This is a genomic window from Flagellimonas aurea (assembly GCF_017313785.1).
Taxonomy (GTDB): Bacteria; Bacteroidota; Bacteroidia; order Flavobacteriales; family Flavobacteriaceae; genus Flagellimonas; species Flagellimonas aurea.
Genome location: NZ_JAFLNL010000001.1, coordinates 57672 through 173014 on the forward strand (window position 1 = coordinate 57672; position 115343 = coordinate 173014).

Genomic DNA, 115343 nt, shown 5'->3' on the forward strand with positions numbered 1-115343 from the left:
ACGACCTCACCACGGTTGACCTTCCTTTTGGGGTGGATTGGAAAAAAGACTACAAAAACTTACGGGTTGCCTATTTGAAAAAAGATATTGAAAAAGACACTACGGAATCTGGGGACAATCTTAGAAATGCCCTTAAATCCCTAAAAGAAATGGGTATTGAACCCACAGCAGTAGAGATGCCCGAAGCAGTTCCCTATCGTGGGTTTGATATTATTTTGAGGGCAGAAGCGGGTGCTTTTTTTGATGAGCTGGTACGTTCGGGAGGTGTGGATATCATGGTAGAACAGGATCAGCGTTCGCGTGCCAACTCCCTAAGGCAAAGTAGATTTATTCCAGCGGTAGAGTATATCCAGGCCAATAGACAACGGCAGGTACTCATCCAAAAAATGCAGGATCTGATGAAGGATTACGATGTTTTGATTTCGCCTACGTTCGGAAACGACCAACTTTTGGCCACCAACCTTACGGGGCATCCCGTGATCGCAATTCCTACGGGATTGGATGACAAAAACCATCCTACGAGTATGACATTTGTTGGCAATTTGTACGATGAGGAAAGTATTCTACTGTTGGCCAAGGCGTTTCAGGACAATACCTCTTTTGATGAATTGCATCCTCCAGGATATTGATTCAAAGTTCTTGCGCAGGATCCCAAAAATATTTTCGAAAATCGACGATTTGATTGTCTTTTACCGGGATGCCTTCATTTTCAAGAAGCTGTTGCATAATGTTGCTTCCATCAAAATGATGCTTGCCGGTTAATACACCTACTCGGTTCACCACGCGATGTGCAGGAACGTCCTTTGCCAAAGAGTTGTTCATGGCCCAACCCACCATTCGGGCACTTCTTGCCGCCCCCAAATATTTGGCAATGGCACCATATGAGGTAACCCTGCCATAAGGAATCTCCTTGGCCACTTCGTAGACTTTATCAAAGAAGTTTTTCTCTTCCATGTTAGCGGTACATTATTCGAATCAGGGTAATGATCAGGAGTAAAAGCATCAAAGCACTCAGTATATAATTTGAATTTTTGGAAAAGCGATTGGTCTTGGTCTCCATTTTATCAAAATAAAAAGTGTAGAGGTATAAAACAGAAAATGTCCCTACTCCGGCAGCCACAACAAAGGTGGTGATGTCCTTGGCCTCGAATTTAATCCACCCAGCCTCGTTCCACATGGCATTTAATCCACTATAGTATGGAATGGTCAATAAATTGAGAGCTGCCAACAAAACCCCTTTAAAAAAACTGTTCTTTTTGCTCAGATTGACCTCTTTGATGGCCTGCGACTGAGTTTTGTTGCGCTTGGCCATAATAAAAAAATAGACGGCAAAAAAGGCAAAAACAGCGACCGCAATCTTAAATAGAACATCGATTACCTCTGGATTACGGTACAAAAACTTGGAAATGTAAACCGCAATGTATGCCTGTACCATTATGGTACTGGAAACACCCAAGCTAAAAATAATTCCGTTCAGCTTCCCTTTTTCCACACTAACCTTGGCCGCATTCATATTGAGCAAGCCCGGTGGTACGGTGGCCATAAAGGCCGCCGAAAATGTGGCAAAAAAGAGTATGAGTACGTGGGTCATTGGTTAGTTGATCCTAAATTGGATATAGGTAATTGATTTTCCTTTTTCAAGATACTGATTTTCGTAGAAAGTCTGAATTCCAAGAACTTCTTGAGGGGCTCCCTCATTCTTATAAACATCATGATTCGAATACACAATTTCGTGTCCCAAACCTTGTAAAAGTCCCAATGTATAGCCGTGCATATACTCGCTATCGGTCTTTAAGTTGATCAATCCCCCGGGAACAAGAATCTTTTTATAGCGCTCCAGAAACTCAGGGTTCGTCATTCTATGTTTGGTTCTTTTGTATTTGATCTGAGGATCAGGAAAAGTAATCCAGATTTCGCTGACCTCCCCCTCTGCAAATAGATGATCTACCAATTCTATTTGGGAGCGCAAAAAGGCAACATTGTCCATATTTTCTTCCAAAGCGGTTTTTGCCCCTCTCCAAAAACGTGCCCCTTTTATATCTATTCCGATATGGTTCTTGTCCGGATTTATTTGTGCAAGCCCAACGGTATATTCTCCCTTACCACAGCCCAACTCCAATACAATCGGGTTATTGTTGCCAAAGAAAGAAGCCCATTTGCCTTTGTACTCGAATCCGGCCATAACATCTTCCCGTGAAGGCTGGATTACATTGGTAAATGTTTCGTTCTCCTTGAACCTTTTTAATTTGTTTTTACTTCCCACTTTGGTATTTGATTGAGCAAAAAATTAATGATTTGGCAAAACTAAGGAAATCTAAAAGCAATTCGCATTTTGTTTTTTTGTGGATATGAATTCTTCCAAACGTATTCTGGTAGCTCCATTGAATTGGGGACTGGGACATGCTACTAGGTGTATCCCTATTATTCATGAATTATTGCGGCACGGTCATCAACCCTATATCGCATCGGACGGCGTTGCACTATCACTGTTGAAGAAAGAGTTCCCCCATATCCCGGCATTTGAACTCCCCTCTTACAAGATTTCTTACGCAGAAAAGGGGAAGAACTTCAAAATAAAAATGATCTGGGACTCACCAAAGGTACTGAAGGCCATGGCAAAGGAGAAAAAAGCGGTGAAAAGATTGGTGAAGGAACATGGTTTGGACGGAATTATCTCCGATAACCGATTGGGTGCCTACTATAAAAAAGTGACTTGTGTATTTATTACGCATCAACTCAATGTACTTTCCGGTAACACGACTTGGATGAGTTCTAAAGCACATCAAAAAATCATTAAAAAATTTGATGCTTGCTGGGTACCCGATGTAAAGGACAAACCTAACTTGACCGGAAAATTGGGTCACTTAAAAAAATCCAAATTGAAGATTGTGTATTTGGGTCCTTTGAGCCGGTTTGAAAAAAAACAACTTGCCATCACCAATGACTTGATGGTTTTACTGTCCGGTCCGGAACCACAACGAACAATGCTGGAGGAGAAACTACTGAGTGAATTACAGCAATTTGAAGGCAATATTCTCTTTGTAAAAGGTAAAATAGAGGACGAACAGGTTGTGGAAGAGATTCAAACCCCAAGAGGAAAAATACGGCACTACAATTTTATGAAATCCGCCGAACTGGAAAATGCCATAAACCAGAGTGATAGAGTGCTATGTAGATCGGGATACACCACGGTTATGGATCTAGCTAAATTGGAAAAAAGGGCATTTTTTATTCCTACTCCAGGGCAATATGAACAAGAATATTTGGCGAAACGAATGCAAAAACAAGGACTTGTCCCTTTTTCCAGTCAAGAGGATTTTACTGTGAAAGATTTATCCAGAATCGAAGAATTCTCGGGTTTGGCTCAGTTTGAATCGACCACTGACTATTCTTCCTTGTTTGAAGTTTTCTCTGCTACGGATACCGGAGCCTTAGCTTTTTCCAATGTAAATGAGAATTCGGAACCTACATCGACCTCGCTCTCCACATAAATTTTTTCGCCGTGGCCTTCCACAATGTGCTTCACAATGGAAAGTCCAAGACCGGATCCTCCCTCGGCCCGACTGCCACTTTGGTCCACTCGATAAAAACGCTCGAACAATCTTGGTATATGCTGTTTGGGGATACCCCCTCCATTATCTGTTACCCGAACGATCACCTTATTTTTAATTAAGTTTTCTACACTTACCTCTGTGGTTCCTTTGGGCAGCCCATATTTAATAGAGTTCACCAAAAGGTTGCTTATTACCTGTTGTATTTTTTCCTTGTCCCCGTTCACGTAGACAGGGCTTGGGTATTCCATATCAAAGGTGAGTGAGATTTCCTTTCTGGCCGCTTTCATTTCCAATAGGTCAAAGGTGTTCTGTATAAGCTCGATGATATCAAAATCCTCTCTCTCCAATTTCAGTTCACCCGCCTCCAGTTTGGTGATAAGATCAAGATCCTTTACAATATATATGAGCCTTTCTACACCCTTGTTAGCACGTTGCAGATATTTTTTTCGCAGCTTTTTATCCTTCATGGCACCATCGAGTAAGGTCAAAATATAACCTTGGACCGTAAATAGCGGTGTTTTTAGCTCGTGGGAAACGTTGCCCAGAAAATCCTTTCGGTATTCTTCACGGATTTTAAGAGTATCTATCTCTATTTTCTTTCCTTCGGCAAATTTTTCAATTTCCTGTACCAAGGTGCGCATATCGGTGGTTACAGGTTTTGAGGAGAAGGAAGATGACTCCAAAAGGGAGACATCATCATAAATTCTTTTGATTCGCCTATAAATGAAGCGTTCTACACGGATTTGAATGATGGCAAAACAAATACCAAAACTTATCAAGGCAAAAAGTAGGGTGTGCGACCAATCTATGTGGTCAACATCCATATGAAATCCTATAAATACCAGAGTGATCAAAATGGTGATAACCAAAGAAGATCGAAGTGCAAATTTGTATGATTTCTTTAGTTTTATGGCCATTAGAGTACAAACTTATACCCCACACCTTTAACGGTTTTAAAGTGGTGGTCGCCGATTTTTTCGCGTAGTTTTCTAATATGGACATCTATGGTTCGGCCACCAACGACCACTTCGTTGCCCCAGACTTTATCCAAGATCACTTCTCGCTTAAAAACTTTGTTTGGCTTGGATGTTAAAAGTGAAAGGAGTTCAAATTCCTTTCTTGGAAGGACCATTTCTTCACCATCGTTCACAATTTTGTACTCTTCCCTATTGATGATAATCTCTCCGACTTTGACGATATCTTCCACTTCCTTCTTGTCATCTTTCAACCTTCGCAACAAGGCCTTCACTTTGCTAACCAATACTTTTGGTTTTATGGGCTTGGTGATATAATCGTCTGCCCCTGCATCAAAACCGGCCACTTGGGAATAATCTTCTCCTCGCGCCGTCAAGAAAGTGATTATAGTATGATCCAACCCCGGTGTGTTTCGGATTACTTCGCATGCCTCAATACCATCCATTTCCGGCATCATAACATCCATAATAATAAGATGAGGGCTTTTCTTCTTGGCCTTCGCAACTCCTTCCACTCCGTTTTTGGCAGTGAATACTTCGTACCCTTCGGCAGAAAGGTTATAGCTTATAATTTCCAGAATATCAGGTTCATCGTCTACCAATAGAATTTTAATGTCCTTGTTTTTCATGGGATGGTATTTCTGTGTTAAACGCCCAAATGTAAAGATAATACACTTACGGGATAAACGCTTAACGTTGATTTAATCTAGTAACCTTATTGTAACAAAACTGAAATAAACACTTAACATACAACTAACACGGCTTTTACAACCTGTAGCGTTCTTTGCGCCAAATATATACCTGATAATGAAATATTTTTTACTGATTTTTGCCTTGTTGGCAACATCACTGAGCAGCGCCCAGCAATCCACGGGTAGCATTGTCGGTAAACTAACCGACCAAGAGTACAACAATGAGCCACTTGCTTTTGCCAATGTGGTAATTAAGGGGACCACTATTGGAACTACTTCCGATTTTGATGGCCTTTATGAAATTTCCGGGATTGCCCCGGGCACTTACATTTTAGTATATAGTTATTTAGGTTATGAAACCGTAGAAATTCCAAATGTAACAGTAGAAGCTGGAAAAGTTACTAGCGTAGATGTTCCAATGAGTGCTGGACAGGGAATGGCACTAGATGAAGTAGTAGTTACCACTGTAGCCAGGAAAGATTCCGAGACTGCCTTACTATTAGATCAAAAAAGAGCAATTGAAATAAAGGAAAGTATCGGCGCTGTAGAATTAGGAAATTTAGGAATCTCCGATGTAAAATCTGCCGCTACTAAAATCTCCGGTGTTACTGAAAGTGAAGCTTCTGGAGATGTATTTGTTCGTGGTCTTGGAGATAGATATTTGACCACTACCTTTAATGGTCTTCCTATTCCATCCGATGACATCGAGAAAAAAAACATAGACCTTGGCTTGTTCCCAACTAGGGTAATCCAAAACGTGAGTATTAGCAAAACCTATTCTGCTACCACTTCTGCCGACCAAGCTTCCGGTAATATAAATATTGCCTCAAGGGAATTGTCCGGAACCAGTGAATTGGAAGTGGGTGTTTCCATTGGAGCCAACACCAATGCTATTGGCGATGGATCGGACGGGCAAGGTTTTAAGGTAACAGCAAACTACGAAGATACCTCTCTCGGATTTTACGATACCGATATCGATATCAGAGATCAAATCACCAACCAATCATGGGACGCCAGTACCGTTGAAACGCCAGCCAATATGGGCGTCAACATTAGTGGTGGAAAATCCTTTTTTGACAACAAGTTCAAAGTGTTCGGTACATTGTCCAACTCCAAAAATCATAAATATTACAGCCCTGGCGAATTTTTGATTTATGATCAGGTAACGGTTACAGATTCCATTACAGATTTTCAACAGTGGGAAACAGAGCATGTAAACAATGCCATGTTGGACCTTACCTACCAAGATGAAAAAAACATAATAAAATCTGTAACGCTTTTTGTAAATACATTAAATGATGTAGTGTCAGAAGGAGGTAGAAACGGTTTTGGTAACATTCAGGAAGAGACCATTGGAGATTTTTCTGATTTTTTAAGAGATCAAAACACCAAGCAGACCCGTTTGTTTGTTACCCAATTAATCGGTAACCACAAGTTTGGAGAAAAAAATGTATTGGACTGGGCCGTTAGTTATAACAAACTTAACGCCGATGAGCCGAACAGGATTCGTAACATCATCAACTTTACCTCAGACCCCGTAAATGCTTTTCTCTACGAAAACAGTGCCTTTGAATCAAGAAAACTTTCCCAGACAATTGATGATGAAGAGTACAACGGTCTCTTAAAAGATAGGCTGAAAATCATTGATGAAGAAAATAAAAAATTTTACATTGACCTTGGGGCGAACTATAGAAAAAAGACAAGAGATTTTGAATCTACTTTTTATGGAGTTTCCAACGTAGATGACAATAGACCAAGCTCCACTTCATTGGATGATCTTGATCAGATTTTTACAGATGCCAACTTCAATAACAATATTTTGGAAATCATCGCTTTCCAGTCCAACGAAGCTGGAGAAGTAAAGGATGAATATACCGGTGAGTATGAATCCATTGCAGGGTTTGCTCTTTTTAACGTTGGCTTTGGAAACTGGAACTTTAACGCCGGACTTAGGGCACAACAAGATGAAATCGTAGTAAACTATGATGTGGCCAATGCACCTGGCGGTGAAGTTGGTTCCGTTTCAAGGGATTATACCAACGTTTATCCTAGTTTGAACATAAAATATGCACTTAACGAAGAACATGCCCTTCGTTTTGCTGCCAGCCGCAGCATCACACTTCCAGAGTTTAAGGAAATTGCTCCTTTTCGATACATTTCCCCCACAGGGCAACAAGTTTTTGGTACTGTTGGAGATAATGCATTGGAAGCTTCGTTCGCCAACAACTTTGACCTTAAATGGGAGTTCTTTCCAACTAGGGGTCAGCTGGTTTCTGCTTCCTTGTTTTATAAAAGCATAGAAGACCCCATCAACAAAGTACGTGCACGTGGTTCCGATGGTGCCTTGTTCACCTTTAGAAACACAGGGGAAGAAGCCACTATCTATGGTATCGAGATAGAATCCAAAATAGATATCATCACTCCTGAAATGAACGATGAGAACGGCAACCCATTAGGACCAACACTAAGTTTGGTACTAAACGCCAGTAGAATGTGGCACGAGCAAGACCTTATCGAAAGAACCACGGAAGAAGGTGCAATTATAGAAACTTTTAGATACGGAACCAATAAAAATGCCCCCCTACAAGGTGCTTCCGATTGGATCATGAACAGTAGTTTAAACTTGGAAACCTCCAACAATTGGGTAGCCAACGTATCAGCAAGCTATGCTTCGGACAAGATTTTTGCCATGGGATTTGCAAGAGCTCAAGAAGATTGGGATACCCGTTATAATGATGCCATTTTGGAAAAAGGATTCGTGGTGTTGAACTCAAAAATCAGTAAGCAGTTTGGACAAAACTTTCAAGTATCGTTATCCGGACAAAACTTGTTAAATCCAAAAATAGAACAGTCCATAAACTACTTGACTTCTGAAAGTAGAGCGGAATTGGAAGCATTTTCAGATGACAGAGAAGTACGTTTGGGACCAGGCGCCCCACAAAGAGAGACTATTACCGATGTAGTTCGCTCTTATACTTTGGGCAGAACATTTAGCCTTGGACTTAAATATACTTTTTAACGCTAATCAATACAATAGTCTAATAATTAATCTAAATCCATTTCTTTTATGAAAACGAAAATTTTGAAACTTTCAATGTTATCGCTAGCCACAATGGCACTGGTTTTTACCAGTTGTAGTGGTGATGATAATGGCGGGGATAATCCAACCACGCCTACCTGTGATGACAATATCCAAAACGGGGATGAAACAGGTGTAGACTGTGGTGGTTCTTGCGAGCCATGTGAAAATCCAGCTACAACGCTTACAGGTTCAATATCCGAGGATATGACCCTAGACCCAGCTGAGACCTATGTTCTACAAGGTTCTTTTAGCGTGGAGTCCGGAGCTACTTTGACCATCCCTGCTGGAACAACAATTACAGCCGAGGTTGAAGATGGTACCGAAACCAAAACTTACATCGTTGTACAAAAAGGAGGTATGATTGATGTTCAAGGTACCGAGGCCAACCCTGTTATCCTTACTTCTGCAAACGAAGAGCCAGGTGATTGGGGTGGTTTAATTCTTGCTGGTAACGCAACCACTACCGAAGGCGTGGATGCCGAAGCTGAAGTAGGCGGTATCATCTATGGAGGTACTGACGATGCCGACAATTCTGGTAGTATCGATTACTTGATCATCAACTATGCCGGCGCACAGATCAGTACAGAATCTCAGTACAATGGTCTTACTCTTTACGCAGTTGGTTCAGGTACCACAATAAGCAACGTTGCTGTACTTAATGGTACCGATGATGGCGTTGAGTTTTTCGGTGGAACTGTTTCCGCCTCCAACTTCTATTTGGAAAACAACGAAGACGACGCTATTGATTGGACTGAAGGATGGAACGGTACATTGACAAACGCTTATGTAGTTCACACTTCTGGATTCTCTACTGTTGTTGAAGCAGATGGAGAGAACAAAAACCCAAGTTTGGTTAATTTGACCGCTGTTTCTTCCGTTGGAGGTACAGCCCTCCAGTTTAAAAAAGAATCTGGAGCAACCATTACAGGACTTTCTTTGAACGGATACGATACATCTGTATTGATGAGCGACGCTGGTCCATTGGCTAACGTTCAAATTGAAGGAGCAGATGCCAATCCCAACCTATCTTACGTTGGTGATGCCACAGTTGACGTAGAAATGTTTGGATGGGTAAATTCTGCACTTGTGATAGAAGAAAGCAAATTGACAGGTTCTCTAACTTCTGATTTAACTTTAGATCCAGCTGTAGACTACTTTTTGGAAGGAAGCTTTAGCGTAGAATCCGGTGCTACTTTGACTATTCCTGCTGGAACAAGAATTGTTGCCGATGTTGAGGAAGGCACTGAAACTAAAACATACATAGTAGTGCAAAAAGGCGGTATGATTGATATTCAAGGTACCGCTACCGACCCTGTTGTTATGACTTCTTCCAACGAAGAGCCAGGTGACTGGGGTGGATTGGTAATTGCTGGTGATGCAACTACTACCGAAGGTGTGGATGCCGAAGCCGAAGTAGGTGGTATCATCTACGGTGGAACAAACGATGCGGACAACTCTGGCAGCATTGAATACTTGATTATTAACTATGCCGGGGCGCAGATCAGCACTGAATCTCAGTATAACGGTCTTACCCTTTACGCTGTAGGTTCTGCTACTACAATCGATAACGTAGCTATCTTGAACGGTACCGATGATGGTGTTGAGTTCTTCGGAGGAACTGTTTCCGCTTCCAACTTCTACTTGGAAAACAACGAAGATGACGCTATCGACTGGACAGAAGGATGGAACGGTACATTAACCAATGCTTACGTATTGCACACAGCTGGTTTCTCTACTGTTGTTGAAGCAGATGGTGCCAATGGCAACCCAAGCTTGGTTAACTTGACCGCTGTTTCCACAGTTGGTGGTACAGCTCTTCAGTTCAAAAAAGAATCCGGAGCAACCATTACAGGACTTTCTCTAGATGGATATGATACATCAGTATTGATGAGCGACGCTGGTCCATTGGCCAATGTTCAAATTGAAGGCGCCGATGCCAGCCCAGCAGAAACTTATGCTGCCGTTGCCTCTGTTGACATCAATACATTTACTTGGGCTACAGGAAATGCTGAAGCACAATCTGCTACGTTGACAGGTTCTCTTAACTCTACACTTACATTGGATGCCGATGTAACTTACTACTTGAACCAATCTTTCAGTGTCGAAGATGGAGCTACTTTGAACATCCCTGCTGGAACAACTATTATTGCCGATGTTGAAAATGGTGACGAAACCAAAACATACATCGTGGTTCAAAAAGGAGGTACAATCAATGTACAGGGTACTGCTGCTAATCCTGTTGTTATGACCTCATCCAACACAACTCCTGGTGACTGGGGTGGTTTGGTAATTGCCGGTAAAGCTACTACTACCGAAGGTGTGGATGCCGAAGCTGAAGTTGGAGGTATTCTTTATGGTGGTACTGAAGATGATGACAATTCAGGTAGCATCGAATACTTGATCATTAACTATGCCGGTGCACAGATTAGCACCGAATCTCAGTATAACGGCCTTACACTTTATGCAGTAGGTTCTGGAACCACAATCGATAATGTTGCCATCAAAAATGGAACAGACGACGGTGTTGAGTTCTTTGGTGGAACCGTTTCTGCTTCCAACTTCTATTTGGAAAACAATGAGGATGATGCCATTGACTGGACAGAAGGATGGAACGGTACGTTGACCAATGCTTACGTATTGCACACTTCTGGCTTCTCCACTGTTGTTGAGGCCGATGGCGCTAACGAAAACCCAAGTTTGGTTAACTTGACCGCTGTTTCCACGGTTGGTGGTACAGCTCTTCAGTTCAAAAAAGAATCTGGAGCAACCATTACAGGACTTTCCTTAACAGGGTATGATACTTCTGTATTGATGAGCGATGCTGGTCCATTGGCCAATGTACAAATTGAAGGTGCAGATGCTGATCCTGCAGAAGTTTATGATGCAACTGCAACTGTAGATGTAACAATCTTTGATTGGGCCAACTAATCAAGATTATATATACTTATAATTTTAAAAGCCCCCGCAATTGCAGGGGCTTTTTTGTTTACTATTCATTAATAATTACTTAATCATAGAGTAGTCTTTTTCTTATATTTTTAGTTCAAAATAAAACACTAATACCATGAGAAAAATTACTTTATGTTTATGCTTAATCTTTTCTTTTTACGTTTCCTCCGCTCAGACTTATAATTATCATAGGTTCGAAACCTATGCTACAGCAGAAAAAGCATGTGTTGGGAATACTTCTGATGCCTTTGTTGTTAAAGTGAACTTAGACATTGATCATTTGTTGAACAATGGGGAATATTATGTAATTGATTTTGGCAGTAACTTTAATCTGGGGGTCAGGTATGCAAAAGTTCTTAATAGATACTCCGGAACCGGTGATGCAGATTTTTACTTGGATGGCTCAGGAATAGGGTCTTCGACAGATGTATGTAGTCTTATTTACAGATATCATAGGTTTGAAACTTTCACAACTCTTCAAAAGGCGGAAAACAGAGTATGTGGAACCTCAACAAACCATGATGGTATATGGAAAGTCAATATTCTAATCGATAGATTATTAGATCATGATGAAGTTTACCAAATAAATCTTGGTGGTAGTTTAGGAACCAGATATTGCAGGGTTTTAAACAGATATAATGGAAATGGTGACGCAGATTTTAGTCTTAATGGACAATCAATAGGCAACCCCATTAACATCAACTGTGTTGTAGATAGTGATAATGATGGAATACCAGATGGTCAAGATAATTGCCCAAATAATGCAAATGCCAATCAGGCTGATATGGACAACGATGGCATTGGCAATGTATGCGACAACCAAGATAACAGAGATTCAGATGGGGATGGCGTTCAGAATTATGAAGATAACTGCCCTAACGAATCCGGTCCAGCATCTAATGATGGATGTCCAGGAGAACCAGATCTGTCCATCAATTTAAATGGCTCCGTAATTAATAGCGATTGCTTTGGCTGTGATAATTATTTCAGCCAAATTGGAACAGATAGACACTACTTAAATAATCCCAGTGGAATTGCAAATATTGATGTACTCGTCCAAAATCTTGGCAATGCCACTTCTACTTCCACTACAGTTGGGTATTATATTTCAGCAAACAGCACTTTTGAAAGTAATTCAGATACGCGAATAAAAACATCCAACATTGGATCACTCGGTACAAACAGTGGGGATTATTCCTCTGTTACACTTTTTACATACGATTTTAATAGTGTCGGTGGTAATTTTTGGTTGCTGATTCGAGTTGACGATGATGATGACAATGATGAATCCAATGAAAATAATAATGTATTCGCTCTACGTTTTGCAATCAACTAAAAAGACTCAACAAATATAACTCTGTCACAAGAAAACAAAATCCATAACATGAAAACAAAATCCTTCATATCAAATATATTCTCAATAAGCTTAATCATATTGTTTATATCATGCTCAAACGATGACAGTTCCTTTGATGGGAACCCAGAAACACAACAAAGCCTTGTAAAGGCTGATGCAGCCCTAATCGCTCTTGGCGAAAATACCCTTAGAGATAGTTTAAGCTTGGACTTGGTTATTCCAGAAAATGACTATGGTTTATCCAATACTGAGCCATTATTACTATTCCCGTTCTATAAATCCGCTGAAGCGGAATCTAAAACTTGGCTTCCTGTTCCAAATGTGCAGATTGAAAAAAATCTAAAGACTTATTATTCCAGAAGCAATGGTTTGACCCTTGTTCTCCATGCTGAAAAATTTGATAGCTCTATGCCCTACGGAAATAATTTGAAATTCAAGGAACTCAATATCATTGCGGTAAGGCCATCCAAAATATCTGGGTTAACACGTAATGAGCTAGATGTAAGGGATTATAACCAAATGATAGACTATTTAGATTTAAAATAATAAAAATCGAGCGTTTGAATATTAAAACGGCGGGTAAGCATATCCGCCATTTTTATTTTATGGTTTCTTGTAATTGGTTGCATTTCATCGAAAAGCATCACTCTAATTCTCAAATGGTTCAATAATCACATCACTATTTTTATATATTTGTGGCATACCGTTTGCAACCATTAACGTATGAAGCACTTTTACTTCGTCTTTTTCTTTTTTATCTGTTCACTTGGGTTTTCTCAGCAAAGCGCCAGTTCAAGTGCGGATATTGACGGATTTAAGCTGTATCCCAACCCTGTTACCCAAGGCAAGGTTTATATAGAAACCAAAGAAAACGCTCCAAAGAAAATTCTGGTTTTTGATGTATTGGGCACACAAGTCCTTGAGACCACCATCTTAGGCAGAGAGCTCAACCTATCAAACCTAAGCAAAGGAGTTTATATTTTAAGGGTTTTTGAACAAAACAAAGTAGCTACTAGAAAGCTCATTGTGAAGTAGTTCACCGATTTTCACGGCTTTTCTGCCAATCGTATACCACAGCTTTCAACGCTTTACAACCCATTTTAGTACTTTCACAACATAAAATGGTGAACAATACCCTGTTTACCTACTTTTATCATGCACATAGACCCCAAATCAGCTTGCATGAAGAAAATCTACTTTGTTTTACTTATGGCTTTACCACTACTCTCATTCGGTCAAGACCTAGTTACAGTTAACAATGAGCCCGTACAGGAGCTCAAGGGTTTTAAAATGTACCCGAATCCAGCTTATGGCAATGAGGTATATATCTCTACGGAAACCAACGGCACCAAAGAAATAAGGATTTATGACGTTTTTGGTGAAGTAGTGCTAACGGAAAGAATCAGTACCAATACTTTGGACATTTCCCGACTGGTACCTGGCGTTTATGTACTCCAGGTAACTGAACAGAAAAAAACAATGACCCGAAAATTGGTCGTCAAATAAAATAAGACAGCACATCACATTTTAAGCCCTTTTCCCGAAGGGCTTTTTATTTTTGGGTACTTTTGGTCCAGAATGAAGCAGTTTGATACCCATCGGATTTTCAATATCAACAATGCGGACGATTTTGAAGAAGTCGCATTGGATATTTTCAAGTTTCAATACGAAAACAATGAGGTATACAGGGACTTTTGTATCCATTTAAGAAAGTCTCCCAAAAATGTTTCAAGCTCATTGGAAATACCATTCCTGCCTATTTCCTTCTTTAAGACACATAAGGTTACTTCAACTCAAAAAGAGCCCGAGACCATTTTTACCAGCAGCGGAACCACACAAAGCACTACAAGCAAACATTTTGTTCCTGATATAGAGCTATATGAAAAAAGCTTTCTCAAGGCATTTGAACTTTTCTACGGAATGCCCAAAGATTTCTGCATTCTAGCTCTTTTACCCTCCTATTTGGAAAGAGAAGGTTCTTCATTGATCTATATGGTAAATAGCCTGATTGAAAAATCCGGACATCCTCACAGTGGGTTTTATCTTCATAATCTCGAAGAACTCCATCAAAAATTAAAGATATTGGAAAGTAAAGGTGCCAAAACATTGCTCATCGGGGTTTCTTTTGCGCTCTTAGATCTGGTCGAACAATTTCCTTCAACCTTAACAAACACCATTGTGATGGAAACCGGCGGCATGAAGGGTAGACGCAAAGAACTGATTCGGGAGGAACTCCATCAAATCCTAGAAAAGGGATTGGGTGTTGAACATATCCACTCAGAATACGGTATGACGGAACTGTTGTCCCAAGGCTATTCGAAAGGCAACGGAATTTTTGAGACACCTCCTTGGATGAAAATCGTTACGCGCGACACCGAAGACCCGCTTTCAATCCAACCCAATGGAAAAACAGGAGGTGTAAATGTGATTGATCTGGCAAACCTATATTCCTGCTCCTTTATCGCTACACAAGATTTGGGGAAAACGCACCCAAACGGAACCTTTGAAGTTTTGGGCCGTTTTGATGATTCGGATATCAGAGGATGTAATTTGATGGTGTTGTGATCTACTCGACTACTAGCACAAAATAATTCTTCTTGCCTCGCTGCAGCAGCACAAATTTATCATTGATCAAATCTGACGACGTAATCAGATAATCCTCTTTCACCTTTTCTTTATTGACGGATATGGAATTTTGTTTTAATTCTCTTCGAGCTTCACCATTGGAACCCAAAAATCCCGTTTGGGCAGCCAGTGCGCCTATCATATCCAAACCGGGATCAAGTTCATCCTTGCTCACCGTAGCTTGAGGTACCCCTTCAAACACATCCAAAAATGTCTTCTCGTTAAGCTGTTTTAAATCATCGGAAGTTGATCTACCAAAAAGAATATCGCTTGCCTTAATGGCATTGTCCAGATCCTCTTGGGAATGCACCATTATGGTCACTTCATCGGCCAATTTACGCTGAAGTGCCCTTTGGTGGGGAGCTTCTTTATGTTCGGCCACTAAAGCTTCAATTTCCTGTTTACTTAGAAAAGTGAATATTTTAATGTACTTCTCTGCATCTTCATCCGAAGTATTCAACCAATATTGATAAAATTTATAGGGAGATGTTCTTTCTGCGTCCAACCAAACGTTTCCACCTTCGGTTTTTCCGAATTTGGTCCCATCTGCCTTGGTGATCAACGGGCAAGTAAGTGCAAAACCTTTTCCACCACCAATTCGTCGAATCAATTCCGTACCCGTGGTAATATTCCCCCATTGATCACTGCCTCCCATCTGAAGACTGCAATTATGGTTTTGGTACAGATATAGGAAATCATATCCTTGAACCAACTGATAGGTAAACTCGGTAAAGGACATACCTTCTTTCGCATCTGAAGAAAGACGCTTTTTAACGGAATCCTTGGCCATCATATAGTTTACGGTGATGTGCTTACCAACATCGCGGATAAACTCCAAGAACGAAAAATTCTTCATCCAGTCGTAGTTGTTCACCAAAACGGCCGCATTGGGCTCACCGCTCTCAAAATCCAAAAAACGGCCCATCTGGGCCTTGATGGCCTCTTGATTATGATGTAGGGTTTTCTCATCCAACAAATTGCGTTCCGCAGATTTGCCCGATGGGTCACCGATCATTCCGGTTGCACCTCCTACCAAGGCATAAGGCTTATGACCTGCCAGTTGGAAGTGCCGCAACATCATTACACTTACCAAATGCCCAATGTGCAAGGAGTCCGCTGTTGGATCTATACCCACATAAGCACCCCTCATTTCTTCCATTAGGTGTTCTTCGGCTCCTGGCATCACATCGTGCACCATTCCCCTCCATTGCAGTTCTTGAACAAAATTCTTCGTCATGATCAATTTTTTGGAATAGCTGCAAATATAAAATGAAGTTGGCATTTCCCTCAATTTTTACGTCACAAATAGGTACTTTTACTTTATGATTTTGGTTACAGGAGGCACTGGACTGATCGGTTCCCATCTACTTTTCCATTTGATCAACAGTGGGAAGACCGTCAGAAGCAACTACAGGAGCAAAGCATCCATAGAAAAGGTCCGTAAGGTTTTTGGGTATTTTACCGATGACCCATCCTCTTTAGTGGAAAAAATTGATTGGGTACAGGCCGATATCACCGAACTTGGGGATCTGGACAAGCTTTTTATTGATGTGGACTACGTGTACCATTGTGCCGCCCTGATTTCTTTCGACCCTAAAGATTATAAAATTCTGGAGCGCACCAACGTTGAAGGCACGGCGAACGTAGTCAATCTATCCTTAAAATATGGTATTAAAAAACTGTGCTACGTAAGCTCTATTGCTGCCATTGGGTCCAACCTCAAACAAACGGAAGTAACCGAGGAAAATGAATGGAACGAAGCCAAGGCCACAGTTTACGGCATTACCAAATATGAGGCAGAACTGGAAGTTTGGCGCGGCTCACAAGAGGGACTTGATATTGTTGTTGTAAACCCTGGTGTTGCAATCGGCCCAGGATTTTGGAAGTCGGGCAGTGGATCCTTTTTTACCTATGCTTCCAAAGGAAAGAAATATTACATTCCCGGTGGAACCGGATTTGTTACCGTATCGGATGTTGTAAGAGCAATGACTATGTTGATGGAATCGAACATCCGCACCGAGGGCTTTATTTTGGTCAATCAAAATATGACCTACAAAGAGCTTTTTGATAAAATTGCGCCTAACCTTGGAGTCTCCCCACCCACCAAAAAAGTTTCAAAATTTATGATCGAGTGCTTTTGGAGATGGGATTGGGCTAGAAGCAATCTTTTTGGGAAAAGAAGAAAATTGTCCAAAGCTGTAGCCAAAGGATTGTTCCATAAAGAAGAGTACAGCAGCGAAAAAATAAAATCGGAATTAGACTTTGAATTCGAAGACTTGGATAAGGCAATCGAATTTTGCTGTGATAGGTTTATCGAGAAGTAATAGTATCTGACTTTTTTACACCTTCCTTTTGCTCCCTAATGGCCTTTAAGGAATCATTTCGTTGAATACTTGCCTCACGGACACTGTCGTTCAGCCTCTTTCCAATAGCCTCCAAGGTATCCTTTTGCTGCTTCAGTCTAGCTTCTACATCTTTGTATATGGTTTGGTATTCCAAAGGAATAGACGCATAATAAAGGTCGCTCTCCGCAAATTGGGTGCTATCTATATCATATTTGGTATATAGGAACTCCATGATATCGATACCTGAATCCTCAAATTTTCTCAAGGCGCCAGATTTTGAAGCATTTAAAATCGCAAGATCATGTAAAATCTCGGTCATTTTCTCCTTGGGAATAAGGTTTTCCGGCTCATCCACTACCTTTTCGGCACAGGACACCAAAATGATGAAACCCAAAATGTATGTAACGATATATTTCATCCCTAACGATTAAACGTAAGCCTCCTTGCTTTCTTTTCTGCACTAAAATTGCCATTCTCATAGGCCAAAAGACCATTCACAAAGGTGCGCTTTACCTCCGAATCAAAAGTAACACCTTCAAAGGGAGACCAACCACATTTATAGAAAAGATTGGCTTTTTTAACCTCATTTTTGGAACTCTGGTTAACCTGAACCAAATCTGCGTAATAGCCTTCGCGTATAAACCCACGTCGGTCAATATCAAACAACTTTGCGGGGTTATGGCACATTTTTTCGACGATTTTCTCCAAACTGATGATTCCTTCCTTTTCCTTTTGGAGCATAGCCAGCAAAGCGTGCTGTACCAATGGCCCCCCAGATGGCGCACTGGTGTATGGATTATCCTTTTCTTCGAGCGTATGTGGTGCATGGTCGGTGGCAATCACATCAAAACGGTCGTCCAACAGCGCTTCCCAAAGTTTCTGCCTATCGGTTGCCGTCTTTACAGCAGGGTTCCATTTAATATGGGTGCCTTTTTTTGCATAATCCTCATCGGAAAACCAAAGATGGTGAATACATACCTCAGCGGTAATCTTCTTCTCCTCCAAGGGGATCTTGTTCGTAAACAAATCGGTTTCAATTCCTGTGGATACATGGAATACGTGCAATCTGGCACCAGTTTTTTTGGCAAGGGCAATTGCATTTGATGAGGATAGGTAACAAGCCTCCGCACTTCGTATGACAGGGTGCATTTCTATCGGGATATTGTCTCCATACATCTCCTTGTACTTGGCCAAATTGGTCCTTATGGTACCTTCGTCCTCACAGTGAGCTGAAATCACCATTTCGGTATTACTGAAAATTTTTTCCAGTACTTCCTCATTGTCCACCAGCATATTTCCGGTAGAAGAACCCAAAAACAGTTTTACCCCGGAACATGCATTTTTGTCGAGTCGTTTTAACTCTTCCAAATTATCGTTGGTACCTCCAAAAAGGAACGAATAATTGGCCGATGAATCCTTAGCGGCAATGGCAAATTTCTCTTCCAGTTTTTCAATGGTAGTGGTCTGTGGAATTGTATTGGGCTGTTCCATAAAAGTGGTAATGCCCCCAGCAATGGCCGCCCTGCTTTCAGTAGCAATGGTTCCCTTATGTGTTAGTCCCGGTTCCCTAAAATGTACTTGATCGTCTATAATGCCGGGCAACAATACATCTCCTTCCAGATCTATCACCTTGGCATTGGCATCAGAAATATCCGAATCGATTCTAACAATAAAGTCCCCATCCAATAGCACATCGGATTCAAAAATGCTGTTCTCGTTCACGATTTTGGCATTCTTCAGCAGTATTCTTGACATAACTAAAAGCTCTTTTTAAAAAATATACTCCTAAACTTCATGGCTATCACACCAAAAATTGCCTCCCGAATAATGGCGGAGTTCATTTTTGATTTTCCGTTTACCCGATCAGTAAAAATAATCGAGACTTCCTCTATCTTGAATTTTCTGAGATAGGCCCTGTACTTCATTTCTATTTGAAAAGCGTAGCCAATAAAGCGTACATTATTCAAATTAATGGTTTCCAGCACATTTCTTTTGTAACAGACAAATCCGGCAGTAGGGTCATGTACCTTCATTCCGGTAATCAATTTTACATAAAAAGATGCCCCGTAAGAAAGTAATATTCTTGCCAAAGGCCAGTTGACCACATTTACCCCCTTTTTGTATCTGGAACCTACGGCAACATCGGCGCCATTTAAGCAGGCCCTGTGCAAACGGGACAAATCTGCTGGCCGATGCGAAAAATCCGCATCCATTTCAAAAATATACTCGTACCCTCTTTCCAGAGCCCATTTAAAACCATGAATATAAGCCGTACCCAGACCCGATTTCTCTTTGCGAACCTCTAAAAAAAGACGATCAGGGTATTCGGTCTGTAAGGTTCGTACACAATCTGCCGTACCATCGGGTGAGTTATCGTCGACAACAAGAACATGAAAATCCTTTTTTAGGTCGAAGACCGTCTTTGTTATGGCCTCGATGTTCTCGATTTCGTTGAATGTGGGTATAATGACCAAGCCGTCTGCCATTCGCACTGGATTAGAATGTTCAAAAATACGGTTTTCTAAATTGTACTCGCAAGAGATATAGGATGCTTAAACAGGACTTCCCCAATATTTGTAACTTTGCCCCTTTAAAATCACATTTTGATGTCTCAAAAGTTTCCCAGACTTTTTTTTGTTCTCTTGGCCGTTCTATTTGCACTCAACCTGCTGCAATCGTCGGTAACAGAACTCATTTATGATGAAGCCTACTACTGGTACTATGCGCAAAATATGGCCTGGGGGTATTTTGACCATCCGCCCATGGTCGCGTTTTTGATAAAGCTTAGCAGTTTTCTTTTTGATGGAGAACTCGGGGTGCGATTTATGAGCTGCATACTTTCTGCTGGAACCTATATACTATTGTGGTTGATGGTGGAAAATCCAAAGAAAAAGGATTATGTAACCCATTTTTTCCTTTTGGTATTCTCATTTACTTTGATGAATGCCTATGGTTTTTTGACGCTTCCCGATACGGCATTATTATTTTTCACTGCCCTGTTCCTTTGGCTGTACAAACGTTTTTTGAAGCATGAGGGTATCATGACCACAATAGGTCTAGGGTTGATAATGGCCGCATTGATGTACAGTAAGTACCATGCGGTATTGGTAATTCTTTTTGTGTTCTTATCCAACTACAAGCTCATTTTCAACAAAAAAGCGTGGTTCGCCGTAATTTTGGCCCTTATTTGCTACGCCCCCCATTTTATATGGCTCTATCAGAACGATTTTGTTTCCATCACCTTCCATTTATCCGAACGCCCGAACCAAGCATATAAGTTTGATGAATTTACCTTGGGCTTTTTCTTGAACATTGTAGTTATCATTGGCCTGCTTTTCTATTGGGTCTATGGCGCCCTTTTTAAATTCAAGGCAACGGACAAATTCTCGAAGGCACTGGTTTATCTGGTTTATGGAGTATTGATTTTCTTTTTCATTTCCAGCTTCAACCGGAGGGTGCAGGCACAATGGACCATTGCCATCTCAATTCCTTTGGCATTAATTGCTTTCGACCATCTTTTAAACAACGCCAAAAGCAGAAAGTGGATGTACCGGATTGGTATTGTAAGTTTGCTTCTTTTGATGTACGCAAGAGCCTGGATGGTGAACTACCGATTATTCCCGATGTACTTTGAAACTCATGGAAACAAGGAGTGGGTGAACGAGCTTAAGACAAAATCCGGTGGGATCCCAGTTGTGTTTGAAAACTCTTACCGCCGTTCCTCCATGTATGAGTTTTATTCGGATGTACCTGCTATTTCGCTCAACAATTTTATGTACCGCAAAAACCAATATTCCATTGATGGCTCTGAGGAGCGAGTGCGCGGAAAAAAGGTCTTGTATGTTTCCCAGTATAGAAAAAGTGGCGACATTAGTTACATGCATCTGGACAGTACAGTTTTTCACGGAATATATATTGATGATTTTCAGTCCTACCGAAAATTGCAATGCATTGTGGAAAAGCCGGAGACCGGCATCAAACACTCGCTCAAGGTGTATAACCCATACCCTTTTGATGTGCCTTTGGAACAATTGGAATACACTATTTCTTACTCCAACGAGCACAAGCAGGTTAAGCAGATGCTTCCCCTAAAGGTTGAGAACACCTTGCCCCAACAATCTTTGTTGAAATCCAAAGACACCATCAACTACTCCTTTGAGCTACCCTTATCCACTATGGAAAGACCTGCATATTTTAGGATCGGGATCGCAGAAAACGGTCTTCTTCCCGGACTCAATGGAAAACCTGTTAAAATCGAATAATGGAACCCATTGAAAAAACAATAGTTTCATTGGATTGGATGACCATAACCTTGTTTACAAGCTTGGTTGTTTTCGCACTTGGCAAATACCTATTTCATAAAAAGTTTTTAAACTTCATCATTTTGCCTTTTAATGATAAATACATCCTGCTCCATAACAAAAAAGGACAGTTTTCGCATTGGTTCCATTTGCTGTTGACCTTGTTTCAGCTTGTCAACCTATCCTTTTTTATTTTTCTGATTCTTCATACTTTCGACTTGGTCCCCCAGGATAACACCATGACCAACTATTTGATCATTCTAGGGTTTTTGGCCCTTTTTGAACTGGTCAAGTTCTTGATACAGATGTTTACAGGATTCGTTTTCAACAACTTAAGCTTGGTTTCTAGTTTTGTATTCAGTAAAATCTCTTACCTCAATTATAGTAGCATTATAATCTGCATTGCCAATATTTTATTGATTTACATCGCAAACGACTCAAAAACAATAATATACACGGCATTGACCCTGATTTTTCTTATAAATGGCATTGGCTTGACCAAGCTATTAAAGAACCATCAAAAAACACTCCTCCCGTATTTTCTGTATTTTATTTTGTACCTTTGCGCACTCGAAATTGCGCCCTTGGTGTTAATTGGAAGCTATTTAAAAGGTTGATAACTTATGAAAGTAAAAACAATTTTGGTTTCCCAACCAGAACCCAAAGTCGAAAACTCCCCCTATTCAAGACTAATTGAAAAAGAGAAAGTTAAAGTAGATTTTAGACCTTTCATACACGTTGAAGGCGTAGAGGCCAAAAATGTGAGACAGCAAAAAATCGACTTGAACAACTTTACGGCGATTATCCTTACGAGCAGAAACTCTGTGGATCACTTTTTTAGGATTGCCGATGAAATGCGCTTCAAAGTTCCGGATTCCATGAAATATTTTTGTCAGTCGGAGGCCGTCGCCTACTACTTACAAAAATATGTGGTGTACAGAAAAAGGAAGATTTATGTTGGGAAAAGGACTTTTAACGAGTTGATTCCCTTGATCAAGAAGTACAAGGATGAAAAGTTTCTATTGCCTTCTTCCGATTCGCTAAAACCTGTTGTTCCCGAATTGTTGGACGAACTAGGTGTAAATTGGACAAGAGGAATCTTCTACAAAACGGTAATCAGCGACCTTTCTGACCTTAGAAATGTGTATTACGACATTTTGGTATTCTTCAGCCCATCAGGAATCGAATCTTTAATGAAGAACTTTCCCGATTTTGAACAAAACGATACAAGAATTGCCGTTTTTGGCAACAGTACGGTAAAAGCAGCAACAAGTGCAGGTCTTAGAATAGACATTCAGGCACCAACGCCCGAAACTCCTTCCATGACCATGGCATTACAAAAGTACATTACCAGCGTTAACAAGTAATTTTAATTCTGGCCTAAAAACTAAAACGCCCTCGGTAAACCGGGGGCGTCTTTTTTTTCTAGAATGCGTACCGTTGTGGTCCTCCCCTCCGGATTTCCTCACTGGCGTGCTCCTCGAACTTTTTAAAGTTCTCCCTAAAGGCATTGGTAAGCTTAAAGGCCGTTTTGTAGTAAGCCTCATCATTGTTCCATGTGGCCCTTGGGCTCAGCACCTTGGTCGGCACACCCGGGCATTCCCTCGGCTGGGCCACGCCAAAGACCGAATGGATATGGTACTTCTCGTAATTGTACAGTCCCAGCTCGCCGTTCAATGCGGCGCTGATCATTGCCCTGGTGTATTTTAGCTCCATGCGGGTGCCCACTCCGTAGGGTCCGCCCGTCCAGCCCGTGTTCACCAACCAAACGTCCACACCGGATTCCTTCATCTTCTTGCTCAACATCTCCGCATACCTGGCCGGGTGCAAGGGCATGAACGGGGCACCGAAGCATGCCGAGAACGATGGCTGTGGCTCCACAACGCCCGCTTCCGTTCCAGCAACCTTGGCCGTATAGCCCGATATAAAGTGGTAGGCCGCCTGTGCAGGGGTCAATTTTGAAATGGGGGGCAATACCCCAAAGGCATCCGCCGTAAGGAAAAAGATGTTCTTCACGTTCTTCCCTATCGATGGCCACTGGATGTTTTCGATGTGGTGTATCGGGTAGCTTACCCTGGTGTTCTGGGTGATCGAGGTATCGGTGAAATCGACCTCACCGTTGTCGTCCATCACCACGTTTTCCAAAATAGCGCCCTTTTTGATGGCCCCGTAGATCTCCGGTTCCTTTTCTTTTGATAGATCGATCACCTTGGCATAGCACCCGCCCTCAAAATTGAACACCGTGTTGTCCGGCGTCCATCCGTGCTCATCATCGCCGATCAGTTTTCTGTCAGGGTCCGTGGAGAGGGTCGTCTTCCCCGTTCCCGATAGACCAAAGAATATCGCCGTGTCCCCCGATTCCCCCACATTGGCGGAGCAGTGCATGGGAAGGGTCTCCTTGTATACGGGAAGTATGAAGTTGAGCGCGGAGAATATCCCTTTCTTGATCTCCCCCGTATAGCCCGTACCGCCGATAAGGGCGATCTTCCTGCCAAAGTTCAGTATCGCAAAGTTATGCTGCCTGGTGCCGTCCTCCTTTGGGTCGGCCATAAAACCGGGTGCGTTCACCACCGTCCACTCCGGGTCAAAATCCTCCAGTTCCTCCTCGGTGGGACGAAGAAACATATTGTAGGCGAACATATTGGACCACGGATATTCGTTGATCACACGGATGTTCAAACGGTAGTCGGCATCTGCACAGGCATATGAGTCCCGTACATAGAGCCCCTTGGTGTTCAGATAGGCGATGACCTTATCGTAGAGCGCATCGAACTTTTCACTGTCAAAAGGAATGTTGATGTCGCCCCACCAGATCTTGTCCTTGGTGATATCGTCCTTGACGATGAAGCGGTCCTTCGGCGACCGGCCCGTGAATTCCCCAGTGTTTACCGCCAAGGCCCCTGAAGAGGCTTCACGGCCCATGTCCTTGTCAATCGTGATGTCCTGGAGTTCTTCCGGGGACAATTGGTAGTGGATGTTGTCGTGGTTTATTCCGTAAACATTTAACGAAATCGTTTTCGTATCCGGAGCAGAATCCTTCATAGTTTAATTTTTGCGTTGGTACAAAACTAGGAAATATTCAGTTTTACTCCTTTTAAAACCTGCTTAATTGGATGATTTTGTGATTAAAATGTGCTATTCCAATTGATTCCTCCAAATGATCACAAAACATTATTGGTCTTTCTTAAAAACCTAAAATCTCTGACACAAATCGTTCTAAAAACTTAAAAATCAATATTTGAATACAAAATTACCTCATTCGTCAATTCAAAACGGCCATTCATCAATTGGGCCAAACATTTCATGATTGTTTCCAATACATTTCGAATCCAAAAATATATTTATATGCAAACCATAAAAGGTATTACCTTAATCTGCACCGTACTTTTCTTATGCTTGAGCTGTAATTCAAAATCGGAAAAGAAAGCTGGCTCATCTGAAAATTCCGATATTCTTGAAATCGGGGATACTGACATCAACAATCTTTCTAAAGCTTCAACGGCAATATGTTTATGGCCCAAAGTGGGGTTGCGGGACAAACCTGGCCGAAAAAACACTAAATATCTAACTACAATTTATTTTGGGGAAAACGTAACCTTTCTTGATGAACACAAAAAAGCCGAAGATGACAAAGAATACCTAAAAGTCCAGCTTTCGGATGGAAGTGAGGGCTGGGTATACGAACACCTTTTTGCATTAGGTGGCGAACTGGCCATTATTGAAAAGGAAACGGAACTCTATAAAAGACCGGACATCATGACCTTTGAAGGAAAAAAATTGGAACCCATGGACATGGTTGTAATCTTTAAGAGCGAGGAGCAGGAAGATTGGCACGAAGTGACCAGCATGAAAAGAGAGAAAAAAGGTTGGATTCAAGGGGATATTGATGCTATACAAAATGAGATTGACGTAAAACTGGGAATCCTCTATTGGCGGGCAATGGAAGAGTCGCCCGAAAAGAAATTTGAATTATTGGAAAATATCTTGGCCAATCCCAATTTTAAAAAATCAAGATTGATAGAAAACGTCAACGAAGCGCTGTATGATAACGATGGTAAGGGCGAAGCTTTCTATATTAAAGAACTTGATTCCTTTGAAAAACCTTTCTTCCAACAAACTGGGCATAAAAACTAATTTGGCCAATGTAAGAAGTGAGCCAAGCACCACTAGTGACATCCTGTTTCAAGTTCAAAAAGGTAACATCTGCCATATTACGGCACAAGGGGAATCCTTGGTTGAAATAAATGGGATTTCCGATCGCTGGTACAAAGTTAATTTTAACGGTAAAGAGGGTTGGGTCTTTGGGTATTATACTACTAAAAGAAGAGAATAAAACAAGAATTACCTGGATTTAATTATTCGATACCCCAATAGCATCCAACCGAGTATCATAAAAACCCCACCTATTGGGGTTAAAAAGCCGATCACTTTAAAATCGAAAGTGGTCACGTCGTTCAATGCGAGTAAATAAATCGAACATGAGAACAGGATAACCCCTAAAAGAACAGAAACAAAGACCTTTTTTTTGGTCTTTTCCGCTATCCCGTTATAAAGTGCCAAAAACAGCAGGAATAAAGCATGGTACATCTGGTACCTAACTCCTGTTTCAAAAGTATCCACAGCATCCTTATCCACCAATTTTTCCAATCCATGCGCACCAAATGCTCCCAAGACTATGGCCACCATTCCCATAATGGTTCCCGTCAATAAAATTGTTCTGTTCATAACTTTAATCTACTCTTTTTTTAAAAATATAACATTTTAATACCTTAGTGACCACGCAATTCAAAAGTAAACAAAACACATGGTCCGTACTATTTTAGTTATAGGAGCAGGTAAGTCGACCTCATACCTTTTAGATTATCTTTTAAAAAAATCAGACGGAGAAAATATTCGTCTCAAAATCGGAGACCTACATCCCGAAAATATCCCCGAAAAATTTTCCAAACACCCAAACTGTAGTGTTTTCACCCTTGATATATTCAACGAAGCTGATAGAAAAAAAGCTGTTTCGGAGGCTTCTATTGTTGTTTCCATGCTACCCGCAAGTTTACACATCAATGTGGCACGTGATTGTATTGAATTTGAAAAACATTTTATCACCGCTTCGTATGTTAGTGATGAGCTCAGGGCACTGGACGCCGAGGCAAAAGAAAAAAACCTTGTTTTCATGAACGAAATCGGTCTGGACCCCGGAATCGACCACATGAGTGCCATGGAGGTGATAGACAGGATAAGGGATGCAGGAGGCAGAATGTTGTTGTTCGAATCTTTTACAGGTGGTTTGGTTGCCCCGGAAAGTGACACCAACCTTTGGAACTATAAGTTTACGTGGAATCCAAGAAATGTGGTACTTGCCGGACAGGGAGGTACTGCAAAATTTATCCAAGAGGGTACTTACAAATACATACCTTATCAGAAACTCTTCAGGAGAACTGAGTTTTTAGAAGTTGAAGACTATGGCACTTTTGAGGTCTATGCCAACAGGGATTCGTTGAAATATAGGGAAGCCTACGGCCTACAAAACGCACTTACACTTTACAGGGGAACCATGCGTAGGGTTGGGTTTTCCAAAGCTTGGCAAATGTTTGTAATCCTTGGTATGACGGACGATAGCTATACCATAGAAAACTCTGAAGGAATGTCCTACCGGGAATTTGTAAATCTTTTTCTCCCCTATTCTCCTACGGATTCGGTCGAATTAAAATTGAGGCACTACTTAAAAATCGACCAAGACGACATTATGTGGGGAAAACTTTTGGAGCTCAACCTTTTTGATGCTACCAAAAAAATACCCTTGAAGAATGCAACGCCGGCTCAAATGCTTCAATACATATTGGAGGACAGCTGGACCCTTGAAGAGCACGAAAAAGACATGATAGTTATGTACCATAAGTTCGGATATGAGCTCAATGGTGAAAAAAAGCAAATTGATGCCAATATGGTCGTAATCGGTGAAAACCGTGCCTATACCGCAATGTCCAAAACCGTAGGATTACCTGTTGCCATGGCGACGCTGCAAATTTTGAATGGTAAAATCAACACCCCAGGGGTTCAAATTCCGATAAAAAAAGAAGTGTATAAGCCGATTTTAGAGGAACTAAAAGCCAATGGAATACAATTTAAGGAATATGAAGTCCCTTATCTTGGTTACAATCCTGATTCCGTTGCAGGTTAATCTCCTATATATTTTGAATATATTTGACTTCAAATCAAAATAGATATTGTGAAAAACAATAACAATTCGGTTAAGATTGATGGGATTGACAAGAAAATCCTAAGATATCTTATGGAGGATGCCCGTAAACCTATTCTCGAAATAGCAAGGAACATTGGAATTTCGGGCGCAGCGATTCACCAAAGACTTCGTAAACTGGAAAGTTCAGGACTCATTTCTGGCTCCAAATTCGTAATCAATCCAAAGGTTCTAGGTTACTCAACCATGGCTTATATCGGTATTTATTTGGACAAGGCCATGACCAATCCAAAAGCCGTAAAACAATTGAAAGATATACCCGAGGTTTTGGAATGCCACTACACCACGGGGAACTGGTCCATCCTAATTAAAGTATTGTGCCAAGATAACGAGCACCTTATGCAGGTACTCAACAAAAAAATACAACAAATAGAAGGTGTTTCCCGGACCGAAACCTTTATTTCATTAGATCAACAAATTGACCGACAAATTCAAATTTGATATTTGTATTGAATCTAAATAAACATTACATTTGTCCCATGAATGTAATATTTCAATCCACATATTACACCTTGTATCAAGCTGCCAATGAGCGCTGTTTTTATGTTGATTTTGGTCAAAAAACAGTTCGTATGTCGTTGTGCCAGTTACTTGCTCTACGCCATAAAGTGATGAGCATAAACATCGAGGACCATTTTGACAGTGATTTGAATGCTCATGGATTCGAAGTGCTCATGTTGTGCAACAAGGAACATCTTTTTGTTCTGAACACATTGGAAATATTGGATTTGAAGACACTCGTTTCCAACAGTTTTGTATCATTGGGGCTTTCGGTGGGTGCCTTGGAGACCATTACCTCCTAACCAACCACACGGTTTTTTCTTATTTTTATTCAATCTTAAACTGTCTTAAAACTAGACCGTTACTTTTTAAACGCCTACAAATTCCGTAAATTTGTTAGGAACACAAGATTAAAATCATAGCCTTTATGAAAGATATAGCAAGACAAAGTATGAGCATTAAAGTGGAATCCATGGATTTGCTCAACGGACAGATAAAAATGGAGGCACATGCTTCCGCCACCTATTTGGCCATGGCCTCTTGGTGTGAACAGAACGGTTTTTTTACTAGTGCCAAATTTTTCTTTAAGCAAGCAGAGGAAGAGCGCGAGCACATGATGAAGATTTTCAATTTTTTGGTGGATACGGGCGCAAATCCTATTTCTCCTGAAGTAACTGGAATCAATCATGACTACTCATCCATTGTTGATGTTTTTGAATCAACCTTGGAGCATGAGGTGAAAGTGACAAAATCCATTCATAACATTGTAAAGAAAGCCAGAGAACTTGGGGATTTTGCAACCGAACGATTTTTGGATTGGTTTGTAATGGAACAAATCGAGGAAGAAAACACGGTAAGGGATATCTTGGACATGATCGAGGTTACCGGCACCGAAGGTGTGGGACTTCAAATGATCGACAATCAAGTTGCCAATTGGATCGAGTAATCCATCAAATATGAAATAGAAAAAGGGGCCGCTTGGCCCCTTTTTTATTGTATTGCTTGATATTTCATCAATCTCTACCTCCAAAAACCTGAACTGCCCAGTACAATAGGGACGCCAATGCACCCAATGCTGCCACCAAATAGGTTCTTGCGGCCCATTTTAGGGCATCTTCCGCTCCGGCATATTCTTCTTGGCTCACCATGTTTTTTTGCTTTAACCAAACCAATGCCCTTTTACTGGCATCATATTCCACGGGAAGGGTGATAAAACTGAACAAGGTCGCGAAGCCCATCATGATCAATCCGGCCACCGCGATATAGAAGCCAATACCTCCAGCAACACCTGTGACGGCCATCAACATAATACCTCCAAAGACCACCCAAGTTGACATTCCAGAGGTAACACTTACCACAGGAACCAATTTGGAACGCATGGTCAACCACTCATAGGCCTGGGCATGCTGTACCGCGTGTCCACATTCGTGCGCGGCCACCGCGGCAGCCGAGGCATTTCGTTGGTTGTATACGCCTTCACTCAGGTTTACCGTTTTGTTTTTAGGATTGTAATGATCCGTTAACATTCCAGGAGTGGAAATCACCTTAACATCTCGAATTCCATGGTCATCGAGCATTTTTTGGGCAATCTCTGCCCCGCTCATGCCATTTCTTAGATGGACTTTGGAATATTTTTTGAACTTGCTCTTCAATTGATTGCTTACCAACCAACTGACCAGTGCAATTGCACCGATCAATATATAATATGTCATCATAACTTTATCGTTTTACGTAGATATAAATATACCATATAAAAGCAAAAACCCCGCCAAATAAATGGCAGGGTCTATTTTCTGTCAAAATGTTAGTTCATCAAGCCAATACGGGCTCCAAATGAAAGGTTTCCGCAATTTCCTTGTAAACCACTTCGCCCTCAACAACGTTGAGCCCTTTTTCCAAGGACTTATCCAACTTACAGGCACTACGCCATCCCAGATTAGCCAATTTTAGCACATAGGGCAGTGTTACATTCGTCAAGGCAACAGTAGAAGTATAAGGCACTGCCCCTGGCATATTGGCTACACAGTAATGGACCACATCATCAATAATATAGATAGGGTCCTCATGGGTCGTTGGTTTGGTGGTTTCCACGCATCCGCCTTGATCTACCGCTACATCTACAATAACGGTTCCTGGATGCATATCCTTGAGCATGTCCCTAGTTATCAAGTTAGGGGCCTTGGCTCCTTTTAAAAGGACACCACCGATAATTAAATCGTTTGTTTTTATATGTTTTCTGATATTGAACTCGTTCGAAAATCCGGTCACCACATGGCTTGGCATAATGTCGTTCACATATCTGAGACGTTTCATGTTCACATCCAAAATGGTTACTTGTGCACCCAATCCTGCTGCCATTTTAGCAGCCTGGATACCTACGGTTCCAGCTCCAAGGACCAAAACGCGTCCTGGGGACACTCCGGGCACCCCTCCCAAAAGCACCCCTTTGCCTTTCACTGGTTTTTCCAAATATTTGGCTCCCTGCTGAATGGCCATTCTACCCGCAACTTCGGACATTGGTGTTAATAATGGCAAAGTACCGTCTTCGTCTTCCACGGTTTCATAAGCAATACAAATGGACTTGCTTTTGATCATGGCCCTGGTCAATGCCTCACTGGAAGCAAAATGAAAATAGGTGAAGACAATTTGTCCCTCCTGAATCAAATTATACTCCTCGGCAATGGGCTCCTTGACCTTAACGATCATATCGCTCATGGCATATACCTGGCCAATCGTATCCAAAATAGTAGCCCCGGCCTGTTGGTAATCCTGATTAAAAAAACCACTTCCCTCACCTGCACCGGATTGCACATATACGGTGTGGTTGTTCTTTACCAATTCAAATACTCCGGCTGGCGTCATGCCAACCCGGCTCTCGTTGTTTTTGATTTCTTTAGGTATACCAACAGTCATAACTATGTGTTTTTTGGTTACTGGGGTCAAAGTTGAATAAAAAAATTAGATTAAAACATAAAAATTCGATAAAAAACAGGGTGTGAAGGTCAAAATAAACGTTTTTTAACATTTATACCCCTTATTTTATAGGGGTGAAAATATATAAAACGTATATATAATGATTTAACCCTATAATTTTATGGGTAAAACTTGTTTAAAATAAAAAAGCATGCCGGTCGGCATGCTTTTTTAGGGGTATTATATGTTTTTGTTAAAAATTTTCGGCTAATAATCCAGTTTTACGATTAACCTACAATATTCACAATCTTTCCGGGCACTACGATTACCTTTTTAGGGGAACGACCCTGTAATTGCTCTTTTGTTTTTTCGTGGGCCATTACAGCGGCCTCGATTTCATCCTTGCCCATATCCAACGGCAACTCCATCTTGAAGCGCATTTTTCCGTTAAAGGAAATAGGATATTCCTTGCTGCTTTCCACCAAATACTTTTCCTCAAACTTAGGGAACGGTGCTTCGGCAATGGATTCGGAATGTCCCAAACGACTCCATAGCTCTTCGGCAATATGGGGCGCGTAAGGCGAAACCAAAATGGCCAATGGTTCCAAAATAGCTTTGCTTGTGCATTTTTGAGCGGTCAGTTCGTTGACGCAGATCATAAAGGTGGACACCGAAGTGTTGAACGAGAAGTTCTCGATATCTTCTTCTACTTTTTTGATGGTCTTGTGCAGGGTTTTTAGGTTTTCGGCGGTGGGTTCCGCTTCAGTGACGCTTCGACTACGCTCAGCATCCGAATCGATAAAGGGAGAATAGAGCTTCCATAATTTTTTAAGGAAGGAATGTACTCCTGTGATACCTGCTGTGTTCCAAGGTTTGGACTGCTCCAAGGGACCCAAGAACATTTCGTACAAACGCAACGAATCTGCTCCATATTCCTCACAAATGGCATCGGGGTTGACGACATTGTATTTGGATTTGGACATTTTTTCGATTTCGCGACTTACAACATAAATATCATTGTCGTCCTCAATTACTTCACCATTCTCTCCTATGAAAATTGCATCTAAATATTCAGGATTTAATTTTTTAAAAGCTTGCACATCCAATTCATCAGATGCATTTACTAAAGAAACATCAGCATGTATTGTATGTATTGGCACAATAATCTGCCATTGTTTCAAGTCAAGCTTAGATTTAACATCATCATCAAGGATATCGTAAATCCAACTCTTAATCTGTTCTTCTTTGCTTCTATCCCCAGTTGCAATACCTCTTAAAACCTCAATAAAATGATTTCTACTAATTAAAAAAGGTTTTCTAATTGGTTGTTCAATTTCTACTGGATTGCCAAGCTCCGTAAAAAAGTAAGTGACTCTTTGAACAAATGCACTAGTCCCCGTAATCATCCCTTGGTTAATCAACTTTTGGGCAAACTCATCTTTGGGCACATAGCCCATATCGAACATAAACTTCTGCCAAAAACGGGAATATAACAGGTGTCCCGTAGCGTGTTCGCTACCTCCTATGTATAAATCCACATCTTGCCAGTAGTTGATGGCTTCGGGAGAGAAAATAGCATCATCATTACGCGGATCCATATACCTATTAAAGTATTGGGAACTTCCTGCCCAACCCGGCATGGTGTTCAACTCCAATGGAAAAACGGTTTTATGGTCAATCAAATCGTTGGAAACGACTTCATTTGTTTCCGCGTTCCATGCCCACTCAGTGGCGTTGCCCAATGGGGGCTCGCCCGTTTCGGTAGGGAGGTATTTTTCCACTTCGGGCAATTGCAAGGGCAAATGCTCCAAATCGATCATTTGCGGCATCCCATCCACATAATATACGGGGAATGGCTCGCCCCAATACCGCTGACGACTAAATACGGCATCGCGCAAACGGTAATTGACTTTGCCTTCGCCATGACCTATCTTTTCCAACTCGGCAATGATTTTCTTCATGGCATCCTTATAAGATAGTCCATTCAAAAAGTCAGAATTGGCAATAATTGTACTTTCCTTGTCAGCAAATGCCTCTTCGGAAATATCGACCCCTTCAAAAATGTTGGGGATATCTATATTGTAATGTTTGGCAAAATCATAATCACGTTGGTCGCCACAGGGTACGGCCATTACCGCTCCCGTTCCGTAACTGGCCAAAACGTAGTCGCCAATCCAAATAGGAATGGGCTCTTTGGTGAACGGATGCTCTGCATAAGCTCCCGTAAACACTCCAGAAATGGTTTTTACATCCGCCATACGGTCACGTTCGGAACGTTTTGCCGTAGCTTCCACGTAAGCGTCCACCTCAGCTTTTTGTTCAGGTGTAGTGATTTTGTCCACCAATTCGTGTTCTGGAGCCAAGGTCATAAAGCTTACTCCGAAAATAGTATCAGGCCGGGTAGTGAAGACTTCAATCTCGTAAGGCTTCTCGACTGCGCTCGAAGTGACATCGTCATCCGAAATCACATCTTGGTCGCTTCGACTACGCTCAGCGTCCAACACATTAAAAGTAACTGATGCGCCCACTGAACGTCCAATCCAGTTGGTCTGGGAATCTTTTAGTGGCTGTGGCCAATCAATTTTGTCCAATCCGTCCAACAAACGCTGAGCGTATGCGGTAATGCGCATACTCCATTGTGTCATTTTTTTGCGTACTACGGGATGACCTCCACGTTCGGAAACTCCGTTTACGATTTCATCATTGGCCAAAACGGTTCCCAAGGCGGGACACCAGTTCACTTCGGTATCCGCCAAATAGGTCAATCTATATTTTAAAAGAATCTCTTGCTTTTCCTTTTCTGAAAATCTATTCCAAGCGGCGGCATCAAAACTTGGGGTATCATCATCACAAGTTGCTTCGACATCGGTATTTCCTTCTTTTTCAAAAATGGAGATCAAACTGGAAATGTTTTCCGCTTTGTCCGACTTCTTGTTGTACCACGAATTGAACAATTGGATAAAAATCCATTGCGTCCATTTATAATATTGTGGGTTGGAGGTACACACTTCGCGGCTCCAATCAAAAGAAAAACCAAGCTGATCTAACTGCTCACGGTATCTGTTGATGTTGTTTTCCGTAGTGATAGCCGGATGCTGCCCTGTTTGAATCGCATATTGCTCCGCAGGCAACCCAAAGGAATCGTAGCCCATGGGATGCAACACATTGAATCCCTTATGTCTTTTGTATCGCGAATAGATGTCCGTGGCAATGTAACCTAGTGGGTGCCCTACGTGCAAGCCTGCCCCTGATGGGTAAGGGAACATCGACAATGCATAAAATTTAGGTTTTTCGGAATCGTTGGATGCCTTAAACGTTTCATTTTCTGCCCAATACTTCTGCCATTTGGCCTCAATCTCGCGGAAATCGTAATTCATTGTTAATCTTGTTCAATTTCGTGTGCAAAAATAGGTTTAATCCCCTAAATACAATTTACTTTTCTATTTTTACGTACTGATTCTACTATATGAGCCAATATATTGAACGATATCAGCGTCGAAAACTGATCTCCTCCTACTTTTCCGTGGCTTTGAGCATTGCCCTGGTCCTTTTTCTTTTAGGTGTTTTGGGTCTTTTGGTGCTCAACACCAAAAAATTAGCGGATCACTTTAAGGAGCAGATTACCATTTCGGTGTTTTTGAAGGACAGCGCAAAGCCTGTGGAAATAGATCAGTTGCAAAAAAGTTTGGCGCTTGCCGAGTACACCAAGTCGGCCGAATACATTTCCAAGGAAGATGCCGCCGAACAATACAGCGAGGATATCGGCGAAAATTTTGAAGAGTTCTTGGGCTACAATCCGTTGAAAAACTCCATAGATGTGAATTTGAAGGCTGATTTTGTCTCTCCAGAACAAATTGACGAAATCGCAAAGGAACTGGCCGACAAGGCTTACGTAGACGAAGTGAGCTACGACAAACCGTTGATTTCTCTCCTGAACAACAATGCAAGGAAAATCAGTTTGTGGATTCTGGTAGCCAGTGCCGTGTTCACACTCATTGCGGTGTTGCTGATCAACAGCTCCATCCGTTTGTCCATTTATTCCAAACGGTTCATCATCAAAACCATGCAGATGGTGGGCGCTACCAAGACCTTTATCCGAAGACCGTTTATCTGGACCAACATTAAACTAGGGATGGCGGGAGCTTTTGTCGCCTTGATCGGACTTGGTGTTTTGGTGTACTATATCGATAAAAATTTCCCTGAACTGAATCTATTGCAAGATTATATTGTTCTCATCATTTTGTTCGTTAGTGTCTTTGGTCTGGGCGTTATTATTTCGTGGGCCAGCACCCATTTTGCGACACAACGCTTTTTAAACCTGAGAACGGACGATCTTTATTATTAACTTTGCAGCATGAGCAAGAAAAACAACAACGGTCAAAAACCTGCCAAAGAGTTTGTTTTCCAAAAGAAAAACTATCTCTTTCTATTTATAGGTATTGCCTTTATTGCCCTTGGATTTATTTTGATGAGCGGTGGTGGAAGCGACGACCCCGAAGTATTCAATCCCGAGATATACAATTTTAGAAGAATCCGCCTTGCACCGACCTTGATCCTTATCGGTCTTGGCATTCAGGTTTACGCCATATTGTTGAATCCTCACAAGAAAAAGAAGGAATAATTGGAATTGATCGACGCCATTATCCTTGGAATCATTCAGGGATTGACCGAATTTTTACCTGTTTCCTCCAGCGGTCACTTAGAATTGGGAAAAGCCATTTTGGGAGCGCAGGCCGTTCCCGAAGAAAGTTTGTTGTTTACCGTAGTGCTTCATTTTGCGACCGCATTGAGCACCTTGGTAGTCTTCCGAAAAGACGTTTTTCATATTCTGAAAGGTCTTTTTCAGTTTAAATGGAACGAGGAAACCCAGTTTTCCTTAAAAATCATCATCTCCATGATTCCTGCCGCTTTGGTCGGCCTTTTTTTGAATGATTTTATCGAAGTGTTTTTTGATGGTGCCATCGTAATCGTTGGTATTATGTTGGTCATCACGGCATTTTTGCTCTATTTGGCCGATTTGGCCAAGACCACCGATAAAAATGTATCCTTCCGAAGTGCTTTTGCCATTGGAATGGCGCAGGCCGTGGCCATATTGCCTGGAATTTCCCGTAGTGGTGCGACTATTTCGGCAGCCGTACTTTTGGGGGTTGACAAAACAAAATCGGCCCGTTTTTCCTTTTTGATGGTGGTTCCATTAATCTTGGGGAAAGTGGCCAAAGATGTGATGGGCGGGGACATTACCTTTCATGGCGACCAAGCTGTAGCCATGGGAGCAGGTTTTATCGCAGCTTTTATCGCAGGTCTTGCTGCTTGTACCTGGATGATCAAATTGGTACGCCAGAGCAAGCTTACCTATTTTGCCATTTATTGTTTGATCGTAGGGTTGATTGCCCTTGCGTGGAGCATTTGGGGATAGATCAGTATATTTGCCCCAAAATCCCAAGTTTTTGAACACCAAAGAAGATTTTTTAAACGGTCAGATTCTTTTGATCGACAAACCGTTGGAATGGACTTCCTTCCAAGCCGTGAATGCGCTCAAATGGGCCATTCGTAAAAAATTCAGTCTTAAAAAGATAAAAATCGGTCATGCGGGAACGTTGGATCCATTGGCCACAGGCCTGTTGATTATCTGCACAGGGAAATTCACCAAAAAAATTCCAGAGCTTCAGGGACAGGCAAAAGAATACACAGGTACCTTCACGTTGGGAGCTACTACACCTTCTTATGATCTGGAGACCGAAGTGAACGAGACCTTTCCCATCGATCACATTACAGATGCATCCATAAAAGATGCCACAACACAATTCTTGGGTGAAATTGACCAAGTGCCTCCCATTTTTTCAGCCTTAAAAAAAGATGGAAAGCGGTTGTACGAACTTGCCCGCGAAGGGAAAGAAGTGGAAATAAAATCACGAAAAATAGAAATATCCGAGTTTGAAATTACCCGAATAGACCTGCCTGAAGTGGATTTTAGGGTAGTGTGCAGCAAAGGGACCTATATCCGTTCCCTGGCGCACGATTTTGGCAAGGCATTGGGTTCTGGAGCCTATTTATCCGAGCTCCGAAGAACCAAAATAGGTGATTTCAACGTAAATAATGCTACAAGCCCCAATGTTTTCAAGGAAAACCTTGAAGTAAACGCTTCAACCTAAAAGGTTGGGATAAAATAATTTTGCAAAAAAGCGGTTATAGATAAACGATGAACTTAAACAAGAACCAGTTATCACTTTTGATTACTTTCTTCTCTATGTCCATAGTGATTTTATTGCTTTTCAATATTCACTTGGGGGGCGTACAAGAGGATGAATATGTCATTGAAATGAGCCTGGCCGACGAGGACATCGAAAAATTGCTTGAAGAGGAAGAGCAACGATTGGAAGAAATGGCAGCCAACAGTGACCCCATTAAAAGTCACATGGCCGTGAACGAGACTGCAAAACCCAGCGTTGGCAACCCTGAGCCCTTAAAAACGTTGGAAGAACTAATGGAAGAACGGGCCATGAGCAGCGAATCGGGAGAGTATGCCGATAACTCAGGTTTTGAGGACCAACTAAAACAGTTGAAAGCACAACGGGACGAGAAAAAAGAAAAACTTGGTGAACGCGATGCTCAAAAAGAGGAGTTCACCAATTATTTAAAAGATAGACGTACCTCCATCTCCTATTCTTTGTTGGAAAGAAATGCCTACTATCTTCCTCCACCCATCTATACTTGTATTGAAGGCGGTAAGGTTGTGATCAACATTACTGTGGACGAAAATGGATATGTAAACGAGGCCACTTTCAACGACAAAAGTTCAGGAACCAGTAATGGTTGTTTAGTGGACAACGCTATCGCTTATGCGCTAAAGGCCCGTTTTAGTCCGGATTCCAAAGCATCACAAATAGGGACAATAACCTATTTATTCCAGAGCAAGTAAGCCCAGTATATCCTCCAAGATATTTTGCCCCTTATTTTTATTGTACCAAACCTGAAGTTCTTGTTTGAACTCATCTGTCAACTTTCCATGCTCTCTTTTGTAGTCTTCCACCATTTGGGTGGCAATACTAGGTCTTGGACCCCACTCGCCAACGATTTCATTATTGACTTTGTCAAACACAATCACTTTGGGAATTGAACGCGCCCCGTTTGTAAGGAAAGTATCCATTAAATCTAGACTTTCATCCCTTAACACAATCTTTAATGTTATGTTTGGGCTTGCTTCAGCAATTTTATCCATAATCGGCAAACTTGCTGCGGCGTCACCGCACCAGCTTTCGGTAAGTACAAGCAGGATTAATTCCTTATCAAGGGACTTTAATTTTTGCCGGACCTCTTCGGAAATCTTGAATGTTTTTTCCCAACGTGACATTCGTTTATCTCCCAATTTGGTATAATTGACAAATATTTCAGATTGATAGGGACCGGTGGAACCACCTGTCAAGGCCAACTTGGAAACCAATGCGCGGTAACTTGGGTAATCCATGGCCTTTTGCAGATAATCCTGTACTATTTCCAATCTATTCTTCTCCAGTAGTTCCATAAAAACATTTTTTCAAAAGTAGCGCCATACATTAAGCTGTTTGGTGACTTTTGTCATTGGTTGTTTGTTGGATTTAAACCTTACAATGTTTTTGGGTTTATGGCCAAACTCTTGAACAGCATGGCCTTGGTATAGAAAAATTTGTTCTGCATCTCGTTCTGCTTTAGGTAAGCATCGATGAGCTTGCTCTCACGTGAATTGATCAAAAACAAGGAACTCTCTCCAAAACTGAATTTTCGTTCCTCGGCTTGCAACATAGTTGTATAGTCTTTAACAATGTCGGATATCAACTGGTTTTGTTGCGTAAAGGAATCCAGTTCGTTATAAATAGCAATCACCTTGTTCTGAATTTCGACTTGTGCGTTGTCCCTTTCGTACTCTGCGTCCCTCAACTTAAACTTGGCCAATTTTAGATCTCCGCGTTCTTTTCTAAGAAAAATTGGCATCTGAAAACTCAATCCGGCCTTATAATTTTCGGTCACAAAAGAATCGATAAACTCAGGGGTCTCAGTGATAAAATTATATTCAGCCTGTAACTTTGGAAGCAATTTATTGGCCTTCAATCTTTTATCAACTGCCAGCCCTTCTATTTTATAGTCCAAGGACAATAGTTTTGGATGTGTTTCCAGATTAAAGCTGTCCAACGGTATACCATCTATCTCCAAGGTTGAATTGATATCTATTTCGGGCTCCAGATTAGGGGCTATGCCAGGTTGAAGTTCAACGGGAACATCTTCGATCCATAAAAAATTACTGAGCTCCAATGATTTTTTCATGAGGTTGACCTTTGCTTGCTGATATCCCAAATCACGGTTTCGGACGGCAATTTTGGCCTCTACGGTATCGATCATGGCAATATCGCCTGCCAGGGCACTCTCTTTTATCCCTTGAAAACGTATCTCTGCATTCTCTAAAAAATCTTTGTATACCTCAGCATCTCTGTAGGATTTCAACCAATCAAAATAAGCCAAGGATGCATTGTACAGCACTTGGTTGACCTGCAGGTCTTGGTCGGCTTTGGTCTGCTCCCTAAAAAGCTTTGCCTTTCTTAGGGTAGCCATACGCTCGTTGATCCAAAACCCCTGCAAAACGGACATGGACACCCCGGCACTGTACAGACCATCATCAGGCAAGGTTTCATCAGGATTGAGGTAGTATCCTTCATTTTGCTGAAAATTTCCTTTGAGCTCTATCCCAAACCAGGTAGGTATCTTAAAGGTGGCATTCAAGCGGTCCCAGTATTCGGTATCCTTGAACTCCTTGGTATTGTAATCCACTTCGACCTTGGGATCAAACCCTCCTCTGGCCTTCATCAAATTGGCCTGCCCTATGGCAATGTTCAATTGGGCCTGCTTGGCTACGGGATGGTATTTTTTTACATAGCCCAAATACTCTTTAAATCCCAGCACCAAAGAATCTTGCTGAGCGTAAAAAGAACCTACAGTAAAGAAAAAGAGGGTACAAGATAAAAGTAATCTTCTATTTCTTTGCGGCATCTGCACTTGTGTTTTGAGGTTGATAATAATTTGGCGGGAAGCCATTCAACTGCCTCCACAATTCAAACCAGATCGGAACATCTTCCAATAGGGCCATGGTACTTGCTCCTGAGCCTACCCGAATATCCTTGGGCCAGGGAGCTTCTTCCTCGTCCGGAGCCAACAGTATACGATATTTTCCATTGGGACTGATAAAGTTCTCGATAGCGACCACTTTCCCCCCAAAGGTACCGTAGGAAACATTGGGCCAGCCGCTGAATACTATGGCGGGCCAACCATCAAATTGGATACGTACCTTTTCGTCCACATGGATCAATGGAAGATCTATCGGGTCCACAAAAGTTTCCACGGCTATATCATAATCCGAGGGCATGATGCCTACCAATTGGGCTCCTTCCTTAAAAGTTTCCCCAATTCCAGATTGGATGGCCTTGGTGATATACCCGTTTTGCGGAGCTTTGATATAGAGCATATCATTACGTATTTCGTAATTTGTATATTGGTTTTCCAACTTGGTGACCTGTGCTTCGGAGTCGAATTGATTGGATTGTGCCGTATATAGATCACTCTGTGCCTTCGAAATTTTATCGGTGTACTCTGCCCGAACCCGATTGATTTCCACTTGGGCATTGATCACATCATTTTTACTGGCCAACAATTTATTTTCTTGGCTGATGAGCTTTGCCTGTGTCTCTTGTAATTTTAATCGCTTTTCTTCTAGATCGGTAACGGCCTTTAACCCCTCATCCTGCAGTTTTTCAACTCGGTCATACTGTCTTTGGGCAATCGAAATGTTGGTCTTGGCCGCTTCCAGGTCTATACTATCGCTCTTTACCTTTAGTTTTGACTGCATCAACTTGTTCCTGGCCTGCTCCAGTTTTAAACCGAGCTCTTGGTTCAATGCCCTTATCTGCTGGTTTAAGGCTTTCCCCTTTTCTTGATAAGAAGTCACGGACATGTTCTTTGCCATGATCTGTTTACCTGTGCGCTCCACCAGATTTGGGTCAAAATATTCGCTCTTCACCTCGGAAATATGCAAAATAGTATCTCCCTTTTCCACATATTGACCTTCTCTTACAAACCATTTTTCAATCCGTCCGGGTATTGGCGACTGGATTGTTTGTGGTCTTTGATCCGGAGTCAAAGTGGTAAGGTACCCTCGGCCAGATATGTTCTGGGTCCATGGCAAAAACATCATAAAGACAACAATAATAGAAAAGGATGCCAGGAAGCGGTTAAACTGCTTGTAGTGCCTCTTATGGAACACTTTTTTACCTGCCTCGTAGCCGGTAAGGTCCACCTTTTCGTTCAGTTTATTATTTGAAGAAATATTCAGCATGAACTTTAATTTACGTTGATCAATCTACCTTTTTCCATACGGATTACCTGATTACAGCGTTTTGCCCATTTGGGATTCTCGCTAACAACGACCAAAGCCCATCCGTTGGCAGGATCCGTTAAGAAATCCATCATTCTTTCTGTTTCTTCCTCATCATATTGTTCCAATGGATCCTTGAGCACCATTAATTTGGGGCGGGTTACTATGCTTCGGGCCAGAACAATTTTTCTGGAGATAAAATCGGGGAATTTTTTTCCTTCAGGATACAGAATGGTTTTTAACCCCTGCGGCTGCTCTTTCACAAATTCTGAAAGACTTACTTTTTCCAAGGCCCAATACACATCTTCCATGGAGATGTCCTTGTTACCAAAGGTAATATTGTCCAATAAGGTTCCCTCAAAGGGGTATTCTTCCGTCAACGAATGACCAAGATATGATCTATACTGGCTCAATTTAATTCCTTTAAGCGCTACATTGTTCACATATATCTTACCTTCATCCGGTTCTAGAATACCGGCAATCATTCTTAATAACGTTGACCTTCCCGACCCACTCTTTCCTTGTATCAATAACTTTGTTTCTGGCTTTATAGTGAGTGATAAGTGGTCTATTATTTTCTTATCCAATCCAGGCACTTTGTACACGATATCTTCCAGCTCCACCGTTAATCCCTCATTTTCCTTGAACGGGGTTTCCCCATCTTGTGGTTCCAATTCCTTATCCACGACCTGTCCCATTTTTTCCAAAGAAGTCAATAGGTCATAAAATGTTTCGAGACCCAAAATCAATTTTTCCACAGAACTGATAACCAACAGAATAATGATTTCCGCCGCCACGAACTGACCAATGTTCATCTGCTGTTCCAGTACCAAGAGGCCCCCGATCAAAAGCAACCCTGCGGTAACCAAAACCTTGAAACCAATCATCTGGATGAATTGCAATACCAACACTCTAAAGTGACTTTCCCTTGCGTCCAAATAGTCATCTACCAAAGTGTCGTTCTTTTCAAGGGCATGGGAGGTCTTCCCAGAAAGTTTAAAACTGATAATGGAACGGGCGATTTCTTGAACCCAATGGGCTACTTTGTATTTGATCTTGGATTCTTCCAAACTGGTGTCCAAGCCCCTTTGTGCAGTAAATTTGAACACAATATAAATGAGGACCAGCAATAACAACCCATAAATTATGAAGAAAGGGTGATAAAACGACAGCAACAATAACCCGAAAACTATCTGTAGCAGGGCTGCCGGGAAATCTATCAATATTTTGGATAGAGATTTTTGTACGGTAAGAGTATCAAAAAAACGATTGGCAAGCTCCGGAGGATAATAATACCTAAGCTCACTCATCTTGATTTTTGGAAAGCGGTAGGCGAACTCAAACGATGATCTGGTGAAAATCTTTTGCTGCAAGTTCTCTATGATACGTATCTGCATCAACTGCAAAACCCCAACAAAGGCCACCCCCATGGTAACAAGTACAACCAACACTATCCAAGAGGTACTCACCCTTGCCCCTTGAATCAGGTTAATAATGGCCTGTATTCCCAACGGCAGGGAAAGATTGACCAGTCCCGCAAAAATGGCGTAGTAAAAAATTTGAAGAATATCCTTTTTGTCCAAGGAAAGCAAACCGGTTAGCCGCTGCCAGGCAGAGAGTATTTTTTTATTGGCCATGTACTTTTTGATTTAGTGTGCGGAATATCAAATCCGTGAAAAATGCGGTAGGGGTTACCTCTTCACTACAGTTTGTGAGGGATGGAAAGTGCGATTTTAAAAAATTCTGGTGTAACGAACCTTCAAGCACATTACTGGCCAGACTGGTCGGAAATTCATAATCCCCGTCCACATCAGAAATCATTTTGCTAAGACGACCCACCAACCTTTTGCATATAATAAAGCTCCCTTCCGCCCCATCATTGCTCATTTCTTTCACAAGATAAGACTTTGAATACTCGTTAATGATTATCTTGTTGAGCACTACTTCGTTAATGTGCGAAAAGGAGGAGTCCTCCTCTACGGTCTGTGTCAACACTTCAATGGAAGCCGCCAATTTTTCCACTGGGTCGGAAATTGCATTGGTAGAAAAAACCATCTTGTACTCTACCCATCCCCAATACCAAGAAGCCAGATAAAGCAATAGCTTGTGCTTGTTCTCAAAATATCGGTAAATCGAACTTTCGTTTGAGTGTATTCTAACTCCCAATTTCTTAAATGTAAAGGATTCAAAACCAATTTCATCGATCAACAATATACTCTGCTCCACGATTTTCTTCCCCAAATCTGACGATTCAGGGTCTTTAACATAGAGTTTCTCATCGATTTCCAGTTTCACAGATTGTAGTAAAATGTCCATTCTATCCCATTTTTAAAACAAAGCCTCGCAAAAATAATAGCATTACTATTAACATCCACCACTTTAACTTGTACTTAACGATTTCTTATTTTGCCTTACTTTTACTTAAAATTGATTGCTATGGACAAACATAGATGTGGCTGGTGCGTGGGCGACACCCTTTATGAAGCCTATCATGACGAGGAATGGGGCGTTCCTGTCAAAGATGATGAAACCCTTTTCGAATTTTTGATCTTGGAGACCTTTCAGGCAGGTCTGAGTTGGATTACCATATTAAGAAAACGTGAAAATTTTAGGCAGGCCTTTGACCATTTTGACTACAAAAAGATTGCAAAATATAATCAAGCCAAGATTGATGCCCTCCTACAAGACCCAGGAATCGTCAGAAATAAACTAAAGGTTAATGCCACGGTCACCAACGCCATTGCCTTTATAGAAGTCCAAAAAGAATTTGGTAGTTTTAGTAAATACATTTGGGGATTTGTAGACCACAAGCCCATTAAAAACGAGTTGAAAAACTATAAAAATGCTCCGGCAACCACCGAATTATCCGATACGATCAGCAAGGATTTAAAAAAACGTGGCTTTAAGTTTGTGGGAAGTACGGTGATTTACGCCCACATGCAGGCCACGGGCATGGTCAACGACCACGAAGTAAACTGTTTTAGATACCATGAAGTTTAAATACCTCCTATTTGTAATCGTTGGTATTGTGCAAATCACATCTGCGCAAAACAAGTACGAACAGGAATCCAGAATAGACAAGGCTGACTTCCCGAACAGCGCTTACCTGTTAATTGAAGGTTACCTGAAAGATGCCAAACGAGTGCGTTTTTACCAAGAAACGGATAGCACCAAAAAAAGCTACGAAGCCAAGTTTAAAAAAGGGCGATTGCGCTATAGCGTTGAGTTCGATGAACAAGGGACATTGGAAGATGTAGAGTTTAAAATAAAGGTTAGGGACATTCCGAACGATACATGGGGCGCCATTCAATCTTACCTGGATAAAAACCACTACAAACACAGAGTAAAAAAAATTCAACAACAATACCCCTTTCGTGAAGAAAAGTCGGTTGAAAAGACATTGCACAACGCATTTCAGAACTTGATCCTGCCCGATGTAAACTACGAATTGGTCTTTTCCGCCAAAGAAAGTGGTGGTTTTCAAGAATACGAGGCACTGTTCGATTCCGAAGGACAGTTGGTCCAGATTCGCAAATCCTTCCCACCAAGTTATGACCATGTACTCTACTAAGTGGTTTTTATTTGTTTCGGTGCTATTGTTGCTGATTTCAGCATCCGTAAAAGGCCAAGAAAATCTAACGGGGTACTGGCAACCGCAAATTGCCATAAACTACCCAGTATCCGGTCCATATTCCCATAACTTTTCAATCGCGAACCGAAACTACATTTTTGATAATGAGGAATTCACCTTAAAAGGAAGACAACTGGATGTTGTCCATTTTTCAAACTTAAAAGTGAGGGACAACCAAAGTATCGCACTGGGCGTTCAGTATCGGTTCAGGAGCAATTTTGAAAACAGGGAAAACGAACTTAGACTTACCCAGCAGTACAACATTACCAACCAACCCTTTGCCATACGCTATGGGCACCGTTTTCGGGCAGAGCAACGTATCACCAATTCGTTGACAATCCATAGGTTCCGATACCGCTTTGCGCTTGATTTTCCATTGGTCGGCGAAAAATTAGATGTAGGGGAACCCTATTTTGTAGGGAGCTTGGAAAATCTGTTGAGCGTGGCCAAATACAATGCCCCTCAATATGATGCTCGTTTATCCGGGCAAGTGGGCTGGCAACTGAACGGCGGCATAAAATTCCAAGTGGGTGTGGAGTACCGAATGGAAGACTATTCAGCCGGTGTTCCACAACATATCCTTTTTCTACTGACCAGTGCGCAAATTTCCTTGTAGCAACTTAACGAACTCTTTTCTTGGAATAAGTTCGGCACCCAAACTTTCCAGATGATCGGTATGCACTTGACAATCTATAATCCGATACCCTTTCTCTCCCAATTCTTTGGCCATTTTTATAAATGCAAACTTTGAGGCATTGGCCCGCAAGCTGAACATGCTCTCCCCGCAGAACACATGTCCTAGATCAATGCCGTAGAGTCCTCCTACCAAATCCTCGTTTTCCCAGACCTCATAGGATTTTGCATGCCCTTTTTCGAACAATTTCATGTAAGCGGTTTTCATTTCGGGCGTTATCCATATACCCTCTTGGCCTTTACGACGAATTTGGGCACAGTAGTCGATTACCTGTTCAAAGCAGGTGTTTTGAGTTAGCACGAATGACCAATCCCGGATTACTTTTCGCATGCTCTTGGACACTTTTACTTTATGTGGGAACAGCACCATCCTTGGGTCGGGCGTCCACCATAAAATCAGGGAGTCATCATTGAACCATGGAAAAATACCATTTTTGTAGGCCAACAGTAATCGCTCCGGCGAAAGGTCTCCACCTACTGCAAGCAAGCCATCTTCACTGGCATTATCAACGGGAGGAAACTCCAATCTCCTGTCCAAAAAATATAAGGGAGTGTTTTCCAAGGACAATTTTTTCTAAAAATACAAATCAGCCCAAAAACTAAAAAATCCGAACGTTACGTTCGGATTTTCAAATTTTATAAATAGTAAACCTTTCTATTATTAAAATGGAAGATCGTCGTGGTCTTCATCACTATAATCATCGGCAGGCTCAAAGGCTTCCATAGGCGGAACCGGAGGCATGTTGTCACCTGCTGGCTCAGACTGAAGGTTCTCTATTCGCCATCCTTGGATGGAGTTGAAATATTTGGTTTCTCCTTGAGGGTTTACCCATTCCCTTCCTCTCAGGTTGATACTGATCTTCACCATTTGCCCTACGGAATAATTATTGAGCAAATCACATTTATCCTGCACAAACTCTACCAATATGTGCTGCGGATATTGCTCTTCAGTGGTCACGACCACCTCTCTTTTTCTGAAACCGTTGTTGCCATAGGTTTTGGTCTCATCTATCATTTTGATTCTTCCCTGAACTTCCATGCAATGTTAATTTTTGTTGAAAATTCAAAAGTACATAAAATGAATCCTAATGACATCCGTTATTTAAACTAACTATCAACATGTTTTCCAATTACCTATCTTTAAAAAGAATTTGACCACCAATGGATTTTAGTACCAAACGGAAAACCTCCAATATTATACTGCTGGTATCGGCATTCATCATTGTGAGTCTTATTCTATGGAACACCAATAGCTTTTTCCGAAAGTTTAAGGAGGAGGAACGCCTAAAAATGGAAATTTGGGCAACAGCACAGTTGGAACTCGTTCAATCATCGGTAGACCAAGAACTGGGGAACCTCACCCTCAAAGTTCTGGGCAACAACACCTCTACCCCAATGATTTTGGTTAACGAGGAAGGTTCCTATAAAACCCATAATATTCCCGAGGACAAAATTGCCGACAGCGCATATATCCATCAAAAGATAGAGCAGTTCAAAAATGAGAACCAACCCATTCAGATCATTCAGGAAGACGAACTGCTCGAAACTCTGTATTATGGCAATTCGGAGGTACTCAACAAACTAAAATATTATCCACTTGCCCTTTTGTTGATCATTTTTTTGTTCGGGGCAGTGATATTCTTTTTCTTCCGAACCAACAAAGCATCGGAACAGAACAAGCTCTGGGCTGGCATGGCCAAAGAAACGGCACATCAAATAGGAACGCCGCTCACATCTCTTTTGGGTTGGAACGAACTCCTTAAATCTGAAGATATCAATCCTGAGGTGACCCAAGAAATAGCAAAGGACATCGATAGGTTGGAAACCATTACAGAACGATTTTCCAAAATTGGTTCTATTCCAGAATTGAAGGACCATGATATTGTAAATGAGACCAAAAAGGCATTCGATTACTTGAAGCAACGTAGTTCCAAACTGGTACATTTTTCCTTCAGCTCCAATATAGACGAAGCCCATGTACTTATGAACCCCCCTTTGTACAACTGGAGTATAGAAAACCTGGTAAAGAATGGTATCGACGCCATGAAGGGCAAGGGCAATATTGCCATCCAAATAGAGAAAAAGGGACAGAACATCAATATTCTGGTATCGGATACCGGCCACGGAATCCCCAAAAGTGATTTTCAGAACATCTTCAATCCCGGTGTAACTTCCAAGCAAAGGGGCTGGGGATTAGGACTTTCGTTGGTAAAAAGAATTGTTGAAGAGTACCATAAAGGAAAAATTAAAGTATTTTCGTCTAGTAAAGAAGGAACTATCATGCAAATTACCCTACGAGCACTATAAATTTGAATTATGGCAAAAGAAAAGCAACTCGTAATACAAGAAGCTGATATCACCAACAATTGCCCCAAATGTTTTAATCAGGAACTTAAGATTACGTTTTACCAAAAACACACGTTTAATGCACTATACCATAGAACTACCGGTGTGGTGACCAATGAGATCAAGTGCAAGAAATGCAATTCCATCATATATCCCGTGGATTGGACCCCCGATATTGAAAGGGTATTTGATTACTACAACAAATTGGTAAAGCCGGACAGGCCCGCAGTGCGCTTCACCATGCTATTTTTTGTGGTCTTGGTCCTAATGCTATGTCTTGTAGCGGCCGGCGTCTATTTTATGATAGAGGGCTAAAGGTGGGACTTGATTTGTTCCGCTACCGCTTCAAACTCATCTGAGGTAAGACTCTCCTTATTTTGAAACGTAGCATTGGCCATACTTTGCAACGGAATCAAATGCACATGCACGTGGGGCACCTCAAGACCAATAACCGTCATCCCCACTCTTTTACAGGGCACTGCTTTTTGTATGGCAAGACCAACTTTTCTTGAGAAGGCCATGAGTTTCATGTAAGATTCCTCATCAAGATCCAAAATCTTGTCCACTTCCTTTTTCGGGACGCATAGCGTGTGTCCTTTGGAATTAGGGTTGATATCCAAAAAAGCGAAGTGATCTTCGTCCTCAGCTATTTTGTAAGAAGGTATATCCCCGTTGATGATCTTGGTAAAAATACTGGCCATTTTAATTCAGTTTAAAATAAAAAAATCCCGTACTACGACGGGATTAAATATACCAATTTAGTTGATGTTACTCTCGAGTGATCTCTAAAATCTCAAATTTGAGCGTTCCATTGGGAACCTTGATCTCGGCAACATCACCTACTTTTTTGCCCAATAACCCTTTACCGATCGGAGATGTCACGGAAATCTTACCTGTTTTAAGATTGGCTTCGCTCTCCGCCACCAAGGTATACTTCATTTCCATCCCATTGGCCAGGTTTTTAAGCTTCACGGTAGAAAGTACTAATATCTTGGAGGTGTCCAGTTGTGATTCATCGATTAAACGGGCATTGGCCAAGGTTTCTTCCATTTTGGAAATCTTCATTTCCAAAAGCCCTTGGGCCTCTTTGGCCGCATCATATTCCGCATTTTCTGAAAGATCTCCCTTGTCTCTTGCTTCAGCAATGGCCTGTGACGCTTTTGGACGCTCTACATCCTTAAGTTGATTCAACTCGTCCCTCAATTTCTTTAATCCTTCGGGTGTATAGTATGATACTTTGCTCATATCGTTAATTTTTAATGCAAAGAGGCATTGAAGAAAATCAAAAAATTTCCCCAATGTACTCTTCCTCTACAAATACAAAAAATCCTCAACGATGCCCATGACCTGCATGGTTTTTGCGAGGATTTTACGCAAATATAGAGAATTTTTGTTCAACTTTGCTGCCGTAACGTACTGAAACTATCGAACATGAAGCACCTCTGGGCCATAGTATTATTGGCACTGGTATTATCCTGCAGCTCCGATACCTCCAATAGAAATCCTTATTTACAAGAGGTACGATTCCGTTTTGAGTTGAACCTTAACCTGCCGTTGTACAATAATTTACAAAACATTGGAAATCCTGTTTACGTGGGCAACAATGGCGTGGGAACCCGAGGCGCCTTCGTTATCAATACAGGGTCCAGTTTTATGGCCTGGGAAGCCAGTTGTCCCAACCATGTCCCCAATGAATGTTCCACCATGACAATCGACGGGCAGAATGCTGCATGTAGCTGCGAAGGTTATACCTATAGTTTGTTTACCGGACAACTATTGGATAGGCCCGATGATGGAAACCGATACCACGACCTCTTATTTTATAGGGCTACCCAAAGTGGAAACGTGGTCATCATATCTAATTAATCCTGAAGAATGAAGTATAGAAAACTAGGAAAAACAGGAATAGAAGTCTCTGAAACCTCCTTGGGTACTTGGCAGGTAGGTGGAAAATGGGGCTCTGGATTCAATGATGCTTTAGCTGAACAAGTTATTAATGAAGCAATAGATGACGGTGTAAACTTTATAGACACCGCTGATGTCTATGAAGCCGGTGCAAGTGAGGCAGCCGTTGGCCGAGTGGTAAGATCAAGGCCCGAAGAAGTTTTTGTGGCCACAAAATGTGGAAGACAAATCAATCCGCACGTTAACGAAGGCTATACTGTGGACGTACTCCGAAAATATGTGGAGGACAGCTTAAAAAACACTGGGCTGGAATGCTTGGATCTGATTCAATTGCACTGCCCTCCGACGGAAGTGTACTACCGTCCCGAAATTTTTGAATTGTTCGACCGATTAAAGGATGAGGGCAAAATAAAAAACCTTGGTGTTAGTATAGAAAAAATAGAGGAGGGTTTAAAGGCCATTGAATATCCCAACGTCAAAACGGTCCAAATCATATTCAATATGTTCCGGCAGCGTCCTTCGGAATTGTTTTTTGAACAAGTACAGAAGAAGGATGTCGGTGTAATCGTCCGCGTCCCTTTAGCCAGTGGACTACTTACCGGGAAATTTTCTTCGGACTCCACTTTTGACGAAGAAGACCACAGGAACTTTAACAGAGATGGTGCAGCTTTTGATAAGGGCGAAACCTTTAGCGGTGTCCCTTTTGAAGTAGGATTACAAGCTGTTGAAGAACTCAAAAAAGTATTTCCCGAAAGAAAAAACCTAGCACCCATGGCTCTACGATGGATATTGGATTTCCCCGAGGTCAGTTGTGTTATTCCGGGTGCATCAAAAGAAGAACACCTGAAAAGCAATCTTGAAGCGGTGAAATTACCGTCGCTCACAAAAGAGAAAAAAGCAGCTGTAAACCAAATATACCACGAATACATAAAAAAACACGTGCACCAACTTTGGTAATAGATCAGAGTTTTCCCAAAATTTTCTCCATTACCCAACTGGTATGCAGACCGGTCGTTCCAGTTGAGGGATGCTTTCCTTGTCCTTGAAGATGATTTTTTATATTCTCTACATGGAACTCTTGAATGTGTTCTGGTTGCGGAATATTCAAAATTTGATGCCCCAAAGCATTTTGAAGCTCAACGGGGGCTTCGTCCAAAACGGCAAAACGAATGCTTCCCTTGGAGCCCATAATTTCGACCTTATCAGTTCGGTGGTTCGTTCCAAAGTTCCAGTTGCCTGTTCCCGTAATCCCTGCCTCGTGTATCCAATTTGCCGTTATGGCATCAAAAGCGGAATACAATCCAATTTGGTTCGTGCAAAAACCATTGGCCTCTTCAATATCACCCAATAAAAAGGTGAACAAGTCCAAACCATGACTGGCCAAATCATCAAAATATCCGCCACGGGCAATTGCGGCATCGGTTCTCCAGTTATATGCTTTGCTTAGATCAATATCACTGGGCGGTTTGGTCTTTTGCCAATGGATATGGCGAACTTCACCTATCAGACCATCATCCAACCATTGCTTTATTTTTAGAAATCGGGGCAGTGAACGGCGATAATAGGCTATAAAAAGGGGGACATCCCCATTCCGAAAAGCTTCATAAATGGCCAAACTGTCATTATAAGTAGGGGCCATGGGTTTTTCTATACAACAAGGTTTCCCCGCTGCAGCTACTTTTAAAGCGTAAAATTTATGGGTATCGGGAGGTGTAGCAATATAAACTGCATCAATATTTGGATTGTCGATTACCTCATCAGCATCGGTCGTCCAATGAGGAATCCGGTGTCTTTTCGCATAATCCTCTGCCTTTTCTGGATTGCGCCGCATTACCATGGAAACCTCAAAACCTGATGTAATCTTATAGGCTGGCACGCTTTTTATTTCGGTTACGGCACCACAACCGATAACGCCCCAGCGTAGGGGCTTTTCTTCTGAAAAATTAAAACGGGATTCTGTCATTATGGATAAATTTACAGAATCCCGTTCTTTTTTACACCTTAAAAGTTGATGGCCGCTCCTACAAGAAAATTGATTCCTGCTTGTGGGTAGTAACCGGCACCTTCGATGGTTGTTATGGTTCCAGGGTTGGAATAGTCATCATCAAACGTGTAGAAATATCCGTTGGAGACAATATCGGCATCAAAAATATTGTTCACCAAACCGGAAAGTTCAATGCTCTTTATAAAAGAGTTCATGTTGATGGTGTACTGAATATTGAAGTCTGTTTGGGTATAGCTATCCAAAACAGAGGTTTCGGAATCTATATTGCCCATGTATTGTTTGCCTACAAACTTTGAAAGCAATGAAACCTGAAAGTTGGTGTTGGGCTGATAGGTGATAATGTTGCCCGCAATCAATTTTGGAGAGTAGGCAATGTTTGTATTCCCCAAATCTTGAAGCTCTCCGTCTCGCTCAAAGAAATAATCAAGGTTCCTGTTATCGCTCAAAGCAATGTTCGGTCTCCATTTAAATGTACTGGACAGGTTTACATTGGCATCGATTTCCAATCCTAAACGATAACTGTCACCAACGTTCGACCTTAACGGAGCCCCTACATCGTTCAAACCTCCCGTCAATACCAACTGATCTTTGTAACGCATATAGTACACATTGGTGTTCAATTGAAAACTTGGTGAAACATATCTCCATCCCAACTCAAAATCGTTGAGTTTTTCAGGTTTTGGGCTTCCGTTTTCGTAATCGTTGCGGTTGGGTTCCCTGTTGGCTCGCGCATACGAAAAATAGAAGTTATTGTTACGGTTCAAATCGAAAGTGACACCTGCCTTTGGATTGAAAAAATTGAAGGTGTCGCCCACTAGGCCGGTATCTTCGCCATTGGCCTGATAACCAACACCACGATATTGCACATCTCCGAACAAGGACCATTGGTCCGTAAGTTGATAATTGGCCTTTGTGTAGAAGTTTACATCCGTTTTGGTTGAATTATCGTCATAATACCTATCCCGAATTTCACTATTGCGTGCATATTCTGCCCATATGATTTCGCCAAAGTGATCTCCTTTGTATTCATTGTAACCCCCACCCATAATAAGTTCAAGGTTTTCGCTGTTGTAGGTAGCAGAAAATACGGTTCCATAAAAATCATTGTCCAACCAACGGCGGCGAATCAAATCGGTAGTTTCTACCAATTCACCATTTACAGTAAAAGGTTCCAGACCATAGGTAGCAAAATCGTCTTCTTCCCTGTATTGCTCAAAAAAGCCCCGGCCTCTTGTATAGTGAACGGCCAAATGAGTGTTCCAAGCCGAGTTCCATGTCTCGTACCAGTGCAGTTGAAAATGGTCTTGTTTGTAGTTATCCACTTCATTTTCATAGTATTGGGTATCTCCATTATCATCGGTATATTCCCCGGCCGAGTTGTAGGTACGGTTATCTTCCAACTGGTCTGCCGTTATACCGTTCCATGCCTGATAGGTAATCTCGTGCCCACCAAAAAGCAACGCCTTGATCAAGGTATTGTCATCTTTATAGGTTCCCTGTAGAAAATAACTTTCCAATTCAGAGGATGCCCTGTCCACATAGCCATCCGAAGTAACACGTGACAAACGCCCAGAAAATTCAAAGTGGTCGTTCATCAATCCCGTACTGAACTTTACGTTGCTACGCAGGGTATTAAAACTTCCTACAGATGATGAGATTTTGGCATAGGCCTCCTCCGAAAAAGCGTCGGTAAGCATATTCAAACTTGCCCCAAAGGCACCTGCACCGTTCGTAGATGTTCCCACACCACGTTGCAATTGCAAACTTTGCGTAGAAGAGGCAAAATCGGGCATGTTCACCCAAAAAGTACCATGTGATTCTGCATCGTTGTACGGAATACCATTGATAGTTACATTGATTCTCGTAGCGTCGCTTCCACGGACACGCATACTGGTGTAACCGATACCCGCCCCGGCATCCGATGTGGTCACCACGGCCGGCATAAAGTTCATGAGAATAGGGATGTCCTGACCGAGGTTTCGAGGGGCCAGTTCCACCTTGTCCAAATCAGAAAAAGTAATGGGAAAATCCTTGGTAATCCTTATGGACTGAACCAAGACCTCATCTAGGACGACTTTTGTTCCCTCAAGGCTGTCAACAGGTTCTTCTTGAGCACTAATGGAAAGTGCCAGGCCAAAGCACGCCATACTTGCAAGTAATGTTTTGATGCGATGTCCTTTCCTTTTTTTTGACGGTCGCAACGAGCCAGAAAAGGCTCTTTTTTGAATAATTGAATAGAGTTTCATTCGTAAAAATGTTACGAATAAAAGGGGTCATTATTCTTTGTTAAAAATTGATTTTTGTTTCTAAAGAAACATAGAAATTCCAAGATGCGGCCAGCGCATTCCCTTGGCAGCATTACCCGCCCAGGTTCATTGGGTATAATCTCAGCCTTTTGTTAAAAGCACCCCTTTGAGATGCCGCAAATGTAAGATGCCCGTATTGATTTTCATAAAAAACATCTTAAAAATTTAACTTTTACTAACAACCATGCACCCCAAGTGCAAGCGTATATAAGAGTATGCACCCAAAATCAAAAAAAAGATTTACCCTAAAAATTGTAATGAGCTATGTTACGCTGGGTATTCTTGCATCCCTCGCTGCATTTTTCATCTATAATGAATTCAAAAGCTATGCCTCATCCAAGAACCAGGACGACAGCAATGAAAAGCTCTTGAAGACCAATAGGTTACTCACTCAACTGTACGATGCCGAAAACCTCTCCAAGTTGGCCCTCCAGACCAAAAAACCAGAGGATCTAAAATCCTATGCGCAAAAAGTGGATTCCATTACGGCCTTCATAGATTCACTAAAACCGTTGGCAAAATCAGATTACAGTAATCAAACTTCCAAATTGGACAGTGTTCAGGAATTATTGAACCAAAAGGTATTCAACAATGCTGAATTGCGAAAACTTAAGGTACGGAACGATAACAATACTTCATTGGATTCAGTTTTAAAGGCTTTTCATGATATGGAAGTGGGAATGGGAAGAATTACTCCGGAAACCTTTGCTCCTAATTTTGACAAATTGTCCCCAGAAGCAAAAGAGTCCATACGAAAATCTGTGGCCATTCTTAATAAGAATATCCCGAACTCAGATGGGGGTGCGGACGCCAACAATATCGATTCCATTTTAGAGGTTTCCAAATCCATCATAAACAAAGCCATTACAGAAACTGCCACTGCCGAGAGGACTGTACTTCAAAAGGAGCTCGAAATTTATCGCACTGACCTTGAGCTTTCCCAAAAAATGAGAGGGATTTTATCAGATTTTGAACAAGAAATGGCCCAGAACACATATCTGGATGCTCTTCAGCAGGAAGAAGCACTTAAAAAAAGTACGCGTTTAGCTGGTGGAGCGGTGATTTTGGGGTTGATCATTGTAATCGTTTTCACCTTTATGATTTCCAAAGATTATTGGAAAGTCCAAGAATATCGGGAACGCCTCGAAAGGGCTAAAAAATATTCGGAATCGCTTTTAAAAAGTAGGGAGCAGCTCATCTCGACCGTAAGCCACGACCTCCGTACCCCTTTAAATACCATTAGCGGTTATTCCGGTTTGATAGGGCAAAGCGGATTAAATTCCGAACAATCGAATTACTTAAAAAAGATTCAATCTTCTTCCGATTATGTAGAAAAACTGGTGAACGACCTTTTGGACTTTTCAAAGTTGGAGGCCGGAAAAATTCAATTGGACAAAGTTCCTTTTTTGCTGTCACAGTTAATAGAGGACACGGCAACAGATTTTGAGGAGATGCAATCCAAAAAAGGAGTGTCGTTACAATTGAAAGTCTCCGAAGATTTAAAAACACCCATCATAAACGATCCATTTAGAATACGACAAATATTATCCAACCTGATTGGCAATGCCTTTAAATTTACCGATGAAGGTCATGTAGAGGTCTCCGCCACGGTGATTGAAAAAAATAAATCCAAATGGGCAAAAATCGAGGTTGAGGATACAGGAATTGGAATACCTGCCGAAAAACAAGAAGCCATTTTCCAAGAGTTTATCCAAGCAGGGGAATCCACAGAAAAAAAACAAATTGGGTATGGCCTTGGCCTGACCATTTCCAAAAAACTTGCCGAATTATTGGATGGCACTTTAAGCTTGAACAGCGAAGTGAACAAGGGGAGTACCTTTACAGTTGAGATTCCTGTTGAGTTTTCCAATATCGAAATCAAAGAGGACAATTCCGAAACTCCAATTGTAAAGCCTGATGAATTATCCATTTTGGTAATCGATGATGACGAAAATATGTTGAGTCTCATATCGGAAGTCTGCAAACTCAACCATGTAAAAACTACAACTTTTACAAATTTTGATGATTTTCACATTTCCGAAATCCATCAGTTCGATGCGGTTATCACGGATATTCAAATGCCTTCCATCGATGGTTTTTCCGTATTGGAAAAAGTCAATAATACAGGTTATTCAAAACCTGTGATAGCCATGACCGGTCAACAGATTGGAAATAAATCCGAATATTTGGAAGCAGGTTTTGCCGATGTTCTGCAAAAACCTTTCTCTGCAACAGACCTATTAAAAGCTTTGTCGTTCGTCAATAATATGAGTTTCAAAAGTGAAATCACGGACACAGCTTCTTCCTTTTTTACTATTCGGAATATTTCCGCATTTCTGGATAGTTTTGAGTCGGTCAAAGAAGTTTTGCAGGTCTTTTTGGATAATTCCCTCAAAAATATGGAGCTCATGTTTTCCGCTATCGGCAATCAGGATTATACCGACATTAAGGCCATATCCCACAAAATGTTGCCCATGTTCAGACAATTGGAGGTACATGATGCCATCCAATTATTAGAGGTTTTGGAAAATCTTTCCGGTGATGCAACAGGAGAAAAGGTATTTGAAATTTTAACAGAACTTCAAACAGTCCTGAACAATCTTGATGTTGAAATCCAAGCGTATCTGGCTAAACATCCAATTGATATTGATTGATTTTGTTGTAAAGTGTCTTTCGGGTAACCTGCAAGAGTTTTGCTGCCTTGCTCTTGTTAAAGTTGGTTTGCTTTAATGCGCTCAAAATCCTTTCTTTTTCAAAATCGGATCTAGAGAAATTCACTTCATGCCCTTTATTGGCACCATCGACCACCTCGTCTGCCAATGCATTGGGAAACATGGTTTCCGTTGGGGAGAAAAGAACTGCCCTTTTTATCACATTTTTCATTTCTCTTAAATTCCCGGGCCAATCGTACTTGTGTAGAATATTTTTGGTCTCCTCGGAAAATTCAAGCACATTTTTGTCCAATTCGGTATTGGCCCTGGCCAAAAAATAATCGGCAAACAGGAGAATATCTTCCCGCCTATCCCTTAACGATGGTACTTCTATGGAAAATTCATTGAGTCGATGGTACAAATCTTCCCTAAAATTGCCTTCTTCGACGGCTTCAAGAAGATTTTCGTTTGTGGCAGCTATGATTCGAATATCCACTTGGATTTCTTGGGTGCTCCCCACACGTTTTATTTTACGTTCTTGAATGGCCCTGAGCAATTGTACTTGGTGTTCGTATGAAAGATTCCCTACCTCGTCCAAAAAGAGCGTTCCGCCATTGGCAGCTTCAAAATGACCTTTTTTATCGTCTATAGCTCCTGTAAAACTACCTTTAACATGACCAAAGAACTCACTTGTGGCTATTTCTTTTGGTATGGCCCCACAATCCACGGCCACAAAAGGTTTATTGCTCCTCTTACTTGCCAAGTGAATGGAGTTTGCTGTCACCTCTTTTCCTGTTCCGCTTTCTCCAGTAAGCAAAACAGACATATTTGTAGGGGCGACCAACTCTACATATTGTTGAAGTTTTTTGGATTTTTCCCCCTGTCCTTTTAAAAAGCCAACAGGCTTCTTCTCCTCTACTGGTTCCTTTTTAGAGGATTTGACAGCTATTTGTGTCTCAGTGACCTCTGTTTTCAATGCTTCCTTTATCACTCCAAGTATCGCCTCTGGAGTAAAAGGTTTGGAAATATAGTCGAAAGCACCTTCTTTGATGGCGTTTACCGCGGTTTTCACCTCTGCATAACCTGTCATCAGAATAACCTGTGTTTTTGGAGAATCGCGTTTGACCTGTGCGAGCAAAGTAACCCCGTTTCCTTTGGGCAATCTTACATCGGACAATATTAAATCGAAAGTAGATGATGCGAGATGTTGCTCTGCTTCTTTTATGGAGAAACCTATGGATACCTCAAAGCCGTTCTTGGTCAAAAACTTTTGAAGCATTTGACAGAAGGCAGTATCGTCTTCAATGATTAGGATTTTGGGCATAATTCAGTTACCTAATATACGTCCCATATCATTTTAAAGATGATTGCTTTCTTATAAAATTATCACAAAAAAAGGGCTGCATATTACTGCAGCCCTTCATCAACCAAACTAACTATTGTGGGGTGATATATCTAATTACATGTCAATCCAGTTCCCCTCAGCATCGGCATATACAGTTCCTGATGTACCGTCTTCAAGGGTAAGTTCCAATTTATATTGGTCCTTATCGTTTTTGTATGCTTTATCGATTTTAGCGGTAGGGTAGTTGGACTCTACTGCGCTAGATACAGCAGAAGGAAGGTCAGACACGCTGATTTCTTCAAAATCTCCTACTACGATCTCGATTGCACTGTTATTTTCTAGTTCTGGAGTTTCAACATTTGCAAATGCTGTGATTCCTACAAATGATAGTACTGTTGCTAAAGCTAAATTTTTCATGGTATTTAATTTTATTGTTAAACTTGCTTATCTAACTGAAAACATAGTGCCAACACCATAAAATTTTTAAAAATCAAGTTAATTTATTGATTTTTAGTTGTTTGTGATTTTGTGCCAGTTTTAATAGTTGTGTAAAACTGTGTAATACCGTAAACAAAGTGTGTAAAAATTATACAAGAAAGGCTGCCTGGGCAGCCTTTCGTATTTGCCAATAAATGGTCACAAGGAAAAAAGACCATGGTACAGATTGGCAGAAATGGATAATACATGGATAGTGTTTATATAGCATCATCCTGGTTTTTGATATGTTTATGCTTGTTTCTGTTCCTTAGGTAGGATATCAATATATATAGGGCCAAGCCCAACGATACCACGTTTAAAAACAATATTATTTTGTAAAACATATATGCCGTTGTCTATCTTTTTGAACATTATTGAAAAGAAAGCCGTACATAAAGCACGGCTATCTTACCAAATCAACCAACCTAGTTAAGACAACCCCGCAAGGATTATCAAAAAATTTAATCATGTCACCGGAAATGATTCCGGTTATGTTTTTTAGACACACTTTTTAAAGCCAAGTCACATTTGAGCACAAAAAAACCCGCTACTTTTTCAGCAACGGGCTTAATAAATTGTTTTTTACACAGTTATGCTTGGTGTGTGGGCTTTAAAAGATCACTGACCGTTTTAACGGGATTAAAGGTCACCAATGGTACCTCCACAAAAATGGTGTTCCAGAAAGCCATAGCCCCGTTCCATAATCCAGGAAGTTCCAGTGCCTTCAGTTCTTTTCCCTCTTTGGTCTTACCGGTAATAAAACCTTGTTTGGTATCCACAAAGTCCAAAAGATCAAACTTTTGTCCTTTGTAGTCCCGCACCCCGCATACCAGATCTACCGGATTAAAATGTGTGGAATTCTGTAGTATAGCCGCTTGGGCTTTATCCTCCATATCTATTTGGGCGGACTCTATTATCTGAAGGGATATGTTGCCTTGTGCATCTTTTATCCAAAACGGACCGCCACCGGGCTCACCTTCATTTTTCACCATGCCACATATACGTATGGGACGGTTGATTCTGTCCTTCAACATCGTTTTTTGCTCCTCTACGCCAAAATCATCATAATTCTTGGGCATACGTACATTGAGGTCTTTCTCCAAAAACGCTTTGATTTCATCGGCTTTTTCAATGGAAACATCATCTTTGTCCAAAAGTCTGGCATAGGCGAACGCTTTGTCCTGAACTTTTTTAAGGACACCCGCCAACATTTTTTTACTGTTTGATACGGTCTCCAAGTTTTTATCGATGACCACATTATCTATATTCTTGATGAAGATAATATCTGCATCCTGATCGTTCAGGTTCTCAATGAGGGCACCATGTCCTCCCGGACGGAACAATATAGAACCATCACTATTTTTGAAGGGCTTATTGTCCATATCCACTGCAACGGTATCCGTGGATGGTTTTTGGTTGGAGTAGGTAATATTGAAAGAAGTATCTGTTTTCTTGGAGATTTTTGGCCCCACAGTCGCTTCCTCTTTCGCAAACATCTCATCATGCTGTTCCGATACGGTAAAATGAAGATTGGCGGTGCCTTTGGTCTTGGCATAGAGAGCGGCTTCCTTTAAATGCTCCTCGAAGGGGGTTGCCGTTTCCGTACCATATTTATGGAAAGGCAAAAGGCCTTTGGGATAAAATCCATAGTTAAGACCGCTGTCCATCAACATTTCCTTTACAAAAAGATAGGCCTCCTCATCTTTGTTTGAGGCTTTGCCCTTGATTCTGGACATGATCAGATCATAAAAGGGAAAGTCGGAAAGATTCTCGGTAAATTTTTTGGCATCCTGGTCTCCTGTGCGTTTTATGTATTCGGATAGCTTTTCTTTTGATGGGTCATAACTGTCCAGAAAATTGAACATGGCCTTGAACATACGGGATGCCGCGCCAGAGGCTGGAACAAACTTTAATAGTTCAAGTTCCTTTCTATTATCCTCAAAATATTGAAGCAGGTCCAGCTGCTCCTTTTCCGAGAACCGAAGTATTCCATTGCCCACTACCGCTGCTTGCGATAGTTGTACAAATGGGATGCCTTCTTTAAATGTTTGTATTTGATTATTTACTTTTTCTTTGGAAATTCCTTTGGAGTCCAGTTGTTCCAAGTCTTTAGGACTTAATTCTATCATGTTTTTGGAGAAGTTTATCTATATGTTCTACTGCTGTGGAAAGCCTTGACGCTTTATCTCCCCTTAAATTAATGAATTTCCTGTTATTATTCTCCAAAGCTTCCTTAAAATGCATAAACATTCGTTCTCTCTCATCCGGTTTGTCCCTAAGGTCATCAGCTACCCATGGCGTGTCGATATAGGTCAGGAAGTAGAGGTCGTAACTGTTTTTTAGGGCGTATTCTTCCAAAAGTGGGTCACAGGTACTGTTGTAATACGCTTCGGAATACACCTTTGTCTCCAAAAGGTCGGTATCACATATAAGTACTTTATTTGCTTTTTTCGCCAATTGGTTCTCTAGGCGCATTTGTCCGTAAGCAATAGGCAGCAAATCGTTTGGTTCGCAGGTTTTTTGTTCCCTGTCCCATTTATCTTGTAGGTATTCGCGAGCATATTCGGGCACCCATTCGGTTTTGTAGTATTCCGCCAGTTGTTTGGACAAGGTGGTCTTCCCTGTGGATTCTGGTCCAAAAAGGACGACTTTTATGAGGTTGGCGGGCTCTTGGCCAAGTTTTTCTTCCATGCTAGATATCCCTGTACAGCTAGAACAGTAAAAATGAGGTACTGTAAAGAGAACATACCCCATCCTCTGTAGGCGTACAAAGGTACGGTAATTAAATCACCCAATATCCAAAGGGTCCAGTTTTCCAATTTTTTATTGGCCATATACCACATTGCGGTAAAAAAAACGCCCGAGGTAAAAATATCTACGTAGTTTGTGGGCCCTATCTCCGCTCCAAAAGCTTTGTAAACTCCATATGTGACCAACATGGTGAGGAAAAAAAAGCCAACACCGACCCATTTCTCCTTCTTATTGGTCCTTGTAATATGCACCACTGGCTTTCTATCATCCCTTCGTCTTGCCCAGTTCCACCATCCATAAATGCTCATAATGGAATAGTAGAAATTCATCATCATGTCCCCTAAAAGATTATCAACAAAAAAGATATAGGTAGTAATCACCGTAGCGACGAGACCCGTAGGATACACCAAAATATCTTCCTTTTTAGCATAGACTACACTAGCAATTCCAAAGAAAAAAGCGGTCGCTTCCAGAATAATGAGGGAGAACTCACGGTCTTCATAGGGACCAATAAAGAAATCAAAAATGGGGTTCATACTCGCTTCGGTCGGATTTTACCATTTTCATGGTCAGCACCACATGGTCCAAATTCTCAAAACTTTCCTTTATTTCTGAATTGAGCAATTCCATTACTTCATTATAACCCCCAAAAACCTGTGTACTCAGTGGATTCTCCAAAACAGTAAGCCCAGAGTCGCGCAACTTTTTGATAAAAGCAATGACGGGGGTCTCAAAATCATCCTGGAGCGGAGATAGCGTAAGTTCAACGGATATTCTCATGGAGCAAATAATTTCAGGGTAAAACTACAAAAAGGAATTGTTATCCCCCCATCATTTTAAGGGCATAAACGCACGTAAACCCTTCAAATTCCAAAAACTCGATTTCGTAATGGGTCCTTTTACCATTGTACAGTATTTCGGCAACGGTTCGAGTATCCTCAAAAGAAAAATCGATGACATTGATATGACGTAAAAAACTGAGCCCCTGTTGTGCATAAATTTTATAGAGTGATTCCTTTGCTCCCCAAACTATGGTCAATTTTCGTATCAGTGCTTCGGAATTGGCCAACGTTTTATACTCTTGGATAGGTGTGAATTTGTGAGCTATCTTCAATATTTTATCACGTTGCATCTCAATGTCTATACCCACTTCATCCGTCTCGCTGATGATGATGCCTGTAAAGTTGTGCGAATGGGTAATGGATATAAACTTGCCATCTTTTAGATGGGGCTTTCCAAAATCATCATAATACAGGTCATGATCCACATAACCTGCCTCGGCCATAAGGTGGCGAATACTCAAAAAAGCCCGTCGGTGCGCCATCGATTTCATACCGTCCATCCTGCTTTGGCAATGCTCTGTAAGGTCCACATCCTTAGAAAGTTCACCTTCCGGCTCGGTCACTTTCCAGATATAGACCTTAGTGGTCGGAGAAACTGTTATTGTTTTGTAAAGAGGCATGAACTTAAGTTAAGTGAATTTGTATCTTTGTCGCACTACAAAAGCGAAGCTACAAAAGTAAATTTATATAAAGTATGAGCACAAAAACAATTCCGTATGTTCCTTATAAAGTGAAAGATATCTCTCTTGCCGATTGGGGAAGGAAAGAAATTGAGCTTGCCGAAGCAGAAATGCCGGGCCTTATGGCCTTGCGTGAAGAATACGGGCAACAACAGCCTTTAAAAGGAGCCCGAATAGCAGGGTGTTTGCACATGACCATTCAGACCGCTGTTTTGATCGAAACCTTAGTGGCTCTTGGAGCAGAGGTTACCTGGAGTTCTTGCAACATTTTCTCTACTCAAGATCACGCTGCTGCTGCAATCGCTGCTGCGGGAATTCCTGTGTATGCCTGGAAAGGAATGAACGAAAAGGAATTTGACTGGTGCATTGAGCAAACCTTGTTTTTTGGCGAGGACAGAAAGCCTTTGAACATGATCCTGGACGATGGTGGCGACCTTACCAATATGGTTTTGGACCAATATCCAGAACTTGCCGGAGGTGTAAAGGGATTGTCCGAAGAAACCACCACAGGGGTTCACCGTTTGTACGAAAGAATGAAAAAGGGTACCCTCCCAATGCCCGCGATCAATGTGAACGATTCCGTGACCAAATCCAAGTTTGATAATAAATATGGATGTCGCGAAAGTGCCGTGGATGCCATCCGTAGGGCTACCGACACTATGTTGGCAGGAAAACGCGTAGTGGTCGCCGGTTATGGCGATGTGGGAAAAGGAACCGCAGCCTCTTTTAGGGGAGCAGGCTCCATTGTTACCGTTACCGAAATCGACCCGATTTGTGCCCTACAAGCCTGTATGGACGGTTTTGAAGTGAAAAAACTGGAAACCGTGGTATCCAATGCCGATATCGTGATTACCACAACAGGTAACAAAGATATTATCCGAGAGGAGCATTTCCGTGCTTTAAAAGACAAGGCCATTGTCTGCAATATTGGACATTTTGACAATGAAATAGATATGGCTTGGTTGAACGGCGCCTATGGAAATACCAAGAATGAAATAAAACCTCAAGTGGACAAGTATACCATTGAGGGGAAAGATGTCATCATTTTGGCAGAAGGTAGACTGGTAAACCTTGGTTGTGCCACTGGGCATCCAAGTTTTGTGATGAGCAACTCGTTCACCAACCAGACCTTGGCGCAAATCGAGCTTTGGAACCATAATGACAAGTATGCCAACGAGGTGTATATGCTCCCCAAACATTTGGATGAAAAAGTGGCCAAACTGCACTTGTCGCGTTTGGGTGCCGAATTAACGGAACTAAATGAGGAACAAGCAGAATATATTGGTGTAACCGTAGAAGGTCCTTTTAAACCCGAATACTACCGTTACTAAACACAACGAATCAAAAAACAAAAACCCATGGTTTGCGCCATGGGTTTTTTATTGGGGAAAATTTTATTAATCTGCCAATAGGGTCTCACCATAGTAGCAGGTCTTGCTTTCTTTCAACAAGGCCAAACCTTCTTCCCTTGTGCTATTTGGGTCGATTTTTATTTCTTCACCATTGGGCATGTAAACAATGTAGAATCCTTCTTCAAAAGAGGAAAGTTTAATGATCTCACCGTTGGGACGAACGGCATTCCAAGATTTTTCATCCGGTTTGTACACCAAATCGATTTTCTTTCCTTTTTTCGGGCCCTCCACCACGGTTACCTGAATTCTGTTCTTGGTGGCGATCATTTCAAAAGTGTTGCCATCGTGCTCCACAATTTGGGTTTCCGACTCCCCATCTTTCATAGCTATCGGGTTAGATCCGGACCAAAATTCGATGACGTTGAAGATAATGGCGTCCCCAAGAAAAAACAGACCATAAACAGGGACAATGTTCAATCCCCAAAAAATAAGATTATCCAAAAATTTACTGTCCGTTAGCCCTTGGTTCCAATCTTTCAAATTATTGAAAGCGCTGAAAGAACCTAAACAGCTGGTAAACAAAATAGAGCAGGCCAATAATGAAGAAATAATAACTTTTTTCATGATATAAGATTTATAGTTAATCCTATTGAAGGTACAAAAGATTTTGATTTTAGGTTTTCCAGAGTTCGATTTCGATATATTTAATTGGGACCACTGGCAAAAAAATTCCAAGGCTTCAGATCTTGATTCTTACCTTTATTGGTTCAAAAGAAGAATGTTATGAACGACCATTGGTACGACATTAAAAATATTGAAACGGTTGATTCTCCATCCATCGCTCTATACCTGGAACATCTCAAGTTCAACATTGAGGAGATGGTCTCGATGGTACATGGGCAAACGGATAGGTTGATGCCGCACATCAAGACCAACAAAATGCCTCGGGTCATGAAGCTTTTACTGGAGTCGGGAATCTCAAAATTCAAGGCTTCCACTATCTCTGAAGCTGAAATCGCGGCCGAGGCGGGGGCCACTGCTGTTCTTATTGCGCACCAGTTGGTGGGACCAAAGTTGGACCGCTTTTTACAATTGATAAAACACTACCCAAATACGGCGTTTTCAACTTTAGTGGACAACGTGGACAGTGCGGAACTTTTGAACCAAAAAGCCGAGGAAACAGAACTCAATGCCAACATTTATATTGATATCAACAATGGAATGGACCGGTCCGGAATCCAAATTGGTCCGGGGCTGGACGAGCTCATCAACTATTTGAAAATATGCAAATCGCTCAACTTTAAAGGGCTGCACGCGTACGATGGCCACCTAAGGGATTCCGATTTTGAGGTGCGCAACCAAAAGATAGAACAAGGGGTGATGGATGTAGTGGTTTATTTTGATACGCTAAGGATAGATTACCCCCAAGCTCAATTGATATGTGGTGGAACCCCATCGTTCACATCTCATTTGCTCCAAGAAAACAGAATCACCAGCCCTGGCACCTGTGTGCTTTGGGATTGGGGATATGGTGAAAAATTGACAGAACAAAATTTCAAACATGCCGCACTATTGGTTACACGAATCATTTCCAAACCCACCGAAGGGATTATAACCATAGATTTGGGACATAAATCGGTAGCGGCCGAAAATCCTATTGACAAGCGCGTTAAGTTCCTGAACATTGATGACTATGAACTGCTTTCACAAAGTGAGGAACACGGGGTAATCAAAGTAAAGGATTGGGACAAATACAAAGTCGGTGACGTGCTCTATGGCATTCCGTATCATATTTGCCCCAGTATCAATCTTCATGATGAAGTTTCGGTTATCGAGAACGGCAAAAAAGTGGATACTTGGGAAATTACCGCCCGAAAACGAAAACTAAGGTTTTAAGTCCAGCGCCTTTTTCAGGTCGTAGAAATAAAAGTTTTTTTCATCGTTCATGGCAGCGAAAAGACCAGATGAAAAGGTATCGTTCAAGGGAACGGTGACCACATCGCAACCATCGGTCTCCAAAGTGGAAAGGTTTACCGCTTTTATAAAACTATTGTCCTTTCTGGAGAAGATATTGAACTGTCCGCGTTGTTGGTCGGAAACTATAATATATCCTTCTTCGTTAGGGTATCCGGCAATGGCAATGCCCTCGATGTCCTCCAAGAACAGTTCACCACCAAAACAGGCCAATTCCTTGTTGCCCATGCTCGGCTCCGCGTAGTATTTTTTAACGCATTCGCCTTCATCGGAATAGTACACGTAGCCCATTTCGTTGTCCACGGCTATGGCCTCGATTTCCTTGCCGCCAGTAAAACTTCCGAATTTACGAACCAAATTAGACGATACACCTGTGCTGTCCGATTCCAATTTGTATTGATATAAATAAGAGCCTGTTGGGCCTATCTTTCTACTCACGATGGCGTATAGGGATGAATCCTTCGGGGATTTGTACATACTTATTCCCATGGCCAAACGTTGTTCCACGTCGGTTTCATCTTCAAATACGGGAAAACCACCACCATCGAGCGGTTTCATGTCGGGCACGGAGAACAATCTGATCTGTTGTTTTTCCCGCTCGGTAAAGGCGATTACATCAACGGCAACGGAATCGTTTAGCTGAAAACCATATTCCAAATCCACATTGTTGGGTCTTTGGATGTTTTTGATGGATTTCTCTTCAATGATCTTCCCATCAAGGTCAAAGGCATAAACACCGCCGTTGGTCTCTTTATCGGTTCCGAATACGATACTTTTTGAGGCATCATCCGGATTGATCCAAATAGCGGGATCATCGGTATCGTTTGGGGTTTTTTCTGTGATTATATCTGGAGCAATGGCTGGCAGTTTGCTCCCTTGATTGCAGGAAGTTAATGCAACAGCAGCTAAAATTGGTGTAAATATTTTTCTCATATTGATGATTAAGATAAGAAATGCCAGTCCCAAGCACCTACCCTTTCTGGGCAGGCACTTGTTATGACACCGTATATAAAATATACTACCTGAAATTATTTTCTAAACAAATCGTACTTCAATCCGAAGGTAAATCGGATATCGTAGAACTCCATCTGTTGTGTTCTTGATTTTACTCCTTGGAAATAACGCAATGGTTGATTTGTGATGTTGTTCACGTCGGCGTACAACCTTAAATTGCTGTTGATGGCATAGCTGGCATTGAAATCCAAGAAGAATTGTGTATCGTAATATCTATCTTCAAAAGCATTCCCTCCAATTTCGTCGATATAGGAGTCTGAGAAGTTGGCGGACAATCTTGCGCTGAACCTTTTATCGGCATAGCCCAAAGAACCGTTGAACATGTTTGGAGCGGTGTTCGGTAAATCCAAATCGGTACGCTCGTCACCATCTTCGTTACGAATACCGTCCGCACTTGAAGACAAGTAGGTGTAGTTTAAATAGATGCTAAAGTTTCTGGCAAACCCGGGCAAAAAGTCCAATTGTCTCTGGAAAGATAGTTCTGCACCAAAAATAGAGGCTGAGTCACCGTTCAAGGGCTGGAATACATCATAACCTGCTGTTCCTGCACCATAAGCATCGTTTGGTGCCTCGGTAATGAATGTGTAGATGAAATCATTTATTTTTTTATAAAATACACCTCCTGAGATGATTCCAACACTTTCAAAATAATGCTCGGCATTCAAGTCAAAGTTCATGGAGGTAGTTGGGTCCAGTTCCGGATTGCCTACAATGACCTCCCTATCTTCGTTCACAATTTCCGATCTTGGGATAAGGTCCGCATAATTTGGACGAGCCAATGTATTGGTCCAAGCAAACCTGAGCACCGTACTGTTGTTCAAATCAACCGTACTGTTGTTCAAATCATACTTAAAATGAACTCCGGGCAAAATATTGGTATAGGAGTTTTCATCGGAAACGGATTCCACCTCAATACCTTCCTCTATCCCTGCGTCCTCATCTTCTTCAATATAGATTACGCGGTTTCCTTGTGTTTCAAGTCTGGTATTTTCAAGTCGAAGTCCTGCCAAAATACTCAACCTTTCCGTTAGTTTTTGATTCAACATGGCATAACCTGCCCAAACATCTTCTTGGATATCAAAATTACCGGGGAGGTATTCATCTTGAACTGCTTCTCCATTGGCAGGGCTCAAATCCAAAGAGCCCAACCACTCTTCACTGGCAAAAGTACCGGCCTGGTATTTTCCACCGGCCAAAAAATCTGGATCGGTATAGGATTTTACGGGAACATTGGCCAATGTAGGGTAAAAATCTTCCAAATCGTACTCGTAGAAATCGTTGTTTCTCAGTTTTGACTTAAATCTTCCCCTTGCACCAAATTTTAGGATTCCCCCATTTCCAAATAGGTCTGCAGGTAGCTCAAAATTTGCAAAAAAATTGACATCTTCCTCTTCGGTGTATTGGTTTTCGTTCGTTACTTCACCGAACTCAAAACCGCTAAGATTACTAAAATTGGCTGGGTCAGCAGCCGTCATAACCGGATATTTTGGGTTGCTGTTGTCATTGTTGATGATGTACTCGGTCTCGTATTCCGCATAGCGCTCGTTCAAACGCTCCTCGGATGCCTTGGCATAAGCAGCCATCCAATCCACTTTTAACGAACCGAACAAGTGATTGCCCCCAAGGGTGTAGTTTTGCATACGTTGGTCTTCCAAACGGGCATTCTTATTGCGCCCTCCTGCAATTCCACCCTTGGACTGTCTCTTAACTTCCACAGGGAAACGGGTCAAATTTCCATTGTTCAAGGTGAAATCACCGACTTCGATATCCTCTCCATCCAATATTTCCTGCTCCAACCGAAACCTATTTTCACGGTCATCTCTCCAGTTGTACATGGTTTTCAGGTAGATGTTGTTGTTTGGATTGATTTGATAATCCAAATTGGCCGAGAAACTTCTTCTTACCCTCTGCACCAAATAAGTGCGCTGCTCGGTAACGTTGGTATACGGATTCACTTCGGTTTCCTCCAAAATAGGCTCGCCTTCTTCATCCTCTTCACCGGTATTGTACTCAAATTCGTTGTCCCACTCGGCTTCGATATTATCGGAACCAAAATCGTTATCGTTGATGGTCGCGGAAAGCATCCATCCAAATTTTCCGTCGTTGGTACGGTCACCCACCAAGATGGACCCGTTCCAAATACGTTTGTCGGTAATAAAGTTTACCCCAGATCCAGCTGTGGCAGATAATCTAAAACCTTGTGGTGCCGTTCTGGTCACCAAGTTTACCGAACCGCCCAATGCATCGGCGTCCATATCCGGAGTTACGGCCTTGTTCACCTCAATGGTCTGTATCATATCCGAAGGAATAAGGTCCATCTGAACATTTCTGTTATCGGACTCAGCAGAAGGAATCCTGCTACCGTTCAAGGTCACGGAGTTCAACTGAGGGGAAAGACCACGCACAATAATGTTACGCGCCTCCCCTTGATCTACCTGCATGGTAATTCCAGGTATACGCTTAACAGCATCGCCAATATTGGCATCGGGGAATTTCCCGATCTGGTCGGTAGAAACGACATTCGTAATGTTCATGTTATTCTTTTGGGTATTCAACGCCTTTGACTGTCCGCTTAGGCCATAAGCACTCACCTGCACTTCGTCCAATTCCATATTCGAGGATTCAAGCGTAATACTCACTGGGGTAGTTTGCCCAGCACTCACACTTACTTCCTGCTCAACATCGGAATAGCCCATATAGGTCACCCTTAAGATATAGGCTCCTTCTGGGATGCCCACCAAAGTAAATTTTCCATCAAAGTTGGAAATGGCTCCTTTTACCAAGGATTCGATATACACATTGGCACCGGGAACGTAGATACCGTTCTCATCGGTAATAGTGCCCTGAATATTTCCTGATTGGGCTTGGGCCATTGCGTTTCCGAGCACCATAAACAGCGTTACAAAAAGTAGTTTTTTTAGGTTCATCAATTTCATTTTGGTTTACGTTAGAATGCTTTCCAAAACTATGTATATCAACCCGTTATGATTTGAACTAAATGAAAACAAAAGGGAAACAAAACTGAAAATCGATAGAAACAAGAGGGCAACAATTACGGTTTTTTTACATTGGGATAACCTTTTCTAAAAAAAGAGAGGTATTAAAGGGTTAAAGTTCAATCATAAAGTTTACCAGTTCGTCTTTTTGGTCAATGGGCAATTTTTTTCTCAATCGGTAACGAGCCACTCTAACGCTATCTGGAGTAACACGTAAAATGGATGCTATTTCCTTGGAAGAAAGGTTCAATCGCAATAACATTCCCAATCGCAATTCAGCAGGGGATAATGAATCCTCTGAAAGCATCGAAAGTTTCTTTATAAACTCTGGATGGATTTCCTTGAAGAAGGTCATAAACTCATCCCATTCCTGCTCCTGCTTAAGGTTAAAGTCTATCTCTTTTACCAATTCCTTTATTTTTTCGGAGGTATTCATATGTTTTCGGGAGACCATATTCCTGAGGGTGTTGGACATATCGAGCAAAATCTTGTTCTTTTGGGAGAGGTGCAGACTATATCGAGATAATGAAGCTGCCTTTAACTGCACTTCGCGCTGTAAGTTTTGTTCCTCAATGGCTTTTTTATCCAACTCTGCCTTGAGCATACGGTGTTTATATTCCTGAATCTTCAACGTAGCCTTCCGTTTTCTGCCCATATAGTAAAAGAGAATTATAAAAATAACGGCAATGGCGAATAGTGCAACCCAAAGCAAATTCTGATTGGCAACGCTTACCTTGTTCTGCTCCTTCAATAGTTGAATTTCCGCTTCTTTTTTATTGGTTTCGTAAATGGTCTGGAGCACGTTCAATTGGTCATGGTTTTGAGACCGAAGCATTTTACTGTTGTATTCTTCAGCAAGAAGCAAGTGCTCGTGGGCCTTCTCAAAATTCCTCATTAAGGCGTAGTTCTTCGAAAGGTCCTTGTGCGCACTCTCCAATTGATGCAGGTCGTTCAACTCCTTGGCAAGGTCCAAAGCTTTGGTGGTATATTCCAATCCTGGTTGATAATCACCTCTTTTTCTGAATGAATCACCAAGGTTGTTCAGCACGTTGATTTCTTCTGTAGTTCGTGAACCTTGGAGATGGTCATAGGCCTTTTTGAAGTATTCGTACGCCAGCTCAAATTCCTCCAAATCTTCATAAACACTTCCAATGTTTTCATTGGTAACGGCAACACCAAAGTCATCATTCTGCTTTTGAAATAAATCCAGACTACGCCTTTGGTCTTGGAGGGCTTCGTCATATTCGGATTGTTTTTCGTGGCTCGCTCCCAACAAACCTAGTGAAGCGGCCAAACCTTTATCATCTTTAAGTTGTTCTGATGCTTTTTTGGTTTCCTCAAAATATTGTTCGGCCAGTTCAAAATTGTTCAGGGAGAGATATACTTTGCCGATATTATTGTTCAGAACGATGTAAAATGGGTCATCAAGATCAGGGCCCAAAAGTTCCAGTGCAGAATTATATTGCGCTATGGCTTCGGTATATAGGCCGAGTGTGTGATAGTACTCACCCAATTGAAGATAGGCTTGGGCGATTTGAGCGGGATTTTCGGGATGCTTTTTTGCAATCTCCAATTGACTTTGAAGTGCATTGTAAGTATCCGTAGTTTTTCTATTGGTTATAGGAACGGTGGCCTGTTGTCCCCAACCGCCCATCGAAATCAATAAACTGAACAGAAAAAGAAAAAGAAAAACATTTTTCATGGTGGGTTATTGAGGAAAAGTAAAAAGCTCTTCAAGTAAGCTTTTGATCCTCACTCCAACATCACCATTGGGTTAACAAACCATTAAAAATTGAGGCAACAAAAAAGGCCCCGCTTTTGCGGGGCCCTTCAGTATTAACTTTTATAATCGCTTGTTATGCTTCAAAAGGTTCGATGGAAACATAAGATTTACCACCAACTTTCTTTTCAAACTTAACTACACCATCTACCTTGGCGTGCAAAGTATGGTCTTTTCCAGCATATACATTTTCGCCAGGATTGTGCTTGGTACCACGTTGTCTTACAATAATGTTACCAGCTGTTGCTGCCTGACCACCAAAAATCTTAACACCTAAGCGTTTCGATTCTGATTCCCTACCGTTTTTTGAACTACCTACACCTTTCTTGTGAGCCATGATATATAAATTTTAGTTCTTTTCTTATTTGCTTAACGCTTCGATCAACTCGGCTTTCTTCATGGAAGAATAACCGGTAATCTCCTTGGCTTTTGCCATATCCCTCAATTCAGCAACAGTTTTGGAACTCAAGTCCTCGGTTGCTTTTGGAGCTTCTTTCTTTGGAGCTTCCGCTTTTTTCTCTGCCTGTTTTGGTTCGGCAGCTGGTTTTGCTTCAGCTTTGGCTTTTGAAGGGGCCGCTTTTTTGGCTCCTTTTGCCAAGATACTCTCAACAACGATTTCAGTCAAATATTGTCTGTGACCGTTCTTTTTCTGGTAACCTTTACGTCTTTTCTTTTTAAAGACGATTACCTTGTCTCCTTTTAGGTGCTTTACAACTTTGGCCTCAACGGCCGCACCATCTATGACCGGGGCGCCAATGGTTACGTTATCACCATCTTCCAAAAGAAGAACTTTATCGAAAGTGATCTTATCACCTTCTTCTCCTTGCAAACGGTGAACGTACACTTTCTGGTCTTTAGCAACTTTAAATTGCTGCCCTGCCATCTCTACAATTGCGTACATAATGCGTTAATTAGATTAAAATTATTGCGCTTTATCAAAATTAGCGGGTGCAAATATACTGCTAAATCCTTAATCCACAAGTATTCCTCTCCAATTTAACCCATAATTTTTTTGGAATTGTTGCTCGTTTTAAATAGTTGCATAAATGAAAGTGTTAAAACCAAGGTTGAGGCAAACCCCATAATGGCCACAGTAAAAAACACTATCCCTTGAAAATTCTTATAATCATTGGACCATGCAACAGAAAGCTTGTCCAGAAAAGCACTGTCCAATTCCGTCGCATAAAGCGCAAAGAAAACAGTGAACAACAATGTTGCGATAAAGCCAGTGGTTATACCGGCCGTGAACCCATTTCCATAACTAAAGGACTTACCCTGTTTTATCTTGGTGTATTTAATGGTCTCATAGATTCCAAAACCTGTGATTATACCATTGAACAAGCTATAAAAAACATTGGTGTGCTTGCCCATTAAGGCCAAAATCAAAAAATACGCAATCAGCACAGCACTGGTGACTATGCCAAAACGAATCGGGAGAGTTAAATTTTTCATATTGTATTTTTTTGAATTCATTGTATAATTTACTGAATGTTTGCGAATTATCCCACTCTTTGAGACTAAAGACGAGGTTAAAATTTACCTGCTGCCCGAAAATATTTTATATTTAGCGTAACATCGATGGATAAATCGATACCAACCTCTTAGCAACATCAATTTTTAAATACTGACTATTAAAATGAAAAAACATTTGTTTACTGCATCTGCCATGCTCTTTGCAGCAACTAGCCTTTTTGCACAAGAGGTAGTTTTTGAAGAGTATGACCTGGACAACGGGCTCCATGTGATCTTACATCAAGACAACGGTGCCCCTGTGGTGACCACATCGGTGATGTACCATGTGGGATCCAAAGACGAAGACCCGGACAAAACGGGTTTTGCACACTTTTTTGAACACCTGCTTTTCGAGGGCACCAAAAATATTGAACGGGGGCAATGGGACCAAATAACGGCTGCCAACGGAGGAAGGAACAATGCAAACACCTTTTTGGACCGCACCTATTATTATGAGGTTTTCCCTTCCAATAGTTTAGAAGTTGGACTTTGGTTGGAGTCTGAACGTTTGATGCACCCCATTATCGGGCAAGTTGGCGTTGACACCCAAAAAGAAGTGGTACAAGAAGAAAGAAGACTCAGAACCGACAATGCCCCCTACGGTGCATTCTTTGAGCAAATCTTGAAGAATCTCTATACAAAACATCCCTATAGATGGGGAGTTATTGGTTCTCTAGATCATTTGGCCAGCGCCACTTTGGAGGACTTTAAAAAGTTCAACCAAACTTATTACGTGCCAAACAATGGGGTTTTGGTTGTAGCTGGTGATTTTGAAACGGACAAGACCAAAAAAATGATCGAGGATTATTTCGGCCCAATTCCAAGGGGCGCCGAAATAAAGAGACCCAATATTAAGGAAGACCCTATCACCGAGACCAAATTTGCCAAATATTACGACCCGAACATTCAGATTCCGGCCATTCTATTGGCTTACAGAACGCCCGGACAAGGGCAACGGGACGCCTATGTGATCAACATGATCTCCACTTATCTGAGCGATGGCGAAAGTTCCAAGTTGTACAAAAAATTGGTGGACGAGAAGAAAATGGCGCTTCAAATACTTTCTGTTCCGATCGATGCCGAAGATTACAGCTCGTACATTGTTGGTGGTCTTCCTGTAGGCGACAATTCCATTCAGGATATCAAGAAAGAAATTGATGAAGAGATCTTGAGGCTTCAAATGGAATTGATTTCCGAAAAGGATTATCAAAAACTTCAGAACAAGTTCGAAAATCAATTCGTGAATGCCAACAGCAGCGTTGAAGGCATTGCAAATTCCTTGGCCGAAAACTATATGCTGAAGGACGATACCAACCTGATCAATACAGAAATAGATATTTACCGCTCTATTACCCGTGAAGAAATCATGGAAGTGGCCAAAAAATATTTGAAGGTGAACCAACGTGTGGAGTTGGAATATTTGCCAGAACAAAAAGACGCTAATTAAGATGAAAAAATATTTAGTTTTAGCTGCGCTGTCCCTGTTCATGACAGCCACATACGCACAGATAGACAGAAGCACGCCCCCAGAACCAGGGCCTGCACCAAAAATAAATTTAAAGGAACCTGCCCGTTTTGAGCTAAAGAATGGCTTAAAGGTACTCGTAGTGGAAAATCATAAGTTGCCACGGGTCCGAATCCAGTTATCCATAGACAACCCACCTATTTTGGAGGGGGACAAAGCTGGAGTTTCCGTCCTAACCGGAAGCATGCTGGGCAAAGGATCTAAAAATGTTCCAAAGGATGATTTTTATGAAGAAGTGGACTTTTTAGGGGCCAATATTTACATCGGTGAGCAAAGCGCCTTTGCAAGTTCCCTATCCAAATATTTTCCAAGGGTGCTCGAGTTAATGGCAGATGCCGCTATCAATCCGGACTTTCTCCAAGAAGAGTTTGAAAAGGAAAAGGAAAAGGTGATTACCGGAATCAAATCGGAAGAAAAGGATGTTTCTGCAATAGCCGATAGAGTTCAAGCAGCTTTGGCTTATGGAAAAAACCATCCTTATGGCGAATTCATGACCGAGGAAACGGTAAACAATGTTTCCCTAATGGATGTGGAGCAGTTCTATCGCTCCTATTTTGTTCCCGCTAACGCCTATTTGGTGGTTATCGGCGATGTCGAGTTCGATACCGTTAAAGAATTGGTCACAGAAGCCTTTACCCCTTGGTCCAAAGCAGTACCTCCATCGTTCAGTTATTCGGACCCAAAAGACGTGCAGTATACACAAATCAACTTTGTTGATGTTCCCAACGCTGTTCAATCCGAGGTTGCGGTAGAAAACATTACCAACTTAAAAATGAAGGACGAGGATTATTTGGATGCTCTTTTGGCCAACAGAATATTAGGTGGTGGCTCACAAGCTCGTTTGTTCAAAAATTTAAGGGAGGACAAAGGGTACACCTATGGTTCGTATTCTGGAATCCGGGCCAATAAATTCAGCCCAATGCGATTCAATGCCTATGCGCAAGTTAGAAATGCCGTAACCGACAGCTCAGTGGTCGAAATCTTGAAAGAAATCGATAAAATGACCTCTGAGCCGGTATCCGATGAAGAATTGGCCAATGCCAAGGCCAAATATGCCGGTAGTTTTGTAATGGCTTTGGAAAAACCTGAAACAGTTGCAGAATACGCATTGAACATTGAAACAGAAAGTCTTCCAAAAGACTTTTACGAAACGTATTTGGAACGTTTGGATGCCATCTCGAAAGAAGATGTACTCAACGCCTCCAAAAAATACTTTTCGACCTCCAATGCCCGCGTAGTGGTCACCGGAAAAGGAACGGACGTTCTGGAAAATTTGGAAAAGGTGACCTTTAACGGTAAAACTGTTCCCGTTCTTTACTATGACAAATATGCCAACAAAACGGACAAACCCGAATATGGGGCTGCAATTCCCGAAGGAATAGATGCCAACGCAGTTTTGGAAAGTTACATCGAAGCCATTGGGGGCAAAGCAAAATTGGATGCCGTGGAATCATACTCAATGATGGCAGAAGCCGAAATGCAAGGCATGAAATTGGAGCTTGAAATGAAGAAAACAACCCAAGACCAGTTTATGCAAAACATAAAGGTGCAGGGCAATTCCATGCAAAAACAGGTTTTGGATGGCGACTCCGGATATATGGTAATGCAGGGTCAACGCAAAGACCTTTCCGCTGAAGAGGTTGCAAAAATCAAAGAAGAATCAGCAGCTTTCCCTGAGTTGAACTATCTGGCAGTTGGAGATGTGACCCTGGAAGGAGTAGAGCAAGTTGATGGCAAGAAAGCCTACAAACTCAAAATTAGCGATGAAAAAACCGCTTTTTATGACATGGAAACAGGTCTAAAAGTACAGGAAATCGTTACCCAAGAAGTGCAAGGTCAGCAAATGACAAGTACCATTGGCTATGGAGACTACCAAGAAGTTTCCGGTATCAAGTTCCCATTTAAGTTGATGCAGAGCATGGGACCACAGAACATGGAGTTTATTGTGAAAGAAATCAAGGTGAACGAAGGCGTTGAAGCATCTGATTTCAAATAAGCATATATTTTAAATACAAAAAGGGGCGCCAATGGCACCCCTTTTTACTTTTTACAGATTTAAAAACTGTATTGTGCAAAAGCGGTCAAGTTTCTACCCGGATCATTGATGGGTACTCTACCATAGTCCGCTTGGTTCACAAAAGAGAAGTTCAAATGATTATTGTAGGTCTCATCAAAAATGTTGGATGCTGCAATTCCTAACGTAAAATGCTCAAAAGGTTTTGTCCCAAAACGCAAATCCATAACCCCATAACCACCCGTTGTTTGCTCTCCAAAGGAGAGTGCTATATCGGATTGTTTTGAAGTAAGGGTATATGTCGCGCTAGCCCAAATTGTTTCTCTCTCAATACTTAGATTGAAACGGGTAACCAAAGGTGGAGTCAACGGCAGGGATTCATCCAAGTCCTGATTTTTTGCATACACATAGGACACCTCTGTTTTAAACGCAAAATCTTCCAAGAAGGCCAATTCCCCAAAAACTTCAAACCCTGTTTTGTAGGCATCATTTAAATTGGTAAATCTTTTTACGTCTGTAGGCGCTGCCATTGGCATATACTTTTTATCCAATGATGGGTCTATCACAGGAACAATATAATTGTCATAGATAGAATAATACACAGAAGCCCCATAATCCAAACGGTTGAAAGCATATCCCTCAAAACTGGTATTAGCTTTAACCCCCAATTCAAATTGATTGTTCACCTCGGCATCCAAATAAGGGTTGCCCACATATTCGTACGGATCCTGACCTGCTGTAAAATGGTTGATAAATCTTTCGATCATATTGGCGGAACGCACTCCTCTACCATAGGCCAATTCAAACAAAAGATTGGATGTAGCCAAATATTTAAATGATGCTGTTGCACTAAAGTTATGCTCTGTTCTTGTATCCAAATCAGGATATTCAGCAACAAAATCATCATCTGGCGCATCTATTATGGATCGTACCATATCGTACCTCGCACCAACATTCAACAAAAGCTTTTCTGATAACGGATATTTACCTTCTATAAATGCTCCATAATCATCAATTTGTGAGTCTTGCCATACCCCATCAACAAACTCCATGGGAGTGAGCAGTAAATCACCGTTCATATTCCTTTTTACCAAACGTGTTCTATTTCCCGTTCTTCCCACCGAAAATGCATCCAACCCAGTGTAGAGTTTTAGGTCTTGAATAGGTCTCCACTCAAGTTCCACTCGACCACCAACAGTTAGGGCACCCACTTCCGATACCGCCTCTGTCATCATAAAAGACGGTCTTAGTTCATTGGTCATTACATGGTCTACATTGGAACGATAAACCTTTGCGCTCAATGCTTTTAATCCATCAGAAATAGTGTCTAGCTTATAATCAACAGAGAGCACATTGCTATCATCTATTTCAGTATCCATGGGTAATCCAGCATGCAACACATCCCTTCCAAAGGATTGTCGAAACCCAAGTTGGATTCTTTGGTTCTCTGTTGGGCTATAGCCTACCTGAATCCCATAATCGGTACTCTTAAAGGAGGAAGGCACTTCGTTTCCATCACCGTCCTCATAATTCCCAAAATCACGAAATCCGAAATTAAGGTTCACATCGAACTGTTCTCCAACATACTTTAGGTTGGCAAAACTTGTAATGGCATTCCCGTTGTTCTCTCCACCAAAATTCACCTTACCATGATATCCTCTTTCTTGTTTTTCAACTTCTTGAGTCACCAAATTTACAATGCCACCAAAGGTGGGGCCGTATCTAAAGGTATATGGTCCTTTAACCACTTCTACCCGTTCTATCTCTTCTGGAGTTACATGAGTGGTAATGGGGTCCATCCGGTTAGGACAGGCGTGCATCACCTTGGTTCCTCCATTAAATTGAACATTGAGTTGCTCATATTGAGAAGCCCGAAAAGATGGGTCTATGGCATAATTACCGCGTTTAATCAGGCTAAATCCATTGATATCTTTAAAAAGATCCGCCACATTTTTTGATTGAACAATTTTCTTCTCCGGCTCACTTTTGAACGTAGAAAAAACTGGATCTATTTTTCTTTTTCCTTCAACCAGAACCTCATCCAATTGTACCGGTTTTTTTGCTAGGGAATCTTGCGCATTTGAAACTTGCGCGTAGGACACAGTGGTCCCTAAAAGCAAAACACAAAGTTTTGCCAGTGCACTTTTATTCATTTTTGATTTGTGTTTAAGATTATACAAGTTCGGCAATGTGTATTGCCGCTTTTTCAGTAAATCTTAAACCATGGGTGGCTTTATAAGCGTATCACTAAAGTGATACGAATAAAAATCTGTGTAATAGAATGGGTTCGTCTCATTCTCCTTGCTACTTGGTAAATTGTAACTAGGCATCTCCATAAAAAACACCAAAACATCCTCCCAACCAATCACCGGCATGGGTTCATCGTCTTCCGCTTGGGCACGGAGCATTTGCATCAACATACATTTACCGTTACAATTAAGTTCCGGTTTGTCCTTGTTTTCACAGAGTTGTTCTATAAACCCCTCCCTATCGAGACTATAATAAACATACATGGAAGAAAAGCGCAGGTTGCTTATCATAAGCAAAAGAATGAAAAGCGAAGAAAATCCAACCCGCCTGGGTAAAGTATGTGAAGATTTATCCAATACTTTCTTAGTTCTTATCCAAAACAATCAGCGAATTTAAGAACACCTAAGATTCTATTATGTGACAAAAGTCACTTTTATTATTTATTTGAATATTTAGCTTTAATCCCTCATTTTACTGTCCCAAATAGTTAAATTTGAAGACCTAATTTTATTCACCATGAAAAGAGTTTTTTCACTCCTAATCTATACTGTTTTGTTTTTGAGCTTCTCCTGCAAAGAGGAGAAAAAAGCACCTGAAGGTTCATCACAAATGGAAGAGGTTATGGCCATCCACGACGAGGTGATGCCTAAAATGAGCACGATAGGCAAATTGGTCGGAGAACTTAAGCCAAAAGTAGATTCCACCGAAATGGGCCAAAAATATGAAGTGGCCATGAAGGACCTTCAAGATGCCAACACCGCAATGATGGATTGGATGAAAGATTTTGGCGATCGCTTTAACCATGAGGAAATCTTGAACGGCAAGGAACTCTCCGAAGAAAAACAACAATGGCTCGATGAGGAAGAAGAAAAGGTAAAAGTGGTGAAGGAAAAAATCAATGGTAGTATTGAACGTGCCCAAGCCCTATTGACGAAGGATACCGTACAATAATTTTATTTTTTCCAGCGTAGGCTCTCCATAATTCTTCTGATATCGTTCTGCAAGTACATGGCCGCAGGAAGAATGGAATCATAATTTGGTTTGGCGTAGAAATATAGCGAACCTGTCACAAAGTGATTGATGCTATCGGTTACATAGAATTGTGATTGTGATGCCGCGTTTCCACTTACTTCGTAGAACATGCCATAAACCCCGTCTTCTCTATTTATAAATGGTTGTTCCGCAATGTTATCCGCTTTCACCACATGTTCGTAGGATAGTTTTTGAGCATCTACGAGCAAGGTATCCAAGTTTCCTTGAACGGGTTTATAAGTCAAATAAATGGAACCTTTCATCATAGGGTAGTCGAGCACCATAGAACAATCTTTGCTTTCCTTTATTTCTGAAAGGGTGTTCTTATCAAAAGTATATACACAATCGGGACCAGATTGTGCATACTCTGCATTTGGATAATCCAAACGCAACATGGCCTTGGGTTTTGGCAACACCTCGTCCTTACATCCTACGAATACCATTGCTATCAAAATAAGAAATAGAATTTTATGCTTCATGGGGCAAGGTTACTTTTATTCGTTTCAATCTCTTTTTATCCATACTCTCCACCACAAAAGTGTACGTATTGAACAGCACCTTCTCTCCTATCTTCGGAAAACTTCCCGAAATTTCAAGCACAAATCCGGCAATGGTCTCAGATTCTCCCTTTTTGCTCTCGAACTCATCTTCTTCTTCAATTTTTACCACACGGTAAAAATCCTTCAGTGTAGTTTTCCCATCAAATACATAGTTATGGTCGTCCAATTTGGAAAATACAAGGTCTTCATCATCAAATTCATCGCTGATATCGCCAACGATTTCTTCGATAATATCTTCCAAGGTTACAATTCCCGATGTCCCCCCATATTCATCCACCACAACGGCCAAATGGTTCTTCTTGTCCTGAAACTCCAACAACAGGTCGTCCAGCTTTTTGTTCTCTGGAACAAAATAGGGTTCACGGATGAGCGACATCCAGTTAAAGGTTTTCCTATCAATATAGGGCAACAGGTCCTTCACATATAGAACGCCCAAAACATTGTCCATATTCTCCGAAAACACGGGTATCCTGGAATAACCGTTCTTCTTTATTTCTAGAAGAACCTCTGGAAATTTCATCTTTTCATTGACCGCGAATATGTCTATCCGAGGTCGCATAACTTGTTTGGTATCAGTATTCCCAAAGGTTACTATGCCTTCTAAAATCTTCTGCTCTTCTTTGGTAGTATCACCTTCAGAGGCCAGTTCCAAAGCTTGGGAAAGATGGTTAATGCTCAAATTGGATTTTTTCTTCCCCAATTTATCCTCCATAAATAATGTAACCGAACGCATCGGAGAACTTAATGGTGTAAAAATATAGCTGAGCACTTTCAACGGAACAGCAATAAACTGAGAAAACTGTACACGGTTACGATTGGCGTATATTTTGGGGAGAATTTCCCCGAACATCAATATTAAGAAGGTCGCCGTTACCACTTCCAGTAAAAAACGAAGGGTTCCGTCAATATCGGCAAAAATGGTATTGCCAATGGAACTGAACAGCAGCACAATTCCGATATTAATGGCATTATTGGTAATTAAAATGGTGGCCAACAGCTTTTTGGGCTTTTCCAATAACTCCACGATCATTTTTCCGCGGGACGAGTTGCTCTCTTGCATTTCGTTCAAGTCGGTCTGCGAAAGACCAAAAAAGGCCACTTCAGCGGCCGAAATCAATGCAGAACAGGCCAAAAGAAGTACTAGTACAACTATCTTTAAAGTGAATATTCCACTGGTAGTGGACAGATAAAATGCCAAACTATGGGGCTCGGGATCCAATTTAGTATTGCTTTAGACTTTTTATTCTAGAATGGTAGGTCATCCTCTTCTTCTGTATTATCGATTGGTGCCGCTGAACCTTGATTGTTGCTGGGCTCTTGGTAATTGGAAGATGACGAACCTGAACCTGATGATTGTGCATTTGCCATACTTTCCTTCTTGGTCGTTAAAAAGGTAAAGTCTTGCACGTGCACCTCGGTGGTATATCTCATATTGCCATCTTCACCTTGCCATTGTCTGTTTTTTAAACGGCCCTCTACGTAAACTTTATCTCCCTTACTGAGATATTTTTCGCATATTTCCGCTCCTTTGTTGCGCACTACAATATTGTGCCAATCCGTATTGGTCACCTTTTCGCCCGTTTGCCTATTGGTATAGGTTTCGTTGGTGGCCAAAGGAAATCTACCGATGCAGTTTCCACCCTCAAAATAGTGCATTTTCACTTCGTCTCCCAAATGCCCGATCAGCATTACTTTGTTCAATGTTCCGCTCATATCTCTCTTAATTAATCAAAAGTACTAAATTTTCAATGTCTTGATAAAATCTGCTATCAAAACTGGTACGGGAAAACCTCCGATTTCTTCCCAAGGTGTTCCTTCCTTTAATATATCAGAAGTTTTTAGGATCCAAAATTGTGTATGTAAATGTTGATGTGATAGTTTGTGCACGACTGGTTCATTATTATATAATGACAGAGATTCTGTTTCTGGCACCGTATTATTTTCATTGATCAAGGGCCGCAATTCTTTGGCCTGAAGCATTCTCTCCGATTCAATCAATGGAAACTGATATAAATTCTGCCAAATCCCTTTTCCAGTCCGTTGCTCCAAAATGGTATTTCCATCATCATCCAATAAAACCAAATAATTAAAGTAACGATTCCGAATCTTTGTTTTGTTCAAATTAATAGGAAGTTGATCAACTTTGTTCTCTTGGAGCGCAACACAACTTTCTTGTAGCGGACACAACAAACAATATGGTTTCTTGGGCGCACATTGTATTGCGCCGAACTCCATGATCCCTTGGTTGTAATCCCGGATGTTCTCCGAATCCATCACTTCACGGGCAAGTTCTTTAAAATATTTGATGCCCTCGGTACTATTAATAGGTATATCAATTCCAAAGTATCGGGACAAAACACGGTACACATTTCCGTCCACTACGGGTTCTGGAGCATCAAAACAGAAAGATGCTATGGCACTTGCCGTATAATCACCCACTCCTTTTAACGATTTTAATCCTTTATATGTATCGGGAAATTTTCCGTCAAAATCTTCCACCACCGTTTTTGCCGTAGCGTGCAAATTACGGGCGCGTGAGTAGTATCCCAGTCCTTGCCAGAGCTTCAACACCTGTTCCTCGGGGGCATTGGCGAGATCGTGAACGGTAGGAAAAGCTTCCACAAACCTTAAGTAATAAGGCATTCCCTGAGCAACACGGGTCTGTTGGAGAATAATTTCCGACAGCCAAACTTTGTAAGGATCACGTGTTTGTCTCCAAGGAAGATCGCGTTGATGCTCATGGTACCAATTCAGTATTTTCGGGGCAAAAGTCATGCAAGAAAGTAATAAAGCCCAAATGTATCAGTTTATATACTTAAAATTAAAGGGTTAAAGGGAAAGATTAATTATAATGTTTATATTTGCAAGCCGAAAAAAATTAGAAAATTAATAATACAAAATGACGAAAGCAGATATTGTAACTAGGATCTCGGAGAAACTAGGTATTGAAAAAGGAGATGTGCAAGCGACAGTGGAATCCTTTATGGAAGAAGTAAAATCATCCTTGGAGAATGGTGATAATGTTTATTTAAGAGGTTTTGGTAGCTTTATCATCAAGACCAGAGCGGAAAAAACAGGTAGGAATATCTCAAAGAACACTACCATTAAAATTCCTGCACACAATATCCCTGCATTCAAGCCAGCCAAAGTTTTTGTGGAAGGCGTAAAAACTAATGTACAAGTAAAATAATATAATTAACAACACTAAAGCAAGAGCATATGCCGAGTGGAAAGAAAAGAAAAAGACATAAGGTAGCCACGCACAAGCGTAAGAAGCGCAGAAGAGCTAACCGACACAAGAAAAAGTAGTTGTTTCAACTACTTTTTCGTTTTACCCTATTACGTTCTTTGACATAGAGATTCAAGAAACGAATTTCAATCGGTCCGAAAAATGGCCGATTCCATATATTGTTTAATCATTTATCCCGAAATTCATGCGGGATAAATAAAAATCGATTCAGGTGAATAGAGAATTAATCGTAAGATCTACGCCAGAAGCAGTCGATTTTGCCTTACTAAAGGATGGAAAACTAGTAGAATTACACAAAGAAGAGGACAACAACAACTTTTCCGTAGGGGACATCTTCCTAGCCAAGATAAGAAAACCCGTTACAGGCCTAAATGCAGCATTTGTCAATGTAGGTTATGAAAAAGATGCGTTCCTGCACTACCATGACCTGGGCCCGCAGCTGTCCTCCATGTTGAAATTCATTAAAAAAGCTAGAACAGGGAAGTTAAAAGATTATTCCCTTAGAAATTTTCCGTTTGAGAAAGACATTGACAAGAATGGCAGCATCAACGATGTGTTGAAGGCCAATCAGTCATTACTGGTACAAATAGTAAAAGAACCCATATCAACAAAGGGACCAAGAATCAGCTCCGAGCTTTCCATAGCAGGACGTTACTTGGTTATGGTCCCTTTTTCCGATAGAGTCTCGGTATCCCAAAAAATAGCGAGCAAAGAGGAAAAAGACCGTCTTATCAGGCTTGTAAAAAGTATAAAGCCTAAAGGATTTGGAGTAATCATACGTACCGTAGCAGAAGGCAAAAAAGTTGCTGAACTGGACAAAGATCTTCAGAACTTGTTTTCCAAATGGACAAACATGTGCAAAAAACTGCACAAAGCGCCCCATCCATCCAAAGTATTGGTGGAATTGAACAGGGCATCATCCATCCTTAGGGATGTTTTCAACGATTCCTTTACCGGAATACATATCGATGAAGAAACACTCTACAACCAAATCAAGGATTATTTGCACGAGATTGCACCAGAAAAAGAATCCATTGTGAAGTTGTACACCGGTCCGGCCCCTATTTTTGAGAAATTTGGGATAGAGCGTCAAATCAAGACATCTTTTGGCCGAACAGCATCCATGAGCCGCGGGGCTTACCTTGTAATCGAGCATACCGAAGCTTTGCACGTTATTGATGTAAACAGTGGCAATCGCTCCAACAAGGCAAAAAACCAAGAAGATACCGCACTTGAGGTCAACCTATTGGCCGCAACCGAAATTGCCAGGCAATTACGATTGCGCGATATGGGAGGGATTATTGTGGTAGATTTTATTGATATGACCAAAGGTGACCACAGACGCAAATTGTTTGACCACCTACGCGACGAAATGAAGGACGACCGGGCCAAACATAAGATTTTGCCCCCCAGTAAATTTGGTCTTGTCCAAATTACAAGACAAAGGGTCCGTCCGGAAATGAACATCAAAACTAGCGAGGAAAATCCGAATCTTTCGGGTGCCGAGGTAGAAGCACCGATTGTCTTGATCGACAAGATTCAAGTAGATTTGGAGCGTATCCTTAAGCGAAACCAAAAAATGAACGGAATTGTCCTAAACATACATCCGTTTATTGCGGCTTACCTTACCAAAGGATTCCCTTCAATTCGTTCCAAGTGGTTTAAAACCCATAAAAAATGGGTCAAAATACAACCTAGGGACGCATACAAATACCTTGAATATAGCTTTAAGGACAAAGACGGTAAGAAAATTCAAATATAGTTAGAAGCGACTCCAGAAATGGGGTCGCTTTTTTTGTTTTATGTACTTTTGAAATATGGATCATACCAAAAGCCACACCTTGGACGAAGCTACCAAAAAGATGGAAAGCTACTGCGCTTACCAAGAGCGCTGCCATAAAGAGGTATTGGAAAAATTAAAAGGTATGAACATGATCCCAGAAGCCATCGACCATATATTGGGCCACCTGATTCAAGAGAACTACCTCAACGAAGAGCGCTTTGCCAAGGCATTTGCGCGTGGCAAATTCAGTATTAAAAAATGGGGAACCAATAGGATTATTAGAGAATTGAAGTTTCGCGATATCTCAGTTTACAACATCAAAAGTGCATTGGCAGAAATACAAAATGAAGATTACCTAACAACTTTTGACGAGCTTGCTAAAAAAAGATTGGGCCAAATCACAGAAAAAAACCCGTTAAAGAGAAAGAAGAAATTAGCGGACTACCTGCTTTACCGAGGCTGGGAAAGTCATTTGGTCTACGAAAAAGTGGGCGAACTTATCAAATAAATCACTCCTGCAGCAATAGCTTCTGCGTGCGTTCCACTGCTTTTTCATTCTTCCAGTCAATCCATTCTTGACCTTTGAGCTTGCGCATCAAATTATCAAAATGCCGCATCACGAAGATATTGTAGACGGCCTGTCCAAAATTCTTGGGCTTTCTGGGAATCGACCTCAGACTCATGGAAAATCCAGGTGTGATATATTTCATATGGTGCCAATACCCTTCGGGTATATAGAGCACATTACCGTGTTCCAGGTTCGTCACATGACCTTTGGCATGTTTCAAGGCTGGCCATTTTTTAATATCAGGGTCGGCAAAATCGATATCTTCACGCGTAATCAGGGAGTGCGGAATCTTGTACAAAAATTTTGTTTCGGATTGCGAATAAAGGATGCACTGCTTTTTTCCTTCAAAATGAAAATGGAAAATATTGGCCAAGTCAATGTCATAATGCATAAAAGTGTAGGAATCCTCACCACCAAAAAAGAGCATCGGTAAACCTTTCATCAACCGAAGTCCAAAGTCTGGATACGAAAAGTCTTTTTGGAGTTCTGGGACTTCCTTTAAAATGTTCCAAAGAAAAATACGGTATTTGGTAGGACCACTTTTTAGAAGCTCCACATAGTCGGCCATCTTCATTTTGGCATGTGGCTCGTTGAATCCTTCATCGTGTTTTACCGGACGATCATCGTACAAGGGTACTTCTTTGTCCCCGGCAATCTCTTTCATATAATCCAAGTTCCATTTGGAATACGCCGGCCAATCCTCAATAAAGCGCTCGATTACAACGGGCTTTTGGGGCTTGAAATATTTTTGGATAAACTCTCTCTTCGAAAGGGTCTTCTCCCGAGGTATTTGTTCAAGGTTCAGCTTCAAAATTTCAAGGAATTTGAAATCGCTAAATTACTAAAACGTTTTTAAATGTTTACGACATCTATTCCTTGGAAACCCGTTTGCCTTTTTCTTAGGCTGCTTCGTTTTGCTCTATTTAAAACTATATCGCAAACCAAATAGAACATTACTGGGCGGCATAGGTATAAAGCCGGACTCTATGTAATCTGAATCGAAAATATTATTTGCGCTAATGGTAAACTCTGCCTGTTTTACTTTTATAGCCAATGATGCATCCCAAACATTATATGTTTGTCCCGTAGTTCGCTCTGCATATTTGTAAATTATATTCTGACGTACATTTTTGAACAATTGCGTACTTAATCGTGTGGTGTATTGGTGCTTGAGCGTATTTAAAGAGTATCGTGACAATTCTTCATTCTGATCTAAAATATTGTCATCCAAAAATGCATAGCCAACGCTTAATGTTTGGGTATAGTCCTTAAATCTAAAATTATAAGCAGCGTCCAACTCCAAACCTTTGGTGTTTACTTCCGTAATGTTCGTTGCTACAAAAACATCTTCAGAGACATCGTTTCTGATAAAATCGATAAGGTTGTCCGCATCCCTATTAAAAACGGCAACACTGGCATTAAATTTAGGAGAGGTGTATTTTAACCCCAATTCCTGTGCAAAAGCTTCTTCCGGCTCCAAATCTTCGTTACCACTGGTAACAGGGTCGTTATAGAACAAATCTGTATAAGTCGGTATGCGGTACGTATAACCAATATTACCATATACTTTAAAAGTATTGGTAAGATCATAACCTATATCCAATCCAGGGAATGCTCTAAACTTAAAGTCAGAAAAGTAAGTTAGCGCCACACCTGGAGTAATATCCAGTTTGTTGTCTGCAATGCTAAAACGATGTTCCAAAAACACATTGGACATAAAACGGCTTCGGTCACCCAAGTTGTTACTTCTAAGGTATATTTCAGAAAGCTCTACCCCGAATCCCGTAATCCCCAATTTAGAGGCATAAGAAGCATTGGTTTCTACCCCAACCTTGTTGGAAATATGCATGTTCCTATAAAAACCAGGCTCATTTCTCCGTAATAGAAATAAATCTTGATTACGTTTCCAATAGATCCTTGGCTGTATTTTCAGCTTGTTTTTCTTAAAGGTGGTAGAAAAGGCCAATAGGCTGTTTTGGGTTTCTTCGTACTCGTTAAACGTAGGATTGGCGGTATAAAAGTTCTCAGCCCCAAAGTTGCGCTCCAAGAAAGTTGCTGTCATTTCAATAGGCTGTACATTTTTATTGAAAATGCTTTTTAAAAAGTAATTGCCATTATCGTAATCCGAGTTATTTCTATACCCTTCAGACGTCATCCTTCCCACATGTACGATATGAGACGAGTTTTCCTTATCCACACCAGCGGTAACGCTACCATTTAATTGTCCAAAAGATCCCGCTTCTACGTTTAAGGAAACGGAATTGTTCAAATTCTTCTTTGTGATGATATTGATGGCCCCAGCAAATGCGTTTTGTCCAAAAACCCGTGCTGCGGGGCCTTTTATAATTTCTATTCTTTCTATAACCTCCAAGGGCAAAGCTGCATTCATGGTATGGTGACCCGTTTGCGCATCGTCCATTTTAACGCCATCTATTAATACTAGGGTTTGGTCAAAACCACCTCCCCTTATATACAAATCTGCTTGGCTACCACCTGTACCGCGTCTTCTAATATCCACCCCGGCAACTTGTTGCAATAAATCCGCAACATTGACCGCTGCACTATTTTTAATATCACTTGAGGTTATTATGTTTATGGTTCTAGAATTTTCCTTAAATGGAAGGTTTATCCGGTTTGCGGTTACTACAACTTCGCTTAACGAATCTACCTTAACAGCGTCGTCTTGTTGAGCTTGTAGTTGAAAAGCACCGGCTATTAAAATCGTAGAAAATAAAATCGATTTCTTCATTATCTGAACTTGTAATGTAAGTTTTTAGGTCATTTAAATTAATACTGCAAAAGTCCTAACTTTCCGGACGATTAAACTAGTCCGCTTTTAAAACAATGAATAGTCCGGTTTTTGATTTGTTGGTCCAGCTAGTATCCATAGACAAGTCTATTGTACAGCCCGTATATGTGCAAGTGGCACAGCAAATCATGAACGCCATACAACGAGGCTATCTGGAAAAAGGCAGTAAATTGCCCGGAACACGGGTTTTAAGTGAGTTATTGAACGTCCACCGCAATACTGCCGTGGCCATCTATGATGAATTGGCCTCCCAAGGATGGGTAAACATTATTCCCAATAAAGGAACTTTTGTGGTGGTTCCCGAAGGTTCCAATCTAAAAATTAAGGCAAGTACGCAGCACATCAATCAGGCATACGAGTATCCAAAAAGTCCAGGATTCCCGTTTCAGCAATCTTTTCACCTAGCATCGACCAAGGAAGAAACCACTTCCAAATATGCTATAAGTGATGGTAGGCCCGATTTACGTTTACAACCCGTGCATCAATTTTCCAGATGGTACAGCGCTGCAATGAAACGAAAGCCACTCATCAACAAATGGAACGGAACCAGTGCTTTAACCCCTTCCTTTTTTAGCACGCAATTTTGCAATTACCTAAATGCCACACGAGGATTTCATATAAAACCAACCAATTTATTAAATACACGTAGTACGGAAATGAGCCTATACATCGTTTCACAGGTGCTCATTAATCCTGGTGATTTGGTGCTGGTCGGACAACTGAGCAATTATGTGGCCAATATGATATTTCAGCAAGCAGGGGCAAAAATAAAAACCGTGCCCGTAGATGACGAAGGTTTGGCTATTGGATACATAAATGAACATTTTATACATGAGAACATTCGTTGCATATATATTTGCTCCAACAGAGACTATCCAACAACAATACCTTTAAGCACCAAAAGAAGGTTGCAGTTACTGCAATTGGCCAAAACCCATGGTTTTGCCATAATCGAGGACGATTTTGACCATGACTTTCAGTTTGAAGGATCTTCCATGTTACCTATGGCCAGTGCAGATGCCGATGGAAACGTTATCTATTTGGGAAAATTGGGTCAGTCTTTATTTCCGAGTTTTCATACGGGTTTTGTCGTGGCTCCAGAACAGGTGATTACCGAAGCCAATAATTATTTACAATTATTGGATACCCAGGGAGATTTAATACAGGAACAAATGCTTTCTGAATTGATATCCGAAGGCGAAATATATCGGCTCAAGAAAAAAAATATTGTTACCTACAAACAACGTAGAGATGCTTTATGCACTTTATTAAATCAGCACTTTGCCAATATCCTTGATTGGCAAATACCCTCTGGAGGGCTTGCCATGTGGTTACGGTTTAAAAATCCTATATCCTTGGTAAAACTAGCCGAAGAAGCTGAAAAACTTGATTTATTCCTGCCCAAAACCATTCTCTATCAAAATAAAAATACCTGTGCCATACGTTTTGGTTATGGGCATTTAAACGAAGAAGAACTTAAAATTGTAATTGAAAAGTTACAACAAGCGTACCTACAGTTGGTAGCTGTTTAACCATTCAAATTTATCTATATTGCAAAGATGATAAAAGCTGAATACCGCCGTGCTTAAAAAAATGCGTTCCATAACGAATCAAAATCTGGACTGGAAAACGGTCCTATTTGTTTTGGTGGTGGTCGCGGTCTTTATCCGTTTTCCGTTCTTTTTTAGGGATTATGTGGATCGGGATGAGAGCACTTTTATCCTAATGGGACAATCTTGGGTCAACGGACATTTGCCCTACACCCAGCTGTGGGACCTAAAACCACCGATTACCTTTCTGTATTTTGCCCTCATCATTAAAATTTTTGGAAAAAGCTTTTTTGCCATTCGCTTTTTTGGAGCGGTAATGGTGGCCCTTACCAGTTTGTTTACGTATGCTATCGCAATAAAATTTACTACAAAAAAAGTGGCGTTCTGGACCGCTATCTTTTCCGTATTTTTTCAAAGTCTCTTCGGGAGCCTGCAGGGGGTAATGTCCGAACACATTTGTACCTTCTTTTTTGTGGCTGCCCTATATATTTTGGTTCATAAAACAGATGCGAAGTGGTTCTTTACTTCAGGGCTGTTGTTGGGCCTGTCCGTGATGACAAAGTTGAACATGGCCTATCCCGTTTTCTGTTTGGGACTTTATTTTTTATGGGAAGGATTTTATGAAAAGCATGCATTGAAAAACATTAAAAACCTGGTGTTTATGGGCGCAGGTTTTTTTGTGACCATTGCATGCACAGCAATTCCGTATTACCTTCAAGGGGACACCCAAATTTGGTGGGAGTCCATTTTTGAGGCGCCCTTGGCCTATTCCGAAGGGAAGTTCCACTCACCTTGGAGAACATTGCCCTACGTGGGGACCATTGCACTGCTGTTGGGCTCAGGTTTCTATTTAAAACTTATCGATTGGAAATCAAAAAACACACAATTGTTGACCATTGTCGTCATAGGGATTTTAATTTCTTATGTGCAATCGGGCAAAGTGAATGGGCACTACCTCATCCAACTCTATCCGTTTATATTGATTCCTTTGGGCATGGCAGTTGCCAAACTCCCGCCCATTCAAAAAAAATACCGTGCTGTAATCGCTGTCCTTCTGATATTGGTTCCGATGGAATCCTACCTCGAATATGGCAATATCATCTCCAACAAAATAAAAAAGGACTCTTTTTACAATGGCGAAGGCATCGATGTACCCAGATACATTCTAGGCCATAATCTGGAAACCGAGCATATCTTTTTTACCGAGTACCATATCGGTTATTGGGTCTTGGATGAAACCCCTCCCACCAAACCTGCTACGCATCCCAGCAACATAACTCGCGAAGAGTTGTTTCCCTATATGAACAACCTGCGAAAATCTGGTGTCGAAGAACTCAAATACATCATGGAAGTGGTTCGACCAAAAACCTTGGTGGCCCGAAAAGGCAAAAAGATTTTTGACAAAAAACTGGTGGAGTATAACAGCTATATCGATGCTTATTTAGAAAAACATTACCACTTGGAGGCTACCGTGGGTAGAGGTCTTATTTACCAACGTTTAGAATGACTCCAGTCACAAATAATTTTATTGAACGGGTCTTGTGATAAAATTGCATTGCATGCATTGGTACTTTCTCGGCTCAAAGAACGGGAACAGTTTATAGAAGATATTGCTTCTGGAGTAGTAAATTTCGGATTTGGTCGCTTTACAGTTCGGGCAAACAACAGGATTGCCAAAATAGTCGGTGGCGTAGTTGCGGACTTCATCAAAAATTTCCTTGGCCCGTTCCTTATCGGTTGAATACACCTGAAGCTTTACACCCCCCAGAGCCGCACTGATCAACGGATCCGAATTGATTGTAGCTTCATCCCTTAAAAACACAGGAATCCCCTCTGCTTCCAATTTGCCTTTGATAACCACAGCGTCTGCAGGAAACTCAAATGTCCCCAACGTATGAAATTCGGTTTTCATGCTTCCATATATTTTTTGAGCGCTAGCAAAACGCTTGAATTTTTTCTTTTGCATTGAAGACGTATAGGTAAAACCACAATCGCTCAATTTCTTGGTAAAATAGTCGATATTTTCAAATAGTAGCTGAAAAAAGTTTCCCCTTAACACAAATGTAGCACTTACGCTGATTATACAGTATCTTAGTCGCTCTTAAACCTATTCCGAAAATGAAATTTACCCTATCCCTTTTAGCTCTGTTCACTGGGCTATTTTTGACCGCCCAGACCAATACGTACGAAATTTCTTTTGACAATGCCGTGCATCACGAAGCAGTCGTTGAAGCTACTTTTCCCGACTTAACTTCGGATACCATAGAGTTTCGGATGAGCAGAACCTCGCCTGGACGCTACGCCCTACATGAATTCGCCAAAAACGTTTATGGATTTGAGGCTACGGACAGTAAAGGAAACGCTTTGACCGTAACCCGTCCCAATCCTTATGCTTGGGAGGTCAGCGGACACGATGGTACCATCAACATTACATATATCCTGTTTGCCAACCGCGGTGGGGGCACCTATTCGCAAGTGGATGAAACACATGCCCACTTAAATATTCCAGCAACTTTTATGTTTTCCCCTGAATTGAGCGAGCGTAAAATCGAAGTGACCTTTAACGTCCGTGAAAATTTGGATTGGAAAGTGGCCACGCAGCTTCCTTTGGTCTCGGGCTCTACCTATTCGGCCCCGAACCTTTATTATTTTATGGACAGCCCTACGGAGATCAGCAACTACATGCTACGTTCTTTTGAGGTGGACGGAAAGACCATCAACCTTGCTCTGCACCACAACGGAACCGAAGCAGAGGCCGATGAATATTTTGAAAAAGTAAAAAAAGTAGTTCTTGCTGAAAAAGAGGTGTACGACGAACTTCCCGATTTTGATTATGGGAATTACACCTTCCTTGCCTGTTATATCCCCAATGCCTCTGGTGATGGTATGGAACATCGCAACTCTACCACATTGACGAGTACCCGTAGCTTGGCCGATGGAGGTATGGAACGTAATATCGGGACGGTATCCCACGAATTTTTTCATGCATGGAACGTGGAGCGTATCCGCCCGAAAACTCTGGAACCCTTTGATTTTGAAGAAGCCAACATGAGCGGTGCGCTTTGGTTTGCCGAAGGTTTTACCAGTTACTATACTGGCTTGATTTTATGTAGAGCTGGACTTTCCACCCCAAAAGATTACGTAGAGGGATTGGCAGGAACTTTCAATTATGTTTGGAATTCCCCAGCCCGTCAGTTTTTTAATCCGATTGAAATGAGTTTCCAGGCACCTTTTGTGGATGCAGCTACCTCGGTGGACCCTGTTAACCGCGAAAATATGTTCATCTCCTACTATTCTTACGGAAGTGTTTTGGGCTTGGCCTTAGATCTGTCGCTTCGTGAAAATGGATTGAACCTCGATGATTTTATGAAGCTCGTCTGGAAAAAATACGGTAAAACTGAAATTCCCTATACCATCCAAAACCTTCATGATGCCTTAAATGAATACGCTGGCAAATCTTTCGGGGACGAGTTCTTCAATAATTACATCTATAAAAGTGAAATGCCCGACTATAAAAAGCTTATGGAGTCCGTTGGGGTTGTGTTGGAACAACCTGAGACTTCACCCTATTTTGGGGCGTATGTTTCCATGAACCCAGATAAAACAGGTTATACCATTCTTAGAAATACTTCGATGGGAAGTCCAGCATACAAGGCTGGCGTGGACAATGGGGATGTGATATTGAGCATCAACGACAAACCTTTAACGGAAGACCAATCTTTTAGTGATTACCTGAAACAGTTCAGCTTGGGAGAGGCTTTGCAAGTAAAATTCACGAGGTACGGAAACGAAAAAACTACAGAATTGGTACTTGTCCCAAGTCCAGATTACACATTTAGTTTGATGGAGGACAAGGATGAAAAACCGTCCAAAAAGATGCTGGAACAGCGTAAAGGGTGGCTCAAAGTGGAATAGATGGTCGTTTACAAACAAGCGGAATCTTTGAAGGAACTGGAACAGATTCTAGACCTTCAGCAGCGTAATTTACCCAAAAATATAAGTCAAGAGGAAAGCACAAAAGAAGGTTTTGTGACCGTGGAACACACCCTGGACCTTCTAAAATCCATGAACGATGTGTGCGGACACATCATTGCGGTGGATGATGGTCAAGTTGTGGGTTACGCCCTGTGTATGCATCCCCAATTTGCTGAGGATATCGAGGTGCTTCGTCCGATGTTCGGAGAAATTGACAAAGCTCTCGAAAGCAAGCTCAACTATATGGCCATGGGACAAATTTGCGTGGCCAAAAGCCATCGGGGGCAAGGTATTTTCCGAAAATTGTATCAAACCATGCAAGAGAAACTGCCCGAGGGTTTTGATACCATTATCACTGAAGTGGATGGGAAAAACAAACGGTCTTTGGCGGCACATACGGCGATTGGGTTTACAACCTTGACCATATACCATTCAGATGGAAAGGAATGGCATATAATTATGCTGAAATAAAAAAAGCCGCTCTAATGGAGCGGCTTTCTTTGTGAATGAATTCATTTATTTTAATCAGCTAGGACGATAACTTTATTGTCCTTCATCTCCACTGTTCCACTTGATATGGCCAAAACGGTCTCTCCATTGTTTCCTTTGGAAAACTTATCGGCAAAAGCTTCATCAATTGTGATGTTGCCTTTGACCCTTACGTTACCCTTTTGTAACAAAGAAACGATGGGTGCGTGGTTCTCCAACATCTGGAACTCACCATTTACTCCTGGTACCGTAACAGAGGTTACGTCGCCTGAGAATAAAGTAGCTTCGGGTGATACTATTTCTAAATACATATTTCCTCTTGTCATTCCCGTGCAAATGGGAATCTTTTACAATTTGACTAAATTTCTAATGAGGATTCCTGCTTTCCCTTCGACTCCTCTCAGGGTCCCGCAGGAATGACATTACGCTTCCGCCAACATTTTCTCTCCTGCCTCGATAGCTTCCTCGATGGTTCCTTTAAGGTTAAAGGCAGATTCTGGCAAGTGATCAAGCTCACCGTCCATAATCATGTTAAATCCTTTGATGGTCTCTTTAATATCAACCAATACCCCAGGAATACCCGTAAACTGCTCAGCTACGTGGAAAGGCTGGGACAAGAAACGCTGTACACGTCTTGCTCTACCTACGGCCAATTTGTCTTCTTCAGAAAGTTCCTCCATACCCAAGATGGCGATAATATCCTGAAGTTCTTTATAACGTTGCAACAACTCTTTTACACGTTGTGCACAATCGTAGTGCTCTTTGCCCAAAATATCGGGAGTCAAAATCCTAGAAGTAGAATCCAACGGATCCACAGCAGGATAAATACCCAACTCGGCAATTTTACGGGAAAGTACGGTAGTTGCATCCAAGTGAGCAAATGTTGTCGCTGGTGCAGGATCCGTCAAGTCATCCGCGGGAACGTAAACCGCCTGTACGGAGGTAATAGAACCTCTTTTTGTTGATGTAATCCTTTCCTGCATGGCACCCATTTCTGTTGCCAATGTTGGTTGGTAACCCACAGCGGATGGCATACGACCCAAAAGTGCCGATACCTCGGAACCTGCCTGGGTGAAACGGAAAATGTTGTCTACGAAGAAAAGAACGTCTTTTCCTTGACCTTCTCCAGATCCATCACGGAAATATTCTGCAATGGTCAATCCAGACAATGCCACACGGGCACGGGCCCCTGGTGGTTCGTTCATCTGACCGAACACGAAGGTAGCCTTGGATTCCTTCATCGCCTTTTTATCTACTTTGGACAAATCCCATCCTCCTTCTTCCATGGAGTGCAAGAAATCGTCACCGTATTTTATAATACCTGATTCCAACATCTCACGAAGCAAATCGTTTCCTTCACGGGTACGTTCCCCAACACCTGCGAACACGGACAAACCACCGTGACCTTTTGCAATGTTGTTGATCAACTCTTGGATCAATACGGTTTTACCTACCCCGGCACCACCGAACAATCCAATCTTACCACCCTTTGCATAAGGCTCGATAAGGTCGATTACCTTGATACCTGTAAAAAGTACTTCGGTAGAAGTGGAAAGGTCCTCGAATTTAGGTGCTTCACGGTGAATTGGAAGTCCATTGTCTCCAGCTTTAGGAAGGTTTTCCATACCATCGATGGCATCTCCGATTACGTTGAATAGACGACCGTAAACTTCTTCTCCGATCGGCATTTGAATTGGAGCTCCTGTGGCAACTACCTCAACACCTCTACTCAAACCATCGGTAGAGTCCATAGAAATGGTTCTTACGGTATTCTCACCAATATGTGATTGTACTTCCAAAACCAATCTTGAGCCATCAGCTTTTGCAATTTCAAGGGAGTCGTAAATTCTTGGGATCTCTACCCCTGAATCAAACTCAACATCAATGACCGGGCCTATAATTTGGGCAACCTTACCTGTTACTTTAGACATTAGTGTGTTTATTTATAATTGAATACGCGGAAAATGACCGCTATTTTTTCGGCTGCAAAGATATGCTTTTACATTTTTATTCAGAAACCGATTTCAGCTTTTTTTTAAAGAAAAAAGGCGTTGGATTTCCCAACGCCTTTAGTTCTGCTTTTTTACTGTCAATTAAGGATTTATGGTCCAAGACAAATAGTAAATGGAACCTATGAATCCTGTACCGATGGCAGTGTAGTACTCATCGCCCAACAGGTTAGATCCTCCCAGTTTGAAAATAGACTTGATAGATGGTACGGAGTAATTGACCTGAGCATCCAAAACGGTATATGCCGGAATATCTCCATCTGCGAAGGAAGCTTCCCAATAGTAGCTGTCGCTCCATCTGTAGTTTACATTGAAACCAAAGTTTTTAAATAGTGCCGCATTACCAAAGGATGCCTTCACCTTGTGCTTTGGTGTGTTAAAATTGGTTCTAAGGTCAGGGTACCTGCCTTCATCGATATCCAACTCTGCAAAGGTATAGTTCACACCCAAATCAAAATTTCCAAGCTTGGTGTCAACACCAACGGTTGCTCCGTAAGAGTTGATATCCGCTTCCGAGTTTGTATAGGTTTGATAAACTTGAAAATCTCCATTCTGCAGGGCCAACAATGAAAGACCTCCATCTCCTGCTTCGCCGTAGAATGGAACCGCAGTAGTGGTATTCGCCAAAAAGTTGGAATAACTGTTGTAATATCCACTCAAATCGATAGTGAATTTACCCACTTGACCCCTATATCCAGCCTCAAAGGCTGTAATTTCTTCTGGTTGAACCAATGGCGTGTTGACCGCTTCCGGTGCTCCTGCCTGTAAGGAAGCTGTTGAGTATGCATTCTCGTAAGCATCCCTACCTACAAGTTGTACCGTGGACTGACCAATAAGGGCCTGACCAGGTGCACTTACCTCAAAAGTACGTACATCCCTATCCAGGTTTGCCGGTGCGGACCCTACCAAGATAGCGCGTCCAGCATTTAAACCGATGAACAAATCCTGGGTAGTCGGGTTTCTAAAACCTTGTTGCACGGAAACCCTTAGGTTATGATTCCTTTCCTCGCCCAAAGTATACGCGAACGAAACTCTTGGTGAAAGGAACCCATCAAAAAATTCGTTTTTATCGTAACGGGCAGAACCGGTAAACTTTAAACGGTCATCCAAAAACTTTTTCTGGACTTGAAGGTAGGCACCGTATTCGTTGTATTTGATAGGACCGTCGATATCGGTAAAAATGGTTCCGTTGGAGTTCAATTCATATTCCCTGAAAGATCCACCGATTTGAATATCGGCCCAATCATCAATCAAATGGGCAATGTTGTAATTACCGTTTACGTGACGGAACTTGGTTTTGTCAATAAATTTGGCTCCTGTTGTTAAATCCCCATTGTTGATCACACTGTTGAACGCACTTTCAAATGCAGGAGTTCCTGGAATCAATCTTCCTTGGTCGGCCGCCTGTCTACCGGCTATATGTGCTTGGGCAGAGGCCTCCTCCGGGGTCAACCCCGCTCCTTGAATGCCACCTAAATATGTGGGGATATAAGCCCCAGCATAATCCGTAAACCATTGGGTATCCGATTTCCATGCCCTGTTTACGTTGATGGCTGCGAATCGAGTATCGTAGGCGTCCCCTGAATTTTCAGAAACAATGTAGCCCCTAACAAAGAAATTATCATTCTTGATTTCCAAACGGTGCTGTTGCATAGTAAATCCTGCGACAGCATATCGGTTAGCACCTTGATAAATAGTGGTACCCCTACCAATTCTACTGTTAAGAATCACCTCCAAATCATTAGCAAAGGGCCTGATGTGTACGGCAAAATCCGCCTTAACACTTTCCGCATTATAGTTGGCCAAATCGGCTTCATCATACCCTGTTCTTGAAATAGTTGCAGACCCAACGGTTCCAGAGGGGAATCCCGCTGCTGCGTCAAAGTCCAAGGTAGTTGAGACTTCATCCCCATATACATTTAATCCATCGTAAGCCGGATTGGAGCGGTCGGCTCCTGGATTGTTCAAATCCATGCGGCTGTTGGCATGCCAATCCTCACCGTTTAAAACGGAAAGATTGGCCTTTACCGCTACTTTATCACTAAAGGCGTGGGCAGCCCGCACACCAAAATCTTTATAAAAATTGCTTCCGGCTGCATCCTGAGTAGTTACCCCGCCTTTGGCATAGGCGCTTATTCCTTGAAAATCGAATGGGTTTTTACTGGTCATGAATAAAATACCGTTGAACGCTCCTGCACCATATAATGCGGAAGACGCACCTGGCAATATCTCAACGCTCTGTACATCCAGTTCGGACATACCCACAAGGTTACCCAGCACAAAGTTAAGACCGGGAGCAGTGTTGTCCATACCATCTACCAATTGCAGGAACCTGTTGTTGGCAAATGTGGCAAAACCCCTTGTGTTTATGGATTGAAAGGTTAAACTGTTTGTGTTGATATCCACCCCCTTTAAATTTTGAAGTCCGCCATAAAAGGATTCAGCGGTGGTATTCTTGATTTCCTTGAGTCCAAATCGCTCCACCGACACGGGTGACTCAAAAATACGTTCGGGCGTTCGTGATGCAGAAATTACGATTTCGTCGAGCATCGTATTGGCCTCAGAAAGCGTTATGGTAAGCGTTTGATTGTTCGACGTAACATTTGCTGTAAAATCCGAGAAGCCAATACTTGAAAATTGAAGTCGAAATGGAGGGACTGCATCCGTATTAAAGGTAAAATTTCCATCAAAGTCCGTAGTGGTTCCTTCTGCCTTCCCCACCAGAACCACGTTGGCTCCCGGTATGGGCTCATTGTTTTCATCAACTACCTTTCCCTGTATAGTGGTTTGACCATAGGACGCCAAACCCAACAGCATTAGGGAAACAAACATAAGTTTTTTCATTTGCTATGGATTAGAGTTAATTTAGTTTTTGTGCGTGTTAAGTATCAATCGGGAAGATACATTTTTTTTTATTCCGATTATACAAATTTGAAAAAAATTATGCATGCATAATACTTTTTTGGCAAAAAATCCCACCCAAATATACGGTTTCAATAAAAAAGGCGCTGTTTCAAGCGCCTTTTCAATCCAAAAGATATATTTTTTTAGGTATTATTCGACAGTCACCGATTTTGCCAAATTTCTTGGTTGGTCCACATTGCACCCCCTCATTACAGCTATATGGTACGATAGTAATTGTAATGGTATGGTGGTCAGAAGCGGCGACAAACTTTCCGATGTTTCCGGGACTTCGATTACGTGGTCTGCCAATTCCTTTACGGTTTGGTCTCCCTCAGTTACAATGGCAATAATCTTACCTTTTCTAGATTTGATTTCTTGAATGTTACTGACCACTTTTTCGTAGTGTCCTTTCTTTGTGGCAATAACCACAACGGGCATTTGCTCATCGATAAGAGCGATTGGACCATGCTTCATTTCTGCCGCAGGATATCCTTCGGCGTGGATATAGCTAATTTCCTTCAGTTTCAATGCTCCTTCCAGAGCAACAGGGAAATTATATCCCCTACCCAAATACAAACAGTTCGATGAATCTTTATAGGTTGCGGATATTTCCTCCACCAAGGGATTGGACAAAAGTGCTTTTTCAACTTTTCCCGGAATAGCCTCAAGTTCCGCCAAATATTCGTGGTATTTGGATTGAGATAATGTTCCCTTTTCTTGCGCCAATTTCAAGGCAATCAAGGTCAATACGGTAATCTGAGTAGTAAATGCCTTTGTGGAAGCTACGCCAATTTCGGGTCCTGCATGGGTGTAGGCTCCTGCATGGGTCTCCCTTGCTATGGATGAGCCCACCACGTTACAGACTCCAAAAACAAACGCTCCTTTTTCCTTGGCCAATTTAATCGCTGCCAATGTATCGGCAGTTTCCCCGGATTGGGAAATGGCTATCAGGACATCCTTTTCGGTTATTACCGGGTTACGGTACCTGAACTCCGAGGCGTATTCCACCTCTACTGGTATCCGTGCCATGTCCTCAAAAATATACTCGGCAACCAAACCTGCATGCCAAGAGGTACCACAGGCCACTATTATGATTCTATTGGCATTTAGGAATTTTTCCAAGTTTTGGTCTATCCCTGCCATTTTAACTATGCCCTTGTCCGCCAATAGACGTCCACGGTATGTGTCTTGTATAGCCTTGGGCTGCTCGTAGATTTCCTTGAGCATAAAGTGGTCGTAACCGCCCTTTTCTATCTCTTCTAAATTAAGTTGAAGTTCCAAAATGTTCGGATAGGCGATGGCATCGTCCTTGATCTTACGCATTTTGATTTCCTTGCCTATCCTTATAATGGCCATCTCCTCATCTTCGAGATAAACGGCATTATTGGTAAACTCTATAAAGGGAGAGGCATCAGAGGCAATAAAATACTCGTTTTCCCCTATTCCGATCGCCAATGGGCTACCCAATTTGGCAACCACGATTTCATCCGGTTTATTTTTATCGAAAACTGCAATGGCATAGGCGCCGACCACTTGGTTCAATGCAATTTGTACGGCTTTTCCAAGTTTTACCCCTTCTTTGTTCTTAACTTCCTCTATCAGGTTGACAAGCACCTCGGTATCCGTATCGGACTCAAAAGTGTATCCTCTTTTTTTCAATGCTTGCTTTATGGATTCATAATTTTCGATGATTCCATTGTGAATAATCACCAAGTCACCTGAATTTGAGTAATGCGGGTGGGAGTTTACATCGTTTGGCACACCATGGGTTGCCCATCTTGTATGGCCAAGCCCCAATTTCCCACTGGTAGGGATGGTCGCTTCGGCCTTGGTTTTTAAATCCTCTACCTTGCCTTTTGTTTTGGCCAAATGAATGTTATTTCCATCGAACAAGGTCACCCCGGCACTATCGTATCCCCGATATTCGAGTCTTTGCAAGCCTTTAATGATTACCGGATAGGCGTCTCTATGTCCGATATAACCAACTATTCCACACATAAGATTTTTTTTAAGTTAATAACCATTGGGGGGTTAGTCATCAAAATTAAAAGGTTTGATTTAAATTATTTGGTTGTGATGGCTTAAAACGATGAACGTCCAAAAAACCACGATAAATCAATCCCAATTAGTTGGCCTGGGTGTAGAAGATTTCCAGTTTTAGTTTTTTATCCTCAAACTCGTTGGGCACATTGCTCCCATATAGAACAGTACCCAATGGGCTAACCGTAGCTGCAACAGGATAATCGATTCCTTGCATATCACTTCCAATTGCTTCGCGAAGTCCTACAATGTTTATATTGGGCGTTAAAGTTAACCCTAACCTCGCGTTCGTGGAGTCACGCACTATAATATTGTTGATATGCTCCGTAATGCGTATTTTATATTTCACTCCCCTGTTATTTTCTTCTTCCAAAAATCCACCATGGTTTAGAAAGTATGTAAACGGGTTCGTTCCTCCATTAATGGTAGGATCTTCGTTCGAAGCATCGAAAATGGGCCTGTTTGTTTCTGCATTATAGATGTAAAGCCTCGGTGGTTCGACTACCGAAGCATCTACAGCTTCCTGATCCACATAGAATACAAGATTGGCCTCGTTGATTATCCAACTGTTCTGTTTAATCTGATTGATTATATCTTCCCCACCGTTGATTACCTCGTCAAACAAACGTACCTCTGTAACGGCAGCACCTCCCTTTACATAAATTCTAGAAGCGTTCTCTCCATTGTCCATTGCGCTTACCACCTCTGGCGGTAACATTTCATTCTCAAAAACATTTACTGCATTACCGGTAACACCTGTTTGTTGTGAACTAATCAAAAAGTTCAAGACGAAGTCTTTTTCCGCCGTAACGGTCTCTTCGGCCTCGGCATCATAGTCATCGTAGGTATAGGTTATGGTAATGTTTGCGCGGGTGAGATCCAACAAAAACATTAATTCTTCCATATCTGTTCCCGTCAAATGCACTCCCCGAAGGAAATTTTTAAAGTTTGAATTGTTCAACAGCTCAGACTGACCTTCTTTATCCAAGATATTCTGTTGAAAAAAATCGGGATTCAAAGGAATATGAATCCCCGGAGGTATTCTATCATCTACAACGGTTTTCGATTCGTCCACATCGGTATCGGGATCATCTTCAGCCATTATAACTGTCTCAATATCATCAATTATCACGGTGTTTTCACCTGTAATGGTAAGCTCTTCGCCGATAAAGCTGGAGAAATCCTGGTTGGAGTAATATTCTTGTGCCTGCTGAAAGTTTGAATTGGGGTCCAAATCCCTAAGAAAGTAGTTAGACCTTGAGACTACGATGTCAAATGTTTGGTTTCTGTCTCCGTAAATACTATCCAAATCAAACCTGTTGGGATATACATTGGGCGTAAAATTGTCTCCGGTTCCATCTTCATCGGGATTATACGGATCAGAACCGATTATTCTTTCTTGATTGTCGCTAACCCCATCGCCGTCCCAATCAGAGTTTGGGTCATCGGCATCATCACCATTTTCAAGATCATCGGGAACCCCATCACCATCCCTATCAGGTGAGGGGGCCGTTAAAAAAGGAATGTTAAGAAATACCTCCTTGACGGTTTCGTTTTCCTGATCATTATCGGGGTCATCCTCATTAGCTTGTGACAAATCCCCAAATGTTGGTGAACCTGTGGTCAATTGGAGCTGTGAAATAATGCTCGCCTTTCTTTGACCATATATAGGGTCGTTGAAGGTACCTAGTTGATATACGGGCAGCCTATTGGTCTGAACAGCGGTTATGCCCTTGTTGTAGGCAAACACGTCATACTCAACTTTACCTGTTGTAAAAGGCTCACCATCAATAACGCCTTCACCTATGGTATCCAACTCCTCTTCACAAGAGACAATTAGTAAAAACAAAGTTCCAAACAGTGCCGAAACCTTGAAAATATTGGAAAATCTCATTCAATCTATTTTAAAACCTCTGTATTGTAGAAATTCGTGTATGCCTCTTCCGCTTCTTGAAGTGGAACGTATGGCAAAACTGGTACGGAAAGATTGTCAATATGGCTTTTTAGGTCATCGGACAAATCATCCGCGGCTAAAATAACGGCATCGGAATGATCTACGGCAACCTTTAACAAATTATTATACTCGGGCTTGGACAGTACCGAAACCTCCTCTTTGTCAATACCATCAAAAGCAATTTTATCGATCATTGTAGCATCCAGCTCTCCTTCAAAATCTTTACCATAGACAGAAGTAACTATCCTACTTTCGGAGAACAATGGCTCATCTGCATAATACTTTCTTAGGTAAAGAGGCACCATGGAAGCCATCCAGCCATGCACATGGATAATATCAGGGGACCAGTTCAATTTTTTCACTGTCTCCACAACTCCCTTAGCAAAGAAAATGGCGCGTTCGTCATTATCAGGGAACAAATTCCCGTCAGAATCGGCAAAAGTGGCCTTTCTTTTAAAATATTCGTCGTTATCTATAAAGTAGACTTGTATTCTTTCCTTAGGTATGGAAGCTACCTTTATGATCAAGGGCATATCCATGTCATTGATCACCAGGTTCATCCCCGATAAACGTATGACCTCATGTAGTTGATGCCTCCTTTCGTTGATGTTTCCGTACCTTGGCATAAAAATGCGGATTTGACCACCATTGCTGTTCACCATTCTTGGTGCTTCATACGACATTAAGGAAACAGGATTCTCTGGGAGGTAGGGAACTAATTCAGAAGATACAAACAATACCTTTTTACCATTCATAAACGCTTTCTTTTGTTTATCCGAAAAACATAGCTGCAAAAGTACAAAAATTATGCTGATTAGCTGTATTTATAGTATTTTTGCACCCTTTTGTACCTGTATATGAAGATATTCGACCTTAAAAAAGAACTGAGCACCTTTACCAATGAGCAGCGAAAAAAAGACCGCACCATTGGTCTCGTACCCACCATGGGCGCGCTTCACACAGGTCATATCTCCTTGGTAAAAAAAGCACTATCGGAAAATGATTTGGTCATTGTCAGCATTTTTGTAAACCCGACCCAGTTCGACAAAAAAGATGATCTGGATAAATATCCACGAACATTCGAGAAAGATATTGAGCTTTTGAAGCAGGTTTCGGACCATATTGTGGTTTTTGCCCCTACCGTGGATGAAATTTATGGAGGTAATGTTACATCCGAAACCTATGAGTTTGATGGTTTGGACAAGGTAATGGAAGGCGAGTTCAGAACAGGACATTTTGATGGCGTAGGCACCATTGTGGAGCTTTTATTGAGAACCGTAGCCCCCGACAGGGCCTATTTCGGCGAAAAGGATTTTCAGCAATTACAGATTATCCGAAAAATGGCCGAAATCAAAGATTTGCCTTTTGATATTATCGGCTGCCCCATTGAAAGAGAGCCGCACGGTTTAGCCATGAGCTCCCGTAACGAAAGACTATCAAAAGAAACGCGCGAAGAAGCTGGTTTCATCCATAAAACCCTACTAGCTGCCAAAGCCGAATTTGGCATGAAAAGTGCTACTCATATAAAAGATTGGGTAAAATCCGAATTTGAACAACATCCTTTGTTTGATCTGGAATATTTTGAAATCGCGGACGAGAACACATTGACCCCCGCTTTAAAAATTCAGGACAACCAAAAATATAGGGCGTTTATAGCCGTTTACGCAGACGGTATTCGCTTAATTGATAATCTAAGATTGAATTGATAATTTTGCACCATGCAAGTAGAAGTCGTAAAATCTAAAATTCACCGAGTAAAAGTTACCGGGGCAGACCTCAATTATATAGGTAGCATCACCATAGACGAAGATCTTATGGACGCTGCCAATATCATCAGGGGCGAAAAAGTGCAGATCGTAAACAACAACAACGGTGAGCGATTGGAAACTTATGCCATTCCAGGCCCTAGAAATTCTGGAGAGCTGACCCTGAACGGTGCCGCTGCCAGAAAAGTGGCCGTGGGAGACGTATTGATCCTGATCACCTACGCTTGGATGGATATCGAAGAGGCAAAAACATTTAATCCAGCATTGGTGTTCCCCAACGAGGAAACCAATCTACTCAAATAAATTTTGGGCAAATCCCTAAAAAAATTCCTTAAGATATTTGTGCCCATTGCCGTTGGGCTATTTTTGGTTTGGTACTCCTACAACTCCACCACACCGGAAGAACGAAAACAAATCATCCATTATATTTCCAATGCAAGCCCGTTTTGGGTGGCCATTTCCGTAATCATTGGCATATTGAGCCATATTTCAAGGGCCATTCGCTGGAAATACCTCTTGGAGCCTTTAGGATACAGGCCCAAGACCGTCAACACCATATTCATTGTTCTTATTTCCTATTTTGCCAACTTGGGAATACCGCGTTCGGGCGAAATATTAAGGGCGACCGCCCTTACCACTTACGAAAAGGTTCCGTTTGAAAAAGGATTTGGGACCATCGTCACCGAAAGGGTCATAGACCTATTGATGCTTCTGGGCATCATCATGATCACCTTGGTACTTCAAACCGACTTCATCCTTGGGTTTCTGGAAGAAAGAGGCGTAAATATCATCGGTGCCATGGGAATATTGCTTTTTGGTATTGTTGGACTCTTTCTGGGGTCTTACATCATCCGTAAATCCAAATCGCCCTTGGCATTAAAACTGAAAGGCTTCCTCAACGGCTTGCAGGATGGTGTCCTCAGTGTTTTTAAAATGAAGAACAAATGGCCTTTCATACTTCATACTTTGTTTATCTGGGGAGCCTATTTCGGCATGTTCTGGGTCATAAAATATACCGTGGAAGAAACCATTCCATTATCCTTGGGCCAACTCTTGGTCGCCTTTGTCGCCGGTGCCTTTGCCATGTCCACCACAAATGGCGGAATCGGCCTTTACCCCATTGCTGTGAGCGCTGCATTGGGCATCTATGGCATCAGTTCCGTTTCGGGCGATGCGTTCGGCTGGATCATGTGGATAGCACAAACCATAATGGTCGTTGTTTTCGGTACAATATCCTTTATTGTATTACCGTTATTGAATAGAAATCGGTAAGCCCAAACCGCCTAAATCTTGACCAATGAAAAAATGTCTATTTCTACTGATAGGCTTTACTTGCTTGAACCTGAGCGCCCAAGTAAAAAAGGAAATCTTTGAATCCTTTAAACTGCAGGAACGCCGGGATGTTTCCTACTATTTTCCCGAAGATTACTCCGAAGAAAAATTATACCCATTGATCGTGGTCTTGGATGCCGAACACCTGTTTGACCTAGTAGTGGCCAATGTAAAATTCCAGAGCCGGTTCGATCGCATGCCCGAAGCCATCGTTGTGGGAGTTGATCAATTAAAAAATAACCTAAGGCTGGAAGATTGTGACTTTGATGAAGTTTCCGGTCTGCCTACGGAAAAAGGCAAAATGTTCTACGAGTTTTTGGGAACGGAATTGATTCCGTATTTGGAGACAAGCTACAAAATAGCGCCCTTCAAAATGTTCGTGGGGTACGACATCACAGCCAATTTTGGCAACTTCTATTTATTCAAGGATCGTTCTCTCTTTAATTCATATATCAGTATTTCGCCCGTTTTGGCAACCGAAATGGAAAGCAGGGTGCCGGCCCGTCTGTCCGAACTGGACCAGGTCATCTTCTATAATTTGATTGTGGAAAAACAACCTACCGATGATAGGCAACGTATCCTTCAAATGAACGCAAGCATCAAATCCATTACCAAAGAATCCCTGCATTACTTTTTTGATGAATATGAAAATGCCGACCACACTTCCATAGCAGCGTATGGAATAAGCAAAGCTTTTGATAACGTCTTCCGAATCTACAGACCCATTACACCGGCAGAATATAAGTCCGATATTTTGACATCCGAAGAGCCCGTCTTCAATTATTTGGAAAACAGATACCAAACCATAGAAGATCTCTTCGGTTTTGAAAAGCCCGTGGAGCTCAACGATATTATGGCCATTTATGCCGCTTGCCTCAAAAAAGAAGACTACGAGTCCCTACAACCTTTGGCCGACCTCTGCAAAAAGGAATTCCCGGAGACCATGATGGGTTTTTACTTTGAAGCGGAATACTACGAATTTATCGGAGAACCCAAAAAAGCGTTCAAAACTTTTGAAAAAGCCTTCCAAATGGAAGAAATCGACTTTTTGACCAAGGATATGGCCCTCGAAAAAATTGATGCACTCAAGGCTGACTTTGGGTACTAGCAACTTGGATTATTGGATTGATTCGATGTTTGGATTGACTTGACTAAGGTCTATCGGTCCAAAAATCCAACAATCTAAAAAACCATGCAATCCACCATCTAAATCCATATCTTTAGGCCCCTCATTTAGTTTGAATGGCCAAGACCAAAATAGCATTTTTTTGTCAAAACTGCGGAACCCAATTCCCCAAGTGGATAGGGCAATGTTCCTCTTGCAAGGAATGGAATACCATTGTGGAAGAAGTTGTCCAAAAAGAGGATAAAAAAAGTTGGAAAACCGATACCGTTGCAAAACAAGCCAACAAACCGCTACGTGTTTCCGAGATTACCCAAGAAAAAGAACTCCGTTTGGACACCCTCGACCAAGAATTCAATCGTGTGCTGGGCGGCGGGCTGGTACCAGGGTCATTGACCTTGTTGGGCGGAGAACCAGGTATTGGAAAAAGTACCTTACTGCTCCAAATTGCACTGAAATTACCTTACAAAATTCTTTATGTTTCGGGCGAGGAAAGTCAACGGCAGATAAAAATGCGGGCAGACCGTATTCAGCCCAACAGCGAAAACTGTTACATCCTTACCGAGACAAAAACACAAAATATTTTTCACCAAGTTTCGACCATCGAGCCCGATTTGGTCGTCATCGATTCCATTCAGACATTGCATACCGATTATATTGAATCTGCCGCGGGCAGCATTTCCCAAATACGTGAATGCACAGCAGAACTCATCAAATTTGCAAAGGAAAGCCACACACCCGTTATTTTGGTAGGACACATCACCAAAGATGGTACCATAGCAGGCCCCAAGATTTTGGAACATATGGTGGATACCGTTCTCCAATTTGAAGGCGACCGCAATTATGTGTACCGAATCCTTCGATCCCTCAAAAACCGTTTTGGCTCAACCGCCGAACTCGGCATTTACGAAATGCAGGGCAGCGGACTCCGTGAAGTGAACAATCCTTCGGAAGTATTGATTTCAAAGAACGATGAAGACCTCAGCGGCACGGCCATCGCCGCGACCGTAGAAGGTATGCGTCCCTTATTGATTGAGATTCAAGCTTTGGTGAGCACCGCCGTTTATGGCACGCCACAACGTTCCGCCACAGGATTCAATGCCAAAAGGTTGAACATGCTCTTGGCCGTTCTGGAAAAGAGGGCAGGTTTCAAACTGGCAGCTAAAGATGTTTTCTTGAATATTACTGGTGGGATTTCCGTGGACGACCCGGCCATAGATTTGGCGGTTATGGCTGCCATTCTATCCAGCAACTCGGATATCGCCATAGAAAAAGGCATTTGTTTTGCCGCAGAAGTCGGGCTGGCAGGAGAAATCAGGCCTGTGCAACGCGTGGACCAACGCGTCCTTGAAGCCGAAAAACTGGGCTTCTCCAAAATTTTTGTCTCTAAAAATAACAAGATTGGACTAAAACAGTCTGGTATCCAAATTCAAAAAGTCTCCAAGATTGAAGATGTGGTGGCACATCTATTCGGATAAACCAGTAATTGCGGGTTTCTTTCTATATTTAGTGAACATTCAAACCGCACATGAAAAGATATTTTCTCATCATCTCCCTCTCTATTCTCATTTCCTGTAACGATTCAAATCCAACTAATACAGACAAGGCCTATTTCACCACATGGGAACATTATTTGGGCGACCCCGAACGAACACATTTCTCCAACCTTGACCAAATTGACACCACGAATGTTTCTCAATTAAAACTCGCTTGGAGTTACAAAAGTGGAGGGCTACAAGAGGGCAGAACCACACAGATACAGACAAGCCCCTTAATGGTTGAAAATGTACTTTACGGGGTAAATGCAGCCATTGAACTGTTCGCCATCGATGCTAAAACAGGAGAGGAAATCTGGAAGTTTTCACCGAAAAGTAAAGATGAATCTGGCTTGGGGCTCAACCGCGGATTAAATTATTGGAAATCTGATGGCAAGGAACCCAGTCGTATCTTTTTCTCATCGGGTCCAAAATTGTATGCCATCAAACTTGAAACGGGCCAACCCATTTCAAGTTTTGGCGATAACGGCAGTATAGACCTTAGGAAAGGCTTGGACAGAGACCCGAGCAAATTGTCCGTGGTCTCCAATGCACCGGGGGCGGTTTTTAAAAACATTTTGATTCAGGGCACCCGAGTGGGCGAAGGACCTGGCTCTTCTCCGGGACACATTCGCGCCTACAATGTGCTCACCGGTGAAATTTTATGGACATTCCACACCATTCCACAACCCGGTGAGTTTGGCTACGATACGTGGCCTGCCGAGGCATACAAAAAGGTTGGTGGCGCTAATAGCTGGCCCGGCATGGCATTGGACAACGATCAAGGCATTGTCTACATTCCCACCGGTTCAGCAGCGTTTGATTGGTACGGGGGCGACCGCGAAGGGTCCAACCTCTTTGCCAATTCCCTATTGGCACTCAACGCAAACACAGGTGAGCGGATTTGGCATTATCAAATGGTGCACCACGATATTTGGGACCGCGATTTGCCCGCACCACCCAATTTAGTTGATATCGTTAGGGACGGAGAGACCATCCCTGCCGTTGCTCAGGTTACTAAAAGCGGTCATGTATTTGTGTTCAACAGAATCACGGGAGAACCTCTGTTCCCCATCGAGGAAAAAGCCTATCCCAGCTCCAAATTGATTGGAGAAAAAGCATTTGAAACACAACCATTGCCATTAAAACCTGCGCCATTTGCATGACAGATTTTAACAGAAAACGATTTATATGCACCGAATCGAACCGCCTTTGTAGATGATTTGGTGCCAGGCAACGAAACCGATAAAGCACCCACCGTGCTAGAAAAATTCAACTCCATTACATCACAAGGGCAATTTACCCCTATGGATACCACCGGAGTGATTCTATTTCCAGGGGCCGATGGTGGTGCCGAATGGGGCGGGGCTGCACTTGACCCCCGTGATGGTGTAATGTATGTAAATGCCAACGAGATGGCTTGGATCATTAAAATGAAAGAAGTTGGTGACGGGTCGGAAGGCTCAAGCGTTGGCCAAAGTTTGGCGCAAATTCACTGCGCCAGATGCCATGGTGGCGATTTGCAAGGTTTGAACGGAATCCCTGAACTTCAAAATGTGAAGCTAAGGTTGGAAACCGACTCGATAAAAACCATTATCCAAAAAGGCCGAGGCGCCATGCCAGGCATGCCAAATCTTTCCGAAGAAGAAACCAATGCCATCACCGAATTTTTAGTTGGTATGGAAGAAGCCAAGGACCACAGGGTGGAAAATACAAAAATAGAGGTACCGTATTCCATTTCGAGCTTTGCTAGGTTCAAGGACGATAGAGGCTTTCCTGTGGTAAAACCGCCATGGGGAACTTTGAACGCCATCGATCTTAATACGGGCGAATACTTGTGGACAGTACCTTTGGGACATGAAGAAAGTCTAGACGACCCCAACAATCCCGTTTCAGGGCTTGAAAATTATGGGGGACCCGTTGTCACTAAAGGTGGCGTGCTTTTTATTGCAGCTACCAAGGATGAGAAAATACGAGCGTTCCATATGAAAACGGGAAAAAAGCTTTGGGAAGACCAGCTTTCCTCAGGAGGATATGCCACACCGATTACCTACCAAGTTGATGGCAAACAATACGTGGTGATTTCCTGTGGAGGCGGTAAAATGGGCACCCCTTCCGGTGATGAATACCGTGCTTACGCTTTGGAATAACTAGGGCGCCGGATTCGGAATAGCATTGTGGATTTCCTCAATGCCCTCCAATACCTCATCGGAAAGGTCCACATGGATGCTTTCAATATTTTCCTTGAGCTGCTCCATACTCGTGGCACCTATAATATTACTTGTTAAAAAGGGTCGGGTATTTACAAAGGCCAATGCCATTTGGGCCATGCTCAAACCATGTGTTTTTGCCAATTCTGCATATTGTTCTGTTGCAGCAACAGCTGTATCACCACTATATCTGCTGTAATTTGGGAACAAGGTCACCCTCGCCTTTCTCGGTGGAATCTCGGTAAGATATTTTCCGCTCAATGTTCCGAATCCAAGGGGAGAGTATGCCAAAAGCCCAATCTGTTCCCTCATGGAAATTTCGGAAAGTCCTACCTCGAACAAACGGTTCAAGAGGTTATATGGATTTTGAATGGTCATCATTCTGGGCAAAGATTGATGGACCTTGCTCTCTTCAAGATAACGCATGCTTCCCCAAGGTGTTTCGTTGGACAATCCCACATGGCGAATTTTACCTTCGGCAATTAAATCACGCAGTGTTTCCAAAACTTGGTGAATATTATCATCCCAAACATCTACCGCATGGGCATTGTATCCCCGCTGTCCAAAATAATTCGTGTTCCGCTCCGGCCAATGGAGCTGGTATAGATCAATATAATCCGTTTGCAACCGCTTCAGACTGCCCTCTACGGCACTGACAATGGATTCCTTGCTAAAACCTGTACTGCGTATATGGTTTGCAGCATGTCCCGGTCCAGCAATCTTGGAGGCCAACACTACTTTATCCCTGTTTCCTGTTTTTTTGAACCAGTTCCCAATAAGTTCCTCGGTTACGGCATACAACTCCTTTTTTGCCGGAACCGGATACAATTCAGCCGTGTCGAAGAAATTCACTCCTTCATCCAGCGCATAATCCATTTGTTCATGGGCTTCATCTTCGTTGTTCTGACGTCCCCAGGTCATGGTGCCCAAGCAAATTTTGGATATGCGGATATCGGTATGTGGGATTCTGGTATATTTCATTTTTTACAAGTTTAGGACGCCTAAAGGTACTGAAACAAAATTATCGGTCTTTAACCACAATGTTACTTTTCCACCTCCAGCAGGATAGGACAATGGTCGCTATGTTTTGCTTCGGATAAAATTACCGAACGCTTTAACCTGTCCTTCAATGGCTCTGCAACCATACCATAATCCAAACGCCAACCCTTGTTATTGGCCCTTGCATTGGCACGGTAGCTCCACCACGTATAATTGTCCGGTTCTTTGTTGAAATGCCTAAAACTATCAATAAAGCCACTATCAATAAAGTTTCCGATCCATTCGCGTTCCACCGGCAAGAATCCAGAAACGTTCTTGTTACGGACGGGATCATGGATATCAATGGCTTCGTGACAAATATTATAATCACCACAAACAATCAGGTTGGGGCGTTCCTTTCTGAGTTCATCGGCATATTTTTGAAAATCGGCCATATACATCAATTTGTGGTCCAAACGGTCGATGTTGGTGCCAGAGGGAAGATACATGCTCATTATGGAAAGGTCGCCATAATCGGCCCTAATGTTCCTTCCCTCAAAATCCATGTAATCGATGCCCGTTCCAAATTCAACATGGTCAGGTTGTTCTTTGCAAAGCAATGCCACACCACTATACCCTTTTTTTTGGGCACTGAACCAATAGTGGTAGGGATACCCGGCTTCTTCAAAAAGTTGCGTGTCCACCTGTTCTTCCATGGCCTTGGTTTCCTGCAGACAAATAATATCGGGTGAAACTGTTTGTAGCCAATCCACGAAACCCTTGTTCATTGCGGCACGGATTCCGTTAACATTGTATGATGCGATTTTCATTTGATTCAATTTGTCCAAAAATAGTTATTGTAGACGGCTCCCTAAAATTGATTTTTCCAATGGCGCCATCAATGTAAATTACAACGGTCTACATTCTTAAAGATTTCCCTTAATTTTAGACAAAATTCATCCTCATGACCGCACTTGTTTTAATCGATGTCCAAAAAGGGCTTGAAGAAACTTCTTTTTATGGCACTGAGCGAAACAATTTGGATGCTGAAAAAAATTGTGGGAAGTTATTACGGTTTTTCAGAACAAAAAGTTTGCCCGTTTTTCATGTAAAGCATAATTCATCCAATATTGATTCACCCCTATATCCCAACAAAATGGGTAACGATTTCCATCCCGAGGTACGCCCGTTGATCAACGAACCTGTTTTTGAAAAAAATGTGAACAGCGCATTCATTGGAACAAATTTGGAGGCAAGTCTAAAAGCACAGAACATAACAGATGTGGTAATTGCAGGATTGACCATTGAACACTGCATTTCCACATCGGTCCGAATGGCCTCCAATTTAGGTTTCCATGTGATTTTGGTTTCTGATGCCACAGCTGCCTTTGATAAAATAGGATATGATGGCAATCCCTACAGTGCCGAGGTAATTTTTCATTCGGAACTCGCCAACTTAAAGGATGAATTCGCAACCATCAT

Annotated in this window: 107 protein-coding genes and 1 pseudogene (2 of these 108 cut by a window edge); 52 read left to right on the forward strand and 56 right to left on the reverse strand. The window is 41.7% G+C overall.

Annotation, left to right across the window (positions count from 1 at the left end):
* Nucleotides 1–629, forward strand: partial view of an amidase gene (locus tag J0656_RS00200; RefSeq protein ID WP_207030646.1) — the final stretch only. 1033 nt of this gene lie to the left of the window's left edge; only the last 629 of its 1662 coding nucleotides appear in the window; its start codon lies off the left edge, out of view; the stop codon is at nucleotides 627–629.
* A gap of 1 nt (nucleotide 630) precedes the next feature.
* On the opposite strand, the gene J0656_RS00205 is transcribed toward J0656_RS00200, so the two are convergent.
* The 3 genes from J0656_RS00205 to trmB are packed head-to-tail and all read right to left on the reverse strand — an operon-like array spanning nucleotide 631 to nucleotide 2263.
* Complete coding sequence (locus J0656_RS00205; RefSeq protein WP_207030647.1) at nucleotides 631–954, reverse strand: MGMT family protein; 324 nt, start codon at nucleotides 952–954, stop codon at nucleotides 631–633.
* Nucleotide 955: 1 nt separating this feature from the next.
* Nucleotides 956–1591: a LysE family transporter gene (locus tag J0656_RS00210; RefSeq protein ID WP_207030648.1), complete on the reverse strand. Its 636-nt coding sequence runs from the start codon at nucleotides 1589–1591 to the stop codon at nucleotides 956–958.
* A gap of 3 nt (nucleotides 1592–1594) precedes the next feature.
* Nucleotides 1595–2263, reverse strand: coding sequence for a tRNA (guanosine(46)-N7)-methyltransferase TrmB (trmB, locus tag J0656_RS00215; protein ID WP_207030649.1), 669 nt, complete (start codon nucleotides 2261–2263; stop codon nucleotides 1595–1597).
* Nucleotides 2264–2348: 85 nt separating this feature from the next.
* On the opposite strand from trmB, the gene J0656_RS00220 reads away from it, so the two are divergent.
* Nucleotides 2349–3491: a glycosyltransferase gene (locus tag J0656_RS00220; RefSeq protein WP_207030650.1), complete on the forward strand. Its 1143-nt coding sequence runs from the start codon at nucleotides 2349–2351 to the stop codon at nucleotides 3489–3491.
* Here J0656_RS00220 and J0656_RS00225 read toward each other — a convergent pair.
* Together J0656_RS00225 and J0656_RS00230 are read right to left on the reverse strand one after the other, a co-directional pair.
* Nucleotides 3386–4471, reverse strand: coding sequence for a sensor histidine kinase (locus J0656_RS00225; protein ID WP_207030651.1), 1086 nt, complete (start codon nucleotides 4469–4471; stop codon nucleotides 3386–3388). The two genes, J0656_RS00220 and J0656_RS00225, sit on opposite strands and share 106 nt — an antisense overlap.
* Complete coding sequence (locus J0656_RS00230; protein ID WP_176619308.1) at nucleotides 4471–5157, reverse strand: response regulator transcription factor; 687 nt, start codon at nucleotides 5155–5157, stop codon at nucleotides 4471–4473. Before J0656_RS00230 ends, J0656_RS00225 begins: the two co-directional genes overlap by 1 nt.
* Nucleotides 5158–5335: 178 nt before the next feature.
* On the opposite strand from J0656_RS00230, the gene J0656_RS00235 reads away from it, so the two are divergent.
* The 7 genes from J0656_RS00235 to J0656_RS00265 all read left to right on the forward strand — a co-directional run bounded on the left by J0656_RS00235 (nucleotide 5336) and on the right by J0656_RS00265 (nucleotide 15173).
* Entirely contained in the window at nucleotides 5336–8239 is a 2904-nt protein-coding gene (locus J0656_RS00235; protein ID WP_207030652.1) for a TonB-dependent receptor, read from the forward strand.
* A gap of 48 nt (nucleotides 8240–8287) precedes the next feature.
* Nucleotides 8288–11230, forward strand: a complete 2943-nt coding sequence (locus J0656_RS00240) for a beta strand repeat-containing protein (protein ID WP_207030653.1) — start codon at nucleotides 8288–8290, stop codon at nucleotides 11228–11230.
* Between the two features lie 136 nt (nucleotides 11231–11366).
* Nucleotides 11367–12587: a thrombospondin type 3 repeat-containing protein gene (locus J0656_RS20270; protein ID WP_207030654.1), complete on the forward strand. Its 1221-nt coding sequence runs from the start codon at nucleotides 11367–11369 to the stop codon at nucleotides 12585–12587.
* A 48-nt stretch (nucleotides 12588–12635) separates the two neighbouring features.
* Nucleotides 12636–13154 carry a hypothetical protein gene (locus tag J0656_RS00250; RefSeq protein ID WP_207030655.1) on the forward strand — a complete coding sequence of 173 codons (519 nt, stop codon included), beginning with the start codon at nucleotides 12636–12638 and terminating at the stop codon, nucleotides 13152–13154.
* Nucleotides 13155–13331: 177 nt separating this feature from the next.
* A complete protein-coding gene (locus J0656_RS00255; RefSeq protein ID WP_207030656.1) occupies nucleotides 13332–13643 on the forward strand; it encodes a T9SS type A sorting domain-containing protein in 312 nt (103 codons plus the stop codon).
* A gap of 147 nt (nucleotides 13644–13790) precedes the next feature.
* The gene (locus tag J0656_RS00260; RefSeq protein WP_108245916.1) at nucleotides 13791–14114 is read left to right on the forward strand and encodes a T9SS type A sorting domain-containing protein; all 324 of its coding nucleotides are present in this window, start codon (nucleotides 13791–13793) and stop codon (nucleotides 14112–14114) included.
* Between the two features lie 72 nt (nucleotides 14115–14186).
* Nucleotides 14187–15173, forward strand: coding sequence for a LuxE/PaaK family acyltransferase (locus J0656_RS00265; RefSeq protein WP_207030657.1), 987 nt, complete (start codon nucleotides 14187–14189; stop codon nucleotides 15171–15173).
* A gap of 1 nt (nucleotide 15174) precedes the next feature.
* Here the strand turns inward: J0656_RS00265 and tyrS are convergent, their stop codons facing one another.
* Nucleotides 15175–16470 (reverse strand): tyrosine--tRNA ligase, encoded by a 1296-nt coding sequence (tyrS, locus tag J0656_RS00270; protein ID WP_207030658.1) that lies wholly within the window; start codon nucleotides 16468–16470, stop codon nucleotides 15175–15177.
* Nucleotides 16471–16555: 85 nt separating this feature from the next.
* Here tyrS and J0656_RS00275 point away from each other — a divergent pair, with 85 nt between their 5' ends.
* Nucleotides 16556–17557 carry an NAD-dependent epimerase/dehydratase family protein gene (locus J0656_RS00275; protein ID WP_207030659.1) on the forward strand — a complete coding sequence of 334 codons (1002 nt, stop codon included), beginning with the start codon at nucleotides 16556–16558 and terminating at the stop codon, nucleotides 17555–17557.
* On the opposite strand, the gene J0656_RS00280 is transcribed toward J0656_RS00275, so the two are convergent.
* The 3 genes from J0656_RS00280 to J0656_RS00290 are packed head-to-tail and all read right to left on the reverse strand — an operon-like array spanning nucleotide 17544 to nucleotide 20064.
* Nucleotides 17544–17996: a DUF4296 domain-containing protein gene (locus J0656_RS00280; RefSeq protein WP_207030660.1), complete on the reverse strand. Its 453-nt coding sequence runs from the start codon at nucleotides 17994–17996 to the stop codon at nucleotides 17544–17546. The genes J0656_RS00275 and J0656_RS00280 overlap by 14 nt on opposite strands.
* Before the next feature lie 2 nt (nucleotides 17997–17998).
* Entirely contained in the window at nucleotides 17999–19333 is a 1335-nt protein-coding gene (locus J0656_RS00285; protein ID WP_207030661.1) for a dihydroorotase, read from the reverse strand.
* A gap of 2 nt (nucleotides 19334–19335) precedes the next feature.
* Nucleotides 19336–20064 (reverse strand): polyprenol monophosphomannose synthase, encoded by a 729-nt coding sequence (locus tag J0656_RS00290; protein ID WP_207030662.1) that lies wholly within the window; start codon nucleotides 20062–20064, stop codon nucleotides 19336–19338.
* 120 nt (nucleotides 20065–20184) lie between these two features.
* On the opposite strand from J0656_RS00290, the gene J0656_RS00295 reads away from it, so the two are divergent.
* Genes J0656_RS00295 through J0656_RS00305 form a run of 3 tightly spaced genes read left to right on the forward strand, consistent with a single transcriptional unit; the run spans nucleotide 20185 to nucleotide 23246 of the window.
* Entirely contained in the window at nucleotides 20185–21840 is a 1656-nt protein-coding gene (locus J0656_RS00295; protein WP_207030663.1) for an ArnT family glycosyltransferase, read from the forward strand.
* Nucleotides 21840–22496, forward strand: a complete 657-nt coding sequence (locus J0656_RS00300; protein ID WP_207030664.1) for a DUF4271 domain-containing protein — start codon at nucleotides 21840–21842, stop codon at nucleotides 22494–22496. The genes J0656_RS00295 and J0656_RS00300 overlap by 1 nt, the downstream gene beginning before the upstream one ends.
* Nucleotides 22497–22502: 6 nt before the next feature.
* Nucleotides 22503–23246 carry a uroporphyrinogen-III synthase gene (locus J0656_RS00305; protein ID WP_108245906.1) on the forward strand — a complete coding sequence of 248 codons (744 nt, stop codon included), beginning with the start codon at nucleotides 22503–22505 and terminating at the stop codon, nucleotides 23244–23246.
* Nucleotides 23247–23304: 58 nt separating this feature from the next.
* On the opposite strand, the gene pckA is transcribed toward J0656_RS00305, so the two are convergent.
* Nucleotides 23305–24921: a phosphoenolpyruvate carboxykinase (ATP) gene (pckA, locus tag J0656_RS00310; protein ID WP_207030665.1), complete on the reverse strand. Its 1617-nt coding sequence runs from the start codon at nucleotides 24919–24921 to the stop codon at nucleotides 23305–23307.
* 303 nt (nucleotides 24922–25224) lie between these two features.
* Here pckA and J0656_RS00315 point away from each other — a divergent pair, with 303 nt between their 5' ends.
* Together J0656_RS00315 and J0656_RS20380 are read left to right on the forward strand one after the other, a co-directional pair.
* Nucleotides 25225–26013, forward strand: a complete 789-nt coding sequence (locus tag J0656_RS00315) for an SH3 domain-containing protein (RefSeq protein ID WP_207030666.1) — start codon at nucleotides 25225–25227, stop codon at nucleotides 26011–26013.
* On the forward strand, nucleotides 25931–26212 hold the full coding sequence (locus J0656_RS20380; protein ID WP_225605864.1) for an SH3 domain-containing protein: 282 nt from the start codon (nucleotides 25931–25933) through the stop codon (nucleotides 26210–26212). Before J0656_RS00315 ends, J0656_RS20380 begins: the two co-directional genes overlap by 83 nt.
* 8 nt (nucleotides 26213–26220) lie before the next feature.
* On the opposite strand, the gene J0656_RS00325 is transcribed toward J0656_RS20380, so the two are convergent.
* On the reverse strand, nucleotides 26221–26604 hold the full coding sequence (locus tag J0656_RS00325) for a DUF423 domain-containing protein (RefSeq protein ID WP_207030668.1): 384 nt from the start codon (nucleotides 26602–26604) through the stop codon (nucleotides 26221–26223).
* Between the two features lie 79 nt (nucleotides 26605–26683).
* On the opposite strand from J0656_RS00325, the gene J0656_RS00330 reads away from it, so the two are divergent.
* The 4 genes from J0656_RS00330 to J0656_RS00345 all read left to right on the forward strand — a co-directional run bounded on the left by J0656_RS00330 (nucleotide 26684) and on the right by J0656_RS00345 (nucleotide 29582).
* The gene (locus J0656_RS00330; RefSeq protein WP_207030669.1) at nucleotides 26684–28057 is read left to right on the forward strand and encodes a saccharopine dehydrogenase family protein; all 1374 of its coding nucleotides are present in this window, start codon (nucleotides 26684–26686) and stop codon (nucleotides 28055–28057) included.
* A gap of 48 nt (nucleotides 28058–28105) precedes the next feature.
* Entirely contained in the window at nucleotides 28106–28576 is a 471-nt protein-coding gene (locus J0656_RS00335) for an Lrp/AsnC ligand binding domain-containing protein (protein WP_108245901.1), read from the forward strand.
* Between the two features lie 38 nt (nucleotides 28577–28614).
* On the forward strand, nucleotides 28615–28938 hold the full coding sequence (locus J0656_RS00340) for a hypothetical protein (RefSeq protein ID WP_207030670.1): 324 nt from the start codon (nucleotides 28615–28617) through the stop codon (nucleotides 28936–28938).
* A gap of 125 nt (nucleotides 28939–29063) precedes the next feature.
* On the forward strand, nucleotides 29064–29582 hold the full coding sequence (locus J0656_RS00345) for a ferritin (RefSeq protein ID WP_207030671.1): 519 nt from the start codon (nucleotides 29064–29066) through the stop codon (nucleotides 29580–29582).
* Between the two features lie 67 nt (nucleotides 29583–29649).
* Here J0656_RS00345 and J0656_RS00350 read toward each other — a convergent pair whose 3' ends face one another.
* The 3 genes from J0656_RS00350 to J0656_RS00360 form a co-directional block, all read right to left on the reverse strand.
* Nucleotides 29650–30351, reverse strand: coding sequence for a zinc metallopeptidase (locus J0656_RS00350; RefSeq protein ID WP_207030672.1), 702 nt, complete (start codon nucleotides 30349–30351; stop codon nucleotides 29650–29652).
* Nucleotides 30352–30448: 97 nt separating this feature from the next.
* Nucleotides 30449–31549, reverse strand: coding sequence for an alanine dehydrogenase (ald, locus tag J0656_RS00355; RefSeq protein ID WP_207030673.1), 1101 nt, complete (start codon nucleotides 31547–31549; stop codon nucleotides 30449–30451).
* Nucleotides 31550–31836: 287 nt separating this feature from the next.
* Nucleotides 31837–34926 (reverse strand): leucine--tRNA ligase, encoded by a 3090-nt coding sequence (locus J0656_RS00360; RefSeq protein WP_207030674.1) that lies wholly within the window; start codon nucleotides 34924–34926, stop codon nucleotides 31837–31839.
* 89 nt (nucleotides 34927–35015) lie between these two features.
* On the opposite strand from J0656_RS00360, the gene J0656_RS00365 reads away from it, so the two are divergent.
* The 5 genes from J0656_RS00365 to J0656_RS00385 are packed head-to-tail and all read left to right on the forward strand — an operon-like array spanning nucleotide 35016 to nucleotide 38468.
* Nucleotides 35016–35894 carry a cell division protein FtsX gene (locus J0656_RS00365; RefSeq protein WP_207030675.1) on the forward strand — a complete coding sequence of 293 codons (879 nt, stop codon included), beginning with the start codon at nucleotides 35016–35018 and terminating at the stop codon, nucleotides 35892–35894.
* Nucleotides 35895–35903: 9 nt separating this feature from the next.
* Entirely contained in the window at nucleotides 35904–36170 is a 267-nt protein-coding gene (locus tag J0656_RS00370) for a DUF3098 domain-containing protein (protein WP_207028086.1), read from the forward strand.
* Nucleotides 36171–36965, forward strand: coding sequence for an undecaprenyl-diphosphate phosphatase (locus J0656_RS00375; protein ID WP_207030676.1), 795 nt, complete (start codon nucleotides 36171–36173; stop codon nucleotides 36963–36965).
* A gap of 31 nt (nucleotides 36966–36996) precedes the next feature.
* On the forward strand, nucleotides 36997–37701 hold the full coding sequence (truB, locus tag J0656_RS00380) for a tRNA pseudouridine(55) synthase TruB (RefSeq protein ID WP_207030677.1): 705 nt from the start codon (nucleotides 36997–36999) through the stop codon (nucleotides 37699–37701).
* A gap of 47 nt (nucleotides 37702–37748) precedes the next feature.
* Nucleotides 37749–38468 carry an energy transducer TonB gene (locus J0656_RS00385; protein ID WP_207030678.1) on the forward strand — a complete coding sequence of 240 codons (720 nt, stop codon included), beginning with the start codon at nucleotides 37749–37751 and terminating at the stop codon, nucleotides 38466–38468.
* On the opposite strand, the gene J0656_RS00390 is transcribed toward J0656_RS00385, so the two are convergent.
* The 5 genes from J0656_RS00390 to J0656_RS00410 all read right to left on the reverse strand — a co-directional run bounded on the left by J0656_RS00390 (nucleotide 38451) and on the right by J0656_RS00410 (nucleotide 44261).
* The gene (locus J0656_RS00390; RefSeq protein ID WP_207030679.1) at nucleotides 38451–39071 is read right to left on the reverse strand and encodes a thioredoxin family protein; all 621 of its coding nucleotides are present in this window, start codon (nucleotides 39069–39071) and stop codon (nucleotides 38451–38453) included. The two genes, J0656_RS00385 and J0656_RS00390, sit on opposite strands and share 18 nt — an antisense overlap.
* 80 nt (nucleotides 39072–39151) lie before the next feature.
* Nucleotides 39152–40567 carry a TolC family protein gene (locus J0656_RS00395; protein ID WP_207030680.1) on the reverse strand — a complete coding sequence of 472 codons (1416 nt, stop codon included), beginning with the start codon at nucleotides 40565–40567 and terminating at the stop codon, nucleotides 39152–39154.
* Nucleotides 40551–41906 (reverse strand): HlyD family secretion protein, encoded by a 1356-nt coding sequence (locus tag J0656_RS00400; RefSeq protein WP_207030681.1) that lies wholly within the window; start codon nucleotides 41904–41906, stop codon nucleotides 40551–40553. The genes J0656_RS00395 and J0656_RS00400 overlap by 17 nt, the downstream gene beginning before the upstream one ends.
* Before the next feature lie 5 nt (nucleotides 41907–41911).
* Nucleotides 41912–43582 (reverse strand): peptidase domain-containing ABC transporter, encoded by a 1671-nt coding sequence (locus tag J0656_RS00405; protein WP_207030682.1) that lies wholly within the window; start codon nucleotides 43580–43582, stop codon nucleotides 41912–41914.
* Nucleotides 43572–44261 carry a TetR/AcrR family transcriptional regulator gene (locus J0656_RS00410; protein ID WP_207030683.1) on the reverse strand — a complete coding sequence of 230 codons (690 nt, stop codon included), beginning with the start codon at nucleotides 44259–44261 and terminating at the stop codon, nucleotides 43572–43574. The genes J0656_RS00405 and J0656_RS00410 overlap by 11 nt, the downstream gene beginning before the upstream one ends.
* Before the next feature lie 120 nt (nucleotides 44262–44381).
* On the opposite strand from J0656_RS00410, the gene J0656_RS00415 reads away from it, so the two are divergent.
* The 3 genes from J0656_RS00415 to J0656_RS00425 are packed head-to-tail and all read left to right on the forward strand — an operon-like array spanning nucleotide 44382 to nucleotide 46192.
* Nucleotides 44382–44945 (forward strand): DNA-3-methyladenine glycosylase I, encoded by a 564-nt coding sequence (locus tag J0656_RS00415; RefSeq protein WP_207030684.1) that lies wholly within the window; start codon nucleotides 44382–44384, stop codon nucleotides 44943–44945.
* A complete protein-coding gene (locus J0656_RS00420) occupies nucleotides 44935–45516 on the forward strand; it encodes a hypothetical protein (protein WP_207030685.1) in 582 nt (193 codons plus the stop codon). Before J0656_RS00415 ends, J0656_RS00420 begins: the two co-directional genes overlap by 11 nt.
* A complete protein-coding gene (locus J0656_RS00425; RefSeq protein ID WP_237688807.1) occupies nucleotides 45503–46192 on the forward strand; it encodes a DUF2490 domain-containing protein in 690 nt (229 codons plus the stop codon). The genes J0656_RS00420 and J0656_RS00425 overlap by 14 nt, the downstream gene beginning before the upstream one ends.
* Here the strand turns inward: J0656_RS00425 and aat are convergent.
* Nucleotides 46163–46837: a leucyl/phenylalanyl-tRNA--protein transferase gene (gene aat / locus J0656_RS00430; protein ID WP_207030687.1), complete on the reverse strand. Its 675-nt coding sequence runs from the start codon at nucleotides 46835–46837 to the stop codon at nucleotides 46163–46165. The genes J0656_RS00425 and aat overlap by 30 nt on opposite strands.
* Before the next feature lie 93 nt (nucleotides 46838–46930).
* Nucleotides 46931–47308, reverse strand: a complete 378-nt coding sequence (locus J0656_RS00435) for a DUF3127 domain-containing protein (protein ID WP_207030688.1) — start codon at nucleotides 47306–47308, stop codon at nucleotides 46931–46933.
* A 122-nt stretch (nucleotides 47309–47430) separates the two neighbouring features.
* Between J0656_RS00435 and J0656_RS00440 the strand changes: the two genes are divergently transcribed.
* A complete protein-coding gene (locus J0656_RS00440) occupies nucleotides 47431–48576 on the forward strand; it encodes a sensor histidine kinase (RefSeq protein WP_207030689.1) in 1146 nt (381 codons plus the stop codon).
* A gap of 9 nt (nucleotides 48577–48585) precedes the next feature.
* Complete coding sequence (locus J0656_RS00445) at nucleotides 48586–48930, forward strand: hypothetical protein (RefSeq protein ID WP_207030690.1); 345 nt, start codon at nucleotides 48586–48588, stop codon at nucleotides 48928–48930.
* Here J0656_RS00445 and J0656_RS00450 read toward each other — a convergent pair.
* Together J0656_RS00450 and greA are read right to left on the reverse strand one after the other, a co-directional pair.
* Nucleotides 48927–49316, reverse strand: coding sequence for an HIT family protein (locus J0656_RS00450; protein ID WP_108245880.1), 390 nt, complete (start codon nucleotides 49314–49316; stop codon nucleotides 48927–48929). The genes J0656_RS00445 and J0656_RS00450 overlap by 4 nt on opposite strands.
* A 67-nt stretch (nucleotides 49317–49383) precedes the next feature.
* The gene (gene greA, locus J0656_RS00455) at nucleotides 49384–49860 is read right to left on the reverse strand and encodes a transcription elongation factor GreA (RefSeq protein WP_207030691.1); all 477 of its coding nucleotides are present in this window, start codon (nucleotides 49858–49860) and stop codon (nucleotides 49384–49386) included.
* 186 nt (nucleotides 49861–50046) lie between these two features.
* Between greA and J0656_RS00460 the strand changes: the two genes are divergently transcribed.
* Both J0656_RS00460 and J0656_RS00465 read left to right on the forward strand, forming a co-directional pair.
* Nucleotides 50047–50481, forward strand: coding sequence for a Rieske (2Fe-2S) protein (locus tag J0656_RS00460; protein WP_207030692.1), 435 nt, complete (start codon nucleotides 50047–50049; stop codon nucleotides 50479–50481).
* Nucleotides 50482–50490: 9 nt separating this feature from the next.
* Nucleotides 50491–51477, forward strand: coding sequence for an aldo/keto reductase (locus J0656_RS00465; RefSeq protein WP_207030693.1), 987 nt, complete (start codon nucleotides 50491–50493; stop codon nucleotides 51475–51477).
* A 4-nt stretch (nucleotides 51478–51481) separates the two neighbouring features.
* On the opposite strand, the gene J0656_RS00470 is transcribed toward J0656_RS00465, so the two are convergent.
* Complete coding sequence (locus tag J0656_RS00470; protein ID WP_207030694.1) at nucleotides 51482–52483, reverse strand: Gfo/Idh/MocA family protein; 1002 nt, start codon at nucleotides 52481–52483, stop codon at nucleotides 51482–51484.
* A 38-nt stretch (nucleotides 52484–52521) separates the two neighbouring features.
* Nucleotides 52522–54771, reverse strand: a complete 2250-nt coding sequence (locus J0656_RS00475; protein ID WP_207030695.1) for a TonB-dependent receptor — start codon at nucleotides 54769–54771, stop codon at nucleotides 52522–52524.
* A gap of 317 nt (nucleotides 54772–55088) precedes the next feature.
* Here J0656_RS00475 and J0656_RS00480 point away from each other — a divergent pair, with 317 nt between their 5' ends.
* The gene (locus tag J0656_RS00480) at nucleotides 55089–57485 is read left to right on the forward strand and encodes a hybrid sensor histidine kinase/response regulator (RefSeq protein ID WP_207030696.1); all 2397 of its coding nucleotides are present in this window, start codon (nucleotides 55089–55091) and stop codon (nucleotides 57483–57485) included.
* Here J0656_RS00480 and J0656_RS00485 read toward each other — a convergent pair.
* From J0656_RS00485 to J0656_RS00515, 7 genes are all read right to left on the reverse strand, one after another.
* Nucleotides 57460–58806, reverse strand: a complete 1347-nt coding sequence (locus tag J0656_RS00485) for a sigma-54-dependent transcriptional regulator (protein ID WP_207030697.1) — start codon at nucleotides 58804–58806, stop codon at nucleotides 57460–57462. The two genes, J0656_RS00480 and J0656_RS00485, sit on opposite strands and share 26 nt — an antisense overlap.
* 135 nt (nucleotides 58807–58941) lie before the next feature.
* Nucleotides 58942–59244: a hypothetical protein gene (locus tag J0656_RS00490; protein WP_014032362.1), complete on the reverse strand. Its 303-nt coding sequence runs from the start codon at nucleotides 59242–59244 to the stop codon at nucleotides 58942–58944.
* Between the two features lie 650 nt (nucleotides 59245–59894).
* Entirely contained in the window at nucleotides 59895–61433 is a 1539-nt protein-coding gene (locus J0656_RS00495) for a DUF4301 family protein (protein ID WP_207030698.1), read from the reverse strand.
* The gene (locus J0656_RS00500; protein WP_207030699.1) at nucleotides 61414–61995 is read right to left on the reverse strand and encodes an AAA family ATPase; all 582 of its coding nucleotides are present in this window, start codon (nucleotides 61993–61995) and stop codon (nucleotides 61414–61416) included. Before J0656_RS00500 ends, J0656_RS00495 begins: the two co-directional genes overlap by 20 nt.
* Nucleotides 61956–62591 carry a nicotinamide riboside transporter PnuC gene (gene pnuC / locus J0656_RS00505; protein ID WP_207030700.1) on the reverse strand — a complete coding sequence of 212 codons (636 nt, stop codon included), beginning with the start codon at nucleotides 62589–62591 and terminating at the stop codon, nucleotides 61956–61958. Before pnuC ends, J0656_RS00500 begins: the two co-directional genes overlap by 40 nt.
* The gene (locus tag J0656_RS00510) at nucleotides 62575–62835 is read right to left on the reverse strand and encodes a hypothetical protein (RefSeq protein WP_207030701.1); all 261 of its coding nucleotides are present in this window, start codon (nucleotides 62833–62835) and stop codon (nucleotides 62575–62577) included. Before J0656_RS00510 ends, pnuC begins: the two co-directional genes overlap by 17 nt.
* A gap of 40 nt (nucleotides 62836–62875) precedes the next feature.
* Nucleotides 62876–63517 carry a 4'-phosphopantetheinyl transferase family protein gene (locus tag J0656_RS00515; RefSeq protein WP_207030702.1) on the reverse strand — a complete coding sequence of 214 codons (642 nt, stop codon included), beginning with the start codon at nucleotides 63515–63517 and terminating at the stop codon, nucleotides 62876–62878.
* A 74-nt stretch (nucleotides 63518–63591) separates the two neighbouring features.
* Here J0656_RS00515 and ahcY point away from each other — a divergent pair, with 74 nt between their 5' ends.
* Nucleotides 63592–64908 (forward strand): adenosylhomocysteinase, encoded by a 1317-nt coding sequence (gene ahcY, locus J0656_RS00520; RefSeq protein ID WP_207030703.1) that lies wholly within the window; start codon nucleotides 63592–63594, stop codon nucleotides 64906–64908.
* 66 nt (nucleotides 64909–64974) lie between these two features.
* On the opposite strand, the gene J0656_RS00525 is transcribed toward ahcY, so the two are convergent.
* Nucleotides 64975–65553 carry a DUF3332 domain-containing protein gene (locus tag J0656_RS00525; protein WP_207030704.1) on the reverse strand — a complete coding sequence of 193 codons (579 nt, stop codon included), beginning with the start codon at nucleotides 65551–65553 and terminating at the stop codon, nucleotides 64975–64977.
* Nucleotides 65554–65712: 159 nt separating this feature from the next.
* On the opposite strand from J0656_RS00525, the gene J0656_RS00530 reads away from it, so the two are divergent.
* A complete protein-coding gene (locus J0656_RS00530) occupies nucleotides 65713–66825 on the forward strand; it encodes a D-TA family PLP-dependent enzyme (RefSeq protein WP_207030707.1) in 1113 nt (370 codons plus the stop codon).
* On the opposite strand, the gene J0656_RS00535 is transcribed toward J0656_RS00530, so the two are convergent.
* From J0656_RS00535 to J0656_RS00560, 6 genes are all read right to left on the reverse strand, one after another.
* The gene (locus J0656_RS00535) at nucleotides 66814–67836 is read right to left on the reverse strand and encodes a phytase (RefSeq protein WP_207030709.1); all 1023 of its coding nucleotides are present in this window, start codon (nucleotides 67834–67836) and stop codon (nucleotides 66814–66816) included. The genes J0656_RS00530 and J0656_RS00535 overlap by 12 nt on opposite strands.
* Before the next feature lie 95 nt (nucleotides 67837–67931).
* Nucleotides 67932–70853, reverse strand: coding sequence for a TonB-dependent receptor (locus J0656_RS00540; protein ID WP_207030711.1), 2922 nt, complete (start codon nucleotides 70851–70853; stop codon nucleotides 67932–67934).
* A 172-nt stretch (nucleotides 70854–71025) separates the two neighbouring features.
* Nucleotides 71026–72615, reverse strand: a complete 1590-nt coding sequence (locus tag J0656_RS00545) for a tetratricopeptide repeat protein (protein WP_207030713.1) — start codon at nucleotides 72613–72615, stop codon at nucleotides 71026–71028.
* Between the two features lie 154 nt (nucleotides 72616–72769).
* Nucleotides 72770–73030 carry a 50S ribosomal protein L27 gene (gene rpmA / locus J0656_RS00550; RefSeq protein ID WP_163624958.1) on the reverse strand — a complete coding sequence of 87 codons (261 nt, stop codon included), beginning with the start codon at nucleotides 73028–73030 and terminating at the stop codon, nucleotides 72770–72772.
* 24 nt (nucleotides 73031–73054) lie between these two features.
* Nucleotides 73055–73594, reverse strand: coding sequence for a 50S ribosomal protein L21 (rplU, locus tag J0656_RS00555; RefSeq protein WP_207030714.1), 540 nt, complete (start codon nucleotides 73592–73594; stop codon nucleotides 73055–73057).
* Nucleotides 73595–73689: 95 nt separating this feature from the next.
* Nucleotides 73690–74145 (reverse strand): DUF4199 domain-containing protein, encoded by a 456-nt coding sequence (locus tag J0656_RS00560; protein ID WP_207030715.1) that lies wholly within the window; start codon nucleotides 74143–74145, stop codon nucleotides 73690–73692.
* A 184-nt stretch (nucleotides 74146–74329) separates the two neighbouring features.
* Between J0656_RS00560 and J0656_RS00565 the strand changes: the two genes are divergently transcribed.
* Both J0656_RS00565 and J0656_RS00570 read left to right on the forward strand, forming a co-directional pair.
* Entirely contained in the window at nucleotides 74330–75652 is a 1323-nt protein-coding gene (locus tag J0656_RS00565; RefSeq protein WP_207030716.1) for a M16 family metallopeptidase, read from the forward strand.
* Between the two features lies 1 nt (nucleotide 75653).
* Nucleotides 75654–77726 carry a M16 family metallopeptidase gene (locus J0656_RS00570; protein WP_207030717.1) on the forward strand — a complete coding sequence of 691 codons (2073 nt, stop codon included), beginning with the start codon at nucleotides 75654–75656 and terminating at the stop codon, nucleotides 77724–77726.
* 59 nt (nucleotides 77727–77785) lie between these two features.
* Here J0656_RS00570 and J0656_RS00575 read toward each other — a convergent pair whose 3' ends face one another.
* Both J0656_RS00575 and J0656_RS00580 read right to left on the reverse strand, forming a co-directional pair.
* The gene (locus tag J0656_RS00575; protein ID WP_237688809.1) at nucleotides 77786–79897 is read right to left on the reverse strand and encodes a TonB-dependent receptor domain-containing protein; all 2112 of its coding nucleotides are present in this window, start codon (nucleotides 79895–79897) and stop codon (nucleotides 77786–77788) included.
* Between the two features lie 63 nt (nucleotides 79898–79960).
* Entirely contained in the window at nucleotides 79961–80284 is a 324-nt protein-coding gene (locus tag J0656_RS00580) for a hypothetical protein (protein ID WP_207030718.1), read from the reverse strand.
* 226 nt (nucleotides 80285–80510) lie between these two features.
* Here J0656_RS00580 and J0656_RS00585 point away from each other — a divergent pair, with 226 nt between their 5' ends.
* Nucleotides 80511–80945 (forward strand): hypothetical protein, encoded by a 435-nt coding sequence (locus J0656_RS00585; RefSeq protein ID WP_207030719.1) that lies wholly within the window; start codon nucleotides 80511–80513, stop codon nucleotides 80943–80945.
* 2 nt (nucleotides 80946–80947) lie between these two features.
* On the opposite strand, the gene gldD is transcribed toward J0656_RS00585, so the two are convergent.
* The 4 genes from gldD to mutY are packed head-to-tail and all read right to left on the reverse strand — an operon-like array spanning nucleotide 80948 to nucleotide 84361.
* Nucleotides 80948–81505, reverse strand: a complete 558-nt coding sequence (gene gldD / locus J0656_RS00590; protein WP_207030721.1) for a gliding motility lipoprotein GldD — start codon at nucleotides 81503–81505, stop codon at nucleotides 80948–80950.
* Nucleotides 81495–82805, reverse strand: a complete 1311-nt coding sequence (locus J0656_RS00595; RefSeq protein WP_207030722.1) for a gliding motility-associated protein GldE — start codon at nucleotides 82803–82805, stop codon at nucleotides 81495–81497. The genes gldD and J0656_RS00595 overlap by 11 nt, the downstream gene beginning before the upstream one ends.
* Nucleotides 82806–82831: 26 nt before the next feature.
* The gene (locus tag J0656_RS00600; protein WP_207030725.1) at nucleotides 82832–83299 is read right to left on the reverse strand and encodes a single-stranded DNA-binding protein; all 468 of its coding nucleotides are present in this window, start codon (nucleotides 83297–83299) and stop codon (nucleotides 82832–82834) included.
* A gap of 24 nt (nucleotides 83300–83323) precedes the next feature.
* Complete coding sequence (gene mutY, locus J0656_RS00605; protein WP_207030726.1) at nucleotides 83324–84361, reverse strand: A/G-specific adenine glycosylase; 1038 nt, start codon at nucleotides 84359–84361, stop codon at nucleotides 83324–83326.
* A 124-nt stretch (nucleotides 84362–84485) separates the two neighbouring features.
* Between mutY and J0656_RS00610 the strand changes: the two genes are divergently transcribed.
* From J0656_RS00610 to J0656_RS00620, 3 genes are all read left to right on the forward strand, one after another.
* Nucleotides 84486–84776, forward strand: a complete 291-nt coding sequence (locus J0656_RS00610) for an HU family DNA-binding protein (protein WP_014032385.1) — start codon at nucleotides 84486–84488, stop codon at nucleotides 84774–84776.
* Between the two features lie 271 nt (nucleotides 84777–85047).
* The gene (locus tag J0656_RS00615) at nucleotides 85048–86598 is read left to right on the forward strand and encodes an Rne/Rng family ribonuclease (protein WP_207030727.1); all 1551 of its coding nucleotides are present in this window, start codon (nucleotides 85048–85050) and stop codon (nucleotides 86596–86598) included.
* 55 nt (nucleotides 86599–86653) lie between these two features.
* Nucleotides 86654–87127, forward strand: a complete 474-nt coding sequence (locus tag J0656_RS00620; protein WP_207030728.1) for a regulatory protein RecX — start codon at nucleotides 86654–86656, stop codon at nucleotides 87125–87127.
* 1 nt (nucleotide 87128) lies between these two features.
* Here the strand turns inward: J0656_RS00620 and J0656_RS00625 are convergent, their stop codons facing one another.
* Together J0656_RS00625 and J0656_RS00630 are read right to left on the reverse strand one after the other, a co-directional pair.
* The gene (locus J0656_RS00625) at nucleotides 87129–87998 is read right to left on the reverse strand and encodes a cupin-like domain-containing protein (protein ID WP_207030729.1); all 870 of its coding nucleotides are present in this window, start codon (nucleotides 87996–87998) and stop codon (nucleotides 87129–87131) included.
* 108 nt (nucleotides 87999–88106) lie between these two features.
* A complete protein-coding gene (locus J0656_RS00630) occupies nucleotides 88107–89936 on the reverse strand; it encodes a TonB-dependent receptor plug domain-containing protein (RefSeq protein WP_207030730.1) in 1830 nt (609 codons plus the stop codon).
* Between the two features lie 95 nt (nucleotides 89937–90031).
* On the opposite strand from J0656_RS00630, the gene J0656_RS00635 reads away from it, so the two are divergent.
* Both J0656_RS00635 and J0656_RS00640 read left to right on the forward strand, forming a co-directional pair.
* Nucleotides 90032–91528, forward strand: a complete 1497-nt coding sequence (locus J0656_RS00635; protein ID WP_207030731.1) for an aminotransferase-like domain-containing protein — start codon at nucleotides 90032–90034, stop codon at nucleotides 91526–91528.
* 61 nt (nucleotides 91529–91589) lie between these two features.
* A complete protein-coding gene (locus J0656_RS00640; RefSeq protein WP_207030732.1) occupies nucleotides 91590–93053 on the forward strand; it encodes an ArnT family glycosyltransferase in 1464 nt (487 codons plus the stop codon).
* An 18-nt stretch (nucleotides 93054–93071) separates the two neighbouring features.
* Here the strand turns inward: J0656_RS00640 and J0656_RS00645 are convergent, their stop codons facing one another.
* A complete protein-coding gene (locus tag J0656_RS00645) occupies nucleotides 93072–93458 on the reverse strand; it encodes a putative signal transducing protein (protein ID WP_207030733.1) in 387 nt (128 codons plus the stop codon).
* A gap of 206 nt (nucleotides 93459–93664) precedes the next feature.
* Between J0656_RS00645 and J0656_RS00650 the strand changes: the two genes are divergently transcribed.
* On the forward strand, nucleotides 93665–95461 hold the full coding sequence (locus J0656_RS00650; protein ID WP_207030734.1) for a M61 family metallopeptidase: 1797 nt from the start codon (nucleotides 93665–93667) through the stop codon (nucleotides 95459–95461).
* Nucleotides 95462–95992: a GNAT family N-acetyltransferase gene (locus J0656_RS00655; RefSeq protein WP_207030735.1), complete on the forward strand. Its 531-nt coding sequence runs from the start codon at nucleotides 95462–95464 to the stop codon at nucleotides 95990–95992.
* A gap of 50 nt (nucleotides 95993–96042) precedes the next feature.
* Here the strand turns inward: J0656_RS00655 and J0656_RS00660 are convergent, their stop codons facing one another.
* The 6 genes from J0656_RS00660 to J0656_RS00685 form a co-directional block, all read right to left on the reverse strand.
* The gene (locus J0656_RS00660; RefSeq protein WP_207030736.1) at nucleotides 96043–96321 is read right to left on the reverse strand and encodes a F0F1 ATP synthase subunit delta/epsilon; all 279 of its coding nucleotides are present in this window, start codon (nucleotides 96319–96321) and stop codon (nucleotides 96043–96045) included.
* A 111-nt stretch (nucleotides 96322–96432) separates the two neighbouring features.
* Nucleotides 96433–97941: a F0F1 ATP synthase subunit beta gene (gene atpD, locus J0656_RS00665; protein ID WP_207030737.1), complete on the reverse strand. Its 1509-nt coding sequence runs from the start codon at nucleotides 97939–97941 to the stop codon at nucleotides 96433–96435.
* Between the two features lie 162 nt (nucleotides 97942–98103).
* Nucleotides 98104–100863 (reverse strand): TonB-dependent receptor, encoded by a 2760-nt coding sequence (locus J0656_RS00670; RefSeq protein ID WP_207030739.1) that lies wholly within the window; start codon nucleotides 100861–100863, stop codon nucleotides 98104–98106.
* Between the two features lie 210 nt (nucleotides 100864–101073).
* The gene (gene glmS, locus J0656_RS00675) at nucleotides 101074–102921 is read right to left on the reverse strand and encodes a glutamine--fructose-6-phosphate transaminase (isomerizing) (protein ID WP_207030741.1); all 1848 of its coding nucleotides are present in this window, start codon (nucleotides 102919–102921) and stop codon (nucleotides 101074–101076) included.
* A gap of 127 nt (nucleotides 102922–103048) precedes the next feature.
* Entirely contained in the window at nucleotides 103049–104857 is a 1809-nt protein-coding gene (locus J0656_RS00680; protein WP_207030743.1) for a DUF4270 domain-containing protein, read from the reverse strand.
* Nucleotides 104858–104862: 5 nt separating this feature from the next.
* Nucleotides 104863–105672: a glycogen/starch synthase gene (locus J0656_RS00685; RefSeq protein WP_108245840.1), complete on the reverse strand. Its 810-nt coding sequence runs from the start codon at nucleotides 105670–105672 to the stop codon at nucleotides 104863–104865.
* A gap of 102 nt (nucleotides 105673–105774) precedes the next feature.
* Between J0656_RS00685 and panC the strand changes: the two genes are divergently transcribed.
* The 7 genes and pseudogenes from panC to J0656_RS00720 all read left to right on the forward strand — a co-directional run bounded on the left by panC (nucleotide 105775) and on the right by J0656_RS00720 (nucleotide 112823).
* On the forward strand, nucleotides 105775–106623 hold the full coding sequence (panC, locus tag J0656_RS00690) for a pantoate--beta-alanine ligase (RefSeq protein WP_207030744.1): 849 nt from the start codon (nucleotides 105775–105777) through the stop codon (nucleotides 106621–106623).
* A 12-nt stretch (nucleotides 106624–106635) separates the two neighbouring features.
* On the forward strand, nucleotides 106636–106986 hold the full coding sequence (gene panD / locus J0656_RS00695; RefSeq protein ID WP_127137328.1) for an aspartate 1-decarboxylase: 351 nt from the start codon (nucleotides 106636–106638) through the stop codon (nucleotides 106984–106986).
* Nucleotides 106987–106989: 3 nt separating this feature from the next.
* On the forward strand, nucleotides 106990–107955 hold the full coding sequence (locus J0656_RS00700; protein ID WP_207030746.1) for a lysylphosphatidylglycerol synthase transmembrane domain-containing protein: 966 nt from the start codon (nucleotides 106990–106992) through the stop codon (nucleotides 107953–107955).
* A 25-nt stretch (nucleotides 107956–107980) separates the two neighbouring features.
* Nucleotides 107981–109123, forward strand: coding sequence for an alpha/beta hydrolase (locus J0656_RS00705; RefSeq protein ID WP_207030748.1), 1143 nt, complete (start codon nucleotides 107981–107983; stop codon nucleotides 109121–109123).
* A 134-nt stretch (nucleotides 109124–109257) separates the two neighbouring features.
* Complete coding sequence (gene radA / locus J0656_RS00710) at nucleotides 109258–110616, forward strand: DNA repair protein RadA (protein WP_207030750.1); 1359 nt, start codon at nucleotides 109258–109260, stop codon at nucleotides 110614–110616.
* Between the two features lie 50 nt (nucleotides 110617–110666).
* Nucleotides 110667–112121 (forward strand): annotated as a pseudogene (locus tag J0656_RS00715) (PQQ-binding-like beta-propeller repeat protein); the annotation flags it as partial.
* Nucleotides 112107–112823, forward strand: coding sequence for a c-type cytochrome (locus J0656_RS00720; RefSeq protein WP_237688825.1), 717 nt, complete (start codon nucleotides 112107–112109; stop codon nucleotides 112821–112823). The pseudogene J0656_RS00715 and the gene J0656_RS00720, both read left to right, overlap by 15 nt.
* Here J0656_RS00720 and J0656_RS00725 read toward each other — a convergent pair whose 3' ends face one another.
* A complete protein-coding gene (locus J0656_RS00725; RefSeq protein ID WP_207030756.1) occupies nucleotides 112824–113864 on the reverse strand; it encodes an NADP(H)-dependent aldo-keto reductase in 1041 nt (346 codons plus the stop codon). It abuts the gene before it with no gap.
* 62 nt (nucleotides 113865–113926) lie between these two features.
* Nucleotides 113927–114691 carry an exodeoxyribonuclease III gene (locus tag J0656_RS00730; RefSeq protein ID WP_207030758.1) on the reverse strand — a complete coding sequence of 255 codons (765 nt, stop codon included), beginning with the start codon at nucleotides 114689–114691 and terminating at the stop codon, nucleotides 113927–113929.
* Between the two features lie 134 nt (nucleotides 114692–114825).
* On the opposite strand from J0656_RS00730, the gene J0656_RS00735 reads away from it, so the two are divergent.
* Nucleotides 114826–115343, forward strand: partial view of a cysteine hydrolase family protein gene (locus J0656_RS00735; protein WP_207030761.1) — the 5' portion only. The gene runs 43 nt beyond the window's last position; only the first 518 of its 561 coding nucleotides appear in the window; it begins with the start codon at nucleotides 114826–114828; the stop codon falls past the right edge of the window.

What these genes read in the sequence shown, in the direction of transcription:
- J0656_RS00205 (WP_207030647.1), bottom strand. Translation starts at nt 954, where the DNA reads ATGGAAGAGAAAAACTTCTTTGATAAAGTCTACGAAGTGGCCAAGGAG.
- J0656_RS00210 (WP_207030648.1), bottom strand. Translation starts at nt 1,591, where the DNA reads ATGACCCACGTACTCATACTCTTTTTTGCCACATTTTCGGCGGCCTTT.
- J0656_RS00220 (WP_207030650.1), top strand. Translation starts at nt 2,349, where the DNA reads ATGAATTCTTCCAAACGTATTCTGGTAGCTCCATTGAATTGGGGACTG.
- J0656_RS00225 (WP_207030651.1), bottom strand. Translation starts at nt 4,471, where the DNA reads ATGGCCATAAAACTAAAGAAATCATACAAATTTGCACTTCGATCTTCT.
- J0656_RS00230 (WP_176619308.1), bottom strand. Translation starts at nt 5,157, where the DNA reads ATGAAAAACAAGGACATTAAAATTCTATTGGTAGACGATGAACCTGAT.
- J0656_RS00235 (WP_207030652.1), top strand. Translation starts at nt 5,336, where the DNA reads ATGAAATATTTTTTACTGATTTTTGCCTTGTTGGCAACATCACTGAGC.
- J0656_RS00240 (WP_207030653.1), top strand. Translation starts at nt 8,288, where the DNA reads ATGAAAACGAAAATTTTGAAACTTTCAATGTTATCGCTAGCCACAATG.
- J0656_RS20270 (WP_207030654.1), top strand. Translation starts at nt 11,367, where the DNA reads ATGAGAAAAATTACTTTATGTTTATGCTTAATCTTTTCTTTTTACGTT.
- J0656_RS00250 (WP_207030655.1), top strand. Translation starts at nt 12,636, where the DNA reads ATGAAAACAAAATCCTTCATATCAAATATATTCTCAATAAGCTTAATC.
- J0656_RS00255 (WP_207030656.1), top strand. Translation starts at nt 13,332, where the DNA reads ATGAAGCACTTTTACTTCGTCTTTTTCTTTTTTATCTGTTCACTTGGG.
- J0656_RS00260 (WP_108245916.1), top strand. Translation starts at nt 13,791, where the DNA reads ATGAAGAAAATCTACTTTGTTTTACTTATGGCTTTACCACTACTCTCA.
- J0656_RS00265 (WP_207030657.1), top strand. Translation starts at nt 14,187, where the DNA reads ATGAAGCAGTTTGATACCCATCGGATTTTCAATATCAACAATGCGGAC.
- tyrS (WP_207030658.1), bottom strand. Translation starts at nt 16,470, where the DNA reads ATGACGAAGAATTTTGTTCAAGAACTGCAATGGAGGGGAATGGTGCAC.
- J0656_RS00275 (WP_207030659.1), top strand. Translation starts at nt 16,556, where the DNA reads ATGATTTTGGTTACAGGAGGCACTGGACTGATCGGTTCCCATCTACTT.
- J0656_RS00280 (WP_207030660.1), bottom strand. Translation starts at nt 17,996, where the DNA reads ATGAAATATATCGTTACATACATTTTGGGTTTCATCATTTTGGTGTCC.
- J0656_RS00285 (WP_207030661.1), bottom strand. Translation starts at nt 19,333, where the DNA reads ATGTCAAGAATACTGCTGAAGAATGCCAAAATCGTGAACGAGAACAGC.
- J0656_RS00290 (WP_207030662.1), bottom strand. Translation starts at nt 20,064, where the DNA reads ATGGCAGACGGCTTGGTCATTATACCCACATTCAACGAAATCGAGAAC.
- J0656_RS00295 (WP_207030663.1), top strand. Translation starts at nt 20,185, where the DNA reads ATGTCTCAAAAGTTTCCCAGACTTTTTTTTGTTCTCTTGGCCGTTCTA.
- J0656_RS00300 (WP_207030664.1), top strand. Translation starts at nt 21,840, where the DNA reads ATGGAACCCATTGAAAAAACAATAGTTTCATTGGATTGGATGACCATA.
- J0656_RS00305 (WP_108245906.1), top strand. Translation starts at nt 22,503, where the DNA reads ATGAAAGTAAAAACAATTTTGGTTTCCCAACCAGAACCCAAAGTCGAA.
- pckA (WP_207030665.1), bottom strand. Translation starts at nt 24,921, where the DNA reads ATGAAGGATTCTGCTCCGGATACGAAAACGATTTCGTTAAATGTTTAC.
- J0656_RS00315 (WP_207030666.1), top strand. Translation starts at nt 25,225, where the DNA reads ATGCAAACCATAAAAGGTATTACCTTAATCTGCACCGTACTTTTCTTA.
- J0656_RS20380 (WP_225605864.1), top strand. Translation starts at nt 25,931, where the DNA reads ATGGTAAGGGCGAAGCTTTCTATATTAAAGAACTTGATTCCTTTGAAA.
- J0656_RS00325 (WP_207030668.1), bottom strand. Translation starts at nt 26,604, where the DNA reads ATGAACAGAACAATTTTATTGACGGGAACCATTATGGGAATGGTGGCC.
- J0656_RS00330 (WP_207030669.1), top strand. Translation starts at nt 26,684, where the DNA reads ATGGTCCGTACTATTTTAGTTATAGGAGCAGGTAAGTCGACCTCATAC.
- J0656_RS00340 (WP_207030670.1), top strand. Translation starts at nt 28,615, where the DNA reads ATGAATGTAATATTTCAATCCACATATTACACCTTGTATCAAGCTGCC.
- J0656_RS00345 (WP_207030671.1), top strand. Translation starts at nt 29,064, where the DNA reads ATGAAAGATATAGCAAGACAAAGTATGAGCATTAAAGTGGAATCCATG.
- J0656_RS00350 (WP_207030672.1), bottom strand. Translation starts at nt 30,351, where the DNA reads ATGATGACATATTATATATTGATCGGTGCAATTGCACTGGTCAGTTGG.
- ald (WP_207030673.1), bottom strand. Translation starts at nt 31,549, where the DNA reads ATGACTGTTGGTATACCTAAAGAAATCAAAAACAACGAGAGCCGGGTT.
- J0656_RS00360 (WP_207030674.1), bottom strand. Translation starts at nt 34,926, where the DNA reads ATGAATTACGATTTCCGCGAGATTGAGGCCAAATGGCAGAAGTATTGG.
- J0656_RS00365 (WP_207030675.1), top strand. Translation starts at nt 35,016, where the DNA reads ATGAGCCAATATATTGAACGATATCAGCGTCGAAAACTGATCTCCTCC.
- J0656_RS00370 (WP_207028086.1), top strand. Translation starts at nt 35,904, where the DNA reads ATGAGCAAGAAAAACAACAACGGTCAAAAACCTGCCAAAGAGTTTGTT.
- J0656_RS00385 (WP_207030678.1), top strand. Translation starts at nt 37,749, where the DNA reads ATGAACTTAAACAAGAACCAGTTATCACTTTTGATTACTTTCTTCTCT.
- J0656_RS00390 (WP_207030679.1), bottom strand. Translation starts at nt 39,071, where the DNA reads ATGGAACTACTGGAGAAGAATAGATTGGAAATAGTACAGGATTATCTG.
- J0656_RS00395 (WP_207030680.1), bottom strand. Translation starts at nt 40,567, where the DNA reads ATGCCGCAAAGAAATAGAAGATTACTTTTATCTTGTACCCTCTTTTTC.
- J0656_RS00400 (WP_207030681.1), bottom strand. Translation starts at nt 41,906, where the DNA reads ATGCTGAATATTTCTTCAAATAATAAACTGAACGAAAAGGTGGACCTT.
- J0656_RS00405 (WP_207030682.1), bottom strand. Translation starts at nt 43,582, where the DNA reads ATGGCCAATAAAAAAATACTCTCTGCCTGGCAGCGGCTAACCGGTTTG.
- J0656_RS00410 (WP_207030683.1), bottom strand. Translation starts at nt 44,261, where the DNA reads ATGGACATTTTACTACAATCTGTGAAACTGGAAATCGATGAGAAACTC.
- J0656_RS00415 (WP_207030684.1), top strand. Translation starts at nt 44,382, where the DNA reads ATGGACAAACATAGATGTGGCTGGTGCGTGGGCGACACCCTTTATGAA.
- J0656_RS00420 (WP_207030685.1), top strand. Translation starts at nt 44,935, where the DNA reads ATGAAGTTTAAATACCTCCTATTTGTAATCGTTGGTATTGTGCAAATC.
- J0656_RS00425 (WP_237688807.1), top strand. Translation starts at nt 45,503, where the DNA reads ATGTACTCTACTAAGTGGTTTTTATTTGTTTCGGTGCTATTGTTGCTG.
- J0656_RS00435 (WP_207030688.1), bottom strand. Translation starts at nt 47,308, where the DNA reads ATGGAAGTTCAGGGAAGAATCAAAATGATAGATGAGACCAAAACCTAT.
- J0656_RS00440 (WP_207030689.1), top strand. Translation starts at nt 47,431, where the DNA reads ATGGATTTTAGTACCAAACGGAAAACCTCCAATATTATACTGCTGGTA.
- J0656_RS00445 (WP_207030690.1), top strand. Translation starts at nt 48,586, where the DNA reads ATGGCAAAAGAAAAGCAACTCGTAATACAAGAAGCTGATATCACCAAC.
- J0656_RS00450 (WP_108245880.1), bottom strand. Translation starts at nt 49,316, where the DNA reads ATGGCCAGTATTTTTACCAAGATCATCAACGGGGATATACCTTCTTAC.
- greA (WP_207030691.1), bottom strand. Translation starts at nt 49,860, where the DNA reads ATGAGCAAAGTATCATACTATACACCCGAAGGATTAAAGAAATTGAGG.
- J0656_RS00460 (WP_207030692.1), top strand. Translation starts at nt 50,047, where the DNA reads ATGAAGCACCTCTGGGCCATAGTATTATTGGCACTGGTATTATCCTGC.
- J0656_RS00465 (WP_207030693.1), top strand. Translation starts at nt 50,491, where the DNA reads ATGAAGTATAGAAAACTAGGAAAAACAGGAATAGAAGTCTCTGAAACC.
- J0656_RS00470 (WP_207030694.1), bottom strand. Translation starts at nt 52,483, where the DNA reads ATGACAGAATCCCGTTTTAATTTTTCAGAAGAAAAGCCCCTACGCTGG.
- J0656_RS00475 (WP_207030695.1), bottom strand. Translation starts at nt 54,771, where the DNA reads ATGAAACTCTATTCAATTATTCAAAAAAGAGCCTTTTCTGGCTCGTTG.
- J0656_RS00480 (WP_207030696.1), top strand. Translation starts at nt 55,089, where the DNA reads ATGAGCTATGTTACGCTGGGTATTCTTGCATCCCTCGCTGCATTTTTC.
- J0656_RS00485 (WP_207030697.1), bottom strand. Translation starts at nt 58,806, where the DNA reads ATGCCCAAAATCCTAATCATTGAAGACGATACTGCCTTCTGTCAAATG.
- J0656_RS00490 (WP_014032362.1), bottom strand. Translation starts at nt 59,244, where the DNA reads ATGAAAAATTTAGCTTTAGCAACAGTACTATCATTTGTAGGAATCACA.
- J0656_RS00495 (WP_207030698.1), bottom strand. Translation starts at nt 61,433, where the DNA reads ATGATAGAATTAAGTCCTAAAGACTTGGAACAACTGGACTCCAAAGGA.
- J0656_RS00500 (WP_207030699.1), bottom strand. Translation starts at nt 61,995, where the DNA reads ATGGAAGAAAAACTTGGCCAAGAGCCCGCCAACCTCATAAAAGTCGTC.
- pnuC (WP_207030700.1), bottom strand. Translation starts at nt 62,591, where the DNA reads ATGAACCCCATTTTTGATTTCTTTATTGGTCCCTATGAAGACCGTGAG.
- J0656_RS00510 (WP_207030701.1), bottom strand. Translation starts at nt 62,835, where the DNA reads ATGAGAATATCCGTTGAACTTACGCTATCTCCGCTCCAGGATGATTTT.
- J0656_RS00515 (WP_207030702.1), bottom strand. Translation starts at nt 63,517, where the DNA reads ATGCCTCTTTACAAAACAATAACAGTTTCTCCGACCACTAAGGTCTAT.
- ahcY (WP_207030703.1), top strand. Translation starts at nt 63,592, where the DNA reads ATGAGCACAAAAACAATTCCGTATGTTCCTTATAAAGTGAAAGATATC.
- J0656_RS00525 (WP_207030704.1), bottom strand. Translation starts at nt 65,553, where the DNA reads ATGAAAAAAGTTATTATTTCTTCATTATTGGCCTGCTCTATTTTGTTT.
- J0656_RS00530 (WP_207030707.1), top strand. Translation starts at nt 65,713, where the DNA reads ATGAACGACCATTGGTACGACATTAAAAATATTGAAACGGTTGATTCT.
- J0656_RS00535 (WP_207030709.1), bottom strand. Translation starts at nt 67,836, where the DNA reads ATGAGAAAAATATTTACACCAATTTTAGCTGCTGTTGCATTAACTTCC.
- J0656_RS00540 (WP_207030711.1), bottom strand. Translation starts at nt 70,853, where the DNA reads ATGAAATTGATGAACCTAAAAAAACTACTTTTTGTAACGCTGTTTATG.
- J0656_RS00545 (WP_207030713.1), bottom strand. Translation starts at nt 72,615, where the DNA reads ATGAAAAATGTTTTTCTTTTTCTTTTTCTGTTCAGTTTATTGATTTCG.
- rpmA (WP_163624958.1), bottom strand. Translation starts at nt 73,030, where the DNA reads ATGGCTCACAAGAAAGGTGTAGGTAGTTCAAAAAACGGTAGGGAATCA.
- rplU (WP_207030714.1), bottom strand. Translation starts at nt 73,594, where the DNA reads ATGTACGCAATTGTAGAGATGGCAGGGCAGCAATTTAAAGTTGCTAAA.
- J0656_RS00560 (WP_207030715.1), bottom strand. Translation starts at nt 74,145, where the DNA reads ATGAAAAATTTAACTCTCCCGATTCGTTTTGGCATAGTCACCAGTGCT.
- J0656_RS00565 (WP_207030716.1), top strand. Translation starts at nt 74,330, where the DNA reads ATGAAAAAACATTTGTTTACTGCATCTGCCATGCTCTTTGCAGCAACT.
- J0656_RS00570 (WP_207030717.1), top strand. Translation starts at nt 75,654, where the DNA reads ATGAAAAAATATTTAGTTTTAGCTGCGCTGTCCCTGTTCATGACAGCC.
- J0656_RS00575 (WP_237688809.1), bottom strand. Translation starts at nt 79,897, where the DNA reads ATGAATAAAAGTGCACTGGCAAAACTTTGTGTTTTGCTTTTAGGGACC.
- J0656_RS00580 (WP_207030718.1), bottom strand. Translation starts at nt 80,284, where the DNA reads ATGATAAGCAACCTGCGCTTTTCTTCCATGTATGTTTATTATAGTCTC.
- J0656_RS00585 (WP_207030719.1), top strand. Translation starts at nt 80,511, where the DNA reads ATGAAAAGAGTTTTTTCACTCCTAATCTATACTGTTTTGTTTTTGAGC.
- gldD (WP_207030721.1), bottom strand. Translation starts at nt 81,505, where the DNA reads ATGAAGCATAAAATTCTATTTCTTATTTTGATAGCAATGGTATTCGTA.
- J0656_RS00600 (WP_207030725.1), bottom strand. Translation starts at nt 83,299, where the DNA reads ATGAGCGGAACATTGAACAAAGTAATGCTGATCGGGCATTTGGGAGAC.
- mutY (WP_207030726.1), bottom strand. Translation starts at nt 84,361, where the DNA reads ATGACTTTTGCCCCGAAAATACTGAATTGGTACCATGAGCATCAACGC.
- J0656_RS00610 (WP_014032385.1), top strand. Translation starts at nt 84,486, where the DNA reads ATGACGAAAGCAGATATTGTAACTAGGATCTCGGAGAAACTAGGTATT.
- J0656_RS00620 (WP_207030728.1), top strand. Translation starts at nt 86,654, where the DNA reads ATGGATCATACCAAAAGCCACACCTTGGACGAAGCTACCAAAAAGATG.
- J0656_RS00630 (WP_207030730.1), bottom strand. Translation starts at nt 89,936, where the DNA reads ATGAAGAAATCGATTTTATTTTCTACGATTTTAATAGCCGGTGCTTTT.
- J0656_RS00635 (WP_207030731.1), top strand. Translation starts at nt 90,032, where the DNA reads ATGAATAGTCCGGTTTTTGATTTGTTGGTCCAGCTAGTATCCATAGAC.
- J0656_RS00640 (WP_207030732.1), top strand. Translation starts at nt 91,590, where the DNA reads ATGCGTTCCATAACGAATCAAAATCTGGACTGGAAAACGGTCCTATTT.
- J0656_RS00645 (WP_207030733.1), bottom strand. Translation starts at nt 93,458, where the DNA reads ATGAAAACCGAATTTCATACGTTGGGGACATTTGAGTTTCCTGCAGAC.
- J0656_RS00650 (WP_207030734.1), top strand. Translation starts at nt 93,665, where the DNA reads ATGAAATTTACCCTATCCCTTTTAGCTCTGTTCACTGGGCTATTTTTG.
- J0656_RS00655 (WP_207030735.1), top strand. Translation starts at nt 95,462, where the DNA reads ATGGTCGTTTACAAACAAGCGGAATCTTTGAAGGAACTGGAACAGATT.
- J0656_RS00660 (WP_207030736.1), bottom strand. Translation starts at nt 96,321, where the DNA reads ATGTATTTAGAAATAGTATCACCCGAAGCTACTTTATTCTCAGGCGAC.
- atpD (WP_207030737.1), bottom strand. Translation starts at nt 97,941, where the DNA reads ATGTCTAAAGTAACAGGTAAGGTTGCCCAAATTATAGGCCCGGTCATT.
- J0656_RS00670 (WP_207030739.1), bottom strand. Translation starts at nt 100,863, where the DNA reads ATGAAAAAACTTATGTTTGTTTCCCTAATGCTGTTGGGTTTGGCGTCC.
- glmS (WP_207030741.1), bottom strand. Translation starts at nt 102,921, where the DNA reads ATGTGTGGAATAGTTGGTTATATCGGACATAGAGACGCCTATCCGGTA.
- J0656_RS00680 (WP_207030743.1), bottom strand. Translation starts at nt 104,857, where the DNA reads ATGAGATTTTCCAATATTTTCAAGGTTTCGGCACTGTTTGGAACTTTG.
- J0656_RS00685 (WP_108245840.1), bottom strand. Translation starts at nt 105,672, where the DNA reads ATGAATGGTAAAAAGGTATTGTTTGTATCTTCTGAATTAGTTCCCTAC.
- panC (WP_207030744.1), top strand. Translation starts at nt 105,775, where the DNA reads ATGAAGATATTCGACCTTAAAAAAGAACTGAGCACCTTTACCAATGAG.
- panD (WP_127137328.1), top strand. Translation starts at nt 106,636, where the DNA reads ATGCAAGTAGAAGTCGTAAAATCTAAAATTCACCGAGTAAAAGTTACC.
- J0656_RS00705 (WP_207030748.1), top strand. Translation starts at nt 107,981, where the DNA reads ATGAAAAAATGTCTATTTCTACTGATAGGCTTTACTTGCTTGAACCTG.
- radA (WP_207030750.1), top strand. Translation starts at nt 109,258, where the DNA reads ATGGCCAAGACCAAAATAGCATTTTTTTGTCAAAACTGCGGAACCCAA.
- J0656_RS00720 (WP_237688825.1), top strand. Translation starts at nt 112,107, where the DNA reads ATGAAAGAAGTTGGTGACGGGTCGGAAGGCTCAAGCGTTGGCCAAAGT.
- J0656_RS00725 (WP_207030756.1), bottom strand. Translation starts at nt 113,864, where the DNA reads ATGAAATATACCAGAATCCCACATACCGATATCCGCATATCCAAAATT.
- J0656_RS00730 (WP_207030758.1), bottom strand. Translation starts at nt 114,691, where the DNA reads ATGAAAATCGCATCATACAATGTTAACGGAATCCGTGCCGCAATGAAC.